We start from the raw sequence: 111,308 nt of genomic DNA, 5'->3' as shown, positions 1-111,308 counted from the left end.
TCCGCCAACGATGTCGCCGTGGCGCTTGCCGAGACGATCGGCGGCACCGAGGACCGGTTCGCGCGGATGATGACGCAGAAGGCGCGCGCGCTCGGCCTGCAGGATACGTCGTTCACCAACGCCACCGGCCTGCCGGGCGCGAACCTGACCACCGCGCAGGATATCGCGCGCCTGTCGATGGCGCTGCTGCGCGATCATCCGCGCCGCTATGCGGCGTTCGGGACGCGCTCGTTCAGCTGGGCCGGGCGACGTGTGCAGAACCACAACCATCTGCTCGGCGCCTACCCGGGCGCGGACGGGATCAAGACCGGCTATACCGCCGAGGCCGGCTTCGCACTTGCCGCCTCGGCCAAGCGCGGCGACCGGCGGCTGATCGCGGTGGTGATCGGCGAGCGCTCGGTCGCGCTGCGCGACCGGCGCGTGGCGAAGATGCTGACCGAGGGGTTCGCCGAGCCGAGCCGCGCGCCCGACCGGGGCAACCGGCCGGACACGCTGGAGGAGTGGCTGAGCAGCGGACGCTAGGGTCTGCCTCTCGTCATCTTCCCCCGTCATTCCGGCTTTTGCCGGAATGACGAAGGGGGGGACGTCACCGCCGTGGTGCGCGACCACCGAAGGTCGGCAGGCTCTCGCTGCCGTCCGCGCCGAGCGACGACACCGCGAAGAAGGTGTCGTCCACCGGCAATTGCGTCATCGTCGCGCTGGTGCCGGTCACGTCGCGCGACTTGGCCCATGCCGCGGTGTCGTTCGCGCGCCAGCGGATGCGATAGCCGACCGCGCCCGGCACCGCCGTCCAGCTCACCTGCGTATCGCGCGAGAGGTCGCCGACCAGCCCCACGCTCGCCGGCGCGGCGGGTGCCGCCGCGAGCCGCGCGACGGTCGCGGCGTTGATCGCGGTCACCTTGGCGAGATAGGCGAAGTCCATCCGGTCAATCGTGTCGCCGTAGACGACACCCTTTTCGGTGCGCAGGTCCTGATGCTGCGCGTCCCAATTCTCCGCACCGACCGAGAAGCGCACCGCAGGATAGCCGCGCTTGAGGAAGGGTTCGTGATCGCCGCCGCGGCCGAATCGATCGGGACGGCGGTCGATCACCACGTCGAAGCCGCCCGGGATCGACTCGGCGATGCCGTCGATCGCCTTGGCGAGCGCGCGGCTGGGGCCGTCGTCCTCGCCGCCTTCACCGCGGCGGCGCTGCTGCTGCGGCAGGTCCTCCGACGCGCGGATGCCCTCGGAGAAGACGCGGACGCGATTGGCGTCGCGCACGCCGCCCTGGCCGATGCTGTTGCCGACGATGTCGTTGTTGAGCATCGCGCTGACCTGCCAGCCGCGCGTCGCGGCGGTGTCGGCGAGCAGTTCGGCACCCCACAATCCCTGTTCCTCGGCGGAGAAGGCGACATAGACGATCGTGGCGTCGAACGTCCGCTTCGACAGCAGCCGCGCGGTTTCGAGCACCAGCGCGACGCCGGAGGCATCGTCATTGGCGCCGGGGGCGTCGCTGGTCGCATCCATCACGTCGGTGACGCGGCTGTCGATATGGCCGCCGATGATGATGACGCGGTTGGGATCGCGCCCCGGCTGGATGCCGAGCACGTCCTCGACCATCACGCCGCCCGGCGCGCGCGGGCCGGTGAAGCGGCGGCTGATCCGCTCCACCGTGATGCAGCCGCCGCAGTCGCGGCCGATCGCCGCGAACTGCTGCGCTGCCCATGTGCGTGCCGCGCCGATGCCGCGTTTCGGGTCGGTGGTGGAGGAGAGCGTGTGGCGCGTGCCGAAACCGACGAGCGCGGCGACGCTCGCCTTGAGTCGCGCCTGGCTGGGGGCAGGGGCGGGCGCGGGAGTGGCGGCGGCCGCAGCGGCGGCGAGGAGCGTGACAATGACCATCAGGCAGTGTGGCGTGCCCCGGCCCGCCGCTCAAGCCCCTGCAAAGACGGTCAACTCAGCCGGTCGATCGCCTCGCGGCTGAGCGAGCCCGGAATGATCATCACCGGCACGGGCAGGGCGCCGGCGTCCGATCCGGCGAAATGGCTGACCAGCTTGCCCGGCGCGCCCGCCGGTGCGGCGCCCAGCACCAGCGCCGCGATGTCGGGATTGGCGGCGATCATCTCGCGGATGATCTTGGTCCCGTCGCCCTGGCGGACGGTGATCGCCGGGCGCAGCCCCGATTCCTCGACCAGCGTGCCGGCGGCCGCCGCGACGAGTCCCTCGGCATGCTGCAACGCCTCTTCCTCGATCGTCGCCTGCACGCCGCCGAAGGCGATGAACTCCTGCGGCGGCAGCAGCGTGAGGATCTCGACACCGCCGCCGGTCTTCACCGCGCGACGCGCGGCAAAGCGCAGCGCGATCTCCGCTTCCGGGCTTTCATCGACGACCACCAGGTAGATACGCATCATTTTGCCCCTTTTCCGCTACGTGCCGTGTGGCCGACCCGCGCGCAAGACTTGACCCCCCGCGCTCGGGGCGCGAAGGGAGCCACCTGCTCCCCAGGCAAGAGGACCTGCATGTCGATCGAGATCAAGATGCCCGCGCTGTCGCCGACGATGGAAGAGGGCACGCTCGCCAAGTGGCTCGTCAAGGAAGGCGATAGCGTCAAGTCCGGCGACATCATGGCCGAAATCGAAACCGACAAGGCGACGATGGAGTTCGAGGCGGTGGACGAAGGCGTGATCGCCAAGATCCTGATCGCCGAGGGCACGGACAATGTGAAGGTCGGCGCGGTCATCGCGATCCTGGCCGAAGAGGGCGAGGACGCGTCCTCGATCGCGGCGCCGGCGAAGAGCGAGGCGCCCGCGCCCGCCGCGAAGGAATCGGAAGCCAAGCCGAACCCGGCCGATCCCAACAAGACCGGCAGCGAGGCCAAGCCCGCCGACCGCACGGTCACCCAGGCCGAGGATCACGGCAAGCCCGCCGACGCCGGCGAGGCGCCCAAGGCAGCAGCCCCCGCGTCGGGTGCGCGCGTCAAGGCGAGCCCGCTCGCCCGCCGCATCGCCGCGGAAAAGGGCATCGAACTGTCCGGCGTGACCGGGTCGGGGCCGAACGGCCGCATCGTCAAGGCCGACGTCGAGAGCGCCAAGCCCGGCGCCGCCGCGCCTGCCGCCGCGAAGAGCGAAGCCGCGCCCGCCGCTGCCGCCGCCGCGCCGGCGCCCAGGCCCGCCGCGGTGCCGGACGTTCCGCACGAGGCGACCAAGCTCAGCAACATGCGCAAGACGATCGCGCGTCGCCTCACCGAGTCGAAGCAGACCGTGCCGCACATCTACCTGACGGTGGATGTCCAGCTCGACGCGCTGCTCAAGCTGCGCGGCGAACTCAACGCCTCGCTGGAAAGCCGCGGCGTCAAGCTGTCGGTCAACGACATGCTGGTGAAGGCGTTGGCACAGGCGCTGATCGCGGTGCCTAAGTGCAACGTGATGTTCACCCCCGACCAGCTCATCAGCTTCAAGCGTGCCGACATCTCGGTCGCGGTGTCGACGCCCTCGGGCCTCATCACGCCGATCGTCGTCGGCGCCGACACCAAGAGCCTGTCGGCGATCTCGGCCGAGGTGAAGGACCTCGCCGCGCGCGCCAAGGACAACAAGCTGAAGCCGGAGGAATTCCAGGGCGGCACCGCGTCGATCAGCAACATGGGCATGTTCGGGATCAAGCAGTTCGAGGCGGTGATCAACCCGCCGCAGGGCATGATCCTGGCGATCGGCGCGGGCGAGAAGCGCCCCTATATCGTCAACGGCGAGCTCGGCGTCGCGACGGTGATGACCGCCACCGGCAGTTTCGACCATCGCGCGATCGACGGCGCCGACGGCGCCCAGCTGATGAAGGTCTTCAAGGAGCTGGTCGAGCGGCCGCTCGGTATGCTTGCCTGAGGCGATCATGGCGCGGACGCTCAAGTCCCGCACGGCGATCGAGCTGCTTCATCTCGTCGCCGGGTTGGTCGCAGCCGCGGCGATGACCTGGGCGGCGGCCTGGGCCTATCCGCTCGGCTATGAGACGATCTGGTGGTGCGGCGCAGGGGCGATGGCGGCGGCGGTGCTGATGAGCATCGGTCCGCTGCGTCGCGCCCGCGCGATCGACAGGAGGCGTATATGAGCTTGCCGCAGGGCTCCCCGACGATCCGCGTCACGGCGATGCCGGCCGACGCCAACCCCTATGGCGATATCTTCGGCGGCTGGCTGATGGGCCAGATGGATCTTGCCGCCGGTTCGGTGGCGTCGCGTCACGCCGGTGGCCGCGCGGTGACGATCGCCTGCGACGCGATGAAGTTCCACGCGCCCGTGCTCGTCGGCGACGAAGTGTCGGTCTATGCGCGGCTGGTCGCGGTCGGCAACACGTCGATGACGATCGAGGTCGAGGCGTGGCGCCGTGCCCGCCACCTCGAGGATTCCACCAAGGTGACGCAGGCGCGCTTCGTCTTCGTCGCCACCGACGAGAACCGGGCGCCGCGTCGCGTCGCGCCGCTGCCCGATCACACCTCATGACCCTTCCCCGGTAAGGACTTCACACGTGGCTGATACCTTCGACCTTCTCATCCTCGGTTCGGGTCCGGGCGGCTATGTCGCGGCGATCCGGGCGAGCCAGCTCGGCCTCAAGGTCGGCATCGTCGAGCGCGAGCGGCTGGGCGGCATCTGCCTCAACTGGGGCTGTATCCCGACCAAGGCGCTGCTGCGTACGTCGGAAGTCTATCATTACATGACCCACGCGGACTCCTACGGCCTGAAGGCGGACAATGTCGGCTTCGACCTCGGCAAGATCGTCGATCGCAGCCGCAAGGTCGCCGGCCAGCTCAACGCCGGCGTCAAGGGCCTGATGAAGAAGAACAAGGTCCAGGTGTTCGAGGGCGTCGGCGCGCTGACCGGCAAGGGCAAGCTCTCGGTCAAGCAGGGCGACAAGACGGTCGAGCTGGAGGCCAAGCACATCATGGTCGCGACCGGCGCGCGCGCACGCGACCTGCCGTTCGCCAAGGCCGACGGCAAGCGCATCTGGACCTATCGCCATGCGATGGTCCCCGAAGTGATGCCGACCAAGCTGCTGGTCATCGGCTCGGGCGCGATCGGCGTCGAGTTCGCCAGCTTCTACAACGACATGGGCGCCGACGTGACGATCGTCGAGATGCTCGACCGGATCCTGCCGGTCGAGGATGCCGAGGTCAGCGAGTTCATGACCAAGGCGCTGACCAAGCAGGGGATCAAGATCCTCACCCAATCGGGGCTCGAAAAGCTGGAAAGCGGCGCCAATGGCGTCACCGCGGCGATCAAGGGCGCCGACGGCAAGGTCACGAGCACCGAATTCAGCCATGCCATCATCGCGATCGGCATTGTCCCCAACACCGAGAATATCGGGCTGGAGGCGCTGGGCGTCGAAACCGAGCGCGGCCATATCAAGGTCGACGGCTTCGGCCGTACCAACGTCGAGGGCATCTATGCGATCGGCGACGTCACCGGCGCGCCGTGGCTGGCGCACAAGGCGAGCCATGAGGGCATCGTCTGCGTCGAGAAGATCGCCGGCCAGGACCCGCATCCGTTCGAGACGTGGAACATCCCGGGCTGCACTTACAGCCGGCCGCAGGTCGCCAGCGTCGGCTTCACCGAGGCCAAGGCCAAGGAGGCCGGCCATGACGTCAAGGTCGGCAAATTCCCGTTCATCGGCAACGGCAAGGCGATCGCGCTCGGCGAGGCGGAGGGCTTCGTCAAGACGGTGTTCGACGCCAAAACCGGTGAACTGCTCGGCGCGCACATGGTCGGCGCGGAAGTGACCGAGCTGATCCAGGGCTATGTCATCGCCCGCCAGCTCGAAACGACCGAGCACGAGCTGATGGAGACGGTGTTCGCACATCCGACGCTGAGCGAGATGATGCACGAAAGCGTGCTCGGCGCTTATGGTCGCGCGCTTCACTTCTAGGATCATGCCCGCCGACCGCCGCGCCGCCCGCACCATGGGCGGCGCGGCGGCGGTGCTGTTCGTCCTGTCGCTCGCGCTCTTCTGGCCGGGCTATGTCGCCTATGACAGCCTTGCCCAATATGCGCAGGCGACCAGCGGCCACTATGACGACTGGCACCCGCCGATCATGGCGCGACTGTGGTCGCTGTTCGGCGACCGTGGTCCGGCGCCGATGCTGGTCCTGCAACTCGGTGCCTATTGGCTCGGACTCGGGCTGTTCGCGGCGGCGCTGGCCGCGCGGGGGCGGCGTGGCGCGGCATGGGTCATGCTGGCCATCGGCGTCTGGCCGCCGCTGCTCGGCTGGCACGGCGTGGTGCTCAAGGATCTGCAGATGTCGGCGGCGCTGCTCGCCGCCACCGGCATCCTGAGCTGGTGGCGGCTGCGCGGCCGACCGCTGCCGGGCTGGGCATGGGCGGCACTGGTGCCGCTGTTCGGTTATGCGCTGCTCGTCCGCGCCAATGCGCCGTTCGCGGTGGTGCCGATGATCGTCATGCTCTCGCCCTGGCCGCGCGGCGTCGCACGCGCCGGTGTGGCACTCGTCGGGGTCGCCGTGGCGATCGGGCTGGCGTCGCCGATCAACCACAATCTGCTGCGCGCGCAACCCAGCGGCGTCGAGCAGACGCAGGCGCTCTACGACCTCACCGGGATCGGCGTGGCGACCGGCGACACCGGCGTCGGCCTGCCGGCGGCGACGCTCGACGCGATCCGCGCGAAACGATGCGTCACGCCATATTTCTGGGACCCGCTCGGCGAGCCACGCCGCTGCGAGGCGCTGGTCGCGCCGCTGCGGGCCGAGTCGGCGGGGACGCTGTACGTCCGTCTCGCGGGGATGATCCTGCGGCATCCGCTGGCCTATGCCGGTCATCGCCTGGCCCATCTCAATTCGACAGAGCGCCTGTGGGTGCCGCTGCACTGGCTCGGCGCCGCGCCGCTGCGCGCCAGCGAGCCCAACACGCTCGGCTTCGGCGAGCCCGGTGCGCTCGCCAAACGATGGCAGCTGATTGGCGCCGGGGTGATGGAGACGCCGCTGGGGTGGCCGATCGTCTGGGTGGTGGCGGCGATCGCCGGCCTGTGGTGCGCGCTGCGCGGACGCGGCGACGACACGCTCGCGGCCGCGCTGTTCACCTCCGCACTGACGATGGAGGCGAGCTTCGCGGTGATCAGCATCGCGTCGGACCTGCGCTACCATCTGTGGACGCTCACCGCGACGGCGATCGGCTGGGTGCTGCTCGGGCCGCGCCGCTGGCCGCGGGCGGTGACGCTGGTGCTGGTCGCGGTCCTGCTGGTCGGTGGCGTCGCGCGCGCGATCCTGCCGGAGGCGCCGCAGACCTATGTCGGGATGCTCGGCTGATCCGCGGCGCAACCCTTCGCAAGGCCACGACGTTGGGCCGGGCGAAGGAGAGCGAGACATGGCGGACGACCACGCGCAGATCGAGCAGGCGTTCAACGAGGCAGTCAACATGGCGCCGGCCGAGCTGGAGCGCTTCCTCGACAGCGACGACAGCCAGCGCGTCGGCTGGAAGGGCGAGGATGGTGACGGCAAGGGCGAGAGCGTCGGCCACGCCTCAGGGCGCCATATCGTCGCGATCAAGCGCACCAAGAAGGCGGACCTGACCGATGCCGATTATGCGCATATGAAGAAGGTGGTCGGCTACGTGCATCGCCATCTGGCCCAGGGCGGACCGGCGAAAGACAAAGAGCATAGCGACTGGCGCTATTCGCTGATGAACTGGGGCCACGACCCGCTCAAATAGGGTGATCCCTCGCCGCGCGACACAAGGCGTTACGCGGCGACGGTGGCGTCCCAACGGCGGCTCGCCACACCGCGCGCTTCCTCGACCGGCAACGGGCGGCCAAAATAGAAGCCTTGCACCTTGGTGCAGCCGAGGTCTTGCACCATGCGATGCTCCGCCTCGGTTTCCACCCCCTCGGCGGTCGTGGCCATGCCGAGGCTTTGCGCGAGCGCGACGACCGCGCGGATGATCGCGATGGCTTCCTTGACGCCGCGCGACGCGCCCTGGACGAAGCTGCGGTCGATCTTGATCGACGAGAAGCGCGTGCGCGAGAGATAGCCGAGCGACGAATAGCCGGTACCGAAATCGTCGAGGCTGAGCCGCACGCCCAGGTCGAGGATGCGTTCGAGCACCTTGGTGGCGCCAAGCCCCTCGTGCATGAAGACGCTTTCGGTGACCTCCAGCTCGAGCCGTTCGACCGACAGCCCGGAGTCGGTCAGTGCCGACGTGACCACGGCGACGAAGCCGGGGTTCTGCAACTGGTCGGCGGAGACGTTGACCGCGATCCGGGTATGCGACGGCCAGCGCGCCGCCTCGGCGCAGGCGGTACGCAGCACCCATTCGCCGATCGGCTGGATCAGCCGTGCCTCTTCGGCGAGCGGAATGAACTTGGCGGGCGAGACGTCGCCGAACTGCGGGCTGTGCCAGCGCAGCAGCGCCTCGAACCCCGTCAGGCTGCCGCTCGCGGCATCGACGACGGGCTGGTATTGCAGGTGCATCTCGCCTTTGTCGAGCGCCTGGCGCAGCGCCATTTCGAGCACGCGGCGCTCCTCCGCCTGGACGTGCAGCTCGGGCTCGTAGGCGTGGTAGACACCGCGGCCGGCATCCTTGGCGCGGTAGAGCGCGAGATCGGCGGAGCGGATCAGCATCTCCGCGGTGCGGCCGTCGCGCGGCCCGATCGCGAGGCCGACCGAGGCGCCGATGTAGAGCGTGTTGGCGTCGACCTCATAAGGGCGCGAGAGCGTTTCGATGATCCGCTGTGCCAGCGCCTCGACCGCGCTGCTGTTGGTGGCGTCGCGCATCACCACGGCGAACTCATCGCCACCCAGTCGCCCGCAGGTCTCGTTGTCGCTCATCAGCTGGCCGAGCCGCTCGGCGACGCGGCTGAGCAGGCGGTCGCCGATGGGGTGGCCGAGCGTGTCGTTGACCGCCTTGAACCGGTCGAGGTCGATCATCATGAACGCGCAGCGGCCGCCCCATTTGTCCGCCTCCGCCATCGCTCGCGCCAGCGTCTCGTTGACCATCAGCCGGTTGGGCAGGCCGGTCAGCGTGTCGAAGCGCGCCATCCGGTTGATCTTGTCCGCCGAGGCGCGCTGTTCGGTCACGTCCGAGCCGACGCCGCGAAAGCCGCAGAAGGCGCCGTTGTCGTCGAACCGCGGGCTGGCGGCGAGCTCCCACCAGCGCTCCTCGCCATCGACGGTGAGCGACAGGCGCAGGTCGCGGAAGCTGTCGCGCGTCTTCAGCTTGTCGGCGAGATTGCGCAGGCCCGGGGTGAACTCACCCGTCTCCCACGTCTTGCCGGCGAGTACCTGCAGGAACGGCATGCCCTCGATCGTCACCGGATCGAGACCGCAGGCATAAGCGAAGCGGGGCGAGGCCTTGACGACGCGGCGGGCGGCATCGGTTTCCCACAGCCAGTCGGCACTGGTTTCCTCGAACTCGCGCAGCAGCAGGCTGACCGTCTCGTCCCGCTCGGCGAGCGCGATCTGGCTGGCGCGGATCACCACCAGCGAGCGGGCGCGGTTGAGGCAGACGACGATGAGCATCACGGTGAAGATCGACGTCGCGCAGGCGGCGGCATAGCTGCCGATCACGATCAGCTTGATCGTCACCGACAGGCCGAGCCCGCCGACGAAGGCGATGGTGGCGAGCGCCAGGGGCGCCATCGCCACCGCGCCGGCGGTCATCAGCACCGACAGGATCATCCACAGCACATAGGCGCTGTTCGATCCGGGATCGGTGTTGAACACGAGGCAGGGCACCGACCAGGCAATGGCGAGCGCCAGCCCCTCGCCCGCGGTGGCGCGCAGATCGGCCTGGGTGGCATAGCCGCCGTCGCGATGGCGGCTGCGGAGGCGACGGGCCGCCACCGTCACCGCGACCACGACGACCAGCGCCGCCCAGCCGCCCAGCCACAGCGCGGACACCTGCGAGGCGAACAGCGACACCGTCGTCGCCGCGCCGATCAGGTTGGCGCAGAGCAGCACCAGCGCGAGCTGGCGGCCGGCGTCCAGCTGCGTCGAGCGGATGCGCGCCCAATGCGCGGCGTCAGCGCCGTCGCGGAACCCCAGCAGCTGCGAAAAGCGGATGGCACCGGGGTCCGAGGTAGTCGGGGAGTCTGGGTTCACACTCACGGGAATAGTCGGTCAAAGTTGACGGAGTGTTAGAACCAAATCGAGATTTCATCCGAAATGCCAGTAACTTCGACAGAAAGGCAGTCGGATCGGAGGGAAAGCGCGATGTGTCGCCTCGGGGTAAGCGGGAGGGCGGACCGATACGCGCTGCGGCATGACCTCGTCCTTCGACGGGGCTGCGCTTCCACACCACGGAAGATGCGATTGCCCTGCCCAAGCCGGGCGGGGTTATGTCACGCCGCCAGCTTGGTCATCCAGCCTTCGGCATGGGCGAAGGCGGGGGCGTCGTCGACGTCGAGCCAGTCGAGATCGCTGCAATCGACGATCTTCGCATTGCCTTCGGCGGCGAGCAGCCGGACGCCTTCGGTGAGCGAGGGGCTGTCGAGCGTTGCCAGCACGGCGAAGAAGCGCTGCGAGACCGCGAAGATGCCGGTGTCGTAGCAATCGTGTGGTTCGAGGCCCTTGCCGATGCCGACGATCGCGTCACCGCGCGTCGCGACGCAGGTGACGTCGAGCGGGTCGACCCAGGGGTGGCCGAGGCGCCGGTCGATGCCGAGGCGCAGGCCGACGCCGGCCCCGGCCTTGGCAAGCCGGCGATAGTGGCGTGGCTGGACGAGATGGTCGCACATCGCGAGCACCGCGCCCTCCGCGCCGACGAGCGCGCGCGCCGCCAGCGCGGAGACGCCGTTGGGCTGGTGATAGTCGGTCATCACCGTCACCACCTCGAGCGGCCATTGCCGGCCGGCGAGATGGGCGGCGATCGCGTCGGCGCCATAGCCCAGCGACACGATCGCGCGGGACAGGCCCGCCGCCGCCATGCCGTCGAGCGCATGGTCGATCAGGGCGCGCCCTGCCACCGGGCAGAGCGGCTTGAACGGCGTGACCGAACGGAGCCGGCTGCCCTGTCCGGCGGCGAGCAGCAGGCCCGTGGTGATCATCAGGCGGCCTTGATGAACTCTTCGACCGCGATCTGCGCGAGGTCGTCGGTCATCTGGGTGCGCGGATGCTTACAGAAATAGGCCGAGGCGGGATCGATGACGCCGCCGATGCCGCGATCCTTCGCGATCGCGGCGCAGCGGATCATGTCGATCGCGACGCCGGCCGAATTGGGCGAATCCTCGACCGACAGGCGCAGTTCGAGGTTCATCGGCACGCCGCCGAACAGCTGGCCCTCCATGCGCAGGAAGCAGACCTTGTTGTCGTTCTGCCACGGCACATAGTCCGACGGGCCGATGTGGACGTTGTCGTCGTCGAGCCGCTCGGCCGCGACCGACTGGACCGCCTCGGTCTTCGAGATCTTCTTCGACTCGAGCCGGCGGTGGTTCGACATGTTGAGGAAGTCGGTGTTGCCGCCGGTGTTGAGCTGGTAGGTCCGGTCGAGCTTGACGCCGCGCTTGGCGAACAGGTCGGTCAGCACGCGGTGGACGATGGTCGCGCCGAGCTGCGCCTTGATGTCGTCACCGATGATCGCCACGCCGGCATCCTCGAACTTCTTCGCCCATTCGGGGTTCGACGCGATGAAGACGGGAATGTTGTTGACGAAGGCGACACCGGCTTCGAGTGCGCATTCGGCGTAGAATTCGGTCGCCTGCTGGCTGCCGACCGGCAGGTAGTTCATCAGCACGTCGGTGCCGCTCGCCTTCAGCTCGGCAACGATCTCGGCCTTGGTCGGCTGGGTATCGTTGGCGACGATGAAGGTGCGGTCGTCCTTATAGTCGGCCATATGGTCGGCAACGCCGTCGAGCACCGCGCCCATCTTCACGACCGCGCCGGTCGCCGGCACGTTGGCGGCGAAGACGGCGGTGCAATTCGGCTTGGCGAAGATCGCCTCGGCGACATCCTTGCCGACCTTGCGCGCATCGACGTCCCAGGCGGCGACGACCTTGATGTCGGAGGGCTTATAGCCGCCGAGTTCCCAATGCATCAGCCCGACGAGATCGTTGGCGCCTTCGCGATAATGCTCCAGCCCCTGGACGAGCGAGCTCGCGCAGTTGCCGATGCCAACGATGGCGATGTTGATGCTCTTCATGAATGACCCTGTTCGCTTGGATAAAGAATGGACTGCGGCGTGGCGCCGTGAACGAAGCGGCGCTCGACGCGCCGGTGACGGTAGAGACCGACCGCGCAGATCAGCGTCAGCGGGACGATCTCGAACCAGAAGAAGATGCGTGGGCTGCCGAGCAGGCAGGCGAGGCAGACCGCCCAGACGCGCACGTTGGCGGTGAGCAGCGACTGCAGCCGCATCACCGGCACGGCGGCGGCGGCATAGGCCGCGGCGAAGGCACCCTGATCCTCGGCAGCGCCGAAGCGGCGCTCGAACGGCATCGAGATGCGATCGACCGAGCCGGCGACGCTGTCGTAGAGGCGGACGAGGAACATGCCCGTCGGCACCGGCACGGCGGTGAGCGGTTGTCCGCGCATGCGGCGGTGGAAGCGCGCGCGCTCGCCTTCGTAGAGGCTCGACTGGACGGCGTGGCAGCCGGCGGCGGCGATCGCGAGAACCCAGCCGCCCGTGGTGCCGATCGTCCAGGCCAGCGCGATATAGATCAGCGCGAACACGCCATGGTCGCACAGCCCGTCGAGCGTGCGGCCGAGCGCGCTCGCGGTCTTGGTCGCGCGCGCGATCATGCCGTCGAGTCCGTCGGCGATCAGCCAGGCGACCGAGAAGATCAGCCCGACCACCGCCATCGCGGGATTGGTCCAATGTGCATAGGCGATCGCGGCGACCGTGCCGCAGCCGAGCCCGATCAACGACACCGTATTGGCGGACACGCCATGTCGCAGGGCAAGAGGCAGCAAGGCGTGCGACGCGGGATGAATCAGGTAAAGATTGGATGGGTCCTCGATCCGGCGATCGCGCGAGCCATCCCGGGGAGGCGGTGTCATCAGATCTTCATAATGCGCCCCCGCCCTTATAAAGGCAAGATTCTACGGAACGTTTCGGCGCAACTCGTCGAGCCATACGGCCGCCGTGCCGTCCGAAGGCGCCCGCCAGTCGCCGCGCGGGCTCAATGCGCCGCCGCCCGAGACCTTCGGCCCGTTTGGGATGGCGGAGCGTTTGAACTGGCTGAGCTGGAAGAAACGTACGACGAACCGTTCGAGCCAATGCTTGATCGTCGGCAGGTCGTAGGCGGTGCGCGCCTCGGCGGGGAAGTCCGCCGGCCAGTGGCCGGCATCCTTGTCGCGCCACGCGTGCCAGGCGAGGAAGGCGACCTTCGATGGCGCGAGGCCGTGGCGGACGATGTAATGCGCGAAGAAGTCGTTCAGCGGATAGGGGCCGATCATCGACTCGGTGCTCTGCATTGCGCCATCGGCATCGGCGGGGACCAACTCGGGCGAGATCTCCTGGCTGAGGATCGTCGAGAGCACCTGGTTGGTGGCCTCGTCATATTGGCCGGTGCGGATGCACCAGCGGATCAGGAACTGGATCAGCGTCTTGGGCACGCCGCTGTTGACGGCATAATGGCTCATCTGGTCGCCGACGCCATAAGTGCACCAGCCCAGCGCCAGCTCGCTGAGATCGCCGGTGCCGAGCACGATGCCGCCACGCTGGTTGGCGAGGCGGAAGAGGTAGTCGGTGCGCAGGCCGGCCTGCACATTCTCGAAGGTGACGTCGTACACCGCCTCGCCCCGTGCGAAGGGGTGGCCCATGTCGGCGAGCATCTGCCGTGCGGCGGGGCGGATATCGATCTCGTCGGCGGTGCAGCCGAGCGCGCGCATCAGCGCCCAGGCATTGCCCTTGGTGGCGTCGCCGGTGGCGAAGCCGGGCATGGTGAAGCCGAGGATATCGGCGCGCGGCCGGCCGAGCCGGTCCATCGCCTTGGCCGCGACGATCAACGCATGCGTCGAGTCGAGGCCGCCGGACACGCCGATGATAAGCGTCTTTGACCTGGTGGCGGCGAGCCGCTTCGAGAGCGCCTCGACCTGGATATTGAAGGCTTCGTAGCAATCCTCGTCGCGGCGGCCGGGATCGTTGGGGACGAAGGGAAAGCGGCGGATCGGCCGGTCGAGGCCGATATCGGTCAGGCTCGGCTGATGCGTGAAGCCGATACGGCGAAAGCGCGTCTCGGGATGGCCGGCGGCGATCGCCGAGTCGTTGAACGTGCCGTTGCGCAGCCGCTCCTGCACGATCCGTTCGAGATCGACATCGGTGACGGCGAGTTCGGGTGCCTGCACGAAGCGCTTCGACTCGACCAGCAGGTCGCCGCATTCGTAGACGAAGCCCTGGCCGTCCCAGGCAAGATCGGTGGTGCTCTCGCCGGGGCCGGCGGCCGAATAGATATAGGCCGAGGACGTGCGCGCCGATTGCGCGGCGGCGAGCAGCATCCGCTCGCGCCCCTTGCCGATGACGATGTTGGAGGCGCTGAGATTGCAGCAGATCGTCGCGCCCGCGAGCGCGCCGGCAGTCGACGGCGGGGTCGGCGCCCAATAATCCTCGCAGATCTCGGCATGGATGACGAAGCCGGGCAGATCCTCGGCGGCGAAGAGCAGGTCGGTGCCGAACGGCACGTCGTCCTCGCCGAGGCGGATGGTCAGGCTGTGGAGGCCAAGGCCCGAGGCGAACCAGCGCTTCTCGTAGTATTCGCGGTAATTGGGCAGGAAGGTCTTGGGCACGACGCCGAGGATACGGCCGCGGTGGAGCGCGACCGCGCTGTTGTAGAGCCGGCCGTTGCGGACCAGCGCGGCGCCGACGAGCAGCAGCGGCGCGAGGCCGGCGGTCTGTGCGGCGACCGCCAGGACCGCGGCTTCGCTGGCGCGCTGTTGCGCCGATTGCAGGTGGAGATCGTCGATCGCGTAGGAGGTGAGGTTGAGCTCCGGAAAGACGACGAGATCGACGCCGCGGCGTGCGGCCTCTGTCGCCATGGCGACGGTCGCTTCGACGTTGGCGGCGACATCGCCGACGCTGGCGAGCGGCGTCGCGGCGGCGACGCGGGCAAGCTGGTGGCGGTGGATCGAGTGGAAGGCGTCGGTCATGGAGAGGTGGTAGCCGTGATGAGAGGCGGGTTCTACCCGTGCAACGAGCGGGCCGGGGGGATGATCCGGCGGGGTTGGCGCGGGGAGCATGAGGCTGATCCGGTTCTCGACTCTTCGCCCTGCGCTGTGTCGAGGTCGTCGTGGGTGACGCATTGGGCGGGATCGACATGCGCGGGTACCGGGATGACGCCGTAAGGTCTGCGGCCATGGATTGCCGCCTACGGGGGATGACAGTCTGTAGTGCGGGAAAGGTCCCCCTCCGTCGTCATGCCGGCGGAGGCCGGCACCCATGGATGCGAGGCGCCAATGGTGCGTGCCAACCCTGATTGCGTCGTGTCCATGGGTCCCGGCGTTCGCCGGGATGACGAGGGGGATGACGACGGGGATGGCGCGGCTCGACCCGATGATCCTGAGGCGGTGCGGTGGGTCATGCGCGCATTTTGCCGCTCTTCGTCATCCCCGCGCAGGCGGGGATTCGGGCGCGCCGGTGTCGGGATGGAGCCGTTAGGTCTGCGGTTATGGATCCCCGCCTGCGCGGGGATGACGCTTGTGATGAGGGATGGCCCCATCCGTCGTCATCCCGGCGGAGGCCGGGATCCATGGATGCGGGACGCGGATGGTGCGTGCCGACCTTGGTTGCGCCGTCGCCGGGGCCACGCATTCGCCGGAGGACGATTGCGCGCGTGAGCGTGTGCGTGGCGTCTTGTTCGCGGCATGGTAAGGGGCGCGGCATGACGTTGACACTCTATGGCATCCGCAATTGCGACACGGTGAAGAAGGCGCGCGCGTGGCTCGACGCGGCGGGGATCGCCTACGATTTTCATGATTACAAGACGCAGGGTGTCGACCGGGCGCTGCTGGAGGGCTGGGTCGCGCGGCTCGGCTGGGAGGTGGTGCTCAACCGGGCGGGGACGACGTTCCGCAAGCTGCCGGACGCAGACAAGGCCGGGCTGGATGCTGAACGTGCGGTGGCGCTGATGTGCGCGCAGCCGTCGATGATCAAGCGGCCGGTCGTCGAGGCAGGGGAAACGCTGCTCGTCGGGTTCAAGCCGGCGGAGTGGGAGACGGCGTTGGGGTAGCGTGCGGTCCGCTCTCTCCATGGCGGGGGAGGGGGCGCGGCGGCGATCAGCCGGCTGTGACGCCGCTCGGCATGGCTCTGGATCGCGCCTCCACCGCGCGGTAGAGGCTGCGCATGTCCACGACCTACACCATCGACACCGCGACCAGCCGCGCCAATCCCACTCCGGCACCGCGCAAGCGGCTGACCGTCCCGGCGATCCGCCAGCGCAAGTCGAGCCGGGAGGGCGGCGGCGAACCCCTGGTGATGCTCACCGCCTATACGGTGCGCAACGCGCAGCTGCTCGATCCGCATTGCGACATGCTGCTGGTCGGCGACAGCCTGGGGCAGGTGATCTACGGCCTGCCGTCGACCGTGCCGGTGACGTTGCAGATGATGGCGGCGCATGGCGCGGCGGTGGTCCGCGGCAGCTATCATGCGGTGGTGGTCATCGACATGCCGTTCGGCAGCTACGAGGCCTCGCCGCAGCAGGCGTTCGAGAGCGCCGCATTCCTGCTCAAGGAGACCGGCGCGGCGGCGGTGAAGCTGGAAGGCGGCGAGGCGATGGCGCCGACGGTGCGCTTCCTCAGCGAGCGCGGCATTCCGGTGATGGGCCATGTCGGCCTGACGCCGCAGGCGGTCAACGTGCTCGGCGGCTATGGCGCGCGCGGGCGCAGCGAGGCGGAGGCGGCGAAGATCGTCGCCGATGCCACCGCCATTGCCGATGCCGGCGCGTTCGCGGTGGTGATCGAGGGCGTGATGGAGCCGATCGCGATCCGCATCACGCAGGAGATCGCCTGTCCGACGATCGGCATCGGCGCCTCGGCGCAATGCGACGGGCAGGTGCTGGTGGCGGAGGACATGCTCGGCCTGTTCGAACGCACCGCGCGCTTCGTGAAGCGATACGACGACATGGCGGGCCGGATCTCCGCCGCGGCCGAAGCCTATGCCGGCGAGGTGCGGTCGCGAAGCTTTCCGGGGCCGGAGCAGATCTATCCGGCGTAGGACAGATATCCGCCCCGGCAAATGTCCCGATGCGGGGATCGGATGGCCGATGCGTCAAGCAAACCGATCGAGCCGCATCACCACAGCCTTGTGCGATAGCGCTGCGGCCGGCGCGGACGGGGGTCGGCGGAGCCGCCCTCAACGCGCCACATTTCCCGTGCTTTCGTTTCACGGACGCCGCCGCTAAGAGTGCGCGCGAATTCCTCTGTCTGTTCCGGAGCCCTCCTTGGCCCTTACGCCGCAAAACAACGAAGCGTTCCTGCGCGAAGTCGATGACGAGCTGCGCCGCGATCAGCTGACGACCTATTGGGAACGCTACGGCCGCTGGACGATCGCGGCGATCGTACTGGCGCTCGCGGCCTTCGCCGGCTTTCTCTACTGGCAGCATCGCCAGACCGAGGCGGCGGGTGTCGAGGGCGAGCAATTGCAGGCGGCTTATGACGCGCTCGGCGCCGGCCAGACCGACAAGGCCAATACGATGCTCGCCCCGATCGCGGGTTCGAACCGCGAAGGCTATCGCGCGCTGGCGCTGATGACGCAGGCGGATATCCTGCTCGGCAAGAAGCAGGACAAGGCCGCCGCCGCGCTCTTCGCCAAGATCGCCGCTGACCAGAGCATCGCGCAGCCGTTCCGCGACCTCGCGCTGATCCGCCAGACCACCGCCGAGTTCGATACGCTGAAGCCGCAGGTCGTCATCGAGCGGCTGCGGTCGCTGGCGGTGCCGGGCAGCGCCTATTTCGGCAGCGCGGGCGAATTGCTCGCGATCGCCTATCTCGACAGCGGTCGCAAGGACCTCGCCGGCCGCCTGTTCGGGCAGCTCGCACAGAATGACGCCGTCCCCGACTCGATCCGTCAACGCGCGGTTCAGATGGCCGGCACGATGGGTGTCGACACCGCGGGCGCCGCCGCCGGCGCGAACGTGCGCATCGTCTCCCCCGCCAGCGCGGCCGCGGCACAATCGAAGGAAGCACCTGCGCAATGACGACCAGATATCGGGCCTCGGTGGCGGTGGCGGCGCTGATGGCGCTGTCCGCCTGCGGCATCTTCAAGGGCGGCCCCAAGAAGACCCCGACGGTCGGCGAGCGCGTGCCGATCCTCGCCTCGGAAAATGCGATCGAGGCGGACAGCACGATCGCCGACATCCAGGTGACGCTGCCGGCGGCCGAGGCGAACGACGCCTGGACGCAGCCGGGCGGCAATGCGGCCAAATCGATGGGCCAGCTCGCGCTGGCCGAGGCGCCGTCGCGCGCCTGGCAGGCGTCGGTCGCCGGCGGTTCGAACCGCCAGCGGCTCGGCGCGTCGCCGGTCGTCGCCGATAACAAATTGTTCGTGGTCGACGTGACCGCGCAGCTCCACGCCTTTGCCGCCGACACGGGAGCGAAGCTGTGGAGCGCCTCGGTCAGCAGCGGTGACGAGAACCGGCCGGCGCGCTTCGGCGGCGGCGCGAGCTATGACGAGGGCCGCGTCTTCGCCACGGACGGCGTCGGCGACGTCGTCGCGTTCAACGCCGCGGATGGCAAGGAAATCTGGCGCGCCAAGCCGGGCGGGCCGCTGCGCGGCGCGCCGACCGTCGCCAACGGCTCGGTCTATGTGCTGAGCCAGGACAATCAGATCTTCGCGCTCGATCAGAGCGACGGCAAGGTCCAGTGGGCGCAGTCGGGCACGCTGGAGACGCAGGGCGTGTTCGGCGTCGCCGCACCCTCGGCCAGCCAGGGTACGGTGGTCGCCGGCTTCTCGAGCGGCGAGCTCAACGCCTATCGCTACGAGAACGGCCGCGTGCTGTGGGGCGACGCGCTGTCGCGCACCTCGATCACCACCTCGGTGTCGAGCCTGTCGGATATCGACGCGGCGCCGGTGATCGACAGCGGCCGGGTCTTCGCGGTCGGGCAGGGCGGCCGCATGGTCAGCCTCGACCTCGCCACCGGCCAGCGGCTGTGGGAGCAGAATTTCGCCGGCATCTCGACGCCGTGGATCGCGGGCGAATGGCTGTTCGTCGTCACCGACGATGCGCGGCTGGTCTGCCTGGCGCGCTCGAACGGCAAGGCGCGCTGGATCGCGCAATTGCAGCGGTTCAAGAACGCCAAGAAGAACAAGGGGCCGCAGGTCACCTGGTTCGGGCCGGTGCTGGCGGGCAACCGGCTGGTGCTGACCAATTCGCTGGGGCAGGTGGTGTTCGCCTCGCCGACCGACGGCAGCATCGCGACGACGATCGAGGCGAAGGACAGCTTCGCGCTGCCGCCGATCGTGGTGAAGTCGACGCTGTACACGCTGGGCCAGTCGGGCAAGATCACCGCGTACCGGTGACCCAAAGTCCTCCCCCGCCAGGGGGAGGTGGCAGCGCAAAGCGCTGACGGAGGGGGAGAAAAGGGCGGAAGCTCGGGCGCCTGCCTCCCGCCCTTTCCTCCCCCTCCACCACTCGGCTAGCGGCCGAGCGGTCCCCCTCCCCCTTGCGGGGGAGGAGTGAGGTGGCCGCGCCGGGGAGGATTGGTATTTTCCCGCCACCTCTTCTAAGAGCGCGGGCATGTCCCGTATTCCCACCGTCGCGATCGTCGGCCGTCCCAACGTCGGCAAGTCGACGCTGTTCAACCGTCTGGTCGGCAAGAAACTCGCCCTCGTCGACGATCGCCCCGGCGTCACCCGCGACCGGCGCGAGGGCGACGCGCATCTGATCGGCCTCGACTTCCGCGTCATCGACACCGCGGGTTACGAGGATCACGACGCGCAGACGCTGCCCGGCCGGATGCGGATGCAGACCGAGGCGGCGATCGGCCAGGCCGATGTCGCGCTGTTCCTGTTCGACGCGCGCGCCGGCATCGTGCCGCTCGACGAGGAGATCGGCCGCTGGCTGCGCTCCTCGACCACGCCGGTGATCCTCGCCGCCAACAAGGCGGAGGGCAAGGCGGGCGAGCAGGGCATTCTCGAATCACTGGCGCTGGGGTTCGGCGATCCCGTCCAACTCTCCGCCGAGCACGGCGAGGGGATGGGCGACCTGTTCGAGGCGCTGCTGCCGCATATCGAAAAGGCGCTCGCCGAAATGTCCGAGGAGGATGAGGACGACCGGCCCGATGCGCCGCTCAAGCTCGCCATCGTCGGCCGCCCGAACGCGGGCAAGTCGACGCTGATCAACCGCATGCTCGGCGAGGACCGGATGATCACCGGCCCCGAGGCGGGGATCACGCGCGATTCGATCGCGGTCGACTGGCTGTGGCACGATCCCAAGGGCGAGCCGCGCCCGGTGCGGCTGATCGACACCGCCGGCATGCGCAAGCGCGCCAAGGTGCAGGACAAGCTGGAGAAGATGTCGGTCGCCGATGCGCTGCACGCGGTCGATTTCGCCGAGGTCGTGGTGCTGTTGCTCGACGCGACGCTGGGGCTGGAGGCGCAGGACCTGCGCATCGCCGACAAGGTGCTCGAAGAGGGGCGGGCGCTGGTCATCGCGCTCAACAAATGGGACGTGGCGGAGAATGCCTCGTCGCTGTTCAACGGCGTCAAGCGCGCGCTCGAGGACGGCCTCAGCCAGGTCAAGGGCGTCACGGTGATGACGGTGTCGGCGGCGACCGGCAAGGGCATCGACCAGCTGATGCAGGCGGCGTTCGACACGCGCGAGGCCTGGTCGAAGCGCGTCGGCACCGGCGAGATGAACCGCTGGTTCGAACGCGCGATCGAGGCGAATCCGCCACCCGCGCCGGGCGGCAAGCGGATCAAGATGCGCTACGTCACACAGGTCAAGACGCGGCCGCCGAGCTTCGTGGTGTTTGGCACGCGCGTCGACCAGCTGCCAGCGAGCTACGAGCGGTATCTTGTCAATTCGATGCGCAAAGAACTGGGATTCGGGGCCGTTCCGGTCCGGATGACTTTCCGCGCGCCGAAGAATCCCTTCGACAACAAGGAATAACCTGCAACACTCGGCAACGTCGTGTTTACCGCTTGGGTGTAGGATCGCCGGCGAACCGATGTGGGATCACCCCACGGCCGAGGGGAGAAGGCAGTGTCGTTCGTAGGCAGCACGTTGGTGGATTGGGCGGTGTTCGCGCAGGCGCGCACCGAGCTCGGCACCGGCTTCGTGCGCATCCTCGGCTATTTCCGTGAGGACGGCGTCAAATCCGTGGTGGCGATCGAACAGGCGATGCGCAGCGGCAGCGCCGCCGCCATGGTCATCCCCGCGCACACGCTGAAGGGCGAGGCCCGCCAGTTCGGCGCCGAGCCGCTGGCGACTCTGGCCGAGTCGGTGGAGGAACTCGCGCGCGGCTGCGTCGAGCGGCAGGACACGTGCGAGGAGGCGCTGGAACAGGTGGTGCAATTGCGGCCGCTGTTCTTCGAGACGCTGGCGTTGCTGGAACGCGAGGCCAACCCGCTGGTCCCCCGGCGACCGGCGCCGGGGGGATTCGGGCGGAAGGTGTGACGCGGCAGGTTATCCAGGCGCCCCCGAGTGGAGGGGCGCTTTGCCGTTCTTGGGCGTTACCATCGCTATATCCGGCGCGGCTTCAAGTGATGCCGTTTATACGGGCGACGGCTTCCGCAAATATCGTGGGCAAGCCGTGATCGACATAGAGCGCACGCGCATATTCAAGGATAACGTCATGGCGATAGGCCGTCATGTCGTTGTCGAATGTGATCACCGTATAACGATCCGCCAGCAAGGACAGAAGCGCCTGCTGATCAGCCGGATCGAGGGATCGAATCTTGAAGTGGATCACCTGTGGCGACGCCTGATGCAGCAGAATGTCGTCGATGATCTGCCGTTCCATTCCCTTTGCATCGACAACGAGTATGTCAGGGCTTCGGCCGGCCGCCTCGGCGAGCATCGTGGTATGATCGATGATCGGCACAGGAATGGGATCGAGGCAATGTCGGATTTGCTCGGGTGTCGCTGTGTCGATCGTCCTTCCACCAACTGCGTTTTGGTCATCGTGGACAGACGATAGGCCGACCCGATCGGGCAGGCCGGGAGCGGCGGCACCTGCCGGGGTGATCGCGTCCAAGGTCGATTCTCCCGCGCCTTGGCCATAAGCGGCCGCAAGCAGCCGGCTGTTGCCGTTGCGCGCGTAAGCCTTTTTCAGCATCGCAAAAAGATGAGGATTGGGCTCGAGAAGAACGGCCGGCGGGTCATAGTTGATCAGTGCCGGACGTAGTGGATCGACGAGGGCGTCGTCGGCGGCACCGATCTGCCACACCATGCGATCCGCGTTCTGCGCCAATAGCCAGTCGACCACCTTGCCAAATTCAAACGCGGGCCGATCGCTGGGCCTGATCGCCAGATTAGGGAACAGGGTGGGGGCGACCTGCAGCGTCTTTTGTCGGATGTCGCGGATCGTATCGATCATCGTAGCGGCATCCTGCGCCCAAGGTCCGTCGAGGCTGGCGACGATCGCTGCAGTTTGCGTGATTTCGCCTTTGCCAAGCAGTTTCCACGCGGTGTCCTGCTTCGCCGCGGGTGTAAGCCACGACCCGCCCCAGATGTGTATCCCGAAGGTCTGCGCGAGGTCGCGCATCCGGATCGCCGCGAATGGCTCGTCGTAGAGATAGGGGTAGAAGGTGGCGGTTGGTAAGCGCGCATGCGGGTGCCGTTGCAGCGCCGCGCCGAACAGCCACGGACCGGTGGAGACGTTGGGGCGGCTTTCGTCGATCGGGTTGCGCAGGATATGTTGGACCAGCTCCAGAAAGAGCGGATGCCCCGGCGGCGTGGCGATGAAGCCGATCGAACAATAATCGGTGGCGTCGGTCTCGTTGCAGACGGTGAGGCGGCTCGTCATCTCATCGACCGCGAAAGGCATATGCGGCTTGATGTCGCAATCGAGATAGATGCCGCCCTCCGCGTGCAGGATTTCATAACGGGCGAGGTCGGCGCGCGCCGCATGGCTACGGAATTCCCGTAGGCGGTTCCGGCTCAGTGTCAGGCGGTCTATGTCGTCGTCTCTCCACGTGACGAACCGGCATTCCGGGAACTGACGTTGCCACGCCTGCCAATAGTGCTCATACTCAACGGGGACCGCTTTATCCCCGAACCAGATGCGGTGGAAGGTCGTGCTCATGCGGCGATGCCTGCTACAATCTGGCCGAGATCGCTGTCGTATCGGCACAGGATGGCATGTCCGCTGCGGTCGATCTGGACCATAGGCGGACGATTGAGGTCGACCTTTCCGCTGTCCAGATTGGCGGTCATCATTTCAAGTGCCTGTTCGATATTGGTGAAGTCGACATCGTCAAAAATCCGAAAATTATATTTCCACCAGCCGATTTCGAGCAGGCGCTCAATGATCGGTTGTTCGAAGCGATAGCGGATAATCTCCGCCGGGGTGCCCCCGACGATGGCGAAGGGAGGGACATCCTTAACAACGACGGCGCGTGACCCGATGATGGCACCATCGCCTACGGTCACGCCGCGCCGAATGAACACGCCTTCGCCGATCCACACATCATTGCCGACGACGATCCTGCCGAAGCGCGCGTCATACAGGTCCGTCGCGACGGCTTTACTTTTCGTAAGCATCGGCGCGTTCCGCATACGAAACTGCGATTCAAGATGCGTTGTCGACACCTTATGCTGGAAGATCGGATGGGTGGAGAGAAAGGTTGTTGGGTGTTCGGGCGGGCCCGTGAGGACGTTGGTCGCGATCGAGCAATACCGGCCGACGCTCGCCGTATATAGAAATTCGGTATTGCCGCCGTTGAAATACGAGAATGCCCCAATGAAATCGATCTGGAACGACCCGCTTTCGAGGCGTGCCGGTGCTTCGATCAAGGTCGAGGTTTGTTGATCAGACCAGTCAAAATGGGTGCGGTGGTCAATCGAAATCGAGACTTGCCTGCAAACGTCAATCGGAGCGCCGCTTATCAAAAAACTCATTGACCTACTTCTTCCCACATAGGCGCTGACGTGCTGCACGACGTATTGCGCATGCCGTCACGAGGGTATTGTAGATGCAATGGCATGTGGGCCGGTGAAAACCGCTAGAATACCGAGCGAAACGCTGCGTCCGTGCGCTGATTTCCGCCTAACCGAGGTCGACAGGGCAGTAGGGGTAGCCCCGTCACCAATAGATGACGCTCAGCCAGTCGGGCTAACGGCGCACCGTCGGCACGGCCCAGACGTCGAGGACGAAAACCACGGGGGAGAATCGAACGCCGGTCGACTCGATCCCCCGCGGCCCGAACGTGCCGGTGCCGGTTGTTCACCGGCTGGCTCCGCTCCGTATATTTCGTTGACGGCGCGTTCTGGGCAAGGATTGAATACGCCAAATCGCGGCCAAAAAAAAGGCCGGTCAGAAGACCGGCCGAAAGTTTTTAGGAGAGGATGCCTGAAAGGCACGGTCTTTGTGCATCGCAGCATGGCTTTGTGCAATTGCAAAAGCTGCAATCAGGCGTTCGTTAAGCACAATCGGTATTGGAATGGTCCTGTCGCAGATGGTTGTGCGTCGCGGGCGTTCGGCATAGCGGGTGACGATGCGCCTCTCCCTGATCCTGCTCGCTACCGCCGCGATGTCGACCGCCACACCCGCTGCCGCCCCCCGCGAGCCGGCGGTGGTGCGGGTGCGGCTCGACACGCCTTACGGACCGATCGTGCTGGCGCTGGAGGCGCGACGGGCGCCGCGGACCGTCGCCAATTTCATGGGCTATGTCGATGATGGCCGGTTCGACGGGATGAGTTTCTATCGCTCGGCGCGCAACCGCAGCAAGCCGGGGCTCGGCTTCATCCAGGGCGGCATCCGCACCGATGCACGCCGCATCCTGCCGTCGTTCCCGCTGGAGACGACGGCGATGACCGGGCTGCGGCACGTCGATGGTACGATCTCGATGGCGCGTCGCGCCGAAGCCGGGTCGGCGGGCGGCAATTTCTTCATCACCGTCGGCGCGATGCCGAGCATGGACGCCAAGGGCAGTTACCCCGGCTATGCCGCCTTCGGCCATGTCGTGTCCGGCATGGCGGTGGTGAAGCGTATCCTGGCGATGCCGACCGGGGGCGGGATGGGCGGGCAGTTGCTGCTGAAGCCGGTGCAACTGACCGCGGCGCGGCGGCTGACGGGCACGCCGCACCCGACCGGGCTGGTCAAACCGTGGCTGGTGAAGACCAGTGACGGGAGGCGGAATTGAGTTAGATCAAGGGCCTGGTGCAACCATTAGCAGCGCATCCGGTTATCTCGGCTATCCCCATAGGAGAGCAGCGATGAAGACCGGATTTCTAGCCATCTTGGCGACCGTGGCAATGGTGTCGCCGATCGCGATCGATCCGGTCTCCGCCCAGCGCGGCGACCGCTATCAGGATCAGCGCGGCGACCGCTATCAGGACCGCCGCGGCGATTATCGCTGGCAGGGTGACAACAACCGCGATTGGGAGCCGTCGCAGGCCTATCGCGACGGCCGCTATCGCGAGCGTCGTCTCGGCCGCAACGATCGCATCTACCGTGGTCGTGACGGCCGTGCCTATTGCAAGCGCAACGACGGCACGACGGGTCTGGTGGTCGGCGCGGTCGGCGGCGGCGTGCTCGGCAACCTCGTCGGCGGCGGCACGCTCGGCACGCTGCTCGGTGCCGGTGGTGGTGCCTTGCTCGGCCGGTCGGTCGATCGCGGCAAGGTCAAGTGCCGCTGAGCCGGATCGTTTGACCACAGGACGGCCCCGCGATCACGCGGGGCCGTTTGTCGTTGGGGCGATCAGCCGTTGAGGTGCGGCGCGGCGCCGGCCTTGGGCGAATCATGCTCGCTGATCGAGTTGAGCTGCACGTAATTGTGGATGCCCATGCGCTCAATCATCTCGAACTGGCGCTCGAGCGTATCGACATGCTCTTCCTCGCTGGCGAGGATGCGGGTGAACAGGTCGCGGCTGACGAAGTCCTTGGCTTCCTCGCAATAGGCGATCGCGCCCTTGAGCTGGACGACGGCTTCCTGCTCCATCGCGAGGTCGGAGCGGAGGATCTCCTCCACCGTCTCGCCGATGCGCAGCCGGCCGAGCAACTGGAAATTGGGCAGGCCGTCGAGGAAGAGGATGCGCTCCGACAGCCAGTCGGCGTGCTTCATCTCGTCGATCGATTCCATCCGCTCGTACTGGGCGAGCTTGTAGACGCCCCAATGGTCGAGCATCCGGTAGTGGAGCCAATATTGGTTGATCGCGGTCAGCTCGTTCTTGAGCGCCTCGTTCAGATACTCGATGACCCGCGGGTCGCCCTTCATCGTCATGACTCCACCTTTGATAGTCCGGATGGGGACGATCTAGGCGGCGGACAGCCATGGCGGCAAGTAAAAAACCGCAGAATTCTGCCGTTTTTTGTCGTGCGAACGTCAGGCAGCAGCGCGTTCGGTGTCGATAATGGCTCGCGCTACCACGACGCACTGGCCGCATTTCGCGCGGCAGCCGAGCGACTGATACGCCTGGCAGGCCGTCTGGCAGCCGTTGCGCGCGGCGGCACGCACTTGGGATTCTCGTATGGCATTGCAAACGCAGACAACCATGGTCGCTCCTCGGTTCCCCGCCTGTATGCGGATACTGCGAGACGTTCGCAAGTGGATTTGCGACTAATTCGCAGTCGCTGACGCACGGTTCGTCGCAACCGTCGAAATTCTTCTCCGCCAACGGGGAGGGAGGACAGGGTGGGCGCTCGATTATCCAGCTCCCGTCCTGTCCTCCCCCTCCGTCACGCCCTTCGGGCGCGCCACCTCCCCCTTGCGGGGAGGAATTTCAGTCAGGCCAGCGCCGAATCGGTGCCCATCAGCTTCGGGAAGAAGCCCTCGTGTGCGCTGCGCAGGTCGTCGAGCGTGACGACGTCGTCGCGGTCGGGGCGTTCGAAGATCAGGCGCTTGCCGCCGGTGCGGCCCAGCGGCTCGGCCTCGACGCCGGCGGCATGCGCGGCACCGAGGAAGTCGAGCAGCGCATGGTCGTGGACGGTGACGACATAGACGCCCTGATCCTCGGCGAAGAAGGCGCGCGCGCAGTCGAACGGCTGCTTGCGATCGATCATCGCGCCGATGTTGCCGGCGAGCGCCATCTCGGCGAGCGTCACCGCGATCCCGCCGTCGGACACGTCATGGACGGCGGAGAGCTGCCCGTCGCGAATTGCGGTGCGGATCAGGTCGCCGGTCTTGCGCTCGGCGGCCAGATCGACCGGCGGGGGCGGGCCTTCCTCGCGGCCGTGGCATTCGCGCAGGTAGAGCGACTGGCCGAGATGGCCGCCGCGCTTGCCGACGGTCAGGATGATGTCGCCGGTGCCCTTGAAGGCGATGGTCGCGTTCTTGGTCCAGTCCTTGAGCAGGCCGACGCCGCCGATCGCCGGGGTCGGCAGGATCGCACTGCCGCCGCCGGTCGCCTTCGATTCGTTGTAGAGCGACACGTTGCCCGACACGATGGGGAAGTCGAGCGCGCGGCACGCCTGCGCCATGCCGTCGAGGCAGCCGACGATCTGGCCCATGATCTCGGGCCGCTGCGGATTGGCGAAGTTGAGGCAGTTGGTGATGGCGAGCGGGGTCGCGCCGACCGCGGTCAGGTTGCGCCATGCCTCGGCGACCGCCTGCTTGCCGCCTTCGACGGGGTCGGCGAAGCAGTAGCGCGGGGTGCAATCGGTGGTGATCGCCAGCGCCTTGTCGGTGCCGTGGACGCGGACGACCGCGGAATCGCCGCCGGGCGCCTGCACCGTGTCGGCGCCGACCATATGGTCGTATTGCTCCCAGATCCAGCGGCGGCTGGCAACGTCGGGCGAACCCATCAGCGTCAGCAGGTCGGCGGCGATGTCCTTGCTTTCCGGCACGTTGGTCAGCGGCGCGGGCTTGGGCGTCGGGACGTGCGGACGGTCGTACAGCGGCGCCTCGTCGGCGAGCGGACCCAAGGGAATGTCGCAGACGGTCTCGCCCTGCCACGTCAGCACCATGCGGCCGGTGTCGGTGACGCGGCCGATGACCGCGAAGTCGAGCTCCCATTTGCGGAAGATCGCCTCGGCCTCGGCCTCGCGGCCGGGCTTGAGGACCATCAGCATGCGCTCCTGCGATTCGGAGAGCATCATTTCATAGGGCGTCATGCCGGTTTCGCGCTGGGGGACGTCGTCCATCACCAGCTCGATGCCGACGCCGCCCTTCGACGCCATCTCGACGCTGGAGGAGGTGAGGCCGGCGGCGCCCATGTCCTGGATCGCAACGATCACGTCGGTCGCCATCAGTTCGAGGCACGCCTCGATCAGCAGCTTCTCGGTGAAGGGATCGCCGACCTGCACGGTCGGGCGCTTGGCGTCGGCGTCCTCGCCGAAATCCGCCGAGGCCATCGTCGCGCCATGGATGCCGTCGCGGCCGGTCTTGCTGCCGACATAGACGATCGGATTGCCGATGCCACTGGCGGCCGAATAGAAGATCTTGTCCTGATCGGCGACGCCAACGGTCATCGCATTGACGAGGATGTTGCCGTCATAAGCGGGATGGAAATTGACCTCGCCGCCCACCGTCGGGACACCGACGCAATTGCCGTAGCCGCCGATGCCGTGGACGACGCCGGCGATGAGGTGGCGCATCTTGGGGTGCGTCGGCGAGCCGAAGCGCAGCGCGTTCATATTGGCGACCGGTCGCGCGCCCATCGTGAAGACGTCGCGCAGGATGCCGCCGACGCCGGTCGCGGCGCCCTGATACGGCTCGATATACGAGGGGTGGTTGTGGCTCTCCATCTTGAAGATGGCGGCCTGGCCGTCGCCGATGTCGATCACGCCGGCATTCTCGCCGGGGCCGCAGATCACCTGCGGGCCTTCGGTGGGGAGCTTCTTGAGGTGGATGCGGCTCGACTTGTAGCTGCAATGCTCGGACCACATCACCGAGAAGATGCCGAGCTCGACGAGATTGGGCTCGCGGCCCAGCGCGTGCAGGACGCGCTTATATTCTTCCGTGGACAGGCCGTGGTCGGCGACGATCTGGGGCGTGATCTCGGTCATGCCCGCGCCTTAGCGGGGTGGGGCGGGTTCGTCACCATCGCTGATCGGTTGACGCTGCACCGGCCGGACGGGCAGGGCGCGCGGCAGATTATTCCCGGAGACGATGATGGCCGCGATCCCGTTCGACATTCCCCACAGCCTCGGCCGCGAGGAAGCGCAGCGGCGGATCGAGGCGGGGCTGCCGAAGCTGGCGCAGCATATCCCCGGCGGCGGCACGGTCGACGCGGAATGGACCGGGCCGGATGCGCTGGCGCTGGCGATCGTCGCGATGGGGCAGAAGGCCGCCGTCGACATGGCGGTGGGCGAGGACAAGGTCAGCGGCACGGTGAAGGTGCCGATGATGCTGGCGATGATGTCCGGCCCGATCGCCGAGTTCGTGAAGACGAGTGCGGAGAAGATGCTGAAGGGATAACCTTTCCACGCCGACCATCGTCCTCACCCATCGCCGGCTTCGCCCTCTCTCCCTCTCCCGGCGGGAGAGGGAAGGGGCCCGCCCGGCGCAGCCGGGTGGGAAGGGTGAGGACGGGTTGCTTTGCTGTCTTACGTCAACCGCTCGGCGTGCCACGCGAGATGGTCGGCCATGAAGGTCGAGATGAAGTAATAGCTGTGGTCGTAACCCGGCTGCATCCGCAGCGTCAGGTCGATGCCTGCTGCTTCGCATGCATCCGCCAGCAACTGCGGCTTGAGCTGCTCGGCGAGGAACTGGTCGGCATCGCCCTGATCGACGAGCAGCGCGGGGACGCGCGCGCCGTCCTCGATCAACGCGACCGCGTCGTGCCGGCGCCATGTCGTGCGATCGTCGCCGAGATAGCCGCCCAGCGCCTTCTCGCCCCAGGGCACCTGGCTCGGCGCGACGATCGGGGCGAAGGCGGACACCGCCTTGAAGCGATCCGCGAGCGTCAGGCCGATGGTCAGCGCGCCATGGCCGCCCATCGAATGGCCCATGATCGACTGGCGATCCATGTCGACGGGGAAATGCGCGGCGATCAGCGCCGGCAGTTCCTCGGTGACGTAGGACCACATGCGGAAGTGCGGCGCCCAGGGGATCTGCGTCGCGTCGACGTAGAAGCCCGCGCCCTGGCCGAAATCGTAGCCAGCATCGTCCGCTACGCCAGCGCCGCGCGGCGAGGTGTCTGGCGCGACGAAGATCAGCCCGAGCTCGGCGCAGGCGCGGCGGAATTCGCCCTTGTCGGTGACGTTGGCGTGCGTGCACGTCAGGCCGGAGAGATACCAGACGACCGGCAGCTTCTGCCCCTCGTCATGCGGCGGCACGTAGACCGAGAAGGTCATCGGCGTGCCCGTCGCGGTCGATTCGTGGCGATACACGCCCTGCGTGCCACCGAAGGCCCTGGCGGTGGAGACGGTCTCGAACGTCATCGTTCAGGCCGCCATGCGATGGACGGCGCAGACCTTGTTGCCGGCGGGATCGCGCAGATAGGCGAGGTAGAGTTTGCCGAACGGCGATTCCCGCGGGCCGGGTGCGTCCTCGATCGCGGTGCCGCCATTGGCGAGGCCGGCGGCATGCCAAGCCTCGACCGCCTCCGCCGAGCCGGCGGCGAAGCCGACCGTCCCGCCATTGGCGTGACAGGCGGGTTCGCCGTTGATCGGCTTGCTGAGCAGCAGCCGGCCGCCCGCATGGGTATAGGCGGTGCGGCCCTTCGGGTCGCTGACCCCCGCGGGCACGCCGAGCGCGCCGAGTGCCGCGTCGTAGAAGGCCCTGGAGGCGGCCATATCGTCGGTGCCGAGCATGACGTGGGAAAACATCTGGTCTGTCCTTGTAGCGGCGAACGGGCGCGTCAGTAGATCACGACGCTGCGGATGCTTTCGCCGGCATGCATCAGGTCGAAGCCCTTGTTGATCTCGTCGAGGCTGAGGCGGTGCGTGATCATCGGGTCGATCTGGATCATCCCGTCCATGTACCAGTCGACGATCTTGGGCGTATCGGTCCGCCCGCGCGCGCCGCCGAACGCGGTGCCGCGCCAGTTGCGCCCGGTGACCAGCTGGAACGGGCGGGTGCTGATCTCCTTGCCCGCCTCGGCGACGCCGATGACGATCGACGTGCCCCAGCCGCGATGGCAGCACTCGAGCGCCTGGCGCATCACGTCGGTGTTGCCGGTTGCGTCGAAACTATAGTCGGCACCACCGTCGGTCAGCTGCACGATATGCGCGACGATGTCGCCGACCTGCTTCGGATTGGCGAAATGGGTCATGCCGAAGCGGCGGCCCCAGTCCTCGCGATCCGGGTTGATGTCGACGCCGACGATCATCTTGGCGCCGGCGAGCTTGGCGCCCTGGATCACGTTGAGGCCGATGCCGCCGAGGCCGAAGACGACGACGGTGTCGCCCGGCTGCACCTTGGCGGTGTGGACGACCGCGCCGACGCCGGTGGTGACGCCGCAGCCGACGTAGCAGCTGGTGTCGAACGGCGCATCGGGGCGGATCTTGGCGACCGCGATCTCGGGCAGCACGGTGAAGTTTGAGAAGGTCGAACAGCCCATGTAGTGGAAGATCGGCTGGCCCTTGTAGCTGAACCGCGTCGTGCCGTCGGGCATCAGCCCCTTGCCCTGCGTCGCGCGGATCGCGGTGCACAGGTTGGTCTTTTGGCTGAGGCACGACTTACACTGGCGGCATTCGGGCGTGTAGAGCGGGATGACGTGGTCGCCGACACTCACGCTGGTCACGCCCGCGCCGACCTCGCGCACGATGCCGGCGCCCTCATGGCCGAGCACGCTGGGGAACAGCCCCTCGCTGTCGAGGCCGTCGAGCGTATAGGCGTCGGTGTGGCAGATGCCGGTCGCCATGATCTCGACCAGCACCTCGCCCGGCTTGGGGCCTTCGAGGTCGAGTTCGACGATCTCGAGCGGCTGTTTGGCTTCGAAGGCGACGGCGGCGCGGGTCTTCATGGGGGCAGGCTCCGGTAATCTGTGCGCTGCGGTTACCGCTTGTCGGTGGGGCGGGGCAAGCGATGGTGCGTTTCCGTCGCGTGCCGGGTGACCGAGGGCGCGGCTGGGTGGGATCGACATGCATGCCAATTTCCCCCCGCCACGGCTTCGACCCGGCATTCCCGGGGAAGGGCTATCGCCTATCGCTGCAATGATGAGGTTCGATCGGCGTCCTCCTCCTATCCGTCACCCCGGACTTGTTCCGGGGTCCACTCTGCGGCGAGGAGATAGGCTTGACGGGACACCGTTCTCTTGTGGCCCGGTGGACCCCGGAACAAGTCCGGGGTGACGGGATGGGATTGGAAGGCGGCGGACTCAAGCGGATGTCCCCATGCGATAGCCCGCTCTGGCGCGGGGACGCGTTCGACTGGCTGTCGACCCCGCCTTAGCTCCCGCGGAACACCGCGCCGAAGATCATGATCGTCTCGGTCGGCTCGCTGATCTGGATGGTGCCGCCGGCCTGCGTGACGAGGCTGTGGACCAGATAGGCCGCGGCGGTGCGCGGGGTAACGCCGTCCGGCCCCTCGCCATGGTTGAGCGCGGTGCGCAATTCCGGCGCGAGGATGATGCGCGGCCCCTCGATCTTCACGACGATCTCGAGCTGGCCGTTGTTCTCCTCGCCGCCGACGTCGAGCGTGCCGCCGCGGACCAGCGCCTCGCTGGCGATCAGCGTCAGGTTGAGCATCACCTTGAGCGCGGTCTTGGGCAGCGAGTTCGCCTCGACCCACCAGTTGAAGGTGGTGCGCTTGTTGTCGATCAGCAGGCCATCGATCGCCGCCTTGGCCTCGCGGCTGTCGACCTGCTCGCCGAAGCCGCCGGCGCCGCCGAAGGCAAGCCGGAAGAACTTGAGCTTGTTGGCCGATGCGCGCGCGCTCTCGCTGAGCAGCTGGAACACGCGGGCGCGCATCTCCTCGTCGGTTTCGTCGGTCAGCAGCTCCAGCCCGTTGTTGAGCGCGCCGACCGGCGAAAGCAGGTCATGGCACAGCCGCGAACAGAGCAGGCTGGCGAAATCGACCGGACTGACGGACATGAACTTCCCCTGGATTGATACGGGCGTGTGTGGCCGAGCCGAGTCGTGCGCGCAAGGGCGAGCACGCGGGCGCGGCCGTCAGCGGATGACGAGCGCGACGGGCGCGAACCGGCCCTCGACCGGCCCGTCGGCGACCGCGCGCCAGCCGCGCAGCGCGCCGCCGCCGGCGATCAGCCACATCGCGCCGTCGGGCGCCGCGCTGGCCGCGTCGCGCGGCGAGGGGCGGGGATCGCCGGTCGGGTGCGAATGGTAATGGCCCACGATCGCCGGCCCGCCGTTGCGCGCGGCGCGGTGCGCGGCGAGCAGCGTCGCCGGGTCGATCTCGAACCAGCGCGCCGGATCGGCGGCGACGTTGCGGCAGGGGCGGATCGCGGTCACGGCATCGGCGCTGCCGAACAGCAGCCCGCACACTTCCGTGCCGGGGGAGGCGGCGGCGTCGCGCAGGATCTGTCCGACAAGATCGCTTGTAATCGCCAGCATGATGCCCACATCCCTAAGTCATGGACCGGGGGGTTTCCATCATCGAAGCGACGATCGCGCCGGCGGCGGATGGCTGGCGACTGGATCGCGCGCTTGCCGAGGCGGTGCCGACGCTGTCGCGCGAACGGCTCAAGGTGCTGATCGCCAGCGGCGCGGTGACCCGCGACGGGTTGATGGTGCGCGATGCCGCGAAGAAGGCGGCGGCCGGCGACCGGCTGCTGGTCGCGGTGCCGATCCCGACGCAGCCGCACAACGAGGCGCAGGATATCCCGCTCGTCGTCGCTTATGAGGACGAGCATCTCATCGTCATCGACAAGCCTGCCGGGCTGGTCGTCCACCCCGCCGCGGGCAATCTCGACGGCACGCTGGTCAATGCGCTGCTGCATCATTGCGAGGGGTCGCTGTCCGGAATCGGCGGCGTCGCGCGGCCGGGGATCGTCCATCGCATCGACAAGGACACGTCGGGGCTGATGGTCGCCGCCAAGACCGACCGGGCGCATGAAGGGCTGGCGCGGCAGTTCCACGACCACAGCATCGACCGCCGCTATCGCGCGATCGTCGGTGGGGTGCCGCGGCCGGCCGAGGGCAAGGTCGACGCGCCGCTCGCGCGGTCGGCGACCAATCGCAAGAAGATCGCGATCGTCCAGGGCGGCAAGCGCGCGGTGACGCATTTCCGCACGATGCAGGTGCTGCGCGACGCGGCGCTGGTCGAATGCCGGCTGGAGACGGGGCGGACGCATCAGGTGCGCGTGCACATGGCATCGATCGGCCACGCCTTGCTGGGTGACCCGGTTTATGGTAGAACAAAGGGTGCTCAAAAAGCGCTGCTCGACACGCTGGGTTTTCGCCGCCAGGCCTTGCATGCGGCGCATCTGGGGTTCATCCATCCGGTGAAAAGCACCGCTTTGGCGTTCGATAGCGTTATGCCTGCAGACATGCAGGAACTGTTCACCGAGCTTCACGTATAGGTTCGAGCCGTTTCGTCGCCGCCGATTCAAAGCAGGGCGGGACGAAATGCCTCCGCAAGAAAGGGAGATCAGATCATGGCAGCCCGCAGCAACGTCCCCGCGACGATTCCTGCCCTCGGCGGGGAGCAGAGCCTCAACCGCTACCTGTCCGAGATCAAGAAATTCCCCATCCTGGCTCCCGAGCAGGAATTCATGCTCGCCAAGCGCTTCCAGGAGCATGGCGATACCGATGCGGCCGCCCAGCTGGTCACGTCGCACCTGCGGCTCGTCGCCAAGATCGCGATGGGCTATCGCGGCTATGGCCTGCCGACCTCGGAGCTGATCTCCGAGGGCAATATCGGCCTGATGCAGGGCGTGAAGAAGTTCGAGCCCGATCGCGGCTTCCGCCTCGCCACTTATGCGATGTGGTGGATCCGCGCCTCGATCCAGGAATATATCCTGCGGTCGTGGAGCCTGGTGAAGATGGGCACCACCGCGGCGCAGAAGAAATTGTTCTTCAACCTGCGGCGGATGAAGTCGAAGCTCGACGCGTTCGAGGACGGCGACCTCAAGCCCGAACATATCACCAAGATCGCCACCGACCTGGGTGTCGCCGAAAGCGACGTCGTGTCGATGAACCGCCGCATGGCGATGGGCGGCGACACGTCGCTCAACGTCTCGATGCGCGAGGACGGCGAGGGCCAGTGGCAGGATTGGTTGCAGGACGATGCGCCGTTGCAGGACACCGTCGTTGCCGAGGCGCAGGAGGCGGATGTCCGCCACGGCATGCTGGTGTCGGCGATGGACGACCTCAACGATCGTGAGAAGCATATCCTCACCGAGCGGCGCCTGACCGATGACCCGAAAACGCTCGAAGAGCTGAGCCAGGTCTATGGCGTGAGCCGCGAGCGCGTGCGGCAGATCGAGGTGCGCGCGTTCGAGAAGCTGCAGAAGGCGATGATGCGCATCGCCGGCGAGAAGCGGCTGCTCGCGGCGTAAATGGTCGCGACTTCCGGCCTCATCGTCGTCATCGGCGGCGGTGCGGCCGGGATCGCGGCGGCGCGGCGGTTGCACGACGCCGGTAAGGACGTGTTGCTCGTCGAGGCGGGCGACCGGCTCGGCGGACGGGCGCGAAGCCTTCCTCTTGCTGACCTGCATATCCGACCGCCGTTTGCCCTGAACGTGTCGAAGGGCATGGCTCCACCGCAGCCGCGGGATTCGACAGGCTCAGCCCGAACAGATGGGGGCCGAACGGATGGGGTGGCCGTTGATGCCGGCTGCGGCTGGCTCCATTCCGCCAAGCGCAATCCGTGGACCGCGATCGCCGAGCGCGAGGGCTTCGCGATCGACCGCTCGTCGCCCAATTGGGGCGTGCAATGGCGCGACCTCGGCTACCCCCCCGAGGAACAGGCGGCGTTCCGCGCCGCATATGAGCGATGGGACGAAGCGGCGCATGATGCGCTCGACGGCCCCGACCGCCCCTTGTCGGATTTCATCGCCGCCGACGATCCGTGGCGGCCGATGATCGATGCGATCTCCGGTTATGCCAATGGCGCGCCGCTCGACCGGGTCTCGCTGCACGATTGGGCGGCCTATGAGGATGCGGCGACCGACGACAATTGGGCGTTGCCGGCGGGCTATGGCACGCTCGTCGTCCATCAAGCGGGCGACGTGCCGGTGCGGCTGAACACGCCGGTGACGCGGATCGATCATCGCAGGCGGGCGATCCGGCTCGATACGCCTGCCGGTACGATCGAGGCCGATCGCGTCATCCTCGCCGTGCCCACCACCGCCTATGCGGGGATCGCGTTCGACCCGCCGCTGCCGGACAAGCTGGACGCCGCGGCGGCGCTGCCGCTCGGGCTTGCCGACAAGGTGTTCCTCGCGGTCGATCGCCCGGAATGGCCCGCGCAGGCGCATCTGATCGGCAATCCGCATAGCGCCTGCACCGCCAGTCACCGGCTGTCGCCGTTCGGCCTGCCGATCGTCGAAAGCTTCTTCGGCGGTGCCTGTGCCGAGGCGATGCCGGATGGCCGCGCGGCGAGCGACTTCGCGATCGAGGATCTGGTCGGCCTGCTCGGCTCGGATTGGCGCCGGCGGCTCGCGCCCGTGCACGCGACGCACTGGCGTGGAGAACCGCATATCCACGGCAGCTACAGCCACGCCCGGGTCGGCCAGGCCGGCCAGCGGGCGGTGCTCGCCGCGCCGGTCGACGACCGGCTGTTCTTTGCCGGCGAGGCCTGTTCGCGCCATGATTTCTCGACCGCTCACGGCGCCTATCAGACCGGCGTCGATGCGGCCGAAGCGATCCTGCACTTGATGGGGGCCGCGCCGCGACCGTAAGGAGCGGCGATGATCTTCGTCCTCCGCATCCTGTTCAAGGCCGGTCTGGTCTTCGTCGCGATCAGCCTGCTGTGGGTCGGCATCTACCGCTTCGTGCCGGTGCCGTTCACCTGGACGATGGCGGGCGACCTGCTCGGCGGGCGCAGCGTCACCAAGGACTGGATGCCGCTGTCCGAGATGGACCCCGACATGCCGCGCGCCGCGATCGCCGGCGAGGATGCGCGCTTCTGCGAGCATCACGGCTTCGACTGGAAGGGGATCGCCAGCGCCGCCTACAGCAACGCGCAGGGCAAGCGGCTGCGCGGCGGCTCGACCATCAGCCAGCAGACGGCCAAGAACGTCTTCCTGTTCCAGGGCGGCGGCTATGTCCGCAAGGCGTTCGAGGCCTATTTCACCGTCCTGATCGAAACCCTGTGGGGCAAGCGGCGGATCATGGAAGTGTATCTCAACGTCGCCGAGACGGGGATCGGCACCTATGGCGCCAATGCCGCGGCGATGCGCTATTTCCATCACGATGCGTCAAAGCTGTCGCCGACCGAGGCGGGACGGATCGCGGCGGTGCTGCCGCTGCCCAAGAAGCGTGCGGCAATCGACCCGCACGGTTTCGTGCGCCGCCACGGCAATGCGCTGTCGCGCTACGTCGGCGTGGTGCGGCGGAGCGGGCTGGATGGGTGTTTGAAGTAGCCACATTCCTCCCCCGCCAGGGGAAGGGGGACCGCTCGACGCCAGTCGAGTGGTGGAGGGGGAGGACAGGGCGGGAGCGTCATTCAAAGCTCCCGTCCTGTCCTCCCCCTCCGTCAGCACTTCGCGCTGCCACCTCCCCCTGGCGGGGGAAGATTTAGGCTCAGAACGGCAGTTTGAAGCCCGGGGGCAGCGGCAGGCCGCTGGTCATCTTCGACATCTCCTGGCCCGACACCGCGTCCGCCTTGGTCCGCGCGTCGTTGAACGCGGCGGCGAGCAGGTCTTCCAGCATCTGCTTTTCCGATACCTCGATCAACGAGTCGTCGATCGCGATGTTGATGATGCGGCCCTTGGCGCTCGCCTTGACCTTGACCAGACCGCCGCCCGAGACGCCCTCGACCTCGATCGTGTCGAGCTGGTCCTGCGCCTTCTGCAACTCGTTCTGGACGTTCTGCGCCATGGCGAGGATTTCGTCGATATTCTTCATGCAATGCTCCGTTTGCCCGGCCAGGCTTCCAGTTCGGCTTCGGGAAAGGCGGCGAATGCCGCCTTCACCAGCGGCGTGGCGAGGATCGCCTGCCGGGTCGCCTCTTCGTCCGCCTTGGCCTTCTCGCGCAAGGTAGGCGCGCCGGGCGCATCCTCCAAGGCGATCTTCCACACCTGGCCGGTCGCTTTCTTGAGCGCCTCGGCCACGTCGCGCAGCGTGTCTGCCGACATCGGCCGGGATCCGCTGAGGATCAGCTCGGGCGCCTCGTAGCGGACGACGCGGGCGCCGTGGCTGAGCTGCGCCGCAACGGCGAAATGGCCCTTGTCCTCGAGCAGCGCGACAAGGCCCGGGAAGTCAGCCGGCGCGCCGGGGCGCTCCGCGGCGACCGGCGCGGCCTGCGCTACAGGCGTGGCAGCGGCGGGTGCCGACGGGGCGCCGAGCTTGCCGCTGGCGATCTGCCTCGCCAGCTCGCCGGGATCGGGCAAGGTCGAGGCATGGATCGCGCGCAACAGCGCCATCTCCGCCGCCTCGATCGGCAGCGCCGCCTTGGCGACCTCGTCATGCCCCTTGAGGAACAGCTGCCACAGCCGGTGCAGCGCCGGGAAGGACAGTTTCGCCGCCCATTCGGCGCGCGCGTTGCGCTCCTCGACCGGCTGGGCGGGATCGTCGGCGGTGCCGACCTTGGCGAGCGTGATGCCGTGCACCGTCTCGAGCAGCGCGCGCAGCACCGATTGCGGATCGACGCCGTAATCATATTGCCGGCGCAGGCTGGCCAATGCGCCGGCGGCGTCGCCGGTAAGCACCAGCCCGAGCAGGTCACGCACCGCGCCGCGATCGGACAGGCCGAGCATCTGCCGCACCGCCGCCGCGGTGACGCCGCCGCCTTCGAGCCCGGCATGCGCGATACCCTGGTCGAGGATCGACAGTCCGTCACGCGCCGAGCCTTCCGCGGCGCGCGCGATCAGCATCAGCGCCTCGGGCTCGGCCTCGACGCCCTCTTCCTTGCAGACGAAGGCGAAATGCGCGGCGAGCTGCTCGGCCGAGATGCGCCGCAGGTCGAAGCGCTGGCAGCGCGACAGCACGGTGATCGGCACCTTGTTCACCTCGGTCGTGGCGAACAGGAATTTGACGTGCGCGGGCGGCTCTTCCAACGTCTTCAGCAGCGCGTTGAACGCGTTCTTGGAGAGCATGTGGACCTCGTCCACGATGTAGATCTTGTAGCGCGCCGACACCGCGGCATAGCGCGCCGCATCGATGATCTCGCGCACGTCGTCGACGCCGGTATGGCTCGCCGCGTCCATCTCGATCACGTCGATATGGCGGCCTTCGGCGATCGCGCGGCACGGTTCGCAGACGCCGCACGGATCGATCGTCGGCCCGCCATTGCCGTCGGGACCGACGCAATTGAGCGCCTTGGCGATCAGACGCGCGGTCGAGGTCTTGCCGACGCCGCGCACGCCGGTCATCAGAAAGGCATGCGCCAGCCGGTCGCGCTTGATCGCATTGCCGAGCGTCGTGACCATCGCATCCTGCCCGATCAGCTCGGAAAAGGTCTGCGGACGGTATTTGCGCGCGAGCACGCGATAGGGGTTCGCCTTCGCCGCCGGCTGCGGTGGTTCGCCCAGGTCAAAGGAATCGGCCATTGGCTTCCATATAGGGAGGCGGGGGGCCGGTGTCGAAGGCGCATGCGGGCCGGGCCTGTGACGATCGGCAACCCGCCGGTGCGGATCGTCCGGACCGTCGAGCATGTCGTCGGCGCCCTGCGCCGGGGCGCGATCGCCCCGGTTTACCGTACCCGGCCGAAAGCCTAGGAGAAGCCGGCGCCCCTTCGCGCTACCCCGGACCTCTTTGCACCCATGACTCCCGTTCTCGGCGTATCCCATTCGATTCTCGGCCAGCCCTGGCATTGGCGCAGCCTCGCCGCCGACGCGCGCGACGGTTTCGGCGCCGACGATCTCGTCACGCAATTGCTGCTCGCCCGCGGCGCCGAGCGCGAGACGCTCGACCAGCATCGCGCGCCGTCGATCCGTGCCTTCATGCCGGACCCCTCCGTGTTCCGCGACATGGACCGCGCCGCGGTGCGGCTCGCCGATGCAGTGCAGGCGGGCGAGAGCGTCGCGGTGTTCGGCGATTACGACGTCGATGGCGCGACCTCGGCGGCCCTGATGATCCTGGTGCTGCGCGACCTCGGGCTGGAGGCGCGGCCCTATATCCCCGACCGATTGCTGGAGGGTTACGGTCCGTCGGGCGACGCGCTGGTCCGGCTGGCGGGGGAGGGGGCGTCGCTGATCGTCACCGTCGATTGCGGCGCGCAGGCGTTCGAGGCGCTGGCGATGGCGCATGCGCACCCGGTCGACGTCGTCGTCGTCGATCACCACAAATGCGCCGCGGCGCTGCCGCTCGCCCATGCGCTGGTCAATCCCAACCGGCTCGACGAGGACGAGGGCGCCGCGCACGGCCATCTCGCCGCGGTCGGCGTCTGTTTCCTGCTCGCCGCCGCGCTGATCCGTACCTTGCGAAGCAGGGGCTTTTTCGCGAGCCGGCCGGAGCCGCGGCTGATCGACCATCTCGATATCGTCGCGCTCGGCACCGTTGCCGATGTCGCGCAGCTGCGCGGCCTCAACCGCGCCTTCGTCGCGCAGGGGCTCAAGGTGATGGCGCAGCGCCGCAACATCGGCCTTGCCGCGCTGATCGAGGCATCGCGGCTGACGCGCGCGCCGACGTGCAGCGATCTCGGCTTCGCGCTCGGGCCGCGGATCAACGCGGGCGGCCGGGTCGGCCGCGCCGACCTCGGCGTGCGGCTGCTCACGACGCGCGATCCCGACGAGGCGCGGATGATCGCCGAGGAGCTTGACCGGCTCAACGAGGAGCGTCGCCTGATCGAGGCGGGCGTGCAGCAGGCCGCCGAGCTGCTCGCCAACGACAGCCGCCGCGTCGTCGTCGTCGCCGGCGAGGGCTGGCACCCCGGCGTGATCGGCATCGTCGCCGGGCGGCTCAAGGAAAAGCTCGGCCGGCCGGCGATCGTCATCGCGATCGGCGAGGACGGGCTCGGCAAGGGCTCGGGCCGGTCGATCGCCGGCGTCGACCTCGGCGCGGCGGTGCTCGCCGCCAAGGAGCAGGGCCTGCTCGTCGCCGGCGGCGGCCATGCGATGGCGGCGGGGCTGACGATCGCCGCCGACGGCATCGCGGCGTTCGCCGACTTCCTCGAGGAGCGGCTGGCGGCGGGTGTCGACCGCGCGATCGGCGCGCGCGCGCTGCTGGTCGACGCGGTGCTCGCGCCGGGCGGGATCAATCCGCTGCTGGTCGAATCGCTCGATGTCGGCGGGCCCTATGGCATGGGCTGGCCGGCGCCGCGGATCGCCGCGGGGCCGGTGCGGATCATCAAGGCGGATGTCGTCGGCAACGGCCATGTCCGCGCGGTGGTGGCGGGCGACGACGGCCGCAGCTTCAAGGCGGTGGCGTTCCGCGCCGCCGACACCGCGCTCGGCCAGGCGCTGCTCGCCGCCGCGCCGCACCGCCGCCTGTGGCTCGCCGGCCGCGCCAAGATCGACGACTGGGGCAGCCGCCCGGCGGCGGAATTGCACCTTGAAGATGCCGCCTGGGCGAATTGATGTGCTGCAACCCCTTGACCGATCGTCGCCCCCCCTCTAGCAGCACCCCCGCTGGCCCCTTCGTCTAGCGGTTAGGACGCGGCCCTTTCACGGCTGAAGCACGGGTTCGATTCCCGTAGGGGTCACCAGCGGCAGAAATCAGCCATTCTTGGCTTGTCGTTGGTGATCAGTTGCCCCCGGCAGAGGCCGCGAGTTGCCCCCGGCTACAGTCCGTCTACTGTTTAGAGGCTGTTGGTTGCATCTCACGTCCGTCGCGGGCTAGGCATGCAGCAGCGAAAAGCCGCGTGATCATTTTACGCGAATCGTTAGGGGTAATTGGTGAAGACCACGGCAACTGAGGTTGTGATCGCGCTGCAGTTCGCTGATCCGCTACCTCATCTCAATGCTATCCAGATCGCATCCATCACCGATGGTTTCGCCGAATTCCCGCGTTTCGCTGAGTTGCCGGTTTCAGGCCCTATGCCGTATTCGCTAGAGCAGCTCGATGGGACTGAGCCGATTAACGGTTTTGTCGCGTCGTTTCCGCGGATTGCCCTAGGCTCCGAAGATGGCGATCGTACGCTGACCTTCCAGGCCGATCGTCTGACATATTCATGGGTCCGAACCGCAGAGCTGCTGGACGAGGATGACTATCCTGGCTTTGACGAACTGGTGAAAGAGCTACAGCCGGTCATCGAGCGCTTCGCTACGTTGGTCCAGGAAACCGCGAACGTAACCGTCAGTTATAAGGTTGCCGAGCTGACTTACGTCAACGTTATACCTACGAGGACACCGGATAACGAGCCGATTAGGCTTTCGACCCTGTTCGCCTTTTTGGCGCCCGTGCCGAATTCACCCGGCGTGAACGGGTATTTTCACGCTTGGAATGAGAAGCTGGGCGTCGCGGAGGGAGTGCTACGCCTTCAGGTCAACGGGCCGGTTCTCTATGCACCGGAGAAGCCGGGAGCGAGTTTCACACTGGCAGGCACGTTCTTGATCTCGGACGCGCAGCAACTACCTCAAGAATTGCTTGCCGTGCGGCAGCGGATCGGTGAGACCTACGGTCGGGTTCTTGCAACGGGGAGTGCTCGGTGAACGTCCTGAGTAATCGGCACATTGCATCGGCAAATGTCTTGAGCGTTAGCTTGGCCATGATGCATTCGTTTGCGCCGACGATCGCGGAGCCGCGCATGTTGCCGATCACCGCGTCGACCCCAGAGAACGCCGGCGAAACGCATCGCTCGTTTAGCAACGTGTCGATGACCGGTTTGGCGATCCGACCGCTCATCAATAGGATTCAAAGGTTCGCTAAACTAGATGCTGGCTGGGATGGGTCCGGTAGCGTTCGCCCTACCGATCAGTCGATCGATACTGCCGTTAATTTCGTCAAGAGTATCCCTGCCTCGGTGACACCACCAGAGGTTGTCGCAGCGGGTGATGGTGAGATCAGTCTCTTTTGGCGGACGGATGACACTTTTGTGGACATCAGTATTGGTGACGGACAGGCATCTGCTTTCGCCCACGTGAACGGCGTTCCGATGAAAGTTCGCTCATTGGCTGTGCTGAAGGATCTGCCAGCTATTGCTTTGCAGGCTATTGCTGGGCTTTAATTTTGGCAATCCCGGTTCTTGATGAGCAGTGCCAATGTGACGTTGTCGCGCAGTCGGCTTATGGGATTGTAGAAGACGATGAAGTCGTCGTTCGCATTCTGACAGACAGTCATTTCAACGGCGCGAAGCTGCAAACCTCGGCGTTCAAGCTCACTGACATTATAGCAGACGGCGTGTCGATGAGCCGACTGCGAATGATGGATGTTGCTGAATTTCAGGCCGTGGCCGAGGATATCCGTCGGTTAGCCGACGCAGTTGAGGTCAAAGGCGCGTTCGCGATCCAAGCGGCGGCCCTGAGGGCGTTACGGGACGAAAACGGAAATCGCACGCTTTGCCTTTTCGATGATCCCGTGATCTCTCACCCTGGAGAACGTGACAATCCAGCTCACTGTATGGCTGTGTCCCCAAATCGGATCGAACGGGCTGACGCTCAGGAGATACGGTTCCACCTTATGACGATATTTCGGGAAGCGAGGTATCTCCACGAACTGTGGGAACTCGCAGCTTAAGAGGCGCCAAGAGCGATCACTGTGCCGCCGTTCGCTCTAACTGCGGCACCGCGGGCAATCATCAAAGCGCGTGATCGCTTATCTGCGCGAAGGTATCATTGGCACCGATCTGATCGACGCCATCCCAGACAATTACGACAATGGCGACGCCGCGGGCGCCAACCACACGCGGTTCGGCCGCGTTTGGGAGCTCGCCGGCGCGGCATCCGGGACATTCGGGGGCGCAGTGCGCTATCTGAACTATTCGATCGCCGGCACCAACTCGGATGACAGCTATCTGGGGATGAACGATCCGCAGCGCCGAGCAGCTTGGGCGAATGACGGGGGCGACGTCGGCATCATCCTAGACGGCATGAACAGCCGACAGGTTGGCGTCACGCTGCTGTTCAACCGCATCCGCCAGCTGATCGACGTGAAGTATGCGGCCGGCGCCAAGGCCGTGATCGTCTGGGGATGCAGCCGCCCCAACGACATCGGGCCGGACGTGGAAAACTTCCTGAAGGTCAACCGGGTGCTGCGCCAAGCGGCGATGACGCCCGGGTGGGGCGGGCGAACCGCGGCATTCATCGATCCGACTCTCGTCTCCTATGGCGATGGCGCTGGCACGATGGGGATCGTGCCGCATGATTATTGCCTCGCCAACGGCGCTAGCCACCCCGGCATCCGGCAGCACCGCGTTGAGGGCGAGCTTGGGCGCAAGCTCATCTTCGGCCTGTCGTCGGCGAGTCGCTCAACCAGTGCTGGAGGCTTCGTCGCGCCAGCGCTTCTGGGAAGCTGGGCGCCGTTCGTAGGCGAAAGTCAGCCCGGCTACCTGCGGGACGGTCGATGGGGCGTTCTGAAAGGGCTCGTTCGTGGCGGAGCCGGCGGGATCTTCAATCTGCCGCGCAGCATGTGGCCGCCCGAGGATTACAACATCCCGGGCAACAACGGGATCGTTCGCATCGGCAAGGACGGCGTGGTGTCAGGAAGCGCGAGCCCGATCGGGCTCGACGGCGTCAGGTACTGGATCGGCTGAGGAGCATGATCATGAGCAAGCGCAGCCTCGCGACCCTTAAGGTCGCGGGAGAGACGGCAGGCACGTGACCGCGCCATCCAGCCCGCCGCCCTGGTGGGCGCCGTTCGTCCCGGTGATATCGCTGATCATCGTCATCGCCGGCGTCGTGCTGGCGAGCGGCGGCTACATCGCCACGCTGAAGGATCACACGCGTCGGATCGACCAGCTGGAGGCCGACGCGCGCACCGATGCCAAGACGCGGACCGAGATGCTCCAGCAGCTCGATCTCCGCCTCGCCCGCATCGAGGTGAAGCTCGAGATGATGGCGCCGCCCAAGTCGGAGAAGGCGCCATGATCGACGGGGGCCTGATCGTGATGCTCATCGGCGCGCTGGCGCTGGCGATCGGCCCGGTCGAGCGCGTGCTCGCCAATCGCCGCTGGGTGCGGACCGAACTCGTCGAGCCGGTGCTGCGCCGCGCCTTTCCGCCGCCCCCGCCGCAACAGGATCTGGAGCGGCTGATCGTCAGCGCCGACGCCGCGCGCGAGAGCGCCGAGCTTCGCCGGTGGCAGCGCCGGTCCCTGTTCCGGTCGCGCCGAACACACTGATCCGCGGGCGGCCGGCTGCCGCCATCCAAGGAGACATCGATGAAACTGATCGACGGTTGGCGCCAGGCATGGCGCCTCTGGTCCGTTCGCTTGTCCGCGATCGGCGCCATCCTGATGGGCTGGGCTGCGCTCACCCCCGATGCGCTGTTGCAGGCGTGGAACGCCCTGCCGGCCGACGTGCAGGCGCTGCTGCCCGAGCCGGTCGGCAAGGCGATCCCGTTCCTGCTGTTCGTCGGCACGCTGGCGGCGCGGCTGATCCCGCAGCCGAAGGCGAAGGCGAAGATCGAGGAGGCGGCTGGTGGCGGCGCCTGATCGCTCCGCCGCGGCGCGGGCCGCGAAGCCGGGCAAGAAGACGCTGGCGGGGGTGATTGGCTCGGTCACCGCCGCAGCGGCGCTGTTCGTCCTCGTGCCGAAGGAGGAGAGCGGACGGCAGGTGAAGGCGACCGTCAACGCCGACCACAGCATCACCGTCGAGCACGTCGCCGGCCGGCAGTATCTCGCCGCGTACCTCGACATCGTGAAGGTGCCGACCGCCTGCGACGGCATCACCAAGGGCGTGAAGATGGGGATGCGGTTCACGCCGGCGCGGTGCAACGAGCTGCTCGAAGAGGAGCTGATCGCGCACGCCGAGCCCATCATCCGCTGCGTGCCGGCGCTGAAGGGGCGCACCAACCAGGTGATCGCCGCGGTGTCGCTCTCCTACAACATCGGGACGGCGGGCTTCTGCCGGTCGAGCATCGCCCGCGTCTGGAATGCGGGGCAGTGGCGTGCCGGCTGCGACCGCTTCCTGCTGTTCGACAAGGCGGGCGGCCGGACCGTGGCGGGCCTCGCCGCGCGGCGGCAGCGCGAGCGCGCCATCTGCGTGACAGGGCTGGCGGCATGATCCGCGCGCGGATCATCGCGGCCGGGTTCGCCGGCGTCCTCATCGTCGTCGCGATCTGGTGGATCTATCATCGCGGCAGCACGACGGGCGCCGCCAAGGCCACCCGGCAGATCGAGCAGCAGCACGCCGATCGAGTCGCCGAGGCCCGCGCCGACGAGCGCGCCGCGGCCGTCGTCTCGAACTCGATCAGTCAGCGCGTCGCCCGCGCCGACGACCTCTCCACCCGAGCCGTGAAGGCCACCATCAAGGATCTGCGCGATGCGATCGACACCGTCCCGCCGGCTGCTGCCGGCGCTCCTGCTCCTGCCGCTCCTGTCGAGCGCCTGCGCGACGCGCTCAACGCCGACATCGATCGCGCGAACCGAGCGGCCGGCGCTGCCGGCCCTGTCGGCTGACCTGACCCGCACGGAACGCCTGACGCCTCTCACCGCCAAACCATCCGGCGAGCTGGTGACGATCGACCGCGGCATCCTGTCGGAGATCGTCGAGAGGTTCGCCGAGGCGATTGGCGCGGTCGAGCGCGGCAATGCCCGTGCCGTTGCCGTTGCGCTGGAACGGCGCTGCACCTCGGCGCTCTTCGCTACCGGGCAGGCACCGGCGGAGTGTCCGCGGTGATCAGGCGGCGGTCCGTGCGGATCGGGCTGCCGATCGCGCTGCTGCTGTGGATCGCGATCCTGTCGGCCGCGCTACTGCGTTAGCGCTTGGCGCGCGGCGACGGCCAGTTCGCGGAACGCGGCCTGCCAAGTACGTGATCATGGATGGCACCCGTATCCTCGTGACCCGCCGTTCGTCGATAGGCTTTTCGTCAGTCCGCAACGCGAGCCTATCGGTTGATTCTGCCGCAGGTATCAGTCGATCACTCCCGATGGTGCGATCTTTGCCACATGTCGACGCATTGGCCGGTACCGGGTTGCGCGAGACCAATCGCGAGCGGGCGTCTCAATATATCGAAACGTGAAGTGCGACACGGCGATAACGACGCCTACAAAGACTACCTCGGCGATGGTACCGTTAGCCAAGTTCGTGCCGATTGATGTCTTATCCTGCACACCCGTGGTCAGCTTCCACGGTAGGTATCGACCTGCGGCTCTGACGCCGACAAAGACCACATTAGCCAAGAACATGTGGGTCATGTAAATTGAATAGGACAAATCTCCGATCCGCAGGCAAATGCGGTGGTTCAGCCAGCCGGAGAACTTACCACTCTCGAATGCAAACAGAACTATGAACGCTGCAAAAACCACCGGCGCAACGAAAGAGCCGCGGCCATGCACGCCCCAAGCGAGATACGCCAGGATAGAGGCTAATGCAGCTGCTTCGAGCGCTGTTCCGCGTTTAGGTGCGGGAAGTGCCTGAAGAACCTCGAAGGCGGCTATGCCGCATGCAAAGCCGTATATACAGCGCAGCACTCCGAAATCGTTCATCGCAAATAGATCGGATCTCAAGAAGGCGAGGCTGCACACGCAGGCAGTAGCGAAGCCAGCGGCTGCAAACGGCCATCGACGGGGCATTGCAACGAGCAGAGTTGCAAACACAAGATACGTCCAGAACTCCACGCCGATGCTCCAGCTTGGCCAATTGAAGGACAGGCTGCGTACGGTGTGCAGTGAGTGCGTGAGAAGGAAATACATTGCGATCGACCAACTGTCCTCACCCGGCGCGGAGAAGGGCGCGTTCTGAGATCCTGGCCCTGGCACGATCAACTGGACAGACTCAATCGCTAGAAACGCCATAAGCACCGCAAGATGCAGAGGGTATAATCGCCAGAAGCGCAGCCACATGAAATCTTTTATCGATGACCCATCGGTCAGTCGATTTCGGTAGTTAGCGTAGATGACGAAACCGCTCAGAACGAAGAAGAAGTCGACGTAGAGTGAGCCGCTTACAAAGAGAGGTAAGCTGTTCGTGATGCTGACGGCATTGAAGTGCGCGATCACCACGGCAACGGCGCATAAGCCGCGAAACGTGTCCAGTACACGGTAATGTGCCAAACCGACTCCCCCCGGAGCCTCGCCGGCCTCTTCGCCGTACGGGGCATGGGACGCCCTATACCTTGATGCCGTTGCTAAGCTATTGTTTAATTGTCGAATAATCGGATTCACGGCGGAAGTATGCCCGCCTTTTTGGCTCGGCGGCGGCCGGAACGGTCTCCCTGAGCGACCAGTGCTGGCCTAAGTTAGTCGATCTCGTGATCGAGTCGTATCGCCGACGCGACCGCCAGCACCACCGCCCCCAGCGGCGTGATCAGCACCAACATCGGCAAGACCACGTCCGTTACGTGGGTCATGGGGTGGTTTGTACAGCACCACGGCAGACCCGGTAGCCCGGAAAACCTTAACTTTTGTTGCGGTTAACCATCAGTTAAATGAACCGGCAGGCGCAGCATCACGGTTAAACACCTTGACGGCGCCGGACGCCTGATCGTCCAAACTAGAAGCTCGAACGTGTAGAAAGGAAGCGCTGAGCGGCATCATTTTGCCCGTATCGGGGACGCCGGTCCGCGCCCGGTCATCCCATGAGCCGCATACGGCCGCTTAAGCGATACCGCCTAGGCTACTCGATGGCGTCTCTCGGCCTGCAAAACGCTTCATCTTCGGCAAAGGGCGAGGCTTTGCAACCTTGGACGCCGACGACTGGCTCGGATGGCGCTTGGGGACACACGGCGATCAATGCCCCCGCATCTATAACTCATTGATATTCAACGATCGCGCTTGAGGGTCAAAAGCGGCAACGGCTATTGAGAACAAATGATTTTCCGGCTCCACGGCTGAAGCACGGGTTCGATTCCCGTAGGGGTCACCAGCGGCACATATTCACCTCATGGTGTGTCGCTGGTGACGCATTGCCCGTGTGGCGCTGCCAGACTTTTTCATTTTGATCATCCGCGATGATGGCGCTCTGCGCGACGCGTGATGATATCGCTTCGCTCGTCTATGATGCAGCTATCTACGCAGGGCGGTGGCCCATGCGAGTAGCTGGAGGCAAGCATGTCGGTCGTATCTGTCGGGAGCGTCCGTTCGGCGACCCGATTGTCGGCATCGTCGGGCGGGGCTGTGTCGACGCGGATTGGGGCGGTGCCCGCTACGTCGCTGCCCGACGCCGATCCGAAGGCGACCGCCGATCTTTGGGCGGCCGAGTTCGTCAAGGAGGCGCGCAAGTCGCCGACGGAGCGGATCCGGGACGACATCTTGCGGCGCCACAACCTGACCGAAGCGCAATTCGCCGCGCTTTCGAAGGCGCAGCAGGCCGGGATCACGCGTGAGATCGAAGAGGCCATAAAGCGTGTGGTCAAGGTGCCGAAGAAACCCGAAACCAAGGTCGATGTTGTCGCCTGAACGGAGGCGCCTGGCCGAAGTGCGTTAGACGGGCATAGCCAGAGCCGTATGCTCTGGCCCGTGCCGCGCAAGCTGTTGTGCGTAGATGGTTCTGTAGCGCTTCCGGCCTGTGGTGACGCCAGAGCGTGTCGTGGGCCATGATGACCGGGGCAGCATACCGCTTGCCCCTACCGCGTCCGGCGCAGCTCTCCGCTCACCCCACCGGCAACGCCGGCCTATCCCCGCACCACGCCGGTGTCCGCGAAGCGCTTCGGCTCTGCCGGTTGCGCGGTCGGCTCGGCGAGGGTGCATTGCCAATAGCCGACGTCGATCCACTGGCCATGTTTGTGGCCGATCGCGCGGAAGACGCCGGCGCGGCGGAAGCCGACCTGTTCGTGCAGCGTGATCGAGGCATTGTTGGGCAGCGCGATCCGGCCGATCGCCTGGGTAAAGCCTTGCGCGCGCAACGTGTCGACCAGCGCCTCGTACAGCAGCCGGCCGACGCCCTGCCGCTGCGCGACATCGGCGATGTAGATCGTCGTCTCGACCGCCCAGCGATAGGCGTCCCGCTCGGAGAAGCGCGTCGCATAGGCATAACCGAGCACGCCGCCGGTCGCCGCGCCGTTGGTCGCGACGATCCACGGGTAGAGGCCGCCCGACGAGGCCATCCGCGTGCGCATCGTGCGTGCATCGGGCGCCTCGGTCTCGAACGACACCGTGCCGGCGAGCACGTGCGGCGCATAGATCGCCGCGATCGCGGCGGCATCGTCTGGCGTGGCGGGGCGCAGCGCGATCATGTCACAGTCCCACGCGCGCGAGGATCAGGTCGAGCAGCCGCGCGTCCGACCCCGCGGTGTCGCTCGGCCCCAGGCCGCCGCATTCGAGGCAGCGCGCCTGCACCGAGCCCGCCGACGCCAGCCGCTTGACGTCGCCGAGCGCCTGCGCGAGCAGCCCGCGCCGCTCCGCCGCGATCCGCGCGAAGACGTCGCCGCCGCGCGCCTGATCGGCGGCGTCATCGTCGTCGCGATCGGCGAAGCTGGCGGCGATCTGCGACGCGAAGCCCGGTTCCTTTTCGAGATATTCGGCATGGACCTTGGTCGGGTCGAGCTTGGCGCGCTTCGCGGCCTCGGCGACCGCGTCCTGCACGGTACCGAACCGGTCGACCAGCTTGAGCTGCCGCGCGGTGCCGCCGTCCCAGACGCGGCCCTGCGCGATCGCGTCCACCCGCTGCGGCGTCATCCCGCGCGACTGGGCGACGCGGGCGAGGAACTGGCGATAGCCGTTCTCGATGCCGGCCTGCAGGATCGTGTCGAGCTGCGGCGTGGTGCCGGCATAGATGTCGGGCTGGCCGGACAGCGGCGTCGATTTCACGCCGTCGGTGGTGACGCCGATCTTGGCGAGCGTCTTCTCGAAGGTCGGGATGATGCCGAAGATGCCGATCGACCCGGTGATCGTCGAGGGTTCGGCGAAGATCACGTCGCCCGGCGTCGACACCCAATAGCCGCCCGATGCGGCGAGCCCGCCCATCGACACGACGATCGGCAGGCCCTTCTTCTTCGCCTCGAGGATGGCGAGGCGGATCCGCTCCGAGGCGAGCACCGAGCCACCCGGCGAATCGACGCGCACGACCAGCGCCTTCAAATTCTTCTTGGCAAGGCCGTCGAGGATCAGCTTGGCGATCGTGTCGCCATGTGCGCTGCCCGGGCCGCCCTCGCCATCGACGATGTCGCCGGCAACGGTGATGACGCCGATATTGTCGCCGGTCTTCGGCAGCGGGTTTGCGCCGATCCAGGCATCATATTTGATCGTGTTGAACGTACCGGCCGGCTTGCTGGTATCGCTGCCGACCAGAGCGGCGACACGGCGGCCGAAGGCGACGCGGTCGCCGAGCTTGTCGACGAGGTTCGACGCCAGATTGGCCTTGGCGATGTCGCCGTTGGCGGCGACGATCAGCCGGTCGGGGCTGGCGAGGAACGCGGCGACCTGCGCCTTCGGCCGCGCCTTGGCGATCGCCTCGCGCCACTGGCCGAACAGCGCGCCGAGCAGCTGCTGGCTCGCCTCGCGCGCCTCCGGGCTCTGGTCGGCACGGGTATAGGGTTCGACGAAGCTCTTGAACTTGCCGACGCGATAGACGTGGGTGTTGACGCCGAGCTTGTCGATCAGGCCCTTGTAATAGAGCTGGTTGCCGCCGGGGCCGGTGAAGATCGTGCCGCCGAGCGGATTGACCCAGATCTCGCTTGCGTTGGCGGCGAGGCGATAGCCGGCGTCGGTATAGGCGGTGGCATAAGCAAGCACCGGCTTGCGGGTGTCGCGGAAGCGGCGGATCGCCTCGGCGACCTCGTTGAGCGTCGCGGGGTAGCCGCCGGCGAAGCTGTCGAGATCGAGCACCAGCGCCTTGACCCGATCATCGGTGCGCGCGGTGTCGATCGCGCGCAGCACGTCGCGGGCGCGATACTGGCGCGGCATCGACTGGCCCGACAGCGCGGCGAACGGCGCCTGTTCCTCGGGCTGTTCGACGATCGTGCCGTCGAGATCGAGCACCAGCGCGCCGGGCACGATCGCCTTCGACCCCGGCCGCGCGTTGAGCGCCGCGAACAGCAGACCGAAGAACAGCAGCATCGCGATCAGGACCAGCCCGTCCTTGATCGCCACCAGCAGCTTCCATGCGCCCCGAACCAGCTTCACGCGATGCTCCTTCTATTCCCGTGCAGCGCTAGAGCAGGCCGGGGCGCCGCGCAACGGCCCGTATTAGGGCGACAATACAGGCTGCGGCGGGCAGTGCTGCGGCGGGGGCGCCTGATCCTGCATGACGGCGTACCGCCGATGGCCGTGTGCGGGTGGTGCCGCGACTAAATGCGCGATCGGCGGCGGGGGGCGGTGTCGTCGATCCTATGATGACGATAGTTTATCAAGGGTCTGGCCGCATTCATGAGCAACATCTTCCCCAACAGCATGGCGAAGCTTCGCGACGATACGACCGAGGACAGCGTCGACGTCATCATGCGGACCAAGGATCGTCCGGCGCTGCTCGGCCGGGCACTGTCCAGCGTCATCCATCAGCAGCATACGAACTGGCATATCTATCTGGTCAATGACGGCGGACAGGCGGCACGGGTGGACGCGTTGGTCGACACCTTTGCCGACAGGCTGGCCAACCGCATTACCGTCATCCACAATCCTACCTCCGGCGGCGTAGGCGCGGCGGCGAACCTGGGCATGATCCGGGGGCGGTCGGCGTTCGTTGCGATGCACGACGACGATGACAGCTGGGATCCGGCTTTCCTGAAGAGCGGCGTAACGTTCCTGCTTGCGACGGAAAATCGACGTTTCGGAGCGCTGCTGACCAAGTGGAACCAGATCGAGGAAACGCTGCAGGGGGACGTGGTCGAGAGGCGAAACGTCAGGGTCGAGGGGTATGACGGCGACGTCATCGACTTCCTCGATGTTATCCGTACTCCGCGCATCCCGCCGATCGCCCAGCTATGGCGGCGAAGCGTCGCGAACGCCGCGGGTTTCCTCAACGGGCATATGCCGGTTCTGGAGGATTGGGATATGAACCTGCGCGCGCTTCAGATTGCCGACATCGCGCTGCTCGGGCAGGCGCTCGCCAATTATCACATCCGGGTTTCGGCGGATGCCGGCAACTATGCCAATACCGTTACCGCCAGCGTGAAGACGCACCTGCGCTACAACACCTTGTACCGCAACAGCCTGCTGCGCGCCTATCTCGGCCATGATCCATCGCAGCTCGGGCTGGTCGCCGGCCTTTTGAAGAACGCCGAGGTCGTCCGGCAGAGCATCGAGCATTTGCAGATCGCGTCGCATCGCGAATTGTCCGGCAATCAGCATCATATCGACGCGCGGCTGGATAGGATCGAAGCGGATGTCCGCGAATCCAAGGCGATGCTCGAGAAGATCTGGGGGGCGATCACCCAGGCAGCCTGATGCGGATGGCGACGGCGGACGCCCGCGAGCGGCTTGCCGCCGCGGTTATAACCCGCAATGACGGGCGGCCCTTAGTCCGGATCATGCCCGCTCATGCCTCCCTCCGCCATCCAGCCGCCGTCGTTCGGGTTTGAGGGACCGGTGAAACGGTCGATGACGATCGCCGGTCATCAAACCTCGATCAGTCTCGAGCCCGCGTTCTGGCACGCGCTGGAGGCGGCTGCGGTCGCGCATGCGCTGCCGCTGTCGGCACTGGTCGCGCAGATCGACGTGCTGCGCATCGCGGCGGACGACCCGCCCAATCTGGCCAGCGCGTTGCGGAGTTGGCTGTTCGATCGGGTACGGGGTGATCCGGGCGACCGCGCCGAGTGAGAATGCCACGCATTACCGTTGACAGTGCGAACGCCTCGCAATAGCGAGCCCTTATAAATAAGGGGGTTGCAATGTCCAAGTCGTCGGTTTCGTTCCTGGCCTTGTCGTGCGTCGGCGCGTTCCATACGCTGCCCGCCTATGCCGAGGATGCGGCCAAACCGACGGCGACACCGGTTTCCGATCCCGACCAGCGTCGCGATCCCGACGACATCCTCGTCACCGGCGAGCGTGTCCGCCGCACCGACGATCCCAAGGCGGTGGCGCCGCTGATCAACACGCCGCGGTCGATCGTGCTGATCCCCAAGGAGGTCATCCAGCAAACCGGCTCGGTCAGCCTGCAGGATGCGCTCCGCACCGTGCCGGGCATCACCTTCGGTGCGGCGGAGGGCGGCAACCCGCTCGGCGATCGACCGTTCATCCGCGGCTTCGACACGCAGGGCAGCATCTATGTCGACGGCGTCCGCGATATCGGCGCGCAGAGCCGCGAAGTCTTCGCGACCGAGACGATCCAGATCGTCCGCGGCTCCGACTCCACCTTGGGCGGCCGCGGCTCTGCCGGTGGTACGATCAACATCATCTCGAAGCTGCCGCAGCTTGACGATTTCGGCAGCGTCACCGGCAGCTATGGCAATGCCGATTTCAAGCGCGTCACCGCCGACCTCAACCTCAAGCTCGGCGAGATGGCGGCGTTCCGGATCGAAGGGCTGTGGCACGATCAGGACATCGCCGGGCGCGATGCGCTCTATGCACGCCGCTGGGGCGTCGCGCCGTCGGTGACGCTCGGCCTCGGCACGCCGACGCGGCTGACCGCGAGCTATTATTACCTCGAAAGCCATGAACTGCCCGATGCGGGCATCCCCTATCTCTATACGATCGGCAATGCGCCGGGGACGGGGACGATCGTCTCGCGACCGGCGCTCGGCACGATCACGACGCGCGGCGGGCAGACCGGCTATGTCGATCGTTCGGTCTTCTACGGCCTGACCGGCCGCGACTTCCGCGACACCAAGACGCATCAGGCGACGCTACGTGCCGAACATGATTTCGGTGGCATCACGCTCCGCAACACCGCGCGCTTCACCCACACCGACCAGAATTATATCATGTCGATGCCCGACGACAGCCAGGGCAATGTCTATGGCACGACCGCGACCAATCCGACGACCGGCGCGGCGGGCACCCGCGGCGACCTGACCAGCGGCGGCTATGCGTGGCGGCGGACCAACACGCGCTACGGCTATACCCAGAGCATCGTCAACCAGACCGACCTCTACGGCACGTTCACCACCGGCAGCGTCGCGCACAGCTTTGCCGCCGGGACCGAATTGGCGTGGGAGACGTCGCGGCGTGGCACCTATATCACGCCGGGCCTGTTCAACGCGGCCGGCAGCGCGCTCCTGGCGGCGGGCAGCACGGTCAGCCCGCGCTGCAACACCGCGACGCTGGCGCGCAGCTATTGCACCAGCCTGTTCAATCCCAATCCGAACGACCCCTGGATCGCCTATGCCAGCGACACCTCGACCACGCCGCTGCCGGTGGCGCGGATCGGACTGGCCGGCGAGACGCAGAACGACGGCGATACGCGCGCGGCCTATGCCTTCGACTCGATCACGCTGGTGCCGCAACTGATCCTCAACCTCGGCCTGCGCTACGATCGCTTTTCGTCGACGACGCGGCTGCCCGGCGCGACACAGTTCCAGATCAAGCGTACCGACGAGCTGTTCAACTGGCAGGCTGGCCTGATCTTCAAGCCGACGCCGGACACCAGCCTCTATGCAAGCTATGCCACCGCGGCGACGCCGCCGAACAGCCTGCTTGGTGAAGGGCGCGAGGACAATGCGCTGCCGACCACTGCGGCGACCGCGGCGATCGTCGACCTGCTCAAGCCGCAAAAGACCAAATCCTATGAGGTCGGCGCGAAGGCGACCTTGCTCGGCGAGAAACTGCTGCTGACCGCGGCCGCGTTCCAGACCGACATCGACAATGCGCGCGTGACCGGGCCGGACAATACCGTCCAGTTCATCGGCCAGTCGCGCATCCGTGGGGTGGAACTGGGAGCCACCGGGACGATCCTGCCGGGCTGGACGGTCTTCGGCGGCTATACGCATCTCGATCCGAAGGTCGTCGACGGCGGCTATACGGTGCTGACCGCACCCGCGCTGCTCGGTAGCAACAACAGGGTGATACGGGCGGCGCAGCCGGTGCAGGTCGCGTCGGTCGCCACCGGTCGCCAGATGCCGCAGACCGCCCGCGACAGCTTCACCGCCACCACCAACGTGACGCTGTGGCATCGGCTCGAACTCGGCGGCACCGCGATCTACATGAGCAAGCAGATCGCCGGGTTCGCGGACGATCGCGCGGCGGTGCAGAATGCCGCCGGTGTGGTGACCGTCAACCCGGCGACCAAGCTGCTCGTCCGCGAAGCGCCGAGCTACTGGCGGTTCGATGCCCGCGCCAACATCAAGCTGACCGACACTGTCGATCTCAGCGTCAACGCGCAGAACCTGACGGACAAGGTGTATTACAGCCAGGTCTACACTACGCATTTCGCACAGGTCGCGACGGGGCGGACGGTGTTCGGCACGCTTGGCGTCCGCTTTTGACGCCCGCGACTGCGCTTGCCGATGACGACGTTGCGCTCGTTCGGCGCGCGGCGGAGGCGGGGCTGCCCGAGGCACAGGCGATGCTCGGGCAGATGCTGCTCGACGGCAACGGCGTCGCCGCGGACCCGGCCGCGGCGCTCGACTGGTTCACCAAGGCGGCGGCGCAGCAGCATCTGATGGCGCTCAACATGGTCGGGCGCTGCTACGACCTCGGCTGGGGCACGCGGATCGACAAGGCGCGCGCGGCGGAATGCTATCGCGTCGCCGCCGAGCGCGGGCTCGACTGGGCGATGTACAATTACGCGACGCTGCTCACGCTTGGCGAGGGCGTGGCGGAGGACAAGGCGGCGGCGCTCGACTGGCTGGAGCGCGCCGCACGGCTTGGCAACGCCAAGGCGATCAATTTCGTCGGCAGCTTCGCCGAGGACGGCTGGGTCTTCCCACGCGACATGGCGAAGGCGGCGCGATGCTACGCGCGCGCCGCAGCGGGGGGCGATTTCCGCGGCTGTTTCAACCATGCGCGAATGCTGGCAGACACGGGGCGGATGGACGAAGCCCTGCACTGGATCGGCCGCGCCGGCGCGCTGGGCAACGACCGTTTCGTCGGGCAGGTGCGCGACTGGCTCGCCGCCTGCCCGTATCCGGCCTTGCGCAGCCGCGGCCCGGCGGCGCTGGCGGGCCGGCGCGCATGCTGATCGCGATCCCCGATTTGCTCGACGCCGCGGCCGTCGCGGCGCTGCGCGCGACGATCGATGCCGCCGACTGGGTCGACGGCAACGCCACCTCCGGCCATCAGTCGGCGCTCGCCAAGCGCAATGCGCAATTGCCCGAGGAGAGCGCGGCGGCGCGGGCAGGGGGCGCCATGGTGCTCGACGCGCTCGCCGCGGCACCGCTGTTCGTCGCGGCGGCGCTGCCGCTCAAGGTGTTTCCGCCGTTGTTCAACCGCTATGGGCCGGGCGAGACCTTCGGCACGCATGTCGACAGCGCGATCCGCATCCGGCGCGGCAGCGATTTCCGCATCCGCTCCGACCTGTCGGCGACGCTGTTCCTGAGCGATCCCGCCGATTACGACGGTGGCGAGCTGGTGATCGAGGACCAGTTCGGCACGCAAAGCGTCAAGCTGCCCGCCGGTCATATGGTGCTGTATCCGGCATCGAGCCTGCACCGCGTTACGCCGGTGACGCGTGGCGCCCGCGTGGCCTCGTTCTTCTGGGTCCAGTCGATGGTGCGCGACGACGGCGCGCGGCGCATGCTGTTCGAACTCGATCAGGGCGTGCAGGAGGCGACCTCGGCGATGGGGGCGGACGCCCCGGCCGTGGTGAAGCTGACCGGCGTGTACCACAATCTGCTGCGCCGCTGGGCGGAGGTTTAGGCGTACGCCTGTTCGCCCCAGGTCCGTCATCCCCGCGCGGGCGGGGATGACGACCAGTGGGTGGATGCTCCCCGATTGACCTTCCCCCGGCACGCATGCGACGCCGCGCCAACGGGTTGGAGCGAGTGATGACGAAGTTGGCGTGGCGCAGGACGTGGTTCCAGATCCACAAATGGATCGGCCTGATCCTGGCGATCCTGATCATCCCGCTGTCGCTCTCGGGCGCGGCGCTGGTCTGGCACGACGCGCTCGACCATATCGTCAATCCCGCGCGCTATCAGATCACGGGCCGGACGCTGCGCACCCCCGACACCTATGCCGCCGCGGCGCAGGCGGTGCTCAAGCCCGGCGAGCGGATCGCGCAGATCACCATGCCCACGGGCAAGGGGCCGGTCGCGGTCGCCGCGTCGCCAGCCAGCGTCGACCCGAACCGGCGCGGGCCGCCGCTGCGCACGATCGTCTATCTCGACCCGCCGACTGCCAAGGTGCTGGATGTCGCGCCAAGCAATGCCGGCCTCGTCCGCTTCCTCCACGTGCTGCACGGCAGCCTGCAGGTGCCGGGCGTCGGGCGGACGATCGTCGGCTGGATCGGCATCGCGATGATGGTGTCGAGCTTTACCGGCCTGTGGCTGTGGTGGCCAACGGTGGGCGCGTGGACCAGGGGATTGCGCTGGCGGCGGCATCGCAACACCGACACCAACCTGCACCATATGGCAGGCTTCTGGATCGCGCTGCCGCTGTTCGTGCTGTCGCTGACCGGCGCGTGGATCAGCTTTCCCGCCGTGTTCGGCGGCCAGCGCGGGCCGGATCGCGGCGCGATGATGCGCGCGGTGCCGCTCGCCGAGCCGGGGCAGCCGCTCGATCTGGTCGTTGCGCGTGCGGCGAGCGTACGCCGTGGCGCGGTGCGCAGCATCGCCTGGCCGACGACGCGCAGCGCCGACTGGACGGTGACCTATGCCGGCGGCCATGTCGTCAAGGTGGCGGACGACAATGGCGTGGCGGTGGCGGCACCGGCGCGCCGGCCAGGCGGTCTCGCGCTGACGATGCGGCGCATCCATGACGGCGAGGGCATGGGGATCGTCTGGCAGCTGGTGATCTTCCTCGGCGGCATCGCGCCGGCAGTGCTCGCGGTGACGGGCGTGATCATGTGGTGGCGTGCGCGCGAATGGCGCGCGAAGGTGCGACGGACATAGGCCGAGACCGGGACGAGCGTTCTCTAACGACGCCCGTCACAACCACCCGTCACTCCGGAACCAGTCCGGGGTGACGGGATGGTCGTGACGGTGCGGCGGCTCCATCCAAGGATCGCCGGTATTACCGCCCCAGCAGCACCCGCGCCTGACCCGCGATCTGCGCGAGCATCGCCGCATTGGGCTGCGCGGCGTGGCGGGCGCGGTCGATCACCGCCTTGAACTGGCCGACGCGTGCCGCATTTGCCGCGAGCCATTCGCTGACCGCACCGCGCGGGTCCGAATCGCCGTTGCGGGCGAGGAACTCCAGCCGCTGTTGCTGGAATTCGCGGGCGAGACCGGCGAGCAGCAGCCGTTCCCACGGATCGCCCGACACGATCCGCGCTGCGGTCGCCTGCGCCCAGTCGAGGCCCAGCGCCTGACCGAGATGGGTGAACGCGCGGGTCAGCTCGATCTCGTCGAGGCCGAGCCGTTCGCCAAGCGCCGCCAGCCCGACCGCACCGTCGAGGTCGAACAGGCGGACGACGCGCTGCGCCAGATCGGCGGGCGCGCCCGCCGCCTCGAGCTGCGCGGCGATGCGAGCGCTCCGCGCATTGGCCTCTTCGAGCAGCAGCGACGCGGTCTGCCCGGCGAGCGTGGCGATGCCGGTGCCGAGCCGGTCGAGCACCGCACCCGGCAGCGTACCCGGCGCCGCGGCGCGGAGCAGGTCGGCGATGTGCGAGCGGGTCGCGACCGCCACTTCGTTGAACAAGGCGATGCGCGCGCCCTCGCTGATCTCGGCGCGCTCGATCGCCGTCCACAGCGCGTCGAGGTCGAACAGCCGCTCGGCGACGACGAACATCGCCGCGATATCGGCGATCGTCGCGCCTTCCTCCTCGGCCAGTTCGAACGGGAAAAGGATGCCGAGGCGGTTGACGATGCGATTGGCGAGCTTGGTCGCGACGATCTGGCCGCGCAGCCGGTGCTCGTCGATGGCCTGCGCATAGTCGCGCTGCATTGCCGGCGGGAAGGCGGCGTGGAGATCGGGCGCGAGTTCGGGCGCCATCGCCAGCGGCGCGGTCTCGATGCCGTCCTGCAACGCCAGCTTGGCGGTGGCGAGCAGCACCGCCAGCTCGGGCCGGGTCAGGCCATGGCCTTCCTGCCCGCGACGGAGCAGGTCCTCGTTGCCCGTCAGCCCCTCGACCGCACGGTCGAGCCGGCCGCTGCCCTCGAAGATCTCGATGACGCGAACATAGCTCGGGATCGCCGAGGCGCCGTCGGCCTCCGCGATCGACAGCGCCAGCGTCTGCAGGCGGTTATCCTCCAGCACCAGATGCGCGACATCGTCGGTCATGCTGGCGAGCAGCGCGTTGCGCTCCTCGAAGCCGAGCCGGCCCTCGTTCATCTCGCGGTTGAGCGCGATCTTGATGTTGACCTCATTGTCCGAACAATCGACGCCTGCCGAATTGTCGATGAAGTCGGTGTTGATCCGCCCGCCGCGCGTCGAGAAGGCGATGCGCGCCGCCTGCGTCACGCCAAGATTGGCGCCTTCGCCGATCGCGGTGACGCGCAGTTCCTCGGCATTGACGCGCAGGCGGTCGTTGGCGGGGTCGCCGACCGCGACATTGTTCTCCGCCGCCGCCTTCACATAGGTGCCGATGCCGCCGAACCAGAGCAGGTCGGCAGGCGCCTTGAGGATCGCCGAGATCAGCGCCGCCGGATCGAGCTGCGTCGCGGTGATGCCGAGCGCCGCCTGCGCCTGCGGCGACAGCTTGATGACCTTCTCGCTGCGCGCCCAGACGCCGCCGCCCTCGCTGATGAGGCCGGCGTCGTAATCCGCCCAGCTCGACCGCGGCAGCGCGAACATGCGCGCGCGCTCGTCCCAGCTCTTCGCCGGATCGGGGTTGGGATCGATGAAGATATGGCGATGGTCGAACGCCGCGACGATCTTGAGCGCCTTCGACAGCAGCATGCCGTTGCCGAAGACGTCGCCCGACATGTCGCCGCAGCCGACGACGGTGATCGGTTGCGTCTGCACGTCGACGCCGCGCTCGGCGAAATGGCGCTGCACCGACACCCAGGCGCCCTTGGCGGTGATGCCCATCGCCTTATGGTCGTAACCGACGCTGCCACCGCTGGCGAAGGCGTCGCCCAGCCAGAAGTCGCGCTCCAGCGCCAGCGCATTGGCGACATCGCTGAACGTCGCGGTGCCCTTGTCGGCGGCGACGACAAAATAGGGGTCCTCACCGTCGAGCACCTGCACGCCTTGCGGGTGGACGACCCGGCCCTCGACGATATTGTCGGTGATCGACAGCAACGAGCGGATGAAGATCCGGTAGCTCTCGGTGCCTTCCGCCAGCCAGGCGTCGCGATCGACCGCGGGCGAGGGGAGCTGCTTGGGATAGAAGCCGCCCTTGGCGCCGGTCGGCACGATCACCGCATTCTTGACGCGCTGCGCCTTCATCAGTCCGAGGATCTCGGTGCGGAAGTCGTCGCGCCGGTCCGACCAGCGCAGGCCGCCGCGCGCGACCGGGCCGGCGCGCAGGTGGATGCCCTCGACGCGTGGGGAATAGACCCAGACCTCGCGCCACGGCACCGGCGCGGGCAGGCCGGGGATAAGATGGCTGTCGAGCTTGAACGCCAGCGCCTCGGCCGCGGCGGGGGCGAAGGCGTTGGTGCGCAGGCAGGCGGCGATCAGGTTGCGATAGGCGCGCAGGATGCGATCGTCGTCGATCGCCGACACCGCGTCGAGGCCACGCTCGATCGTCTCGTCCGCCGCCGCGACATCGCCGGGGTTGGCGGGATCGTGCGCCGCGGCGAAGCGCGCGATCAGCGCCTTGGTCAGCTTGGGCGCGCGGCGCAGCGCGTCGACCACCGTGGTCAGGCCATAGGGCAGGCCGGCCTGACGCAGGTAGCGGAACCAGGCGCGCAGCAGCACGACCGATTGCGGCGACACGCCGACATCGACGATCAGCCGGTTGAACGCGTCATTCTCCGCTGCGCCTTCCAGCGCCGCGGCGATCGCGCCTTCGAGCACCGCCGCGTCATGCGCATCGTCATTGGCGTCGGTTTCGACGACGAAGTCGTGGACGAAGGTGTCGGCATCCTCGCGCAGCCGCGTCGGCAGCTCGCCGATCACGCGAAAGCCGAAATTCTCCAGCACCGGCACCGCGTCGGACAGCGCCAGCGCGCCGCCGAGCTTGTAGATCTTGAGCTGGCGGTCCTCGCCCGGCACCACCGGGAAGATGCGCACCGAGCGCGCGTCGGGATCATCGAGCGTCGCGATGCGCAGGATATCGGCGGCGGCCTCGGCCGGGCTGCTGACGTTGCGGTAATTGGGCGGGAAGGCGTTGGCCCAGCGCAGCGCAAGGCGCGCCGCACGCGCCGCCGGCACCTGTTCGGCGAGCGCCGCCTCGACGTCAGACACCCAGCCGCGCACCATCCGGCGCAGCCGCTCGGCGAGCGGTTCGGTCTCGGGCATCCGGCCCTCGCCGCGCAGGTCGATCGTGTAGCGCAGCAGCGCGACGACGCCGTCGTCGAGGCTGATCGACCAATTGAGCACGGTGCCGTTCGACGCCTCGGTCAGCATCTGCGCGATCTGGACGCGGCGGGCGGTGGTGAGGTCGTCGCGCGGCAGCCAGGCGAAGGCGAACAGATGCCGCCCGAGCGCCGAGCGTACCAGCACCAGCGCCGGCCGCGGCCGGTCGGCGAGGCTCATCGCGGTCAGCACCACCTCTTCGAGCGCCGGCGCCGGGAAGGCGACGACGAGATCATGGGGCAGGGCGCTGAGCGCGTGGGTCAGCGCCTTGCCGGCATGGCCCTTGGGATCGAAGCCGAACTTGGCTTCCAGCGCCGACAGGCGCGCGCGCAGCACCGGCACGTCGCGCGGGCGGACGCTGAGCGCGGCGCTGGTCCACAGGCCGGCGTGGATCGACAGGCCGTCGACCGTGCTGCCGGTCATGATCGGCACGATGACCAGATCGAGCGGCACCGCGCGATGGACGGTGGAGATCAGGCTCGACTTGAGCAGCAGCGGCGCCTCATTGCCCTCCTCGAACCACTGGATCGCGAGGCTGCGGCTCGCCTCGGCGAGCACCGGCGTCTGGTGCGGGTTGCGCGCGAGGCCGAGCGCCTCGCCGGCGCTGCCGTCGCGCCGCCAGATCTGATGGCCGAGCAGGGTGAACTGGCCGTCGAGGAACCATTGCAGCAGCGCCGCGCCCTCGCCCTGCGGCAGCGCCGCCTCGTCGCGCGCCATCGCGCGCTGGAGCAGCGGCCAGTCGGTGACCGCGGCGCGCACGTCGGCGAGCACTGCGGTCAGCTCCTCGATCAGCCCGCGGCGGTCGCGGGCGTCGGCGCGCTCCAGCTCGATATAGATCATCGATTCGGGGCTGCCCGCGCCGCCGATGTCGGTCATTACGCCGTCGGCGTCGCGGGTCACGCGGACGACGGGGTGGATGACGCGATCGATGTCGAGGTCCTGCTCGCCGATCGCCGCGGCGATCGAATCGACCAGGAAGGGCATGTCGTCGTTGACGATGGCGAGCCGCATCCGGCGGCGGACGTCGTCGGAGGCGATCGGCTCGAGCGCGATCGCCGGCCTGCCGGGTTCGCGCCTGGCGGCGGTCTGCGCGACGAACGCGGCGGCGGCGGTGCGTTCGGCATCGCCGAAGCCCGTCAGCTCTCCCGGTAGCGCGCCCTTGGTCAGCCGGGCGGCAAGCGCCTCGGCCATGCTCTGGTTCTGGTCGGCCATGTCTCGCCTATGCTCCCGCAATCCAAGGACCTCAAGGCTTGCCGCAGTGCGAAAATAACGCGTGCGAGCAACTTTATGTGTGGTAGCTTCATAGAACACTTTGGTCGGCGACGGGGGTGATGCGATGAAATCTGTGACGATAGCGGTTGGCGCGGCGGCGATCCTCGGGATGGCGGCGCCGGTGTCGGTGGCGGCGAAGGAGTTGGTCGTGCCGGTGGGCGCCCCGCTCGCCCGCGCGGCGCTGCTCAAGGCGGGAACGCAGCGCTACCTGCGCTATGTCGTCAAGGACGGGCATCGCACCGCGATCGACATCTGGTCGCGCACCACCAGCTTCGAGGAGCGTGACGGACGCCGCCTCGTCCGCGTCTCGCAGGTGTGGGACGGGGCGGGGCCGAACGGCGGCGTCCGTCGCGAGGACAGCGTGATGGAGGCGGGCACGATGCGACCGGTCGAGCAGGTGCGCACCACGATCCGCGACGGCGTGACCAGGACCGCCGCCTATCGCTTCGACGGCACGCGCGTCACCGGCATCGCCGATCGCGCCGGCAACGATGCCAAGGATTTCGCTGTCGAGGGTGCGGAGCCGCTGTTCAACTTCGTGCCCGACAGCGAGTGGTTCCAGCAGCTGCCGATGGCGGCGGGAACGACCTTCGTCGCCAGCCTCTACGATCCCGGCGCGGGCAAGCCCGACCGTTATCGCTTCACCATCGCCGGTTCGGCGCGAATCGCCGGCGCCGATGGCCGACCAATCGACTGCTGGCTGATGACCACCGACTATAACGCGCCCGACCATGGCGTGACGCGGATGTGGTTCGCCAAGACGACGCAGGTGATGATCCGCCAGGAAGGCGACGCCGGCCCGCGCGGCCATTTCGTCAAGACGCTGTTGCCGCCCGAGGCGGGCGACTGATCCGCCGCGGCGGGGTCCGGCGGCGAGCGTCAGGCGTCGGGCAGGCGCGCGATGCCGTCGATCGCCGCATCGCCCGCGGCACGCTTGATGACGTCGAGCGAGCCGTCGGCGCGCGCGCGCGCGAGCAAGACGACGAATTCGTCACCGGCGTTGTCGATCGCCACCGTCGCGAGTGCGGGCAGGGTGCGCCAGGCCGCCATCGCGCGGTCGCGGACCAGCGCGGCGCGATCGTCGTGAAGCGGGCCGGACGGCAAGTGCACCATCTCGAGTCCGCCGCTGGGGCCGTCGGCCCAGACCGGCGACGCGATCGGTACGCGCGGCGCGGCGCGGACGGCGGCATCCAGCTCGGCGTCGAGCGTCGCCTGCGTCGCGTCGTCGACCATCTCCTTCCAGTTGATCACGCCATAGATGAAGTCGATCGTCTCGCCATCGGAGGTGAACGGCATCAGGATGCCGCGGTACAGGGTCGTGCGGCCGCGCGTGCCGACGAACTCCGCCTCGAAGCCGATCGGCGCGCGATTCGCGATGATCTGCAGATAATGGTCGGTCAGCCGCGACAGCAGCGAGCGCCCCGGCACGTCCGCGACGCGGACGATATCGGTTTCCAGCCCGCATTCCTCGCGCAGCCGTTCGCCCAGGAACGCGATCGTCGGGTCCTCTATGCCGCCGCGGAAATCAAGCAGCACGCTATGCGGCCCGAAGTCGGCGATGCTCGCCGGATCGAGATCGGCGATGCCGGGATAGGGGCGGCCCTTCAGCAGCGAAACCCAGTGATTGTAGGCGCGCACGTGCATCCGTCGCTCGTCGCCGCCGAGGTCGAACATGGCATCCTCGACGCCGCCCTCGTCGACTTCGGGCGCGCCGGCCGCGTCGATCGCCTCGTCGATGTCCACCCGCTCGTCATCGAAGTCGCGCGCGATACCCATGCCAAACCCTTCATCCACCGGGCCGCCGGACCCTGGTTCGCACCGCTTGTGCACGATCCGTGGTAAACGGGGCGTAAAGCCGGGAAAGCGAAGATGCGGTGTCGTTGGGAGCTTGTCAGCCGCAATCCGACCTGTTAGGCGCACCCCCGAACGGCGTTACAGCCGTATCACCCCGTGCCGCTTTAGCTCAGCTGGTAGAGCATCGCATTCGTAATGCGGGGGTCACAGGTTCGAGTCCTGTAAGCGGCACCATCGACTTTTTGGCGGTTATCCTGACATTTTCGCCTCCTTCCGCAGCGCGGTGGGAGAGCTGGCTCCGGTGCGTTTCCGGTGCAGGGAGCCCGGAGCCAGCTTCTCGATATCGGTAAGGATGGACTGCAGCGCGCGTTGCACGCTCGGAAACTCGCCGATTGCGTAAACCTCGGTCTGGCTGCCGGCACGATGGCCCATGAACCCTTCAAGGTCCCAGCGCTCGGCACCGCGGTTGCGAACGAGCGTCGCGATGCTGTGCCGAAGCACGTAGCTGCGCCACTCGCGGCCGGTTGGCATTTCGAGCTTGGTCAGCATCGTGTCCCAGGCGCGATCGACGTCCTGAACAGGCCGGCCGTGATAGTTTACGAGCCAGCCACGTCCGACGCGAGCCTTCGGCTCGAGCGCCAGGTAATCGTCGAGCTCGGCCTGCAGCCATTCGCCGAGAAGGGGAAGAACCGGGACCATCGCGCGGTGCTTCTTGTTCTGCGTCCGGCCTTGCGGATTGAGGTCGATCGACGGCGCGCCTGGCCACCATTGCTCCCGATCGGGGGCAACGTTGATGTCGACCACGGCGCCTGGCCGCGCGATCGTGCACAGCGATCCAACGAGGAAGGCGTGTAAAGATCCGCGCTGCTTCCCCGGCTCGGCCGCGTAGGCGACCATCTGTGCCAGCTCTTCCACACCAACCCGGGTCCGGCGCTTGCGCTGGACCTGTGCGGCCGGCAGCGGCCGGTAGATCGGGCGCTTGTCCGATCGCGGCGGCTCAGCGTTCGCCGCATGGTTCAGCACTGCAATCACCTGCGCGATCGAGGCCTCCGTGGCCGAAGGTGAGCGCGGGCGGCTGACCGTCACCTCCCCCCTACCATTTTTCCACACCACCGGCTGCAGCCGCGACCAGGCGCGCAGCGCGTTGACGAACACGGTCGTGCAAGCGGCCGCGCAGCTCGTCGCGATCCCAAACCTGCTGTCCGCGCCGCGCGCCTCTTCGGCATCGAGGAAGTCGATGACGTGGTTAAGCCGCGATTCGATCGTGTCGGCAGACGCGCGCGTGCTTCCCCATTCGAGCTTATAGTCGGCGATCGCGTCGGTGAGCAGATACGCCTGCGCCTGGGCAAGCGGCTGCCCGCACGCCCCGCAGAATGCTGGCGCCTCCTCGGCGTCCGACAGGTAGCGGCGATCGAGCGCTACGATCGCGTCTCCCTCGTCGGCCGTACCCGTGCTCGCGCTGCGCTCGCGTCGCGCGTCGGGATCGTACCAGAAGATCGTGAGGAAGGGACTGCGACGGGTCCCGTCCGTCCGCTCGTCCCATCCGAGCCAGTATTTTCCGCGCCGATAGACCGGCGCCGTGCGTCGCGACATGTAGACTGTTCCCTGATGTACTGTGCTTTTGCTTCACCCGTCATGGTGAAGAGGCCGAGGCGGCCGAGGAGGTCCAGGTCGCCGGGCTCGAGGCGGACGCCTTTACCGATCTCAGCGGCTCGGCTGAGCTTCTGATCAAGCTTGACGATCGAGGGGGCATTCATGCGTCGACGCTCGCGTCTGCGATCGCCTGCAGATCCGCGGCGAGACGGCGCAGGCCGTCGCGCGTGAAGTAGGCAACGACGCCTTCCTTCTCGAACTCCTTTTCAAATTCCAATCCGCCCCAGATCGACACCATGACGCCGCCCTGCAGGGGGAGGGGAGCCCAGCCAACGCGGACGCCGGCGTGCACGAAGGATCCGGCTTCAGCGTCGCCGGGTACGACGCCATAGGCGTAGCCATTCTCATCGATGACGATCGGCCGTTCCATCGCTGGCGGTGCGCCGGCGGCCGCGAGCTGGCGGCTGAGGGCGGCGAGCTGCGCCAGCTTGGCGGGATCGAGCACGTTGATCATGCTGCTGCTCCATTATCTTGTTCGAGCGCCAGGTCGGCGCAATGCATGTTCCAGATGGCGTCGGCCGCGACAGTGACGCCGTCGACGGCCGGCACGTCGCCGTATTGGCCGAGGAAGCAATTGGACCGGATCGCGGCCTCGATCATCGAGCGATCGAGGCGCAGCGCGCGGGCGGGTGGTGTGCGCGAAGCCATCTCAGAAGTCCGGACGAGGGCGTCGCGGGATGACATGCAGATGGGCTGTCATGCACCAGATCCCGCCGATGTCGTCGAAGGCGACCGCGGAGAGATCGCCCCGCACGGCGAGGACGTCGCAGTGCTTGCCGCGCCGCTGCCCCTCGCCGAGGAAGACAGCTCGGTCGCCGTACGCCATGCCTAGTGCCGAGGCTTTCACAGCAAGAGGCCTGCTGCAAAGGCCGCCAGGAGGCCGCAGCCCGCAGCCGCCCGCGACACCCACTCTTCGGTTCCCGCGTCATGAGGCGGCGTTTCCCATAGGGGTGTGATGGAAACGGCGGCGGAGAAGATCGCCGTGCCGCCAAGAAGTGATGCAGCGATGATCTGCTTCATCTCACCTTACCTTCGAAAAACCGACGCGGTCCCTGCGGATCTGGCGCAAAACGCGGTGCTGCCGCGTCCAGCTCAGGAGGACGACCGCGGCGACGAATAGGAGGGCTGCGAGGGCGAAGAAGATCGCGGGCACAGCAAGCAGGAGCAACATCTAGAGCATCCCCAGCGCTTGCATGTAGACCTCGAGGATCGCCTCTTCCTCCTGGTATTCCTCTTTCTTCTTCTTGCGGATCGCCAGGATCTTGCGGATCGCGGCTGCGTCGTATCCGCGGCCTTTCGCCTCGGCATAGACGTCCTTGATGTCGTCGGAGATACCCTTCTTCTCCTCCTCGAGGCGTTCGGCACGCTCGATCAGGAGCCGCAGCTCTTCCGCCGCAACCTGGCCGCCACCCATGCCCTCTTCGCGTTCAGCGACCATCAGCGTGCCTCCCGATTCGGGATGCCGATGACACGGTTGGCGCGCTGGCGACGCAGGTCACAGGCGTCGAACTCGGCCTTTCTCCACGCCAAGCCGAAGCAGACGGTGGCGATCGCGAGGATGATGATCAGCCCGACCACCAGCGCGATGACGAATGGCGCGACCGTCATAGCAGCACCGACCGCAGGGCCTCGACCGTGCCAGCCGGATCGATCAGCAGCGAAATTGCGGTGCCGACGATCGCCGCGGCGATCGCGAGCTTCGCCTTCGCTCGGGCGCCGAGATGGTTCGGATTGGCCGGCGCGATAGGCTCGCAAGCCGAGCAGCTGCACTCCATCGAGTGAAGCGCCGGCGCGGTCATGAACAGGCTGCTCACAGGTCACCGCCTTCGGGCGTGCACCGCGTGCAGGAGGATGCCGTCGACCAGGCGCATGCGCCGTGGCCATCGGTGTCGCACGGATCCCAATGGCTGCAGCCACAGCCGCGGCAGACCTGCGGGTGACGATCGGCGGGCTCGTCGCAGAGCTGCGCATAGACTGAGGGATCGAAGGGGAAGGCGGCCTGCAGGCGCAGCAACGTGTCGTTGCGACTTACGCGCGCGCCGGGCGTTTCGATCAGCCGGAGGAACGCCGCGGCCTCGCAGCGCAGGGTATTGTCGGGCGCGATCCGCGCGGCGACGTCGGTGATGGTCAGCTTCGCCGCCTCGCGGCGCAGGCGGAGGTATTCGCCCGGCATCAGGGGCGGGAGCGCGATCGGTACGATCGGCGCCGCAGGGCGAGCATTGAACGGTACGTGAAGCATCGTTGTGGTCCTTCCGGGCAAGCCGGTGGCGTTTCCGGAAGCGGTGCTGCCGGGGCGGGTAAGCGAATCGGTGAAGTGGGCGGGCGAGAGCCTCACGGCCCCTGCGAAGCGATCATCGCGCGCCGGAGAATGGCCAGCGTCGCCGTGGCAGCTTCGATGGCCTCTTGAGTCTCGCGCACAGCGGCCTTGAGATCGCGCGGCTCGGCGCCGGGCATGGTGCAGCGGATCTGCGCGCAAGCAGCTTCCGCTTGCTCGCGGATGGCGATCGACGCCTGAAACGCGAGATCGATCTGCTCGGCGAAAGCCTCGCTGCGCCCCGTCTGCAGCAGTAGCGCATAGACGTCGTGGATGGGCGCGCCCTGACCGCCGGCCGCTTGGAACGCGATGTCCAGCTTGATCGCGGCGGGCATGTGGATCACGTCCGGCGAATCAGGATCACCCCAGGAGCGCACCTGGCGCTCCGAGCGCTCAACGATCTTGCCCATCTCCAACCAGCCGCCCGGCAGTTGCCCGGCGATCCGCGCCAGCGCGCGATCGAGCGTGAGGGGAGCGCGGACCTTGGTCATGCCGTTACACCCGCAAAAGCCGGCGCCGACCGTGGGAGACAGACGGCGCCGATAGTTGCACAACGGGAGGATGGCAGACGCGCGTGACGCCCCGCGGCACGGACGTGCTGCGTGGATCGGCCGGTCTGCCAGCGGCCGATGGGGGAAAGGGTTGAAATGGTCATCGCGAGGTCTCGACGCTGCTCTGCGCAGTCGGGGCGGGTGGTATGTCGACCGGATAAACGTCCGGGCGAATGTCGTGCCGGCTAATGCCCGTCTCTGCTTCAACCTTCAGCACGAACTCGGCCGGTAGAGGGGCGCCCTTTGCGAGCCACTTGGAGACCGCAGGCTGCCTCACGCCGACCAGCTCGGCTAGCGCGGCTTGAGAGCCGAGCTTGTCGATGACGGCCTTCAACGGGCGATTCGGTGCGGAGACGCTTGCCATTCGCTCGGAATATTCCCGAAAGAATGCATGGTCAATCCCAAAAGAATGGCTCGTCGCTATAACTTTTGGAATATTTCATCCGGTATGAGCATTGTTCCACAGCGGCTGGCCGAGGTCATGAAGGCCAGAGGCATTGGGCAATCTGACCTAGCCCGCCGGGTCGGAGTCCAGCAGGGAACGATCAGCAAAATCATCAACGGTAGTACGAGCAACTCGCGCTATCTGCTTCGCATCGCGCGTGAGTTGGGAACGACGCCGGCCTACCTAGAAGGCGAAATTGATGATCCGGGTGACGACGCACCCCAGCCTGCAGCTCGGGGCGCTCTCGCAATACCCGACATGGTGGAGCTGCAGCAGATCGACTTTGCGTACGGAATGGGTGCGACGTACGTCGACGGCCACGTTGACGTGCAGCTGCTCCACTTCCCCCGGGTTTGGATCGAAGCGATAACCACATCCCCGCCCGCGATGTTGACATGGGCGAGCGGCAAAGGCGACTCCATGACGCCGACCATCCACGATGGTGATCTAGTGCTGCTCGATCGATCGCAGCGGCAGGTCGTCGAGCAGGATGCGCTATGGGCCTACACGGTAGGGGATCTGGGCGCGATCAAGAGGCTGCGCGTGAAAGGCGATCGCGTGATTATCCTTTCGGATAATCCCTCTGTGCCCCCTGACGAAGAGCGGGTCGAAGAGGTGAACATCGTCGCAAGGGTCATCTTCATCGGTCGGCGTACATGATTGGGACGGAGTCGAGGGGTTGTCGATCTAGCAGGCCCTCATCTATTCGTTCTCCTTATGTTCTACACTCCGATTCGCCGATTGACGTCGCCTCGCGAGCTGAGCCTCGCGGTGGTAGGTCTGGATTACCCGAACCCCGACAAGAGTCATCGGAGGTTCGAGATGGCGCTCTGCTGCCGTGCGGAGCCCGTCAGACTGATCCGCGAGCCTACTAACAAGTACGACAAGCGTGCGGTCGCAGTCTTCAGCAACAGAGGCATTCAGCTCGGTTATCTGACTGCGGAGCGGTGCGGCCTTATCGGCGGTTGGCTCGACGACGGCGAGGCATACTCAGCGGTCTTCCAAGAGTCCGGTCGGACGGCAGCTATAATCCGAGTTCGCTTTGGTGCTGGTGCGCTTTCCCTGCCGCCCGATCGGAATGACCTAGTTCGGGATTGGAGCGAAGAGGGCGGCGACGCATTCGATTGGGGATGCTGATGCGAACGAGCCGTCCCTCTGGTGCCGGCGTGATGCAGTTTGTCGGCCAGTGCAGTTGACGCAAAAGAAGGGCAGCTTGCCATACTAATGCTACGTCAGCGCGGCGCGGCGATTCGCACGGCGTATATGGAGGGGCGGGGGAAGTATGAAAACGGTAGGTACTGCAGCGACGATCGGGGGCGTGTTGGTCGCGGGCGCTTCCTTACTCATGAAAACGTCTGTGCACTCGGACGGGGATTATAGATTCGGAAGTTACATCCCAGCCTCCGACACCCTGAACCTCGGGCTGTTACAGAACCAGCATCTCGTCTTCGAAGGTGGGCTCGCGCTTTTTCTGGCAGGTGTCATCCTGCTCAGCGCGGGCGCGCTCATCGAAAGCTTAGCTGGTGACCGTTCCAGCGACCACGTCAGCCACTTCTCGGACCAACAAGCCGCGCCAGTAGCAACTGCACCGTACGGCGCGGGTCGTGCGGTCGATCCGAAGCAGCAGGAGAACACGAGGCTGTTTTATATTTGCTCGGCGGTGTTGCTTGCGATCATGGTCGCCGGCTTCTTCGTCCTTTCTCAGACCTCCGGACCGAACAGCTCAGTACCGGCCGTGGTGGAGAACAACGGCGACGCCCTTGCTGACAGAATGGAGGCCGAAGCTGATAACATCGACGCTCTCGCCGATAACACGACGGCCGGAGGCTCTCGGAAGGGTCGGTGATGATCGCCGATGCGGGTACCGTGCGGGTACGGCTGCCAATATCGGCCGCGAAATCGACAGTTTTGCGTGCGCCTCAACAACCTAGGGCGGAGGGTTCCTCCGCCGTGACCACGCAAGGACACGCACGAACTATCGGTTCAGCAATAACACTTTAGTTGTTGCGCAGAGCCCTGTGACCTACACCGCGTTAACGGAGTGTCGTTAAGTTAGGCCAGTAGCGGGGGAGAAGGCGTGGCGGTCGAGCAGTTTTCAGTGGCGGTGCAAGGTGACTTTGTTGCTGCCCAGACGCGAGCCAAGCCTATTGCTGCGCTCGCCGAATTGGTCTGGAATGGGCTTGATGCCGACGCGACTGCAATAGACGTGGAGCTAGTGCACGATGACCTCGCCGGGGGGCTGTCGAGAATTGTTGTATATGACAACGGCGACGGGTTCACGCGCGAAGATGCGCGCAAGCTGTTCGGCAGTTTGGGTGGATCATGGAAGCGCGCGACCCGACGCACGAGGCGCGACGGCCGAATGATTCACGGCCAAGAAGGTCGCGGGCGGTACAAAGCCTTCGCACTGGGCGGCCATGTTCGCTGGAAGGTCTGCTTTTCTACACCGGAAGGCAATCGGGCGTTCGAGATCGCAATGGCTGATGCCAAACTGACGAACGTTACAATTAGCGAGGACGTGCCGGCGCCCGATCGACACACCGGCGTGATTGTTCAAATCGACAATGTCCGCAAAGATTTCCGGGCATTCGAAACGGCGGAGGGGCATCAGGAGCTCGCAGAAATTTTTGCGCTCTACATGATCAACTATCGCAACGTGACTATTCGTATTGCCGGCGAAAAACTCGATCCGGAACGAGCGATCGCGAGCCAGAGCAAGGTGGCGTTGCCCCCGATCGCTGCGCCTGGCGAGCCAGCTGTTCCTGCTGAGCTGCACGTGATCGAATGGCGTGCTGATACCAAACGGACGCTTTATCTTTGCTCGGCTGACGGCTTTCCGCTCGATCAATTCGAGACGAAGTTTCATGTGCCCGGCTTCTCGTTTTCGGCGTACCTCAAGTCACGATATGTCGAACTCCTCCATAACGACGATCGACTTGGTTTGGCTGAAATGGACCCCCCGCTCGCGGCCTCGATCGAGAAGGCCCGCGAGACCATCAAGACATACTTCAAAGATCGGGCGTCTGAACGGGGTCGGAACGTTGTTGATGAGTGGAAAGCCGCGGACGTCTACCCTTATCGGGGTGAGCCACAATCTGATGTTGAGAAGGCGGAAAGGCAGGTCTTCGACATCGTGGCTGTACATGTGCACGAGATTGCCCCGGAGATTGGCATCGGAACCGATAAGGCGCGCGCGCTTCACCTCCGTATGCTCCGCAACGCCATCGAGAGCGGACCTGCAGAGTTGCAAACCATCCTGAAAGAGGTTTTGGATCTACCAGTACGGCAGCAGAAGGAGCTTGCGTCCCTCCTGCAGGAGACGACACTCACATCGATTATCACGGCTGCTAAGACCGTTGCAGATAGACTCAAATTCATTTCCGCTCTCGAATCCATCGTTTTCGATCCGGAGACACGGGGCCGGTTGAAGGAGCGCACTCAGCTTCATAAAATTCTGGCAGACAACACATGGGTGCTTGGTGAAGAATACAATTTGTGGGTCAATGACAAGGACCTCCGAAACGTATTGGTCAAGCACAAGGAACTGCTCGATGCCGACATCTCGATAGACGAGCCGGTGAAGGTCGTCGGCCAGAAGCGTGGCATTATCGACCTCATGCTATCACGCGCTACCCGTCGGCATCGTGCGGACGAGTTCGAGCACCTAGTTGTCGAGTTAAAGGCGCCGAAGGTGAAAATCGGTGCGAAAGAGATCAACCAGATCCGCAAGTACGCACTCGCGGTACGTAACGACGAAAGGTTTAGGGCGGTCAAAGGCGTGCGCTGGCATTTCTGGGTAATCTCTAATGATCTTGACGAAATCGGCCGTGACACGGTTGATAACGGCGTTGACCCGGAACGTCGCCTGATTGCCCGTGGCGAAAATTTTACCGTCGGCGTAAAAACATGGGGCGAGATCATCGATGAAAACCGCGCTCGCCTCCAGTTTTTTCAAGAGCAGATGCAGCACACGGTCAGCGAGAGCGACGCGGTTGCGCACCTGCAGGAGCGATACAGCAAGTTCCTCGAAGGCGTAATCGTGGAAGCTCCCGAAGACGTAGCCTCCGAAGCAACCGAAGACAATGGAGCTTCTGGATCAAAAGAGAGCGAAACTTGAAACTGCTTGCACAAGCCACCGCTGTGCAAGCACGGGTGTTGTCCGAAGCTGAGCGGGTACAGTCGCACACGTTAGGGGGCTGGAATGCGTCGCCAGGGCGGAGGGTATCCCCGCCGCAATATCCCGCACAACAAGATATGGAGATCTCGACGTGACGATACGAGTGCCACTCCGTGCCCGGTACAACGGGGGTATTGCGGCCGATGGTAGATTACCGCTCTACGACGGTACGGCATCTATTCAGGGCGTTGCGCAAGCGGTTCAGATCGCCACCCACGCCCTCCTGACTGGCAGTATCGTAACGAGAGCTACCGCAGCGAGAAGCGCGGATTTCTACCTTCTGCCATCAAGGTCGGGTAGTTACCTTGTTGAACTGGCCGCATATATCGAGGCCAACCCGGCGGTAGCAGGTATATCCGCCCCAATCATCTACGATTGGATCAAGACGATCTTCACCAAAGCGACTAGTCGTAGGCAGGTTGAGCCAACTACGGCAAAGGTCGACCGGTGGATGGAGCGAGACGAGCCGTTCCTCGACGAGTTGGCAGAGACGCTTGAGGGGAGCTTGCAGAGGGTTCATCGTCCAATTGGCCCTGACGTCACGACCATCACTTTCGAGCGGCCGCGTGCCGAACTTCTAACGCTGAACGCTGATACAAAGGCTTGGGTGAACACCCGGGACGTGACGGCGGATGCAACCGCCTTTACCGGAAATGTGACTCGCTTCAACTCTATCACGAGGAATGGTCGCGCCTTCATCGACCAACTTCGCAGGGTCGTGCCGTTTAAGCCAGCCGATGACTTCGCAATGGGCGGCCTGCAATACCTCACTTGGTCTCTGCATGGCAGCGCTAACGACTTGCCGAAAAGGCTGAGGATCAACGCTCGCGAGGTGAAATCAGCTACTGAGGAGACTAAAAGGCTTTTGCTGGTGGACTGCGCTCGAGACGAATGACGGTTGATTAGCTAGCGCAGCATTGTGATTCCCCCTATGTTCTATGACGGGGGTGTCATCTATGGGGGTTCACGCAGTGATCGCCGCGGTGCCGAGGCGCTACGAAGCCTTGGCCTTCATCATGCAGCGGATTGTCGCGGACGGTTGCAGCCCGAGCTTTGATGAGATTGCCGACGAGCTGGGCGTCGGCAAGACGCGAGCGCGTGGTTTGGTTGACGAGCTGATTGCCGAGGAGATCCTCGATCGGCCGGTCGGCCGCCAGCGCAGCTTCCGGATTCGCGACGTTGCGCGCTCCCGCAATCTCCTCGTGGAGGTTCTGAACCGTCTAGGCTGGACAGACTCGGTACCGCTCGGCGTGCTCGACCAGCCCTGCTCAAATGAGCAGCTACAGATCCTCCCACCATTCGAGCATCTACCCGATGTCGAATAAGTTGGGGGCTCATGATCAACGTCGCGCAGACACGCGCTCAAATCGAGGCAATCGAAGGCGAAGCACTAATCGTACCAAAGCAGCAACTCTTCGAGATGCTGTCCGAGGTCGAGCTGGGCCAACATGCGCGCCGCGCCCTGACAAACGTCCGCTCGCTGGTGAACATCGCCTCAAGCGTGTCGCGAGCGCAGGCATGACAGACAAGCCGCACCACGCCGCGATCGACGTGAACGGCGCGTGGTACCTCCGCGACGCAAAGGGTGCGCTCGTGCCGATCGAGACCGTGAAGCCGGTCGATCTCCTCATAGACGAGCTGGTCCACAAGACCCTGGCGCAGGCCCGCTACGTCTCGGCGATGATCGCTGAGTTCAAGCAGCGCACCTTCGAAAGCGTCGGGCAGCTGCAGGCGCTACTCGCGCAGGACTACGACGCGAAGATCGGCGGCAAGAAGGGCAACATCACGCTGCCGGCATACGACGGCTGCGCGAAGATCCAGGTGGCCGTCGCGGACCAGCTCGAATTCGGACCGGAGCTGCAGGTCGCCAAGAGCCTGATCGACGATTGCCTTCGGGAGTGGTCGGCGGAAAGCCGCGTCGAGATCCGTGCACTCGTCGACCGCGTGTTCGCCGTCGACAAGGAGGGGCAGATCAGCCACGCCGGGCTGTTCATGCTGCTCCGCGTGGAGATCAGCGACGATCGCTGGAAGCGCGCCATGGAAGCGATCCGCGACTCGATGCGCGTCATCGGCTCGCGCACCTACCTGCGCTTCTACGATCGCAGCGGGCCGGACGCACCGTGGCACGGCGTGCCACTCGACATCGCGAACGCCTGAGCCCGCCATGTCGCGCTGGTTCATTCTCCGGACGAGCGGCGGCCAAACGCTGCCGCTGATGCGCTCGCTTCGCGCTGCGGGTTACGACGTCTGGACGCCGGCCAAGGTGCTGCGCCGTACGGTGCGTGCAAAGACACCCGCCGGCACCAGGACGATCGAGGCCGACGCGCCAATCCTGCCGACCTTCCTGTTCGCCAAGGAGGAGCACTTGGTTGCGCTGACCGGCGAGGCCAGCGATCCCGCCAGTCAACATCCCGCGTTCTCAGTCTTCCACCGCGCCGGCAAGGCGCCGATCATCGGCGGAGCGCAGATCACGGGCCTGCAGGCAGAGGAGGCGCGTGAGCAGGCTGCGATCGCCGCGATCCGGGACGCCGAGACCTATCAGGAGGCGCAGCGGATCCGCATGGCCACCGCCAAGACCGAGGCCGCCCGCCGGCGCGCCGCCCGCGCTGTCGAGCTGGCACAGCTGCGCGAGCTGCGCGGAAAGCCGATGGCGTTCGCGGCTGGTGCCGAGGTGACCGTCACCAATATGCCGGCGATGGATGGCCTGACAGGCGTCGTCGAAGCCGTGAATGGCCCGGCCGCGAGGGTCCAGTTCGGCAACCGTTCATGGAAAATTGAGGGCTGGCGCCTACTGCCAGCCTCTCAGCAAACAAAGGCGGCTTAGCCGCAACCACCGCTCAAGCGGTCACCGGGACAGACGATCTGGGGCATCGACCCTTGCGCGCCCGCCACACCTTCCCCGCGATCCCCGCGGCGGAAGTCGTAAGCATGTCTGATATTCGGAGGTGGCGATGGCCGCACCCAAGCCCCTCACCGCAGGCGATCGCCTGCGCATTGCGGCCGAGCAGCTGCTCGACCTGGCGGATCAGTTCGATACGCCACGTTCAAGCCTGCTCGCCTTGCAGCGGCTGCATGACAACATCGAGGCAGTCGCCGGTGACGTGCGCGCCGTCGTGCGCGGCCGCGGCTTCCGGTGACGTCGGTGGATCTGGTCCACATCAACGGGACCATGGTCCGTCTTTCGACCCGGCTATCGCCCCTCATCGTCGGCGCGATAGCGCGGCAGGCCGCGAGTCCCACGGCGGTACTGCAGGCGGCTATGCAGAGGGTGCCGGGCTGATGGCCATGCAAGCGCCGCGCTTCGGCCGTCAGTCGGCACCTCGGAAGAAGTGGGCTCCAGCTGAAGGCGTGGTGGATCGTCGCAAGCGTGGCCGCGCCGGCCAGCGTGACCGTGCTGCGGTGCTGGCCGAGGAGCCGCTCTGCCGCCGCTGCCTCAAGCTCGGCCGCACTGAGCCCGCCGTCGAGGTCGACCACATCATCCGCTTGGCCGATGGTGGCACGGACGACCGCAGCAACAAGCAGGGCCTCTGCAAGCCCTGCCACGACCTGAAGACCCAGGCCGAGCTTGCCCGCGACCGCGTCGATCGACTCGACCTCAGGTGACAAATCGGCCCTTTCCTCCCAAAATTTCAGGCCGCAATGGCCCGAGGGGTGGGGGTGGGTCGGATCTCTGAGCCGGTCGGCTGGGGACACCGGTGGTTAGACAATTTCTCGCGTGCGCGATTTCAAACCTAAAATGATCCCCGGGAGAAGCGCCGATGGCGAGCGGTGGAGCGCGCCCCGGATCCGGGCGCCGGCGCAAGGATCCAGCTCTTAAGCTGACGGCCGCGGAGCGCCAGGCGGTCGCCATCACCGCCGCGTCGGCCGACGAGATGGCGCCCCCGTTGCACCTGTCGGGACACGCGCAGCTCATCTTCCGCGAGATCGCGAGCATCCTTGCGCAGCAGGGTAGGGCAGAGCCATTCTTCGCCCAGCACGTCGCCCTCCTCGCGCAGCGGTTCGAACAGATCCAGCGCTGGCAGGCCGTCCTCGAGATGGTCGGCGACACCTGCACCAGCACCACCGTCCGCAAGGTCGATGGGCAGCAGGTCATCACCGAGATGATCCGCGCCCGGCCCGAGGTGGCCATGCTGTCGGATGCCATGCGCCACGCGCAATCACTGCTCGGCGAGCTGATGCTCAATCCGTCGGCCGCCATGAAGCTCGCCAACGGCAAGAAGGATGCGCCGGGCGAATTCGACGACTTCTAACCGGTGGCCGCCCTACGCCAGGGTGCGGAGCGGGACTATGCCGCGATCGCGCGCAAGTATGCGACCGACGTCGCGGCGGGTACGATCCCCGCCGGCAAACAGATCCGCCTACAGTGCGAGCGCTTCCTCAATGAGCTGAAGCTCAGCCGCACGAAGGTGTTTCCCTACCGGTTCGACGAGGATCGGGCCGCCCGTCCGTGCCGCTTCATCGAGCGGCTGCCGCACACGAAGGGGCTGTGGGCGCGGCAGAAGAAGCGCCTAGTCCTCGAGCCCTGGCAGATCTGGAACATTTGCTGCGTATTCGGCTGGCTGCATAAGGCTGGCACGCAGAAGGACACCCGGCGCTTCCGGCGCTGGCTACTGGTGGTGCCGCGTAAGAACGGCAAGTCGGCGATCGCCTCCGGCTTGGCGCTCTACATGCTCTGTGCCGACAACGAGTTCGGCGCCGAGGTCTATTCCGGCGCGACCAACGAGAAGCAGGCCTGGGAAGTTTTCCGGCCGGCAAAGATCATGGTCCAGAAGCTGCCGGCGCTCGCGAAGAAGTTCGGCATCGACGTGTTGGCGAAGCAGCTGCTGCGTCCGGACGATGGATCTCGGATGGAGACCATCATCGGCGACCCCGGGGATGGCCAGTCGCCGAGCTGCTCGATCCACGACGAGTATCACGAGCACGCCGACGACGCCCAGGTCGACACGATGATCACCGGCATGGGCGCCCGCGACCAGCCCCTGCAGCTGCTCATCACCACGGCCGGCGAGAATCTCGCCGGCCCCTGTTACGCGCTGATCCTGGAAGAGCGCGCGAAGCTCAACGGCATTGGCCACAACGGCGGCCCGCCGCTCGAGGACGAAACCTTCTTCGCGGAATATGCCGCCGACGAGGGAGACGACTGGAAGAGCGAGGAGACGCTCCGCAAGGCCAACCCGAATATCGGGGTGTCCGTCGGCCTCGAGTATCTGCTCGCGCGGCAGCGTGATGCGATCCTGACGCCGCGGAAACGCGGCATCTTCAAGACCAAGCACCTCAATCTCTGGGTGGCGGCGAAGGCCGCTTACTTCGACATCGAGGCCTGGCGCCGGTGCGCTGACGATACCATCCCGGTGTTGTTCGCAGAGGCCGCACAGATCGATCGCCTTCGCGGCCGCCGCTGCATCCTCAGCCTCGATCTCGCGTCCAAGGTCGACATCGCAGCCATCGAGTATCTGTTCCCACCGCTCGGCGATCGGCCGACAAAGCAGGATCCATATATCCGGCTCGGCCGGTACTTCCTGCCGTCCAAAGCGGTCGAGGACGTGAGCGCTTACCAGGGCTGGGATGCGCAGGGCCTCCTCGACGTCAACGAGGGCAACATCACCGATTACGAAGAGATCGAACTCGCCATCGATGAGGCGCGCGATATCTTCGACGTCGAGCAGATCGCCTACGACCCTGCCCAGGCGACGATGCTGGTGACCCGCCTGATGAAGAAGGGCGCGCCAGTCCTCGAGATGCGGCCGAACGTCGTCAACTTCTCCGACCCCATGAAGCAGCTGGACGCCTTCACCCGCGCCGAGCTGATCGCCCATGCCGGATGCCCGGTGATGGAATGGGAGATGAGCAACGTCGTCGCCCAGCAGGACGCCAAGGACAACGTCTACCCGCGCAAGCCGCGCGAGGAGGCGAAGATCGACAATCCGGTCGCGCTCATCGCGGCGATCGCCGTGGCGCTGGGCGAGGAGCCTGCGGCCAAATCCTTCTGGGAGGACGCATGAAAATCACCATCTTGGCATTGGCGCCGCTGGTGCGCGCTGCCTCGCGCGACTTGGTCGGCATCGCCGGCGTCGCGATGATCATCGCTGGCGTCAGGCAGATCTACGCGCCCGCCGGCCTGATCGTCGCCGGCGCATGCCTCGTCTACGGCGCGATCCAACACGCGCGGCGCGTCTGATGCAAGGCCTGTTCGGCCGACTGGCGGCGCCGTCTCGCAAGGAAGCGCAGACGCTCGATCAGCTGCCCGGCTTCCTCCTCGATGCCGGATCCAAGACCGGGATCGCGATCAACTGGTCGACCGCGTTACAGGTCACCGCGATGTATGCCTGTTGCCGCGTCGTCGGCGAAGGGCTTGCCGCCGCGCGGTGCCGACTGCTTCGGCCGCGATCGAAGGGCGGTTACGACCAGGCGCGCGATCACTCGCTATATCGCCTGCTCTTCCTCGAGCCCTCCAAGGGGCTGACGGCTTTCAGCCTGTGGGAGACGATCGCCTTCCACGTCATGTTGGTCGGCAACGCCTTCGTCTTCGTGAATCGTGTCGGTGAGGATCGGATCCACGAGCTGCTGCTGCTCGATCCCGGCAAGGTGCAGGTCACCAAGCGGCCCGATCAGACGTACAGCTACGCCGTCGCCGGCGACGGCGGCTCCTACAGGCCGGTTCCTGATGCCTCGATCTGGCATATCAGAGGTCCGAGCTGGAACGGCTGGATGGGCATGGAGCCGGTACGGCTGGCGCGCGAAGCGCTCGGGCTCAGCCTGGCGCTTGAGGCGAGCCATGCGGAGATCCACCGCGACGGCGTCAAACCGAGCGGTGCCTATTCGGTCGAGGGGGAGCTGACCGGCCCGCAGTATGAGCAGCTGTCGAAATGGCTGAAGCGATTTGCCGCCGCGGGCGACCTCGCCGGCTCGCCGCTGATCCTCGACAAGGGAGCGAAGTGGCTCAGCCAGCAGATGACCGGCGTCGACCTCCAGCATCTGGAGACGCGCCGATATCAGGTTGAGGAGACGTGCCGCGCCGCTCGCGTGCTGCCGATCATGGTCGGCCTGGCCGACAAGGTCGCGACCTATTCCAGCTCGGAGCAGATGTTCCTCGCGCATGGCATGTTCACCATGACGCCCTGGGCGGGGCGGATCGAGCAGTCGATCGAGGTCGGGCTCCTCACCGAAGCGGACCAGCGCGAGGGCCTCGTCGCCCGCTTCAATCTCAATGCCTCGATGCGCGGCGACTACAAGAGCCGCCAGGAAGGCCTCCAGATCCAGCGCCGGAACGGCGTGATCAACGCCGACGAGTGGCGCGAGCTGGAAGACTGGAACCCGCGCGATGACGCAGGCGGCGCACAGTACATCGTGGAGGGCAACATGGCCGTCCAGGATGGCCGCGACCTGACGCCGGTCGCGACCCCGCCCAAGGCCAAAGAGTAGACATTGCCGAGCCCGCCCTCTTCGCCGAGGCGAACCTGCTGCTCGGCGCACCCGCCGGCTGCGAGGACACCGTCGTACCTCTGCCAGTCCGCCGCGCAGACGGTCGCGTCCTGTCGTGTTGGCGGCCGTCGATCGACGAGCTGCGCCGCATCGTCGACACCGGCGAGATCTGGCTCTCGATCTGGGGCGACACCCACCCGCCGGTGCTGGTCACCGGCCTCAAGGAGCATGTCATCGATGGATGATCGTCTCATCGCCGTCACCGGCCGCGCGCCGGAGCGTAAGCCGTTCGTCACCCCGCTGACGCCGCGGATCTGCGGACCCTATACCATCCTCGCCGATCGTCGCGCTCCCGAGCGCAAGTCCGCCGGCACGATCGAGCAGCTCGCCTGTGACCTCGAGCTGAAGTTCGACGACGGCACCGGCCGTATCGATGGCTATGGCTCCGTCTTCGGCCTGCTCGATCGCGGCGGCGATATCGTCCTGCCCGGCGCGTTCAAGGCTTCCCTGCGTGGCCGCAAGGGCGGGGTGCCCATGCTTTGGCAGCATGACCCGTCGATCGTCATCGGCCTCTGGGATAAGTTCGAAGAGGACGAGAAGGGCCTCAAGATCTCGGGCCAGCTGGTCATGGACGTGCCGCAGGCCGCCGTTGCCCGTGCGCTGGTAAAGGCCGGCGCCGTGAAGGGGCTGTCGATCGGCTACCGCACGCAGGATTACGAGATCGACCGCACGACCGGCGCTCGCCGCCTCAAGAAGGTGGATCTGTGGGAGGTGAGCCTGGTCACCTTCCCGATGCTGCCTGAGGCGCAGATCACGGGCGTGAAGTCGGCGCTGGATGCGCGCGCGCTCGAGCAGCAGCTGCGCAGCGAGTGCAACCTGTCGAGCGCCGCGGCCGTGAAGGCGGTGGCGATCGTCAAGCAACACCTCCGTGATGGTGGTGACAAACCCGAGCAGGAGCCCCGCGACGGGGTGAAGGACCTGCTCATGTCCCTGCGGCGAGCCGGCACAGCCCTCGCCTGACGAAAGCACACCATCATGACGCAATTCATCGGCCGGCGCGGCGCGCTGCTCGCCGGCGCGACCATCCTCGCGCAGGCGCCCGAACGTAAGGAAACCGGCAATCTCACCACCGAGGTGAAAGAGGCCGTCGAAACCCTCGGCAAGACGTTCGAGGAATTCAAGACCAAGAACGACGAGCGCCTGAAGCAGGCAGAGAAGAAGGGCGAAGACGCCGTCACCAAGGACGAGGTCGAGAAGCTGAACAAGGGCATCGACGACCTGAAGGCCGATCTGAAGAAGCAGCTCGACACCCTCGAGGCGAAGGCCAACCGCCTGCAGCTCGGCACCGGTGGCGATGCGGCGCTCGAGGCGAAGGCCGCCGCGGCATTCGGCGAGCTGATCGGCAAGGGCGACTATTCGGCCGACGAGCTGAAGAGCTACCGCGCCGACCTCGGGAGCTACCTGCGTCGCAATGAGCAGAAGATGACGACCATGCAGGTCGCCGTCGATCCCTCGGGCGGCTTCTGGGTCACGCCGGACGTGTCGGGGCGCATGGTGAAGAAGGTCTACGAGACCACGCCGATGCGCCAGCTCGCCACGGTCGTGTCGATCGGCACCGATGCCCTTGAGGGCCCGATCGACAACGGCGAGGCCGATGCCGCCTGGGTCGGCGAGAGCCAGGAGCGCAAGCAGACCGACCTGCCGCAGCTCGGCATGTGGCGTATCCCCGTCAACGAGCTCTATGCGTACCCCAAGGTCACGCAGAAGCTGCTCGAGGACGCGAAGATCGACGTCGAGGCGTGGATCGCGGACAAGGCGACGTCGAAGTTCTCGCGCAAGGAGAACGCGGCGTTTCTGCTCGGCGACGGCGTCCTGAAGCCGCAGGGCCTGCTGACCTACAAGACCGCGGCGGACGACGACGCCGCCCGTGCCTGGGGCATTTTCCAGCACATCCTGACCGGCAAGGCGGATGGCTTCGCCGCGACCGCGCCGGCGGATTGCATCATCGACCTGATCTTCTCGGTGAAGGCGGCCTACCGCCAGGCCGCGCAGTTCCTGTCGGCGCGCAAGACGCTGGGCTCGATCCGCAAGCTGAAGGACGGCCAGGGTAACTACCTGGTCGATCTCCGACTGCGCGACGGTGCGCTGGTCGAATCGATCTTTGGTTTCCCTGTCGCCGACGGCGAGGACATGCCGAAGATCGAAGCCGGCAAGACGCCGCTGGCGTTCGGCGATTTCGCCGAGGGCTACACGATCGTCGATCGCCTCGGCACCTCGGTCGTCCGCGACAACATCACGCAGCCCGGCTTCGTGAAGTTCCACATGCGCAAGCGTGTGGGTGGCGGCGCGACCAACTTCGAAGCCGTCAAGTTCCTGAAGGTCGGCGCGTAAGCGTCGACCCTCGGGCCCGGCGCCGGGTGACCCCCGGCGCCACTCTCCTGCAGAAGGTTTCCTGCCATGACCCCCGAGAGGGATAACACCACGGGCATGTTCCCGGCCGAGGCGATCACGCCCGGCGTCTATGCCGCCGATAGCGCGGCGATCCTCGTCGACATGCTGAACTTTGCTTCGGCTGTCATCCTGATCCACGTCGGCGTGGGCGGCATCAACTTCACCAACGCCAACAAGGTGGAGATGGTGCTCACCGCTGGCAACGCGGACGATGGCTCCGACCAGGTGCCGGTCACCGACGCCGATATCATCGTCGACGGGCTGGCGCCGGCCGCGATCAACAACGGCATCGTCAGGTCGCTGGTCGCCGCGAAGCCGGCCGCCGATATCCAGAAGGTCGGCTATATCGGCGGCAAGCGCTACCTGCGCCTCGTCGCCGATTTCTCCGGCGCGCACGGTACCGGCACGCCGATCGCCGCGACGGTGATCCGCAGCCGGCCTGCCCTGCGCGGCGTCGCCTGATGCCCGAGCCCGTCACGCTCACCGAGATCAAGGTGCACCTGCGCCTCAACCCGGGCGCGACGGGTGACGATGCGGCCCTGGCGGCGATGCTGATCGCCGCCAGGAGCCTGTGCGAGGCGTTCACCGGCCGCACGATCGTAGGGGACAAGGCCGAGACCGATCCGAACGTGCTCGCCATCTTCATCCACGCGATCAAGGTGCTTTGCGCCGCTTGGTATGAGGACCGCGCAGGCGAATATGCGACGCCTCCTGCCGCCGCGGCTTTGCTGCGCACGGTGCGGGTGCTGGGCGCGCCGCAATGAAGCCGCGCAGCCTTTCCAGCCGTTTGAAGCACGTCATCGACGTTCTGGTGAAAAACACCGCCGACAATGGCGCCGGCGGCCGCAAGGTACCGGAGGGGCAGCCCGCGTGGCGGACGACAGACACCGATTTGCCCGCCGAAGTGATCGCGCTGCGCGGTGACGAAGCGGTCAGGCTCGGTGTCGAGCGGTCCATCCAGCTGTGGCGAGTCACCGTGCGCGCCGGAGCCGAGATCGACACCAAGTCGCAGCTGATGTGGGGGACGATCACCATGAAGGTCAAATCGGCGGCCCTCGATCTCACCGGCACCGCGCTGGTGATGACGTGCGAGAGCGGGTTTCCCGGCGCATGAGCAAGGTGAAGGGTGCGCGCGCCTTCCGGAAGCGCCTCAAGCAGCTGCCGGACGCGGTGTCGGCCGAGATTGTCGACGTCCTCAACGAGGGTGGTCAGAAGATCCGCGCCGCAATGCAGGCACGCGCCCGCCGGCGCACCGGACAGCTGGCCGCCGGCGTCAAATACAAGGTTCTGCCGAAGACTTTGCGGCTGCAGGTCGGTCTACTCGGCACCAAACGCGGCCGGGCCAAGCTTTTCTACGGCTTCATCCTCGACAAAGGCCGGAAGGCGCAGACTGTGACGGTTACCCGCTACAATCGCGGTGCCCGCGCGAAGGATGTTGGTCGTTTCAAGCTCGGCAGCAACGGCCAGAAGTCGGCCCATCTCGTCTCGACCTACCAGCTTCGCGTGAAGGCCCGAAAGGGCGATTATTTCGTCTCCGGACGATACCGCGAACTCCGCGGCATCATCAACCAGCGCGCGAACCACGTCTTTGACCGCGCACTGAGGCGGATCGGAGACGGCGGCCGTGACTAGCGCCTCCTCGGTGGCGGAAACCACGACGTTTGATATTCTGGATCAAGGCGTCACCGGTGCGCCGGTCTTCCAGGACGTTCCGGAGGATCAGCCGCTGCCGGTCGTCATCATCGGCGACCTGCTCAGCGTCCCTTTCGCCGGCACGGACGACCCCGATCGCCGCATCACGCTGACGATCATCGTTCTGACCGAGGGCGACGAGCGCCGCCCCTGTGTAGCCCTGCAGGATCAGATCGAGGCGCTGCTCGGCGGCAAGTCGTTCGAGTCCGCCGATTGGAACCTCCACTATTCGGTGGCGAGCAGCGCGGCCGAGCTGGCCGAGGACGCCTCCGGCTACGTCGGCACCACAATCCTGACGATCCTGGCCTTCAGCAACAGCTGAGAGCCTTCCCCTTCATCAATCCTCGCCCCGCCTCGCCAGCGGGGCTTTTTCACATGGGAGAAGCACGATGGCGAAGAAGCTTGGCAATGATTACCTGCTCTGGGTCGAAACCGCGACCGCAGGCACGTTCGCGCTGGTCAAAGGCCAGCAGACCCTCTCGATCAGCCGCGACGCCGGCTCGATCGACACGTCGACGAAGGACGACCAGGGCTACGGCACCTCGGCGCCGGGGCTGAAGTCGCTCAAGATCTCGCTCGACATGCTGCCGAACCTGCCGGACGCCAGCGGCTACACGCGCCTCGAGACGCTGTGCAATGCGACGCCGGCGACGCCGTTCAACGTCCAGATCCGCAAGGGCGGCGCGACCGGCGGTAATGGCGACGTCGTTTTCGCCGGCTCGGTCTATGGCAACATCAGCTCGACCGAGTTCGGCCAGAACGATGCGGTGAAGGCGAAGGCGGAGTTCAGCGCCGCAGCCGCGCCGACCACCGACGCCCTCGGCTAAGCCATGGACGCCGCGAACGACGTCCGCGGCGAGGTCGACCTGGTCCTGGAGGGGCAGCGCTTCGTGCTCCGCCCCTCCTACACCGCGATCGTCGCCATGGAGAAGAAGACCGGCGCGCCGCTGTTGCAGCTCGCCCAGCTCGCCGAGGAAGGCTGCCTCAACCAGGAACAGCAGGCGATCGTGGTCACCGAGCTGGTGCGCGCCTGGGGCCGGTCGCTGGTCGAGGATGAATATGCCTCGGCCGCCGACAAGGCGATCGCCAGCTCGGCGCGCGGTGCCAACGCCGATACGATCGGCGAGCTGCTCTATCCGGTCGGCCTGATGGCGGTGCAGCCTCGTATCGCGATCGTGCTCGGCCTGGCGCTGACCGGGGGCTGCCTGCCCTCGGGGGAAACGAAGACGGCGGGGACGAAGACCCCCGAGATCCCCGCCGTCGAATAGCAGGCATCGCATCGGCCGCGCTCGGGTGGGCGGCCGACCGCTTCTGGCACGCAACACCACATGAGTTCTGGGCCGCTTTTGAGGCCTGGAAGGCCATGAACGTGCCCACCGAGGAGTAACGCATGGCTGATGCGACCGACGTAAAGCAGTTGCTGCTCCAGGTGGATGCGTCGGTCGAGCTGCTGCGCCGTAATCTCAACGAGGGGCAGTCGCGCGTTGACCGGTTCGCCGGCGACACGCAGCGCCGCCTCGACAGCGTCGATCGTCGGTTCGGCGAGGTCGGGCGACCGCTCGGCAACATGAACACGTCGATCGTCGCGACGCGCCGGCAGATCGCGACGATCGGCACCGCGGTCGCGCAGACCGAGGCGAGCGTCCGCCGGTCGGCCGATGGCATGAAGGCGGCGCTGCTCGGCTCGGCCGCCGGTATCGCTGCAGCGTTCAGCGCCGACCGGCTGAAGGACTATGCCGACGGCTACACGCGCTTCACCAACCAGCTGAAGGTGGCGGGGCTCGAGGGCGCGAACCTCGGCAAGACGCAGAACGCGCTGTACGAGATCTCGCAGCGCTACGGCGTCGAGCTCGAAAGCACGGGCTCGCTTTTCGGCCGGCTGAGCCAGGGCGCCAAGGAACTGGGCGCCAGCCAGTCGGATCTGCTGAAGTTCGTCAACGGTGTTGGCGCCGGACTCAAGGTCCAGGGTGGCAGCGCCGAGTCCAGCTCGGGCGCGTTGCTGCAGCTGACCCAGGCGCTCGGCGGCACCTATGTCCGCGCCGAAGAATTCAACAGCATCAACGAGGGCGCGCGGCCGATCCTGCAGGCGGTTGCCAACGGCATCGACAAGTATAAGGGCTCGGTCTCCGCGCTCCGCAACGACGTCATCGCCGGCACGCTCACCTCGAAGGACTTCTTCCAGGGCTTCCTCAAGGGATCCGCCCAGCTCGAGGCGCAGGCGGCCAAGTCGAACTTCACGATCGGCGCGTCGTTCACCGTCCTCAACAACGCGCTCGGCAAATATATCGGCGAGACCGATGCGAGCCTCAGCGCCACCGCGCGCGTCGCCGGCGGGATCGCGGCCCTGGCCAACAATCTCGACACCGTCATCCCAGCGCTGACGACGATCGCCGTGGCTTATGGCAGCGTGAAGGCGGCCGGCCTCGCCGTAGGTGGCGTGTCGGCCGTCCTTGCGACCGTCATGAACGCGGACCGCGCGCTTGCGCAGCAGGTCGTGCTCGGCAACGCGAGCTATGTCAGCCGGACGCAGCTCGCTGCGCGGTCGGCCGAGCTGGCAGCCGCCGGCGCCGCGACCGAGGTCGCCTCGATCGAGAGCACGATCGCCGCGCGCCAGGCCGAGCAGGTCATGCTGCGCGAGCAGATCGCGGCGGAACGGGCGCTGGTCGTGGAACGCCGCGCCGCAGCGCAGGCGGCGGCCGTCTCCCTTACTCAGGGCGGGCTCAACGGGCGGAACGCCGCCCTTGCAGCGCAGGCGGCCGCGAACAACGATGCGACCTTTGCGACGCAGCGCCTGGCCGCCGCCAGGCAGCGCCTGGCTGTTGTCGACGGCGAACTGGCGGTTGCGGAGGGAACGCTGGCCGGGGCGCAGCTGCGATCGGCGGAGGCCGCCAATGTCGCGACCGCCGCGTCGGCGCGCGCGACGCTCGCCGCCCGGGCCGGCGACGCGGCGTCGCGGCTATTCGCCGGCGGCCTGACGCTGATCGGCGGATCCGTCGCCGGCGGTGCGGCGGTGCTGGCGATCGGTGCGCTTGTCGGCGCGTTGCTGCTCTTCCGCAGCGCGGCAGCCGCGGCAGACGAGCGCAATCGGGCAACGGCCGAATCGATGGCGCACGCGGCCGAGGCGGGCCGCCGTTTGAACCAGGATCTTCGCGATCTCGCCTCGAGCAGCACGGCCGCCGCCTCGGGCGTCAACCAGGCGGGTGCCTCGGCGGGCAGCGCCACCGGCAAGATGCTGGCCTTCGCTGGGGCGGTCGGCGAGGCCGCCGGAAAGCTACGCCAGCTGGCAGAGGCGCGCCGCCACGAGCAGGTGTTGAGCCTGACGACGCAGTCCGTCGACGCGGAGCACAACGCAAACGAGGCGCAAGCGAGGATCAACGCGCGGCGGCCGAGCATGGTCAGCGTCTCGGGCGGCTCTGCCATGGCGATCAGTGGTGGTGGGCTGAGCGATGCGGACCGCCGGGCGAACGCTCAGGATGCGCGCCTGGTCGCGTATTACCGGTCCCTGCAGGGCAATGCTTATCGCGGCGCGCAACGGGCGGCCAGCATTCCGCTCGAGAGCCGCATCCGCGAGAGCGACCGCAACGGCGGCCGCGACATCGATGGCGAGCTGGCGCGCGTCACGCGTGACCTAGTCGTCGCGCGCAAACGCGGCATCCGTGCCCAGGTCGACAACCTCGAGGCGCAGAAGTTCGAGCTGACCCAATACAAGAAATATCGGAAGGAAGGCCTCTCCGCCGAATCGGCGCAGCAGGCCGCCAGCCAGGATGCCAGCTCGCTGCGTGGCGCGGCCGCCGGCGCCCAGGGTGATCGCGACGCCAAGGCCGGTACCGCCGCGCAGAAGAAAGCGGATCGTGCCGCCGCGGCCGCCGATCGCAAGCAGCGCACCGAGGTCCGCGACGCGGCGGCCGACGAGCGCGCGTACAGCTCGGCCGAGCGCCAGGCGAACAACGACATCGCCGCGGCGCGCGCCGACCTGACCAACTCGGCGATCGAGCGGGCCAAGATCGAGAAGGACCGGATCGAGGCCGAGCGCCAGAACCGGAACAACGAGATCGCCCAGCAGGCGAAACAGGGCGGCCTGGGCGAAGGGAAGGTCGCCGAGACCCGCAAGCTCGAGCTGCAGCGGCTCAACGACCAGCGCGCGGCGCTCGAGACGGACGTCGTCGACGCGCGCGAGCGCCAGCGCATCGCTGACGAGGCGCTTACCGTCGCGTCAGCCAGCCGCGCCAATGAAGTCGAGCTGCTGCAGAAGCAGGGCGATCTGGTCACCACGGCAGCCCAGCGCCGCGATCTCGAGCAGCGGATCCTCGACGTCCAGTATGCCGAGGAGCGCGCCAAGCTCGAAGGCGTGATCGCGTCACGCGATTCAACGGAAGCCGAAAAGAAGATCGCCCAGCAGCGGCTGGCGATGCTGGGTCAGCTGCAGGGAGCCGATCAGCAGAGCCTCGATCGCAAGAACGCCGGACCGCTCGACCAATATCGCGAGCGCCTGCGCAACGCGACCGGCGACATGAAGGAGGCGCTGCAGGGCGTCGCGGTCGACGGCTTCGAAACCATCGAGAGCGGCCTCAGCGGCCTGATCTCGGGCACGGAGAGTGTCAGCTCGGCCTTCAAGAAGATGGCTTCGCAAATTATCGCGGATCTCGCGCGCATCGCGATCGAGAAGGCGATCGTCTCGGCGATCGGCGGCAGCTTCTTCGGCTTGAAGACCGGCGGCAAGATCGAAGGTCGGGCGACCGGCGGCAAGATCTCTGGCCCGGGCACCGGCACCTCCGACAGCATCTTCGCGCTGATCGACGGCAAGGATCCGCTCATGGTGTCGAATGGCGAGTCTATCGTCACCGCCGCGGCGACCTCGAAATATTGGCCCGTCATCGATGCGATGAACAAGGGCACCTTCCGGATGCCGGGTCTCGCCACCGGCGGTGCAATCGGCCGCCCGCGGCTCAGCGCCGCCAAGGCGCCGAGCATGCGCGACGTCGCCGGCGCCGGCGCCGGCGGCCGCCGCGATCGGCTCGTCGTCGAGGGCTCGATCGCGGTGAACGCCGGGCCGGAGTTCGACGCGAGAATGCAGGACGTGTCGTTCCGCACCGTCGCTGCCTCCGCCGAGCCGATCATGAGCGGCGCGCAGGCACGGACGATCGAGAAGCTGCGCCGCGCTGAATTGCCTGGGGGCCTTGGTTGATGTTGATCAATATGCCTGCCGCGCCAACCGCCGCGAACATCGAATGGAACATCGATCAGCCGGGCCAGGCGAATCGCGGCGAGTTCACTGGCCGGCGCCGCGTCACGCTGCTCACCGCCGCGCCGCGCTGGTTCGCCAAGGTCACGCTGCCGCCGATCGTCGGCGAGGACCGCGTGCTCGACTGGCGTGCGTTCGTCGTCGACTGCGACGGTATCGCCAATAGCTTCCGCGTGATCGCCGTTGAGCGGCCGCAAATCGCGGCGGGGCTTGCGGTGAAGGTGAAGGGCGCGGGGCAGGGCGGGCGCAGCATCATCACCAACGGCTGGGGCGATGCTGGGCAGAAGCTGAAGCGCGGCCAGTTCGTGACGATCGCCGACCAGCTGCTGATGCTCACGGCGCCCGTCGTGGCGAACGCCAGCGGCGAGGCGACGCTCAGCGTGAAGCCGTATGTCCGTTTCGCGACGGTCGACGCCGCGCCGGTTGAGGTGCGCTTGCCCTACGCCGTCATGGCGATGAGCGACCCGAAGAACGGCTGGAAGGTCGGCATCGGGCAAAACTACGCGATCACCTTCGACTGCGAAGAGGCTGGCTGATGGACATCCGCCCCGACGCCGGCGCCCAGGCGGCGCTCGCCGCAGCTGTCCGCCGGCCGGTCACCTTCGCCTGGCTGGACCTCGCCGGCGCGCCGATCCGGGTCACCAACGCGCCCTATTCGTTCACCTTCTCCGGTACCGGCGACGCCGATCTCGACGGCTTCACCTTCAACGCCGTGGATCCGCGCATGGTCTCGGTAGGACCGGTGAAGGCGAAGGAGGGCGGCAGCGACACGCTGTCCCTGCAGCTGTCCGGCCTGGCCAGCGTCGACGACGAAATCATGACCGAGATCGGCGACCGGAAGAACTGGGCCGGCCGCGATTGCCGCCTGTGGCGCGCGATGCTCGATCCGCAGAACCTCACCCGGATCGGCGCGATCTGGTCCTTCTACACCGGCTATATGTCGGTCCCGCAGATCAGCGGCGATCGGCAGGGGCAGGTCATCAACCTCAACGTCGAGACGTACCTCGCCTTCTTCGGCAACGCCTCGAACCGCACCTATCTCGATCAGCTGAGCTACGATCCCGGCGACACGTCGGCCGCGCTCTCGATCGCGATCGCCAACGGCGCCAGCGCGCGCAGCTGATCGGAGCCGCCATGTACCGGAAACCCGATTGGGAGGTGCGCCTTGCCGCGTACCTCGAGCCATTGCGCGCGCGTGCCTTTGCCTGGGGCGAGCATGACTGCTGCACGTTCGCGGCCGGCGCGATCGACGCGATGACCGGCATCGATCCCATGCCCGAGTTCCGAGGCCGCTACAGCACGCCACGTGGATCCGTCCGCGCGCTCCGCCGCTTCGGCGCCGGCACGCTGGCGGCTACGCTCGACGCCAAGTTCGACGTCGTAGATCCGGCGCTGGCCCACCGCGGCGATATCGTCATGTCGTCGGGCCTGCTCGGCGTGTGCCTAGGCCCGGCGCTGGTCGCCGTCGGCCGCGAGGGCGATCGCGAGGGCCTGGTGCTGTTCGAACGGGCGAAGTGGGTCGAGCCCCGCGCCTGGCACGTCCGGTTCGGCTTCTAGGATGGCCAAAGCTCTCAAGATCGCCGCGATCGGTATCGGCGCGGCCGCACTGATCGCGACCGGCGTCGGCGCCGTGGCGCTCGGCGGCCTCGCCGGCAGCCTCACGCTGTTCGGCGTCTCGACCAGCACGATGCTGCTGGCGGCCGGCGGCCTCAGCGCGGCAGCCAGCCTGTTGATGAAGGCGCCCAAGGTGCCGGCGTCGCAGACCGAGCGGCTGACCGCCAGCATCGATCCACGCGCCTTCCGCAAGACGGTGCTGGGTCAGACCGCAATGCCGGTCGATGTGCGATTCGAGGAATGGTCCGGCAAGGATCAGGAATATTGTGATTGGGTCGTCGCCCATGCGAGCCACGCCTCCGACGGCATCGAGGAGATCTGGTTCAACACCGAGATGGCCTGGTCGGCGACGACCGGCGTGGTCGGCAAGTACCGTGGCTATTTTTCGGTTCCGCATATCGTCCTCGAGGGATCGCCGGCGAACGCCTTCGTCATCGGCTCGGGCCGGTGGAACCAGAGCGCGCGCCTGACCGGCTGCACCTATTCGCACTGGCGCTTCAAGGTCACCGGCAACAGCAAGAAGGCTGAGAGCCCGTTCTCGTCCGGCTTGCCGAGCCGCATCACCGTGATCGGCCGCGGCGCCAAGCTGTACGATCCGCGCCGCGACAGCACCGTCCCGGGCGGCAACGGCCCGATGCGCGCGAACGATCAGTCGACCTGGCGCTACACCGCCGACGACGGCGCGGTGATTGGCGAGAACCTGGCGCTGCATGTGCTGCGCGTTGTGCTCGGCTGGCGCATCCGCAATCCGACCACCGGCGAGATGAAGCTGGCGACGGGCTCCGGCGTGCCGGCGCGGCGGCTCGACCTTGGTTCGTTCATCGTTGCGGCGAACCTTGCCGACGAGCTGGTCAACCGGTCCGCCGGGGGGCAGGAGCCGCGCTACCACGGCGCGTCGGTGATCTCCGAGGGTGACGACGCCAAGACGGCGCTCGATATGCTCTGCGCGGCCTGCTGCGGCCGCTTCCGCGACACCGGGGGCAAGCTGGCGCTGGTGATTGCGCACAACGACCTCGCGCTGGCGGCCGTCGACGCCGGCCTCAACGACGACGACGTGATCGGCGCGTTCAACTGGAACCCCGACGCGGCGCTCGAGACGGTGCCGAACGTGGTGCGCGGCAAGTACGTCGATGCGTCGACGAACTCGCTCTACCAGATGATCGACTACCCCGAGGTTCGCCTGGCGAGCCTCGACGGGCAGGATCGTATCTTCCCGCTCGATCTCGGCGCCGTCGAGAGCCCGAGCCATGCCCAGCGGGTCGCCAAGCAGATCCTGCAGCGCAAGCAGTATCCCCGCGAGTTCACCGCGCCGTTCGATATCCGCGCCTGGAAATACGCCGTCGGTGACCCGGTCCCGTTCACCTTCGCGCCGCTGAGCTTCGCGCGTGCCCTGTTCCGGGTGAAGGAACAGGAGCTGGGGCAGAACGGCACCTGCAACATGACGCTCACCTTCGAGAGCGCCAGCTTCTACCAGTGGGACGCAAGCGACGCACCGCCGGTGCAGGCGGCGGCGGCGATCGTCTACGACGCCAGCAACAGCGCGCTGGTCCAGGCGATCGACGAGGCGGGCACGACGGCGAATTGGAGCGCGGTCGCCGACGACGATGGCAAGAAGCCGGAGGACGGTGCGACCGTGGGCGCTCCGGTCGGCACGAACGTCGGCGATCGGCCGGTCGTCGACGTGATCAAGCAGATCGACAAGGCGCGCGCCGACATCGACGGCTTGGTGGCCACCGTGGGCGAGGGGCAGACCGATCTGTCGCAGCAGGTCGACGCGGCGAACGCAGCCCGTGACGCCTCGCAGGCCGCGCGCGATCAGTCGCAGGCGGCGCGGGATGCCGCCAGTGCGGCGCAGGTCGTGGCCAGCGATGCCGCAAAGGCGTCCGCGGTCTCCGTCACGGATGCGAAGGGCTTTGCGCAGACGGCGAGCGGCGCCGCCACCACTGCCACGCAGAAGGCGGGTGAGGCGGGCAGCTCTGCCTCCACGGCGTCGGCCAGCGCGGACATCGCGAAGACACAGGCTGGCCAGGCGTCAGCGAGCGCGGGCAGGGCGGCTACCTCCGAGACGAACGCCGCGGGATCATCGAATAGCGCCGCGAGCAGCGCGAGCCTCTCGGCGTCGGCTCGCGACCAGGCAGGGGTTGTCGCTGCCAACCTGATCCTGTCCACCTTCACGCCGGACACGCTGAAATACTGGTATGTAGGCAGTCTCAGCGGAACGCCGACGGCCAGAATGGCAACGCCGTGGGGCTACGAGTTCTATCAGAACAACGGCTGGGTTGTTCGGCTGCCGCCTCGTGACGCGGTGATCAGTCCTGCCGGGGTTGTGTCGTATGTTCCGGGCCGGATCGTGCGCACCGCAGTCGTCGGCGCCAACGTCGATAACCTCAATGGCACCCATTACATCGGGCTGGCCTACCTCGACGCCAACTATAACCAGATTTCGGCGCAGCAGGTCGGCATCGCAGCTGCCGATGCAAATCACACCCGCGACCTGACGATCGGTACCGTCGCCGGTGCCGTCTATGTGCGTCCCTATTTCTCGAAAGACGTCTACGCCGACGGCCGCTACGAGATCCGCAGCATCACCATTACCGACGTGACCTCTGAGGTCACCGGCAAAGGCTATGCTGACGCGTCGAGCGCCAGCGCATCATCGGCCGCGGCCTCCAACACGGCAGCAGGTCAGTCGGCAAGCGCTGCGGAAAGTTCGCGGCAAGCCGCTGTCACCGCCCGAGGTGGGGCCGAAAGCGCCCGCGACACGGCTGTTACCAGCGCCTCGGGCGCGCAGGGGTCGGCGAACACGGCCGCCACTCAGGCGGTGCTGGCGTCGCGCAGTGCCACGGATGCGGCCGCCAACTCGGCAAACGACAACCGGTCGCCGGGCATGGCGATGACGCTTTGGTCGTACAACCAGTACAACGACTTCGCGCCGACCAACAATCTGACCCAGGACGGTATCTTCAGCGCCGTCGGGGGCATGCTGCGCGTGGGCGCCAACACGTACCACGTGCACCCGAAGGGGCCGACGAGGCTGCAGCCGGGTAAGCGATACCGCCTCTACGCCCGGGTGAAGCTCACTCAGGATGGCCCCCAAGTCAGTGGCCATATCCTGTGCTGCACCTTCTTCGACGCCAACGGCGCCTTGATGGCGGGCAATACCGTGTTGGTGACGTCGATCCCCAATTTCACCGTTGCCGACGGCTATAAGGACATCACGGCCGTCATCAGTGGCGACGGGTCGTCAGGCTTCACCTGGCCTGCGGGCGCGGCATGGGGCCGTGTCATGTACCGGACCAGCGGCACGCCATGCGAGGTCTCGCTCCTCTACATGGAGGACGTCGAAGGACAGACGGCCGCCCAGGGATATGCGAACGCGGCCAACACCAGCGCGTCTACCGCATCGACCAAGGCAGATGCCGCGGGCGCGAGTGCCTCGGCTGCCGATAAGTCGAAGCTTGACGCACAGGCCGCCAACGGGTCGGCGCAGAGCGCGGCAGGTGCTGCCAGTGGATCTGCGGTCGCGGCAGATGCCAGCCGCGCCCAGGCTCAGACCTACGCGAGTTTGTCGTCGTCGTTTGGCAACAGTGCGCTCAACCGCAATCCCTTCTTCGCCGATCCGGCTTGGTCGACGGCAGGGAACGGCAACACTCCGCCAGGGTATGTCATCTGGTCGCAGTCGGGCGGTGGCTTCATCGGGCCGTATGGCGGTGCTGCCGGTTACCTGAACCCGTATAGCGGGCTCCGCAGCCTTCAGGTCGACCGCCAAGGGCTCAACTGTGGGGTTCGGATCGGGCTCGGTGCCTTGCCGCGCGGCTGGTACGTCATGGAAGTCGATGTGCGGGCTGAGGACGGCATCTGGACCGGTGCCGGCGTGCACATCAACTTCAACAATGGCTACGAGTCGGACAACACCTTCTCGTTCGGCCGATACGCTGACACGTCCGAGGTCATCACCGATCAGGCCAACAACCGTAGGCAGTGGGCGTTCCTGGTCTACAACGGTGCCGACAGCACCAACACGCTCATGTACCTGATGGCGGGCTGGGAGCGCTTCGGCTCTTACGGGCAAGCCGGCGTCGGCTTCCTCCGGACCATTTGGCATAAGGCGGTCATTCGCCCTGCGACCAACATGGAGATTGAGGGGCGCCGCGCGCTCACCAATGCAGCCACCAACGCCACGCGCATCGAGCAGATCAACAAGACGCTGTCCGATCAGTACGGTTCGCTGGCGCAGCGGGTCAGCAACACTGAGGCGACCGCGGGCAACCTCGCCAGCCGGACCGGCATCACCGAGACCGCGGTTGCTGACCTGCGCACCAAGCAGGCGGCGGCTCGCATCGAGCTGACCGCCGGATCAGGCGGCGGCAACGCGACAGCGACGATCCGCTCTGACACGATCAACGGGACAGCCATCGACTTCGGTGCCGACAACATCAACTTCGTCGGCAACGTGAAGGTGCAGAAGAACGTCGGCGGAAACGTCATCTCGATCGATAGCGATCACGGCTTTATCATCACCGCGCCGAACGGCGTGCGGGTGATCGAACTCACGGTCGACTGATGGCACGCCTCATCGTGCGAGATCGCGCGACCAATCGGGTGAGGCTCGACAGCAACACGAACGCCATGCTCCACCTCGGCACCGCCAGCATCGGCGGTGCCGGGACGGCGCAGTCCGGGACCATCACCGACGACCGGTTCAGCTGGGGAACGGGCGTGGTGTTCACGCTGCTCGGCGGGTTCGTCGGTCGCGACGGTTACGAGGCTGTCTTCACCTTCTCCGGCAACACGCTGACCTGGCGGTATCCCCGCTCGGGCAGCAATGCAGCCGAGAGGGCGCCGACCACCTTCCTCTATGGGGTTGTTCCCTGATGGTCACCGCGCGCATCCGGCGGCCGGACGGCCGTATCCAGTTCGACGCCTCGGCGCTCACATTCCAGATGGTCGGCAAGGGCTCGGTCAATGTGCAGGGCCGGGTCGCCGGAAACACCACGCCGGGATCGGCGCTGATCCCGATCCCGAGCGCAAGCGCAACACGGGTGCTCGCGGTCGCGGCGCCGTTCTTCACCGCCAAGGCCGGCACGACCCAGATCAACGGTCAGACTTACGCGCACTATGCCTGCTCGGTTGCCAGCGGCACCGTCAGCTATTGGATGTTCGATCTGTCGAGCAACATGCCGCGGTCGCCTGGCGGTCTGACGCTCCGCAATCCGCAGACCGGCGTGATCATCTACAGCAGCGACTACGACGTGTTCCGTGTGGTCGATCGGCTGACGAGCGCCGGCGACAGCCGGAACCTGGACGCCTCGCGCACCTACGCGGTCGCGCAGCAGGACTTCGCCGGCCACCGCCGCCCATTGTCGCCAGGCAGCTACTTCCTCAACGGCCAAGAGATCATCTGGGACGGCTCACCGCAGGGTCGCGACTCGTCGTGGTCCTACCAGAACGACGGCAAGCTGTACGGCACGCGCGTCTCGGGCGGCGCCATTTCAAGCGGTGAGGTCAGCTGGGACGATGTTCGCGGCCAGCTCGGCTTCGGGCCGACCCCGCCCGACTATCCGCCGGACTGGACTCGGCCGCTTGGCAACGCGCTGATCGTCGACGTCACCGGCCTCTGATCTCAGCATCAATCAAGCAAACCAAGAAGAGGCACCGAAATGAGCACGTTCACGGAAGACGATCAGAAGACGCTCGACGATCTAATTTATCGCAAGGCGATCGCCGATTGGTCGGCGCGAGAGGACGCGCGAAAGGCAAAGCTCGCCCTCGTCGGCAAGCTGGTCGACGCGTTCACGACCGCCAAGGTCGCGCCGATCGTCGACGCCGCAGCGTCCTGCCGCCAGCTCCTGGTGGCCAGCGACCCGACCGTCGCTGACATGCTGGGCAACATCGAAACCGTCATGGGCTTTAGCGGCGCCCAGGTCGCCGCGTTTGCCACCCACTTGGCGACCCCCGAGGCCGAACCAACCCGGGCGGACGCCGCACCGGCGCCGGCCGACACCAACACCCCGGCATAGCCGGACGGCGGCACGGCCGCCCCCTCATAACATTGGAGATACCCGATGACGCTGGACCATGTTCCCGGCGCCGTGAAGGCGTCGGCCGACGTCGTATCTGCCGGCATCGTCGTCGGCACGATCGCGCAGCTGCTGCCGCATATCGCGGCCATTCTGACCATCTTCTGGACGCTGATCCGGATCTACGAGACCGACACGGTGCAGAGCGTCATCCGCCGCGCGCCGCGCGCGATCGCGCCGGCGATCGAGATCCCGGTCGACCAGGAGAAGCATGATGGCTGACCTGGCCAAGCCGATCGCGAAGACGCTCGCCGCCGTCCTCGGCAGCGTCCTCGCTGCCACCACGCTGTTCACCACCATCCCCGCCGAGGAGAGCGGCCGCAAGGTCGCGGTGACGATCGCCCCGAGCGGCGAAGCGACAGTGCGCCATATCTCCGGGCCGCAGTACCTGCGCGCCTACCTCGATGCGGTGAACGTGCCGACGGCCTGCGACGGCATCACTCGCGGCGTCCGGATGGGGCAGACCTTCACCGAGGCGCAGTGCACCGCCAAGCTGCAGTTCGAGCTGGTCGATACCGCCAGCCACGTGATCGCCTGCGTGCCGGCGTTGTACGGCCGCGGCAACCAGGCGGCGGCCGCAGTGAGCCTCGCCTATAACATCGGCTGGCCGAGCTTCTGCCGCTCCACCGCGGCGCGGCGCTTCAACGCTGGTTCCTGGGTCGCTGGCTGCAACGCCTTCGCTATGTGGAACAAGGCGAAGGGCAGGGTGCTCGCCGGCCTGGTCGCGCGCCGCGAGCGCGAGCGTGCCCTTTGCCTGACCGGGCTCGCCGCATGACCCCGCTCGCCACCATCCGCCGCTACGCAGCGCTCGGCCTGGTCGCCGCCCTGCTGCTGGCGCTCGCCTGGGGCGCGCGGGTCGACCACCTCCGCGCCGGCTACAAGGCTGCCCTTGGCAAGATCCTGGTCTCGATCGACCTCACCACCGGCCGGAAGGTCGACGCCGCGGCCGCGCCGGTCACCATCGAGGCGATCGGCATCCTGCGCGATCGGTACCGCCAGGAGCGCAATGAGGCGCGAGCCGTCGTCGATCGCCAGTCGGCCTCGATCCGTGCGGCCGGCGCCGAGACCGCCCGCCTCGAGGCGGTGAGCCTTCGCAATCGCCAGCTCGCCGAGGCGACGGTTCGGGAGCGCGACGCGTGGATCGAGCGCGCCCAGGCAGCCGAGACCCGAACACAACGCCTCTCCGCCGAGGCCGAATTGGAGGAATGCAATGCGGTGCTCGATGCGCTCTATCGCGACGGTTTCTAGCCTGGTGCTGCTCGCCGCCTGCGCGCACGCGCCGGCGCCCGAGCCGATCGTCCAGTACCGCGACGCGGCGATCGCGGTTGCCGTCGGCTGCGTCGTTGATCGTCCACCTGCTCCCGCGCCCCTCGCCGCGCGCATCAGCCCCGCAGAATGGGCCGCGCGCGCACCTGGCGCGAAGGCCCAGGCGGTCCGCGCGCAAGCCGGCATCCGGCTCAACTTCGAGGATCGCCTCGCGGCTTCGACCTCCGGCTGCGGCGCCCGCTGATCCCAACCCCTTGAAAGGAAGCCCATGGCCACGTTCAACAAATTCCAGGCCTTCGTCGAGGCGCTGGCCGAGAAGCAGCACAACCTGCAGTCCGACACGCTGCGCGTCATGCTCAGCAACACGGCGCCGGCCGCCACCAACGCGGTGAAGGCGGACATCACCGAGATCGCGGCCGGCAACGGCTATGTCGCCGGCGGGCCGCAGGCGACGGTGAGTTCGTCGGCGCAGACCAGCGGCACCTATAAGCTGGTGCTCGCCGACACCGTCATCACCGCATCCGGCGGGTCGATCGGGCCTGTCCGGTACGCGGTGCTCTACAACGCCACCTCTGGCGGCCTGATCGGCTTCTGGGACTACGGCTCGGCCATCACGCTCAACACCGGCGAGACGCTCACCGTCGACTTCGACGATGCCGCCGGCGTCCTCACCCTCGCATAATCCGGAGACGATAGATGGACCTCAATCCTGAGAACCTGCGCACGCGTTTCGCCGAGCTCGGCGAGCAGCGCGACGCCATCCTCGCGTCGTCAGGCCCGGTCCGCGAGCAGCGTGACGCGATCGCGCACGATGCCCAGGAGAAGATGGCGGCGCTCGACGCGCGGATCCGCGCGGCCGAAGACGGCCTGTTCGACATCGACCAGGCGCGCGCGCTGATCTCGCGCGCGCTCGGCGGTAAGACGGGCGCGGCCGAGGCCTGATATGGCCCGCCCCTGGCTTCCGTCCGATGCGACGTCGGCGACCCTCGTCGGGTGGTTCGACGCGCAAGACGCCTCCACGCTGACCGTCGAAAGCGGCGGTGGCGTCAGCGCCTGGCGCAGCAAGGTCGGGGGCTGGGGCGTCACGCAGACCACCGCGGCAAACCAGCCGCCCTATTCAACCTACAACAATCTGCCCGCTGTTTTCCCGACGACTGACTCACAGTTCCTCAGCGGGGCGGCGCCGGCGTCACTGCCGATCGGCGGTGACGCTGGCTCGATGACCGGCGTCGGCACCGTAATCGCCTACCGCAACACCTACTCGACCATGTTCTACTACGGCTCGGCGAACCAGAATAAGGCGCGCTCGATCGCAGCCACCGGGAACGCGGTGTCGTCGGGCTATTACGGCAACGACGTCCAGGGCAACGTCACCTGGCCAGGGTACACGCGCCTCTTCATCTCCTCGATCTCAGCCACCGGATATGCCGAGCAGTGGATCGACGGCGGGACCGTCCAAGCCGCGCAGAAGAACGTCCTGTCGACCCCGACAGGATCGACGTTCTGGATCTGCCGCAGCATCAACGGCGATCCCTGGCGGAACCCGGTCCAGGAGATCTGTCTGTGGAAGGGGACGCTGTCGGCCGACGAGCGCGCGTTGCTCGAAGGCTACTATGCCTGGCGGTGGAACCTGGTCGCCCAGCTGCCCGCCGGGCACCGGTGGAAGAACGCGCAACCGACCGTATCCGGTGGCCCGACCTTCAGCGCAGGCGCCGGCGCGATCGTCATCACCGGCCAGATGGCGAACCTCCTGTTCGGTCATACGCTGCCGACGTCGGTGGGGATGGTGCTGCTCACCGGCCAAGCGGTGCGGCCGCTCGCCGGCCGCCGCCTGGCGGCCGGGCCAGGCAGCTTTGCTATCGCCAGCGCCGGCGCCAGCCTCACCAGAACGCGAGTCCTGTTGATGGGGGGAGCGTCGTTCACGGTGACCGGGCGTCCCGCCAATCTGCTCCACGGCTACACGCTGCCAGCAGCTGGCGGCTCGCTGAGCTGCACGGGCCAGCCGGCACGCCTGCGTACCGACCGCCGGCTGATCGCTGAGGCCACAACCTATGCCGTATCAGGTCGGGCGGCCGAACTCCGGCAGGTCGGGAAGCTGAGCATCGGCGCAGAGCGCGCGCAGTTCATCTTGACCGGTCAGGCGATGAGGCTGGCGGCCAGTCGCCGGCTGGTCGCACAACCCGCCGCGCTGCAGCTGCTCGGGCAGCTAGTCACGATCCGCCTCGCGCGCCGTCTCGCGGCTTCACCTGGCGTTTTCGCCGTGGCGCTGCAGCCGGCGATCATGATCCTCGGAACGGCGTCAGCGCCCATCGTCGTACCGACCGCCCGCCGGGCCAACCTAACCACCACCGGAAGCCGCCGCCTGACGCTGTCGAGCATCGGGACGCGCCGCCTCACGATCTGATCCCGACCCGGAGGAAACCTATGGCCCTACCGCCCACCGCTAAGGCGTTCACGCAGGTGATCGACCCTGCTGATATCGACGTCTTCGAAACCACGATCGGGCAGGGCGCAGACGATATGCTGATGCCTGGGGAAGGCGTCGCCGCTTTCACCTTTGCGGTGACGGCTGAAGGCGCCGCGGCCGGGCTGCGGATCATGACGGAAGATGGCCGAGCGCCAACACTTACCGGCTTGGTGCTGCGCTTCTGGCTCGCGGTCGATCCCGCGCTGTTGGGTGCCGCCGCATTCTCCGGCACCGGCATTGACCTCGGCCTCGAGCTGACGGTGAAGACGACCTCGACGCCGTATCGCACCAAGCAGAAAACCATCATCGTAAAGGTAGCGCAGCAATGACCGACCAGATCACCGGCGTCGTCGACAATGGCGGCCAGGCCGTGGCCGACTTCCCGTTCTACAAAGGGCCGGTCGGAATACGGACGCGCGCAGGATCTGATCTGATCGAGGTCGCCTACCGCGGCGACGTGCCGATCGCGCGGCTGCCGGCGTCCGGCCAGCTCAATGCGGACGCAGTCGAGATCCTGACGCTCGAGCGCAGCTCGACCGCCCGCAACATGATGATCGCCACCGTCCGCGCCGTCGCCTGACTCTTCCAGCGCGGCTGTCGCCGTGCCATAGGTGCGGCGCCCACCGAGCGTAGCCGCAAGGTCGGGCCCGCGCGCGCGGTTCGTCCTGGGTCTCCGGTTCGCCGGGTGGCCCGCTGAATAGAAGACCCTTCGGGGGAATACGCGGGGCGTAGATCCCAGGGCCTGCGCGGCTAACCACCCGGTCCGGCCGGACGGTTGGTCGCGCAGCGACCCTTCCAGCTTTCCGCGGCGATCGCCGCCACACCCATCCCGCGGCCGACCGGCCGGGGCTCCGCTGATCGCGTCGATCAGCGGCCAACATGACGTGCTTAGCCGAGCGTCCTCGTCATGAAGAACGAACCACCATGGATCCTGTTATCGTTGCCCGCCCGCCCGCGCCGTACATGGGCGGGAAGCGGAACCTAGCCGCACGTTTGTGCGCCCTGATCGATGAGACGCCCCACAAGGCTTATATCGAGCCTTTTGTCGGCATGGGCGGCGTCTTCCTGCGCCGATCGCGTCGGCCGTCCGTCGAGGTCATCAACGACCTGTCGGGCGACGTCGCCAACCTCTTCCGCGTCGTGCGCCGGCATTACGAGCCGTTCGTGGACGAGCTGCGCTGGCTTATCGCCAGCCGAGCGGAATTCGATCGGCAGAAGTCGATCGACCCGACCGCGCTCACCGATATCGAGCGCGCCGTCCGCTTCCTGTATCTGCAGCGCCTGGCGTTCGGCGGGAAGGTGATCGGTCGGCACTTCGGCGTCGACCGGGCTTCCCCGTCCCGCTTCAACCTCGCCAAGCTGCGCGGCGAGCTGAAGCTGCTCAGCCGCCGCCTCGAGCCGGTGATCGTTGAGCAGCTCGGATATGCCCAGGTCATCCGCCGGTACGATCGCGCCGGCGCTCTGTTCTATCTCGACCCGCCCTACGATGAGACGACCGGCTATGGCGTCGAGTTCTCCCGGGCTGACTATGTCGCCATGGCTGCGCAGCTGGCGACGATCGCCGGCGACTTCATCATCTCGATCAACGACACGCCGTTCATTCGGGAAGCGTTCGCGGCGTTCGAGATCCAGGAAGTCGATACGACCTGGACGATCGGCGCGAAGTCGGCCGGCGCCGGCGCCAAGGTGACCGAGCTGATCATCCGCAACCGCCGATAGGTTGCGGGTATTGACCGCCGTTCCTGCGGGTATCGAGCCTTCGGGAACGGCAGAAAAGCGTGGCTGCGGCGGAGGGTGCCTCCGCCCTGAACATCAGCTTGTGAGCGAAGCCGAAAGATCGGCTTCACATCACAACCGCCTTAACGTCGGGTCGGGAGAAGCTTTGCGGAAACGCGCCGATGATCGGACAAAGCCAGCAGAGTCACGCCCACGGCATACGCTGCCACAATCACCATGCTGACCAAAAGCGCAATGTTCAGCGTTGCTGATGACTTCAGAGCGTTAGGAAACGCTATGCTGAGAACCGGCAGGAGCACTGCAATCAGCGCAGGGATGATGATCAAATAGGTCATACGTGCAGCAGACATTTCGCTATCTCCCATATTCGATTCGTCATGTGTACGCGCAGCCGGGCTTAGCTGCTAGTGGCAGATCACGTAGCGGGTATTGGCGCCACCGCGGCCGGGTATCACATCAGCAAATAGGGAGGTGGCACGTAGCCGCGGGCGGAGGGTGTCTCCGCCGCTTCACGGCCGCACCTGGGCGTTGGTGGAATGTCCGCTTATGGGAGCTCAGCGGACACACAGCGGCGCGTGGCCCCCGCCTCAGCCTTCCGCTATGGCAGTAGGCTCAGCGGAGGATCGAAGTGGCATCAGAAGAAACGGTGAAGCCTAAGCGGCCGGTGCGAGTGCGAGCTGATGCGATCAAGGCATTTCGCTGCAAAAACTTGATCGTCGTAATCGAGGAGCCAGAAAATCCCCGGAATATCGGCACCGTTATTCGCAATGTGGACGCCTTGGGCGCGGAGAAGGTCTACGTTGTAGACCCTCGCCGAGTCCTATCTGATGACTGGCAGGACCTGCGCGGGGAGCCAAAGCTATCCAAGCTATCGGTGTCTGCCGTAAAATGGACTTTTGTGAAGAGATTTGACAGCACGGGAGAGTGCCTCGCACATCTCGCGAAAAGCAAATTTGTTTCGGTCGCTACTTCTCCTCATGTGAAGGGCAAGACAAATCGCTATCTTCACGAAGCAGATTTTGCCGAGCACGCAAAGCTGGCAGTCTGGTTTGGAAATGAGGCGAGAGGATTGAGTGACTTAGCCGTTGAGCAATGCGAGATGTGCATCAGCATCCCCATGTTCGGCATGGTTGAGAGCCTCAATCTCGCAACGAGTTCTGGTATCGTCCTATATGAAGTTACTAAACAGCGGCGCGAATACGCGAGCAGGTATCGATTGCGGGATCATCGGGGCGAACGCTCCACGCCTTCGCCAACGGTGATAGCGCCTGATCATTAGGCTCCTGCGATGTCCGCCAATGAGCGATAGCGGACGCGGGTACCGTCACCACCGCAGCCGGGTATTGTCGACCGCGGACGGGGCGGATTAGCTCGGCCGCGGCGGAGGGTCTCTCCGCCGCAAGGCGGTGGGTTCCTCCGCCGTGCTAATCAGCAGCTCTCAGACCTGAGCGATCAACGCATCAGCAAATCGGGTAGCTAGTTCGGTCGTATTGCACTCTACTATGGTTCCGTTCGCTAACAGAGCTATCCACTCATCGCCGCTGCCTTGGCGAGTCGTAACCTCGATCGCATACGGCGAATTTTCAAGGTCTCGCGCCCATTTTGGATAGCCGTTCGGATTAACATGCGACCAAAACAAGGACGGCCCGCCTTGTTGCCCAAGATGCTGGTAAAGTCTTGAGCTTCGATGCTGAACGTAGGCAAGCTTCTCTAGGCGTCCTATCCCCGGAACCTCAATGTTAACTATAAATGACCACCCCCCGGAGATGCTATCTCCTGCGCAGAGGCTCACATAATCATCGGTGTCTAGATAATTTTCAAATATCCTGCATAATACCCGACCCCGCATTGGCTCCAAATGCCGGGTCAAGTTGTGTTCGATTATCGTGCCAAGTAGCTTGACTCCTGTCGACCAAATGGCAAGTTGCTGCTCTTGTTGCTTCCGTAAGCGTTCTACGGCCGGATTGTACCCTTCAAGCTTCTTCGCGGCAGTCTCTAGCCCAGTTATAGCTGCCGTGGTGCGGCCAAATATTAGGTTCAGGAATGATCGTAGATCGCCGCCTGCGTCTGACTCCGCCAACGCCTCGATGTATTGATCGCGTTCCTTCTTCTTTATGATGATTGGTGGATAGCCGGCTCTTATTAGTTCTAAGTTACCGATTGCCCGCGCCACTCTTCCATTGCCATCGATAAATGGATGAACATGCGTGAGCCATGCGTGAAGGACAGCGGCCCGGAATGGTGCTGGAGCAGAAGCGTTTGCTTGAGACCACCGCTCCCAAACCTCCATGCCGGTCATTATCTCGGACCAGCCGCGAGGAGGAGTATGCGCCGCTCCCTTGATGCGCACGGGTTCTTTGCGGAACACCCCGGCGCCGGGACGGTCGCCAAGCAGTAACTGATGAATCTCAAGTAGCTGCTCGATATCTGTGGGGCGGTTCGGAATGCGAGAAATTTCAACCACTCTGCTGAGCGCTCGGTCTAAAGCGATGGCATCACGGACGTATGCCGGGTCGTGCCCAGTGATGGTTATACCTTTCATCACAGCAAGTTCGGTTTCACCCACAGATAGGGTGCTTCCCTCAAGAGCATTAGACTCAGCGACTTGCTCGAATCTTTTCTGTCCGTAATAGTCCAGTACCGTCTGGTTGCTCAGCGTTCCAATCCGTCTTAGAAGCGCTACCCGCTCTTCAATTTGCCCTAACTCCTCAGCAATCTCCGTTTCGGTCTCGGTGCTCAGCGAATACGGGCTAGTGATAAGCTGAAACATCTAAGGTCCTTCGATAGAACGCGCACCGCTAGAGCGGCGCAAATCAGTGGCTCGCTATGTCTCACAGAATGGTGGCGGTCAGGCAACTCGTTCGTGACTATGGGCGCAGGCCGCGGGTGGGAGGAAGAAAGGCGGGAACGAGGCGTGGATCGGCATGCGACGCCTGAGGAAGTCGGAGGGTCTCTCCGCCGCTACGGATAGATCACGCTGCCGATTGCGAGGTCCGGTGGATTGCCAGCCAGTCGTCGATGTTCTCGTAGCCGTCACCTCGGCTCGTCTCGACGCGGCCATCGGGATGTAAGACCGTCCAGCTGTTATTATCGTCGTGCGGATCGGTGGTAATCGGCCGAAGCACGCCGTCGGCGCAAATCCCCCAAGCCAGGATATTTGTTCGCCAATAAAGCGGTCCGTCATCATCCTCACGGGGGGTGACAAGGTAAGTGCTCGGCTGAGCCGGCCACACCGATACCGGTGTCTCGATCGCAATATTCCAATCAGCGTCTGAAAAGCTGAACCGTTCGCCGGTGGACGAGGTGATTTCCCAATCGCCAGACTGAAACTGCTGCGCATACGCCATGTTCGTCAGCGGCACTGCCCGACCCATGCCGCCAGTGTTGTTCCGAATAATCATTTCCGGCTCTCCCAAGATAGCGAGACACCCTATGCTTACGAACGCTGCGGTGAAAGCCGCACGGCCACGCGCGGCCGCCTACAAGCTCACCGACCAGGGCGGCCTGCACCTTTATGTCGCGCCGACGGGTCTCCGCTCCTGGCGGTGGCGTTTCCGGCTGGCCGGCAGGGAGCAGGTCCTGACGATCGGCGCCTTTCCCGACGTGTCGCTCGAGCAGGCGCGGGAGCAGCAGAACGCGGCGCGCGCGCAGCTCGCCCGCGGCGATGATCCGCGCGAGGCGCGCGTCGGCGCCGATTCCGAAGTTCGTGCTTTCGAGTATATTGCCCGGCGCTGGCACGGTCATATGCTGGCGCGCTGGACGGCGGTTCATGCCGGCGACGTGCTCGCCAGCCTCGAGCGCGACGTCTTCCCCGCGATCGGCGAGATGCCGATCAGCGCGGTCACCGTCCCGGTGCTGCTCAACGCGCTACGCTTGATCGAGAAGCGCGGCAGCCTAGAGACCGCGCGCCGCGTTCGCCAGCGGATCTCGGCGGTGTTCGCCTATGCGATGGCCGAGGACCTGGTCGACGGCAATCCGGCCGCGATCGTCGCGCGCGCGCTTACCCCCCCGGCGCCGGCGAGGAATCACGCCGCGCTGCTCGAGATCGAGAAGGCGCGCGAGCTGCTCGCCTCGGCCGAGCTGGTCGACGTGTCGCCGGTTGTGAAGCACGCGTCGCGGTTTCTGGCGCTGACCGCGGTTCGCCTCGCCGCGGTGCGCGGCGCGCGGTGGTCGGAAATCGAGGACCTCGACGGCGAGGCGCCACTCTGGCGCGTGCCGGCCGCGCGGATGAAGCTCCGCGCCGTGAAGAAGCTCGACGCGAAGAACGACCACCTGGTCCCGCTATCCCGGCAGGCGGCCGAGCTGCTCCGATCGCGGCGCGCTATGCATCGATCGGACGCGAATATGCATCAGGAGGATGCGTATATGCGCCAGCTGATCTTTCCCGGCCGCGCCGGCCAGCCGATCGGAGAGGCGGCGATCCGCGCGCTCTACGTGCGCGCGGGGTTCGGCGGTCGCCACGTCCCGCACGGCTGGCGCGCGACGTTCGCCACCATCCTCAACGAGCAATTGCCAACCGAGCACGCCGCGATCGATCGCGCCTTGGCACATTCCCCGACAGATAAGGTCGCGGCCGCTTACGATCGGAGCACGCAGCTCGGCCGCCGGCGGGATTTGTTCCAGGCGTGGGGTGATGCCCTGGACGCCTAAGCAACCGAATGCCAGCCGCGGTGCTTCTATTCTACGTCGCGATTGTCGCGATGGTGGGGAACATTCGCAAGAGCCCAATCGGCAGCTTCGAAAATTCGCACCTGACCGGCCCTGATATCCGCATGGGTTATGACGAGGGGGATCCAGTACATCCAGTCCGGTATTTCCTCACCGCCTGCGAGGAACTTCCGTTGCCGGGCTTCGGTTGGTCTCCGGAATAAGTCGCCCCCGCCGGGGCCAACATAGAGGTCGCTTAGGTACGCAGTAGCCGCAAATGCCTTTTCGACATCGCGGGTGCTCCACTGCAAACGTTCGCATTCGCTGCGGAACCACCTCCTTGCGGCTCGGGCATCCTCCCATTCCCCGCCCGGGAGCATAGACCACTTCGATTTACTCATTGTCAGCGCGACCTTTCGCCAAGGTAGCCGAGGAGGTCAATCGGCACGGTTCGTGCTCCTCCCCCTCCGGCAGCCCGGGGCGGCGCAAGCCGCCACGCACCGACAGTCGCATCTACGCGAGCGGGTTCGTGGGCCGAGCGGTTTCGGCATGGGGGAGCAACGGGATTGCATGGATCTGCCGGCGCAGATCCATTCTTACAGCGTATGGACCCGCCTAAGCGGGTTCATTCCTCATCTCTTCAACCCTTAAGAGGGATACGGACAGCTTCATGAACTCGCGCTCTCGATACGTGCGCCGAGGCTGGCCAAGGCAGCCCCCAGAGGACTGCTAGAGAACGCCGGTGCCGGGGGAGGGCTATCGGGTGGTCGGCCGCTCCTCGCGGTCGCGTTGGCCAGTTTACGGGCGAGCAGCTGGCGGAAGCGCTGCCAGACTCCTTTGTGGCGATCGCGCATGCGGCCGAGGCTGAAGAAATATGCATTCGACGTCTGCTTGCGTTGCGGACCCGGCTGCCCCTTTTCGCCAACGCGGATGCTGCGGCGTATCCAGTCGAGGAACCCATGATCGCGCAGGCGCGCGAGCGCTGCTACGACGGCCGGCTTAGATAGGCCGGTCCATTTGACGATCGTCAGCAGCTCCGGCTCCGATCGTCCGGTGGCAAAATCGAGCGCGCGACGAAGGATCGCCTTCAGGACGCGGATGCCATTCGCTTGCAGCGGCCCACGGGATCCATGCTTCTTATGAACGACGTCGAATTCCTCGGCTGTCTGCAACAGCGCGTCGGCCCAGGCCAACCCGCTCCCCTTCGAGCCGTCCTCGATCTTGCGCCAAACCTGAGCGTCCGGGTGATCGACGTCGACGCTGTCGCGCCGGACATGCGGGTCCGGCCCACGCCGCTTGCCCGTCAGGCTGGCCGTTGCGGATTTTAGGGTCTGACGTGTCTGGCGGGCGATTTGGGCGGCGTCGGACGAAAAGGTAAGCGACATCGTGTCGGCTCCCGAGCGGGAAGTCGATGGGCGCACGAAAGCGCCGGCTGAATCGGGGTTCAGCCGCGCGCTTGCATGGAGCGATGCACCCCGGTCAGGGGCGCTGATGTCGATGGAGGCCGGTTAGCGGCTCCGGTGCGGCTCCGGTGTGAGCCGAAAATCGCGACGGAAATCTGCCGTTTTCTGCCCGCGCCTAGATGGCTAGAACGACCCGCAAACCGCAGAAAAGCGGAGGAGGCATTTCGTTCGTAATGCGGGGGTCACAGGTTCGAGTCCTGTAAGCGGCACCACTCTGACATACTGACTTTGCAAGTTTTCGGGCGCACCGCCTGAGAGCTGTATTGCCGTGCTTGACGGCGCGGAGGCAAAACGGGAGCATGGACAGCACGGCCTTCTAGCAAGAGGCGCTTTGACGGGGGGTATATGGGGTGGGCTCGCGACCTAACGGCGCACGAGCATGAGCTTTGCGGGGCCTTGGGTGAGGTGGTCATATTCTGGAACCACGTCGAGCAAGCCTTCCGGTTGCTACTACAGCGAGCGACCCATCTAGGAGCTTCGGAAGGGAGGTTGTGGAGCCTCATCGCCCACCTCACCCCAGTTCAACTCAAGGACGCTATGATTGCAGTATCGGCAGATCATGCTCCCGCGCGGGAAGCCCATCTGAAGCATTGCGGTATGCTCTTC

The 111,308-nt window shown here is 66.5% G+C and carries 123 protein-coding genes and 2 tRNA genes (2 of these 125 cut by a window edge); 87 read left to right on the top strand and 38 right to left on the bottom strand.

The genetic code is table 11. The features are described 5' to 3' along the window. On the top strand, positions 1-522 hold the 3' portion of the coding sequence (locus tag HD841_RS16100; protein WP_179509910.1) for a D-alanyl-D-alanine carboxypeptidase family protein. It extends 360 nt beyond the left edge of the window; only the last 522 of its 882 coding nucleotides appear in the window; its start codon lies beyond the left edge, outside the window; it ends in the stop codon at positions 520-522. A gap of 64 nt (positions 523-586) precedes the next feature. Here the strand turns inward: HD841_RS16100 and HD841_RS16095 are convergent, their stop codons facing one another. Both HD841_RS16095 and HD841_RS16090 read right to left on the bottom strand, forming a co-directional pair. Continuing rightward, entirely contained in the window at positions 587-1,879 is a 1,293-nt protein-coding gene (locus HD841_RS16095) for a M20/M25/M40 family metallo-hydrolase (RefSeq protein WP_179509909.1), read from the bottom strand. 50 nt (positions 1,880-1,929) lie between these two features. Next, positions 1,930-2,385, bottom strand: coding sequence for a universal stress protein (locus HD841_RS16090; RefSeq protein WP_179509989.1), 456 nt, complete (start codon positions 2,383-2,385; stop codon positions 1,930-1,932). Positions 2,386-2,496: 111 nt separating this feature from the next. Here HD841_RS16090 and HD841_RS16085 point away from each other — a divergent pair, with 111 nt between their 5' ends. From HD841_RS16085 to HD841_RS16060, 6 genes are read left to right on the top strand one after another with little or no spacing between them, the layout of a single operon-like run. Beyond that, positions 2,497-3,852 carry a pyruvate dehydrogenase complex dihydrolipoamide acetyltransferase gene (locus tag HD841_RS16085; protein ID WP_179509908.1) on the top strand — a complete coding sequence of 452 codons (1,356 nt, stop codon included), beginning with the start codon at positions 2,497-2,499 and terminating at the stop codon, positions 3,850-3,852. A gap of 7 nt (positions 3,853-3,859) precedes the next feature. Next, the gene (locus tag HD841_RS16080; RefSeq protein ID WP_179509907.1) at positions 3,860-4,075 is read left to right on the top strand and encodes a hypothetical protein; all 216 of its coding nucleotides are present in this window, start codon (positions 3,860-3,862) and stop codon (positions 4,073-4,075) included. Beyond that, the gene (locus tag HD841_RS16075) at positions 4,072-4,464 is read left to right on the top strand and encodes an acyl-CoA thioesterase (protein ID WP_179509906.1); all 393 of its coding nucleotides are present in this window, start codon (positions 4,072-4,074) and stop codon (positions 4,462-4,464) included. The genes HD841_RS16080 and HD841_RS16075 overlap by 4 nt, the downstream gene beginning before the upstream one ends. A gap of 25 nt (positions 4,465-4,489) precedes the next feature. Further along, complete coding sequence (lpdA, locus tag HD841_RS16070; protein WP_179509905.1) at positions 4,490-5,884, top strand: dihydrolipoyl dehydrogenase; 1,395 nt, start codon at positions 4,490-4,492, stop codon at positions 5,882-5,884. A gap of 4 nt (positions 5,885-5,888) precedes the next feature. Next, entirely contained in the window at positions 5,889-7,274 is a 1,386-nt protein-coding gene (locus tag HD841_RS16065) for a hypothetical protein (RefSeq protein ID WP_179509904.1), read from the top strand. Between the two features lie 58 nt (positions 7,275-7,332). Beyond that, positions 7,333-7,677 carry a DUF3140 domain-containing protein gene (locus HD841_RS16060; protein WP_179509903.1) on the top strand — a complete coding sequence of 115 codons (345 nt, stop codon included), beginning with the start codon at positions 7,333-7,335 and terminating at the stop codon, positions 7,675-7,677. 29 nt (positions 7,678-7,706) lie between these two features. On the opposite strand, the gene HD841_RS16055 is transcribed toward HD841_RS16060, so the two are convergent. The 5 genes from HD841_RS16055 to HD841_RS16035 form a co-directional block, all read right to left on the bottom strand. Continuing rightward, positions 7,707-10,064: a putative bifunctional diguanylate cyclase/phosphodiesterase gene (locus HD841_RS16055; RefSeq protein WP_179509902.1), complete on the bottom strand. Its 2,358-nt coding sequence runs from the start codon at positions 10,062-10,064 to the stop codon at positions 7,707-7,709. 239 nt (positions 10,065-10,303) lie between these two features. Next, a complete protein-coding gene (locus HD841_RS16050) occupies positions 10,304-11,008 on the bottom strand; it encodes a phosphocholine cytidylyltransferase family protein (protein ID WP_179509901.1) in 705 nt (234 codons plus the stop codon). Next, positions 11,008-12,099 carry an inositol-3-phosphate synthase gene (locus HD841_RS16045; protein WP_179509900.1) on the bottom strand — a complete coding sequence of 364 codons (1,092 nt, stop codon included), beginning with the start codon at positions 12,097-12,099 and terminating at the stop codon, positions 11,008-11,010. The genes HD841_RS16050 and HD841_RS16045 overlap by 1 nt, the downstream gene beginning before the upstream one ends. Further along, positions 12,096-12,956, bottom strand: coding sequence for a CDP-alcohol phosphatidyltransferase family protein (locus tag HD841_RS16040; protein ID WP_179509899.1), 861 nt, complete (start codon positions 12,954-12,956; stop codon positions 12,096-12,098). Before HD841_RS16040 ends, HD841_RS16045 begins: the two co-directional genes overlap by 4 nt. Positions 12,957-12,998: 42 nt before the next feature. After that, the gene (locus tag HD841_RS16035; RefSeq protein WP_179509898.1) at positions 12,999-15,044 is read right to left on the bottom strand and encodes an NAD(+) synthase; all 2,046 of its coding nucleotides are present in this window, start codon (positions 15,042-15,044) and stop codon (positions 12,999-13,001) included. 731 nt (positions 15,045-15,775) lie between these two features. Here HD841_RS16035 and HD841_RS16030 point away from each other — a divergent pair. The 6 genes from HD841_RS16030 (at position 15,776) to HD841_RS16005 (ending at position 21,508) form a co-directional block, all read left to right on the top strand. After that, positions 15,776-16,123, top strand: coding sequence for an ArsC family reductase (locus HD841_RS16030; RefSeq protein WP_179509897.1), 348 nt, complete (start codon positions 15,776-15,778; stop codon positions 16,121-16,123). Positions 16,124-16,236: 113 nt separating this feature from the next. After that, positions 16,237-17,106, top strand: a complete 870-nt coding sequence (gene panB, locus HD841_RS16025) for a 3-methyl-2-oxobutanoate hydroxymethyltransferase (RefSeq protein ID WP_179509896.1) — start codon at positions 16,237-16,239, stop codon at positions 17,104-17,106. 226 nt (positions 17,107-17,332) lie between these two features. After that, entirely contained in the window at positions 17,333-18,088 is a 756-nt protein-coding gene (locus HD841_RS16020) for a tetratricopeptide repeat protein (protein ID WP_179509895.1), read from the top strand. Then, the gene (locus HD841_RS16015) at positions 18,085-19,410 is read left to right on the top strand and encodes an outer membrane protein assembly factor BamB family protein (protein WP_179509894.1); all 1,326 of its coding nucleotides are present in this window, start codon (positions 18,085-18,087) and stop codon (positions 19,408-19,410) included. Before HD841_RS16020 ends, HD841_RS16015 begins: the two co-directional genes overlap by 4 nt. 217 nt (positions 19,411-19,627) lie before the next feature. After that, positions 19,628-21,001 (top strand): ribosome biogenesis GTPase Der, encoded by a 1,374-nt coding sequence (gene der, locus HD841_RS16010; RefSeq protein ID WP_179509893.1) that lies wholly within the window; start codon positions 19,628-19,630, stop codon positions 20,999-21,001. Positions 21,002-21,094: 93 nt separating this feature from the next. Next, complete coding sequence (locus HD841_RS16005; RefSeq protein WP_179509892.1) at positions 21,095-21,508, top strand: Hpt domain-containing protein; 414 nt, start codon at positions 21,095-21,097, stop codon at positions 21,506-21,508. 82 nt (positions 21,509-21,590) lie between these two features. On the opposite strand, the gene HD841_RS16000 is transcribed toward HD841_RS16005, so the two are convergent. Together HD841_RS16000 and HD841_RS15995 are read right to left on the bottom strand one after the other, a co-directional pair. Continuing rightward, positions 21,591-23,138 (bottom strand): glycosyltransferase family 32 protein, encoded by a 1,548-nt coding sequence (locus tag HD841_RS16000; protein WP_179509891.1) that lies wholly within the window; start codon positions 23,136-23,138, stop codon positions 21,591-21,593. Continuing rightward, complete coding sequence (locus HD841_RS15995; protein WP_179509890.1) at positions 23,135-23,953, bottom strand: CatB-related O-acetyltransferase; 819 nt, start codon at positions 23,951-23,953, stop codon at positions 23,135-23,137. The genes HD841_RS16000 and HD841_RS15995 overlap by 4 nt, the downstream gene beginning before the upstream one ends. A 596-nt stretch (positions 23,954-24,549) precedes the next feature. Between HD841_RS15995 and HD841_RS15990 the strand changes: the two genes are divergently transcribed. Beyond that, positions 24,550-25,197, top strand: a complete 648-nt coding sequence (locus HD841_RS15990; RefSeq protein ID WP_179509889.1) for a peptidylprolyl isomerase — start codon at positions 24,550-24,552, stop codon at positions 25,195-25,197. 73 nt (positions 25,198-25,270) lie between these two features. Further along, on the top strand, positions 25,271-25,693 hold the full coding sequence (locus HD841_RS15985) for a glycine zipper 2TM domain-containing protein (protein ID WP_179509888.1): 423 nt from the start codon (positions 25,271-25,273) through the stop codon (positions 25,691-25,693). Between the two features lie 62 nt (positions 25,694-25,755). On the opposite strand, the gene bfr is transcribed toward HD841_RS15985, so the two are convergent. The 3 genes from bfr to purL form a co-directional block, all read right to left on the bottom strand. Then, positions 25,756-26,271, bottom strand: a complete 516-nt coding sequence (gene bfr, locus HD841_RS15980) for a bacterioferritin (RefSeq protein WP_179509988.1) — start codon at positions 26,269-26,271, stop codon at positions 25,756-25,758. A gap of 108 nt (positions 26,272-26,379) precedes the next feature. Then, entirely contained in the window at positions 26,380-26,550 is a 171-nt protein-coding gene (locus HD841_RS20805) for a (2Fe-2S)-binding protein (RefSeq protein WP_257015657.1), read from the bottom strand. Between the two features lie 230 nt (positions 26,551-26,780). Continuing rightward, positions 26,781-29,000, bottom strand: coding sequence for a phosphoribosylformylglycinamidine synthase subunit PurL (purL, locus tag HD841_RS15975; RefSeq protein WP_179509887.1), 2,220 nt, complete (start codon positions 28,998-29,000; stop codon positions 26,781-26,783). 106 nt (positions 29,001-29,106) lie between these two features. Between purL and HD841_RS15970 the strand changes: the two genes are divergently transcribed. Next, positions 29,107-29,412, top strand: a complete 306-nt coding sequence (locus HD841_RS15970) for a polyhydroxyalkanoic acid system family protein (RefSeq protein ID WP_179509886.1) — start codon at positions 29,107-29,109, stop codon at positions 29,410-29,412. A 128-nt stretch (positions 29,413-29,540) separates the two neighbouring features. On the opposite strand, the gene fghA is transcribed toward HD841_RS15970, so the two are convergent. From fghA to HD841_RS15945, 5 genes are all read right to left on the bottom strand, one after another. Next, on the bottom strand, positions 29,541-30,377 hold the full coding sequence (gene fghA, locus HD841_RS15965) for an S-formylglutathione hydrolase (protein ID WP_179509885.1): 837 nt from the start codon (positions 30,375-30,377) through the stop codon (positions 29,541-29,543). A gap of 3 nt (positions 30,378-30,380) precedes the next feature. Then, a complete protein-coding gene (locus tag HD841_RS15960) occupies positions 30,381-30,764 on the bottom strand; it encodes a VOC family protein (RefSeq protein WP_179509884.1) in 384 nt (127 codons plus the stop codon). Between the two features lie 32 nt (positions 30,765-30,796). Then, positions 30,797-31,903 (bottom strand): S-(hydroxymethyl)glutathione dehydrogenase/class III alcohol dehydrogenase, encoded by a 1,107-nt coding sequence (locus tag HD841_RS15955; RefSeq protein WP_179509883.1) that lies wholly within the window; start codon positions 31,901-31,903, stop codon positions 30,797-30,799. A gap of 424 nt (positions 31,904-32,327) precedes the next feature. Beyond that, positions 32,328-32,972 carry a histidine phosphotransferase family protein gene (locus HD841_RS15950; RefSeq protein ID WP_179509882.1) on the bottom strand — a complete coding sequence of 215 codons (645 nt, stop codon included), beginning with the start codon at positions 32,970-32,972 and terminating at the stop codon, positions 32,328-32,330. 78 nt (positions 32,973-33,050) lie between these two features. Further along, complete coding sequence (locus HD841_RS15945) at positions 33,051-33,452, bottom strand: M67 family metallopeptidase (protein ID WP_179509881.1); 402 nt, start codon at positions 33,450-33,452, stop codon at positions 33,051-33,053. Between the two features lie 20 nt (positions 33,453-33,472). On the opposite strand from HD841_RS15945, the gene HD841_RS15940 reads away from it, so the two are divergent. The 4 genes from HD841_RS15940 (at position 33,473) to mtgA (ending at position 37,426) form a co-directional block, all read left to right on the top strand. Further along, on the top strand, positions 33,473-34,420 hold the full coding sequence (locus HD841_RS15940) for an RluA family pseudouridine synthase (RefSeq protein ID WP_179509880.1): 948 nt from the start codon (positions 33,473-33,475) through the stop codon (positions 34,418-34,420). 75 nt (positions 34,421-34,495) lie between these two features. Continuing rightward, complete coding sequence (gene rpoH / locus HD841_RS15935; RefSeq protein WP_163958507.1) at positions 34,496-35,398, top strand: RNA polymerase sigma factor RpoH; 903 nt, start codon at positions 34,496-34,498, stop codon at positions 35,396-35,398. Then, positions 35,399-36,742 (top strand): flavin monoamine oxidase family protein, encoded by a 1,344-nt coding sequence (locus HD841_RS15930; protein ID WP_179509879.1) that lies wholly within the window; start codon positions 35,399-35,401, stop codon positions 36,740-36,742. It begins immediately after the preceding gene. A gap of 9 nt (positions 36,743-36,751) precedes the next feature. Next, positions 36,752-37,426 (top strand): monofunctional biosynthetic peptidoglycan transglycosylase, encoded by a 675-nt coding sequence (mtgA, locus tag HD841_RS15925; protein ID WP_179509878.1) that lies wholly within the window; start codon positions 36,752-36,754, stop codon positions 37,424-37,426. Positions 37,427-37,586: 160 nt separating this feature from the next. Here the strand turns inward: mtgA and HD841_RS15920 are convergent, their stop codons facing one another. Together HD841_RS15920 and HD841_RS15915 are read right to left on the bottom strand one after the other, a co-directional pair. Further along, complete coding sequence (locus HD841_RS15920; RefSeq protein ID WP_179509877.1) at positions 37,587-37,910, bottom strand: YbaB/EbfC family nucleoid-associated protein; 324 nt, start codon at positions 37,908-37,910, stop codon at positions 37,587-37,589. Continuing rightward, positions 37,907-39,553 (bottom strand): DNA polymerase III subunit gamma/tau, encoded by a 1,647-nt coding sequence (locus HD841_RS15915; RefSeq protein ID WP_179509876.1) that lies wholly within the window; start codon positions 39,551-39,553, stop codon positions 37,907-37,909. Before HD841_RS15915 ends, HD841_RS15920 begins: the two co-directional genes overlap by 4 nt. A 213-nt stretch (positions 39,554-39,766) precedes the next feature. Here HD841_RS15915 and recJ point away from each other — a divergent pair, with 213 nt between their 5' ends. From recJ to HD841_RS15855, 12 genes are all read left to right on the top strand, one after another. Then, positions 39,767-41,521: a single-stranded-DNA-specific exonuclease RecJ gene (recJ, locus tag HD841_RS15910; protein WP_179509875.1), complete on the top strand. Its 1,755-nt coding sequence runs from the start codon at positions 39,767-39,769 to the stop codon at positions 41,519-41,521. 53 nt (positions 41,522-41,574) lie between these two features. Next, a tRNA-Glu gene (locus HD841_RS15905) sits at positions 41,575-41,649 on the top strand. Between the two features lie 190 nt (positions 41,650-41,839). After that, positions 41,840-42,595, top strand: a complete 756-nt coding sequence (locus HD841_RS15900; protein WP_179509874.1) for a TIGR04255 family protein — start codon at positions 41,840-41,842, stop codon at positions 42,593-42,595. Beyond that, positions 42,592-43,110, top strand: coding sequence for a hypothetical protein (locus tag HD841_RS15895; RefSeq protein WP_179509873.1), 519 nt, complete (start codon positions 42,592-42,594; stop codon positions 43,108-43,110). The genes HD841_RS15900 and HD841_RS15895 overlap by 4 nt, the downstream gene beginning before the upstream one ends. Before the next feature lie 2 nt (positions 43,111-43,112). Beyond that, a complete protein-coding gene (locus HD841_RS15890) occupies positions 43,113-43,619 on the top strand; it encodes a hypothetical protein (protein WP_179509872.1) in 507 nt (168 codons plus the stop codon). A gap of 70 nt (positions 43,620-43,689) precedes the next feature. After that, positions 43,690-44,634, top strand: a complete 945-nt coding sequence (locus tag HD841_RS15885) for a hypothetical protein (RefSeq protein ID WP_179509871.1) — start codon at positions 43,690-43,692, stop codon at positions 44,632-44,634. A gap of 64 nt (positions 44,635-44,698) precedes the next feature. Further along, positions 44,699-44,968, top strand: a complete 270-nt coding sequence (locus HD841_RS15880) for a hypothetical protein (RefSeq protein WP_179509870.1) — start codon at positions 44,699-44,701, stop codon at positions 44,966-44,968. Then, positions 44,965-45,219, top strand: a complete 255-nt coding sequence (locus HD841_RS15875; protein WP_179509869.1) for a hypothetical protein — start codon at positions 44,965-44,967, stop codon at positions 45,217-45,219. Before HD841_RS15880 ends, HD841_RS15875 begins: the two co-directional genes overlap by 4 nt. A gap of 39 nt (positions 45,220-45,258) precedes the next feature. After that, complete coding sequence (locus tag HD841_RS15870; RefSeq protein ID WP_179509868.1) at positions 45,259-45,531, top strand: DUF7940 domain-containing protein; 273 nt, start codon at positions 45,259-45,261, stop codon at positions 45,529-45,531. Continuing rightward, positions 45,518-46,102, top strand: coding sequence for a lysozyme (locus HD841_RS15865; RefSeq protein WP_179509867.1), 585 nt, complete (start codon positions 45,518-45,520; stop codon positions 46,100-46,102). The genes HD841_RS15870 and HD841_RS15865 overlap by 14 nt, the downstream gene beginning before the upstream one ends. Further along, positions 46,099-46,497: a hypothetical protein gene (locus HD841_RS15860; RefSeq protein WP_179509866.1), complete on the top strand. Its 399-nt coding sequence runs from the start codon at positions 46,099-46,101 to the stop codon at positions 46,495-46,497. Before HD841_RS15865 ends, HD841_RS15860 begins: the two co-directional genes overlap by 4 nt. A gap of 55 nt (positions 46,498-46,552) precedes the next feature. Next, positions 46,553-46,717 carry a hypothetical protein gene (locus tag HD841_RS15855; RefSeq protein ID WP_179509865.1) on the top strand — a complete coding sequence of 55 codons (165 nt, stop codon included), beginning with the start codon at positions 46,553-46,555 and terminating at the stop codon, positions 46,715-46,717. Between the two features lie 233 nt (positions 46,718-46,950). Here the strand turns inward: HD841_RS15855 and HD841_RS15850 are convergent, their stop codons facing one another. Further along, positions 46,951-48,093: an acyltransferase family protein gene (locus tag HD841_RS15850; protein ID WP_179509864.1), complete on the bottom strand. Its 1,143-nt coding sequence runs from the start codon at positions 48,091-48,093 to the stop codon at positions 46,951-46,953. A 996-nt stretch (positions 48,094-49,089) separates the two neighbouring features. Here HD841_RS15850 and HD841_RS15845 point away from each other — a divergent pair. Further along, entirely contained in the window at positions 49,090-49,437 is a 348-nt protein-coding gene (locus HD841_RS15845) for a hypothetical protein (RefSeq protein ID WP_179509863.1), read from the top strand. Positions 49,438-49,652: 215 nt separating this feature from the next. Here the strand turns inward: HD841_RS15845 and HD841_RS15840 are convergent, their stop codons facing one another. Then, positions 49,653-50,213: a GNAT family N-acetyltransferase gene (locus HD841_RS15840; protein ID WP_179509862.1), complete on the bottom strand. Its 561-nt coding sequence runs from the start codon at positions 50,211-50,213 to the stop codon at positions 49,653-49,655. 1 nt (position 50,214) lies between these two features. Further along, a complete protein-coding gene (sppA, locus tag HD841_RS15835) occupies positions 50,215-52,101 on the bottom strand; it encodes a signal peptide peptidase SppA (protein WP_179509861.1) in 1,887 nt (628 codons plus the stop codon). A gap of 243 nt (positions 52,102-52,344) precedes the next feature. On the opposite strand from sppA, the gene HD841_RS15830 reads away from it, so the two are divergent. From HD841_RS15830 to HD841_RS15805, 6 genes are all read left to right on the top strand, one after another. Next, positions 52,345-53,361 carry a glycosyltransferase family 2 protein gene (locus HD841_RS15830; RefSeq protein ID WP_179509860.1) on the top strand — a complete coding sequence of 339 codons (1,017 nt, stop codon included), beginning with the start codon at positions 52,345-52,347 and terminating at the stop codon, positions 53,359-53,361. Between the two features lie 93 nt (positions 53,362-53,454). After that, positions 53,455-53,733: a ribbon-helix-helix domain-containing protein gene (locus HD841_RS15825; RefSeq protein WP_179509859.1), complete on the top strand. Its 279-nt coding sequence runs from the start codon at positions 53,455-53,457 to the stop codon at positions 53,731-53,733. Between the two features lie 71 nt (positions 53,734-53,804). Then, complete coding sequence (locus HD841_RS15820) at positions 53,805-56,336, top strand: TonB-dependent receptor (RefSeq protein WP_179509858.1); 2,532 nt, start codon at positions 53,805-53,807, stop codon at positions 56,334-56,336. Next, on the top strand, positions 56,333-57,031 hold the full coding sequence (locus HD841_RS15815) for a tetratricopeptide repeat protein (RefSeq protein ID WP_257015653.1): 699 nt from the start codon (positions 56,333-56,335) through the stop codon (positions 57,029-57,031). Before HD841_RS15820 ends, HD841_RS15815 begins: the two co-directional genes overlap by 4 nt. Beyond that, entirely contained in the window at positions 57,025-57,708 is a 684-nt protein-coding gene (locus HD841_RS15810; RefSeq protein WP_179509857.1) for a Fe2+-dependent dioxygenase, read from the top strand. Before HD841_RS15815 ends, HD841_RS15810 begins: the two co-directional genes overlap by 7 nt. Positions 57,709-57,836: 128 nt before the next feature. Beyond that, positions 57,837-58,901: a PepSY-associated TM helix domain-containing protein gene (locus HD841_RS15805; RefSeq protein ID WP_179509856.1), complete on the top strand. Its 1,065-nt coding sequence runs from the start codon at positions 57,837-57,839 to the stop codon at positions 58,899-58,901. A gap of 121 nt (positions 58,902-59,022) precedes the next feature. Here the strand turns inward: HD841_RS15805 and HD841_RS15800 are convergent, their stop codons facing one another. Then, entirely contained in the window at positions 59,023-63,627 is a 4,605-nt protein-coding gene (locus HD841_RS15800; protein WP_179509855.1) for an NAD-glutamate dehydrogenase, read from the bottom strand. Positions 63,628-63,760: 133 nt separating this feature from the next. Between HD841_RS15800 and HD841_RS15795 the strand changes: the two genes are divergently transcribed. Continuing rightward, on the top strand, positions 63,761-64,537 hold the full coding sequence (locus HD841_RS15795) for a DUF3108 domain-containing protein (RefSeq protein WP_179509854.1): 777 nt from the start codon (positions 63,761-63,763) through the stop codon (positions 64,535-64,537). A gap of 29 nt (positions 64,538-64,566) precedes the next feature. On the opposite strand, the gene HD841_RS15790 is transcribed toward HD841_RS15795, so the two are convergent. After that, positions 64,567-65,463, bottom strand: a complete 897-nt coding sequence (locus HD841_RS15790) for a PAS domain-containing protein (protein WP_373563047.1) — start codon at positions 65,461-65,463, stop codon at positions 64,567-64,569. 176 nt (positions 65,464-65,639) lie between these two features. Between HD841_RS15790 and HD841_RS15785 the strand changes: the two genes are divergently transcribed. Beyond that, positions 65,640-65,715: transfer RNA gene (locus HD841_RS15785), tRNA-Thr, on the top strand. Between the two features lie 15 nt (positions 65,716-65,730). On the opposite strand, the gene HD841_RS15780 is transcribed toward HD841_RS15785, so the two are convergent. The 3 genes from HD841_RS15780 to HD841_RS15770 form a co-directional block, all read right to left on the bottom strand. Then, complete coding sequence (locus HD841_RS15780) at positions 65,731-67,074, bottom strand: hypothetical protein (protein WP_179509853.1); 1,344 nt, start codon at positions 67,072-67,074, stop codon at positions 65,731-65,733. A gap of 160 nt (positions 67,075-67,234) precedes the next feature. After that, positions 67,235-67,588 (bottom strand): hypothetical protein, encoded by a 354-nt coding sequence (locus HD841_RS15775; protein WP_179509852.1) that lies wholly within the window; start codon positions 67,586-67,588, stop codon positions 67,235-67,237. Next, positions 67,585-67,782 carry a hypothetical protein gene (locus tag HD841_RS15770; protein ID WP_179509851.1) on the bottom strand — a complete coding sequence of 66 codons (198 nt, stop codon included), beginning with the start codon at positions 67,780-67,782 and terminating at the stop codon, positions 67,585-67,587. Before HD841_RS15770 ends, HD841_RS15775 begins: the two co-directional genes overlap by 4 nt. Positions 67,783-67,822: 40 nt before the next feature. Between HD841_RS15770 and HD841_RS15765 the strand changes: the two genes are divergently transcribed. Beyond that, the gene (locus tag HD841_RS15765; protein ID WP_179509850.1) at positions 67,823-67,966 is read left to right on the top strand and encodes a hypothetical protein; all 144 of its coding nucleotides are present in this window, start codon (positions 67,823-67,825) and stop codon (positions 67,964-67,966) included. Positions 67,967-67,977: 11 nt separating this feature from the next. Here HD841_RS15765 and HD841_RS15760 read toward each other — a convergent pair whose 3' ends face one another. From HD841_RS15760 to HD841_RS15730, 7 genes are all read right to left on the bottom strand, one after another. Continuing rightward, complete coding sequence (locus tag HD841_RS15760; protein ID WP_179509849.1) at positions 67,978-68,154, bottom strand: hypothetical protein; 177 nt, start codon at positions 68,152-68,154, stop codon at positions 67,978-67,980. A gap of 151 nt (positions 68,155-68,305) precedes the next feature. Further along, positions 68,306-68,548 (bottom strand): DUF2312 domain-containing protein, encoded by a 243-nt coding sequence (locus HD841_RS15755; RefSeq protein WP_218845599.1) that lies wholly within the window; start codon positions 68,546-68,548, stop codon positions 68,306-68,308. A gap of 23 nt (positions 68,549-68,571) precedes the next feature. Then, the gene (locus tag HD841_RS15750; RefSeq protein WP_179509847.1) at positions 68,572-68,742 is read right to left on the bottom strand and encodes a hypothetical protein; all 171 of its coding nucleotides are present in this window, start codon (positions 68,740-68,742) and stop codon (positions 68,572-68,574) included. Continuing rightward, entirely contained in the window at positions 68,739-68,948 is a 210-nt protein-coding gene (locus tag HD841_RS15745) for a hypothetical protein (protein ID WP_257015689.1), read from the bottom strand. Before HD841_RS15745 ends, HD841_RS15750 begins: the two co-directional genes overlap by 4 nt. Next, positions 68,945-69,373: a hypothetical protein gene (locus HD841_RS15740; RefSeq protein ID WP_179509846.1), complete on the bottom strand. Its 429-nt coding sequence runs from the start codon at positions 69,371-69,373 to the stop codon at positions 68,945-68,947. The genes HD841_RS15745 and HD841_RS15740 overlap by 4 nt, the downstream gene beginning before the upstream one ends. A gap of 92 nt (positions 69,374-69,465) precedes the next feature. Continuing rightward, positions 69,466-69,939 carry a hypothetical protein gene (locus tag HD841_RS15735; RefSeq protein ID WP_179509845.1) on the bottom strand — a complete coding sequence of 158 codons (474 nt, stop codon included), beginning with the start codon at positions 69,937-69,939 and terminating at the stop codon, positions 69,466-69,468. 160 nt (positions 69,940-70,099) lie between these two features. Beyond that, complete coding sequence (locus HD841_RS15730; RefSeq protein WP_257015651.1) at positions 70,100-70,333, bottom strand: transcriptional regulator; 234 nt, start codon at positions 70,331-70,333, stop codon at positions 70,100-70,102. 57 nt (positions 70,334-70,390) lie between these two features. On the opposite strand from HD841_RS15730, the gene HD841_RS15725 reads away from it, so the two are divergent. The 42 genes from HD841_RS15725 to HD841_RS15520 all read left to right on the top strand — a co-directional run bounded on the left by HD841_RS15725 (position 70,391) and on the right by HD841_RS15520 (position 104,574). Then, a complete protein-coding gene (locus tag HD841_RS15725) occupies positions 70,391-71,104 on the top strand; it encodes an XRE family transcriptional regulator (RefSeq protein WP_179509843.1) in 714 nt (237 codons plus the stop codon). Between the two features lie 57 nt (positions 71,105-71,161). After that, positions 71,162-71,581, top strand: a complete 420-nt coding sequence (locus tag HD841_RS15720; protein WP_179509842.1) for an HIRAN domain-containing protein — start codon at positions 71,162-71,164, stop codon at positions 71,579-71,581. Positions 71,582-71,726: 145 nt separating this feature from the next. Further along, on the top strand, positions 71,727-72,290 hold the full coding sequence (locus tag HD841_RS15715) for a hypothetical protein (protein ID WP_179509841.1): 564 nt from the start codon (positions 71,727-71,729) through the stop codon (positions 72,288-72,290). Between the two features lie 231 nt (positions 72,291-72,521). Then, a complete protein-coding gene (locus HD841_RS15710) occupies positions 72,522-74,561 on the top strand; it encodes an ATP-binding protein (RefSeq protein ID WP_179509840.1) in 2,040 nt (679 codons plus the stop codon). A gap of 151 nt (positions 74,562-74,712) precedes the next feature. Next, the gene (locus HD841_RS15705; protein ID WP_179509839.1) at positions 74,713-75,516 is read left to right on the top strand and encodes a DUF7946 domain-containing protein; all 804 of its coding nucleotides are present in this window, start codon (positions 74,713-74,715) and stop codon (positions 75,514-75,516) included. A gap of 76 nt (positions 75,517-75,592) precedes the next feature. After that, positions 75,593-75,946 (top strand): hypothetical protein, encoded by a 354-nt coding sequence (locus HD841_RS15700; RefSeq protein ID WP_179509838.1) that lies wholly within the window; start codon positions 75,593-75,595, stop codon positions 75,944-75,946. Between the two features lie 11 nt (positions 75,947-75,957). Beyond that, on the top strand, positions 75,958-76,143 hold the full coding sequence (locus HD841_RS15695) for a hypothetical protein (RefSeq protein WP_179509837.1): 186 nt from the start codon (positions 75,958-75,960) through the stop codon (positions 76,141-76,143). Continuing rightward, a complete protein-coding gene (locus HD841_RS15690; RefSeq protein WP_179509836.1) occupies positions 76,140-76,778 on the top strand; it encodes a DUF3164 family protein in 639 nt (212 codons plus the stop codon). Before HD841_RS15695 ends, HD841_RS15690 begins: the two co-directional genes overlap by 4 nt. A 7-nt stretch (positions 76,779-76,785) precedes the next feature. Continuing rightward, positions 76,786-77,445: a hypothetical protein gene (locus HD841_RS15685; protein WP_179509835.1), complete on the top strand. Its 660-nt coding sequence runs from the start codon at positions 76,786-76,788 to the stop codon at positions 77,443-77,445. Between the two features lie 127 nt (positions 77,446-77,572). Then, complete coding sequence (locus HD841_RS15680) at positions 77,573-77,758, top strand: hypothetical protein (protein WP_179509834.1); 186 nt, start codon at positions 77,573-77,575, stop codon at positions 77,756-77,758. Positions 77,759-77,900: 142 nt separating this feature from the next. Further along, positions 77,901-78,224: an HNH endonuclease signature motif containing protein gene (locus HD841_RS15675; protein ID WP_257015644.1), complete on the top strand. Its 324-nt coding sequence runs from the start codon at positions 77,901-77,903 to the stop codon at positions 78,222-78,224. A 155-nt stretch (positions 78,225-78,379) separates the two neighbouring features. Next, a complete protein-coding gene (locus tag HD841_RS15670; protein WP_179509833.1) occupies positions 78,380-78,871 on the top strand; it encodes a P27 family phage terminase small subunit in 492 nt (163 codons plus the stop codon). Between the two features lie 3 nt (positions 78,872-78,874). Continuing rightward, a complete protein-coding gene (locus HD841_RS15665; RefSeq protein WP_179509832.1) occupies positions 78,875-80,623 on the top strand; it encodes a terminase large subunit in 1,749 nt (582 codons plus the stop codon). Continuing rightward, complete coding sequence (locus HD841_RS15660) at positions 80,620-80,799, top strand: hypothetical protein (protein WP_179509831.1); 180 nt, start codon at positions 80,620-80,622, stop codon at positions 80,797-80,799. Before HD841_RS15665 ends, HD841_RS15660 begins: the two co-directional genes overlap by 4 nt. Continuing rightward, positions 80,799-82,043, top strand: a complete 1,245-nt coding sequence (locus tag HD841_RS15655; protein WP_179509830.1) for a phage portal protein — start codon at positions 80,799-80,801, stop codon at positions 82,041-82,043. The genes HD841_RS15660 and HD841_RS15655 overlap by 1 nt, the downstream gene beginning before the upstream one ends. A 237-nt stretch (positions 82,044-82,280) precedes the next feature. Next, on the top strand, positions 82,281-83,063 hold the full coding sequence (locus HD841_RS15650) for an HK97 family phage prohead protease (protein WP_179509829.1): 783 nt from the start codon (positions 82,281-82,283) through the stop codon (positions 83,061-83,063). A gap of 15 nt (positions 83,064-83,078) precedes the next feature. Further along, entirely contained in the window at positions 83,079-84,434 is a 1,356-nt protein-coding gene (locus HD841_RS15645; protein ID WP_179509828.1) for a phage major capsid protein, read from the top strand. 66 nt (positions 84,435-84,500) lie between these two features. After that, positions 84,501-84,956 carry a hypothetical protein gene (locus HD841_RS15640; RefSeq protein ID WP_218845591.1) on the top strand — a complete coding sequence of 152 codons (456 nt, stop codon included), beginning with the start codon at positions 84,501-84,503 and terminating at the stop codon, positions 84,954-84,956. Beyond that, on the top strand, positions 84,956-85,258 hold the full coding sequence (locus HD841_RS15635; RefSeq protein ID WP_179509827.1) for a head-tail connector protein: 303 nt from the start codon (positions 84,956-84,958) through the stop codon (positions 85,256-85,258). The genes HD841_RS15640 and HD841_RS15635 overlap by 1 nt, the downstream gene beginning before the upstream one ends. Beyond that, entirely contained in the window at positions 85,255-85,608 is a 354-nt protein-coding gene (locus tag HD841_RS15630; RefSeq protein WP_179509826.1) for a phage head completion protein, read from the top strand. The genes HD841_RS15635 and HD841_RS15630 overlap by 4 nt, the downstream gene beginning before the upstream one ends. Continuing rightward, on the top strand, positions 85,605-86,126 hold the full coding sequence (locus HD841_RS15625) for an HK97 gp10 family phage protein (RefSeq protein ID WP_179509825.1): 522 nt from the start codon (positions 85,605-85,607) through the stop codon (positions 86,124-86,126). Before HD841_RS15630 ends, HD841_RS15625 begins: the two co-directional genes overlap by 4 nt. Positions 86,127-86,136: 10 nt before the next feature. Continuing rightward, on the top strand, positions 86,137-86,508 hold the full coding sequence (locus HD841_RS15620; RefSeq protein WP_179509824.1) for a DUF3168 domain-containing protein: 372 nt from the start codon (positions 86,137-86,139) through the stop codon (positions 86,506-86,508). Positions 86,509-86,575: 67 nt separating this feature from the next. Further along, complete coding sequence (locus HD841_RS15615; RefSeq protein ID WP_179509823.1) at positions 86,576-87,013, top strand: phage tail tube protein; 438 nt, start codon at positions 86,576-86,578, stop codon at positions 87,011-87,013. Between the two features lie 3 nt (positions 87,014-87,016). Further along, a complete protein-coding gene (locus HD841_RS15610; protein WP_179509822.1) occupies positions 87,017-87,454 on the top strand; it encodes a GTA-gp10 family protein in 438 nt (145 codons plus the stop codon). Positions 87,455-87,576: 122 nt separating this feature from the next. Continuing rightward, positions 87,577-91,371 carry a tape measure protein gene (locus HD841_RS15605; protein ID WP_179509821.1) on the top strand — a complete coding sequence of 1,265 codons (3,795 nt, stop codon included), beginning with the start codon at positions 87,577-87,579 and terminating at the stop codon, positions 91,369-91,371. An 11-nt stretch (positions 91,372-91,382) separates the two neighbouring features. After that, positions 91,383-91,964: a hypothetical protein gene (locus HD841_RS15600; protein WP_179509820.1), complete on the top strand. Its 582-nt coding sequence runs from the start codon at positions 91,383-91,385 to the stop codon at positions 91,962-91,964. Continuing rightward, positions 91,964-92,551, top strand: a complete 588-nt coding sequence (locus HD841_RS15595) for a hypothetical protein (protein WP_179509819.1) — start codon at positions 91,964-91,966, stop codon at positions 92,549-92,551. Before HD841_RS15600 ends, HD841_RS15595 begins: the two co-directional genes overlap by 1 nt. 11 nt (positions 92,552-92,562) lie before the next feature. Continuing rightward, on the top strand, positions 92,563-92,985 hold the full coding sequence (locus HD841_RS15590) for a DUF6950 family protein (protein ID WP_179509818.1): 423 nt from the start codon (positions 92,563-92,565) through the stop codon (positions 92,983-92,985). A 1-nt stretch (position 92,986) separates the two neighbouring features. Beyond that, on the top strand, positions 92,987-97,606 hold the full coding sequence (locus HD841_RS15585) for a hypothetical protein (RefSeq protein WP_179509817.1): 4,620 nt from the start codon (positions 92,987-92,989) through the stop codon (positions 97,604-97,606). Further along, a complete protein-coding gene (locus HD841_RS15580; RefSeq protein WP_179509816.1) occupies positions 97,606-97,917 on the top strand; it encodes a hypothetical protein in 312 nt (103 codons plus the stop codon). Before HD841_RS15585 ends, HD841_RS15580 begins: the two co-directional genes overlap by 1 nt. Continuing rightward, entirely contained in the window at positions 97,917-98,663 is a 747-nt protein-coding gene (locus tag HD841_RS15575) for a hypothetical protein (RefSeq protein ID WP_179509815.1), read from the top strand. The genes HD841_RS15580 and HD841_RS15575 overlap by 1 nt, the downstream gene beginning before the upstream one ends. Positions 98,664-98,702: 39 nt before the next feature. Further along, entirely contained in the window at positions 98,703-99,062 is a 360-nt protein-coding gene (locus HD841_RS15570; protein ID WP_179509814.1) for a hypothetical protein, read from the top strand. 45 nt (positions 99,063-99,107) lie between these two features. Beyond that, the gene (locus HD841_RS15565; RefSeq protein WP_179509813.1) at positions 99,108-99,344 is read left to right on the top strand and encodes a hypothetical protein; all 237 of its coding nucleotides are present in this window, start codon (positions 99,108-99,110) and stop codon (positions 99,342-99,344) included. After that, entirely contained in the window at positions 99,337-99,897 is a 561-nt protein-coding gene (locus HD841_RS15560) for a lysozyme (protein WP_179509812.1), read from the top strand. Before HD841_RS15565 ends, HD841_RS15560 begins: the two co-directional genes overlap by 8 nt. Further along, positions 99,894-100,370 (top strand): hypothetical protein, encoded by a 477-nt coding sequence (locus HD841_RS15555; protein WP_179509811.1) that lies wholly within the window; start codon positions 99,894-99,896, stop codon positions 100,368-100,370. The genes HD841_RS15560 and HD841_RS15555 overlap by 4 nt, the downstream gene beginning before the upstream one ends. Continuing rightward, the gene (locus HD841_RS15550) at positions 100,345-100,632 is read left to right on the top strand and encodes a hypothetical protein (RefSeq protein ID WP_179509810.1); all 288 of its coding nucleotides are present in this window, start codon (positions 100,345-100,347) and stop codon (positions 100,630-100,632) included. The genes HD841_RS15555 and HD841_RS15550 overlap by 26 nt, the downstream gene beginning before the upstream one ends. A 24-nt stretch (positions 100,633-100,656) precedes the next feature. Beyond that, the gene (locus HD841_RS15545) at positions 100,657-101,070 is read left to right on the top strand and encodes a hypothetical protein (protein WP_179509809.1); all 414 of its coding nucleotides are present in this window, start codon (positions 100,657-100,659) and stop codon (positions 101,068-101,070) included. Between the two features lie 14 nt (positions 101,071-101,084). After that, on the top strand, positions 101,085-101,330 hold the full coding sequence (locus HD841_RS15540) for a hypothetical protein (protein ID WP_179509808.1): 246 nt from the start codon (positions 101,085-101,087) through the stop codon (positions 101,328-101,330). A gap of 1 nt (position 101,331) precedes the next feature. After that, a complete protein-coding gene (locus HD841_RS15535) occupies positions 101,332-102,792 on the top strand; it encodes a hypothetical protein (protein ID WP_179509807.1) in 1,461 nt (486 codons plus the stop codon). A 20-nt stretch (positions 102,793-102,812) separates the two neighbouring features. Further along, on the top strand, positions 102,813-103,184 hold the full coding sequence (locus tag HD841_RS15530) for a hypothetical protein (RefSeq protein WP_179509806.1): 372 nt from the start codon (positions 102,813-102,815) through the stop codon (positions 103,182-103,184). Then, positions 103,181-103,435: a hypothetical protein gene (locus tag HD841_RS15525; RefSeq protein ID WP_179509805.1), complete on the top strand. Its 255-nt coding sequence runs from the start codon at positions 103,181-103,183 to the stop codon at positions 103,433-103,435. Before HD841_RS15530 ends, HD841_RS15525 begins: the two co-directional genes overlap by 4 nt. Before the next feature lie 299 nt (positions 103,436-103,734). Then, positions 103,735-104,574, top strand: a complete 840-nt coding sequence (locus tag HD841_RS15520; RefSeq protein ID WP_306455790.1) for a DNA adenine methylase — start codon at positions 103,735-103,737, stop codon at positions 104,572-104,574. Between the two features lie 140 nt (positions 104,575-104,714). Here the strand turns inward: HD841_RS15520 and HD841_RS15515 are convergent, their stop codons facing one another. Beyond that, the gene (locus HD841_RS15515; RefSeq protein ID WP_179509804.1) at positions 104,715-104,942 is read right to left on the bottom strand and encodes a hypothetical protein; all 228 of its coding nucleotides are present in this window, start codon (positions 104,940-104,942) and stop codon (positions 104,715-104,717) included. Between the two features lie 278 nt (positions 104,943-105,220). Between HD841_RS15515 and HD841_RS15510 the strand changes: the two genes are divergently transcribed. Beyond that, positions 105,221-105,871 carry a TrmH family RNA methyltransferase gene (locus tag HD841_RS15510; protein WP_373563046.1) on the top strand — a complete coding sequence of 217 codons (651 nt, stop codon included), beginning with the start codon at positions 105,221-105,223 and terminating at the stop codon, positions 105,869-105,871. A gap of 159 nt (positions 105,872-106,030) precedes the next feature. On the opposite strand, the gene HD841_RS15505 is transcribed toward HD841_RS15510, so the two are convergent. Beyond that, entirely contained in the window at positions 106,031-107,362 is a 1,332-nt protein-coding gene (locus tag HD841_RS15505) for a Fic family protein (protein ID WP_179509803.1), read from the bottom strand. Positions 107,363-107,564: 202 nt separating this feature from the next. Continuing rightward, positions 107,565-107,954, bottom strand: coding sequence for a hypothetical protein (locus HD841_RS15500; RefSeq protein WP_179509802.1), 390 nt, complete (start codon positions 107,952-107,954; stop codon positions 107,565-107,567). Here HD841_RS15500 and HD841_RS15495 point away from each other — a divergent pair. After that, on the top strand, positions 107,938-109,242 hold the full coding sequence (locus HD841_RS15495; RefSeq protein WP_257015643.1) for a tyrosine-type recombinase/integrase: 1,305 nt from the start codon (positions 107,938-107,940) through the stop codon (positions 109,240-109,242). The genes HD841_RS15500 and HD841_RS15495 overlap by 17 nt on opposite strands. A 665-nt stretch (positions 109,243-109,907) precedes the next feature. Here the strand turns inward: HD841_RS15495 and HD841_RS15490 are convergent. Continuing rightward, on the bottom strand, positions 109,908-110,624 hold the full coding sequence (locus HD841_RS15490) for a hypothetical protein (RefSeq protein ID WP_179509801.1): 717 nt from the start codon (positions 110,622-110,624) through the stop codon (positions 109,908-109,910). Between the two features lie 567 nt (positions 110,625-111,191). Here HD841_RS15490 and HD841_RS15485 point away from each other — a divergent pair. Further along, a protein-coding gene (locus tag HD841_RS15485; RefSeq protein ID WP_179509800.1) for a hypothetical protein crosses the window boundary here: on the top strand, positions 111,192-111,308 show its 5' end (the start). It continues 318 nt past the right edge of the window; only the first 117 of its 435 coding nucleotides appear in the window; the start codon lies at positions 111,192-111,194; its stop codon lies off the right edge, out of view.

Source organism: Sphingomonas melonis, assembly GCF_013409985.1.
GTDB lineage: Bacteria > Pseudomonadota > Alphaproteobacteria > Sphingomonadales > Sphingomonadaceae > Sphingomonas > Sphingomonas melonis_A.
This window is presented reverse-complemented; position numbering and strand designations above follow the sequence as displayed.

Excerpts from the sequence above, each read along its gene's own strand:
- HD841_RS16095 (WP_179509909.1), bottom strand. The coding sequence starts at position 1,879 with ATGGTCATTGTCACGCTCCTCGCCGCCGCTGCGGCCGCCGCCACTCCC.
- HD841_RS16090 (WP_179509989.1), bottom strand. The coding sequence starts at position 2,385 with ATGCGTATCTACCTGGTGGTCGTCGATGAAAGCCCGGAAGCGGAGATC.
- HD841_RS16085 (WP_179509908.1), top strand. The coding sequence starts at position 2,497 with ATGTCGATCGAGATCAAGATGCCCGCGCTGTCGCCGACGATGGAAGAG.
- HD841_RS16080 (WP_179509907.1), top strand. The coding sequence starts at position 3,860 with ATGGCGCGGACGCTCAAGTCCCGCACGGCGATCGAGCTGCTTCATCTC.
- HD841_RS16075 (WP_179509906.1), top strand. The coding sequence starts at position 4,072 with ATGAGCTTGCCGCAGGGCTCCCCGACGATCCGCGTCACGGCGATGCCG.
- HD841_RS16065 (WP_179509904.1), top strand. The coding sequence starts at position 5,889 with ATGCCCGCCGACCGCCGCGCCGCCCGCACCATGGGCGGCGCGGCGGCG.
- HD841_RS16060 (WP_179509903.1), top strand. The coding sequence starts at position 7,333 with ATGGCGGACGACCACGCGCAGATCGAGCAGGCGTTCAACGAGGCAGTC.
- HD841_RS16050 (WP_179509901.1), bottom strand. The coding sequence starts at position 11,008 with ATGATCACCACGGGCCTGCTGCTCGCCGCCGGACAGGGCAGCCGGCTC.
- HD841_RS16045 (WP_179509900.1), bottom strand. The coding sequence starts at position 12,099 with ATGAAGAGCATCAACATCGCCATCGTTGGCATCGGCAACTGCGCGAGC.
- HD841_RS16040 (WP_179509899.1), bottom strand. The coding sequence starts at position 12,956 with ATGACACCGCCTCCCCGGGATGGCTCGCGCGATCGCCGGATCGAGGAC.
- HD841_RS16035 (WP_179509898.1), bottom strand. The coding sequence starts at position 15,044 with ATGACCGACGCCTTCCACTCGATCCACCGCCACCAGCTTGCCCGCGTC.
- HD841_RS16030 (WP_179509897.1), top strand. The coding sequence starts at position 15,776 with ATGACGTTGACACTCTATGGCATCCGCAATTGCGACACGGTGAAGAAG.
- panB (WP_179509896.1), top strand. The coding sequence starts at position 16,237 with ATGTCCACGACCTACACCATCGACACCGCGACCAGCCGCGCCAATCCC.
- HD841_RS16015 (WP_179509894.1), top strand. The coding sequence starts at position 18,085 with ATGACGACCAGATATCGGGCCTCGGTGGCGGTGGCGGCGCTGATGGCG.
- der (WP_179509893.1), top strand. The coding sequence starts at position 19,628 with ATGTCCCGTATTCCCACCGTCGCGATCGTCGGCCGTCCCAACGTCGGC.
- HD841_RS16000 (WP_179509891.1), bottom strand. The coding sequence starts at position 23,138 with ATGAGCACGACCTTCCACCGCATCTGGTTCGGGGATAAAGCGGTCCCC.
- HD841_RS15995 (WP_179509890.1), bottom strand. The coding sequence starts at position 23,953 with ATGAGTTTTTTGATAAGCGGCGCTCCGATTGACGTTTGCAGGCAAGTC.
- HD841_RS15990 (WP_179509889.1), top strand. The coding sequence starts at position 24,550 with ATGCGCCTCTCCCTGATCCTGCTCGCTACCGCCGCGATGTCGACCGCC.
- HD841_RS15985 (WP_179509888.1), top strand. The coding sequence starts at position 25,271 with ATGAAGACCGGATTTCTAGCCATCTTGGCGACCGTGGCAATGGTGTCG.
- bfr (WP_179509988.1), bottom strand. The coding sequence starts at position 26,271 with ATGAAGGGCGACCCGCGGGTCATCGAGTATCTGAACGAGGCGCTCAAG.
- HD841_RS20805 (WP_257015657.1), bottom strand. The coding sequence starts at position 26,550 with ATGGTTGTCTGCGTTTGCAATGCCATACGAGAATCCCAAGTGCGTGCC.
- purL (WP_179509887.1), bottom strand. The coding sequence starts at position 29,000 with ATGACCGAGATCACGCCCCAGATCGTCGCCGACCACGGCCTGTCCACG.
- HD841_RS15970 (WP_179509886.1), top strand. The coding sequence starts at position 29,107 with ATGGCCGCGATCCCGTTCGACATTCCCCACAGCCTCGGCCGCGAGGAA.
- fghA (WP_179509885.1), bottom strand. The coding sequence starts at position 30,377 with ATGACGTTCGAGACCGTCTCCACCGCCAGGGCCTTCGGTGGCACGCAG.
- HD841_RS15960 (WP_179509884.1), bottom strand. The coding sequence starts at position 30,764 with ATGTTTTCCCACGTCATGCTCGGCACCGACGATATGGCCGCCTCCAGG.
- HD841_RS15955 (WP_179509883.1), bottom strand. The coding sequence starts at position 31,903 with ATGAAGACCCGCGCCGCCGTCGCCTTCGAAGCCAAACAGCCGCTCGAG.
- HD841_RS15950 (WP_179509882.1), bottom strand. The coding sequence starts at position 32,972 with ATGTCCGTCAGTCCGGTCGATTTCGCCAGCCTGCTCTGTTCGCGGCTG.
- HD841_RS15945 (WP_179509881.1), bottom strand. The coding sequence starts at position 33,452 with ATGCTGGCGATTACAAGCGATCTTGTCGGACAGATCCTGCGCGACGCC.
- HD841_RS15940 (WP_179509880.1), top strand. The coding sequence starts at position 33,473 with ATGGACCGGGGGGTTTCCATCATCGAAGCGACGATCGCGCCGGCGGCG.
- rpoH (WP_163958507.1), top strand. The coding sequence starts at position 34,496 with ATGGCAGCCCGCAGCAACGTCCCCGCGACGATTCCTGCCCTCGGCGGG.
- HD841_RS15930 (WP_179509879.1), top strand. The coding sequence starts at position 35,399 with ATGGTCGCGACTTCCGGCCTCATCGTCGTCATCGGCGGCGGTGCGGCC.
- mtgA (WP_179509878.1), top strand. The coding sequence starts at position 36,752 with ATGATCTTCGTCCTCCGCATCCTGTTCAAGGCCGGTCTGGTCTTCGTC.
- HD841_RS15920 (WP_179509877.1), bottom strand. The coding sequence starts at position 37,910 with ATGAAGAATATCGACGAAATCCTCGCCATGGCGCAGAACGTCCAGAAC.
- HD841_RS15915 (WP_179509876.1), bottom strand. The coding sequence starts at position 39,553 with ATGGCCGATTCCTTTGACCTGGGCGAACCACCGCAGCCGGCGGCGAAG.
- recJ (WP_179509875.1), top strand. The coding sequence starts at position 39,767 with ATGACTCCCGTTCTCGGCGTATCCCATTCGATTCTCGGCCAGCCCTGG.
- HD841_RS15875 (WP_179509869.1), top strand. The coding sequence starts at position 44,965 with ATGATCGACGGGGGCCTGATCGTGATGCTCATCGGCGCGCTGGCGCTG.
- HD841_RS15870 (WP_179509868.1), top strand. The coding sequence starts at position 45,259 with ATGAAACTGATCGACGGTTGGCGCCAGGCATGGCGCCTCTGGTCCGTT.
- HD841_RS15860 (WP_179509866.1), top strand. The coding sequence starts at position 46,099 with ATGATCCGCGCGCGGATCATCGCGGCCGGGTTCGCCGGCGTCCTCATC.
- HD841_RS15845 (WP_179509863.1), top strand. The coding sequence starts at position 49,090 with ATGTCGGTCGTATCTGTCGGGAGCGTCCGTTCGGCGACCCGATTGTCG.
- HD841_RS15840 (WP_179509862.1), bottom strand. The coding sequence starts at position 50,213 with ATGATCGCGCTGCGCCCCGCCACGCCAGACGATGCCGCCGCGATCGCG.
- HD841_RS15830 (WP_179509860.1), top strand. The coding sequence starts at position 52,345 with ATGAGCAACATCTTCCCCAACAGCATGGCGAAGCTTCGCGACGATACG.
- HD841_RS15825 (WP_179509859.1), top strand. The coding sequence starts at position 53,455 with ATGCCTCCCTCCGCCATCCAGCCGCCGTCGTTCGGGTTTGAGGGACCG.
- HD841_RS15820 (WP_179509858.1), top strand. The coding sequence starts at position 53,805 with ATGTCCAAGTCGTCGGTTTCGTTCCTGGCCTTGTCGTGCGTCGGCGCG.
- HD841_RS15810 (WP_179509857.1), top strand. The coding sequence starts at position 57,025 with ATGCTGATCGCGATCCCCGATTTGCTCGACGCCGCGGCCGTCGCGGCG.
- HD841_RS15805 (WP_179509856.1), top strand. The coding sequence starts at position 57,837 with ATGACGAAGTTGGCGTGGCGCAGGACGTGGTTCCAGATCCACAAATGG.
- HD841_RS15800 (WP_179509855.1), bottom strand. The coding sequence starts at position 63,627 with ATGGCCGACCAGAACCAGAGCATGGCCGAGGCGCTTGCCGCCCGGCTG.
- HD841_RS15790 (WP_373563047.1), bottom strand. The coding sequence starts at position 65,463 with ATGGGTATCGCGCGCGACTTCGATGACGAGCGGGTGGACATCGACGAG.
- HD841_RS15780 (WP_179509853.1), bottom strand. The coding sequence starts at position 67,074 with ATGTCGCGACGCACGGCGCCGGTCTATCGGCGCGGAAAATACTGGCTC.
- HD841_RS15775 (WP_179509852.1), bottom strand. The coding sequence starts at position 67,588 with ATGATCAACGTGCTCGATCCCGCCAAGCTGGCGCAGCTCGCCGCCCTC.
- HD841_RS15770 (WP_179509851.1), bottom strand. The coding sequence starts at position 67,782 with ATGGCTTCGCGCACACCACCCGCCCGCGCGCTGCGCCTCGATCGCTCG.
- HD841_RS15765 (WP_179509850.1), top strand. The coding sequence starts at position 67,823 with ATGGGCTGTCATGCACCAGATCCCGCCGATGTCGTCGAAGGCGACCGC.
- HD841_RS15760 (WP_179509849.1), bottom strand. The coding sequence starts at position 68,154 with ATGAAGCAGATCATCGCTGCATCACTTCTTGGCGGCACGGCGATCTTC.
- HD841_RS15755 (WP_218845599.1), bottom strand. The coding sequence starts at position 68,548 with ATGGGTGGCGGCCAGGTTGCGGCGGAAGAGCTGCGGCTCCTGATCGAG.
- HD841_RS15750 (WP_179509847.1), bottom strand. The coding sequence starts at position 68,742 with ATGACGGTCGCGCCATTCGTCATCGCGCTGGTGGTCGGGCTGATCATC.
- HD841_RS15740 (WP_179509846.1), bottom strand. The coding sequence starts at position 69,373 with ATGCTTCACGTACCGTTCAATGCTCGCCCTGCGGCGCCGATCGTACCG.
- HD841_RS15735 (WP_179509845.1), bottom strand. The coding sequence starts at position 69,939 with ATGACCAAGGTCCGCGCTCCCCTCACGCTCGATCGCGCGCTGGCGCGG.
- HD841_RS15725 (WP_179509843.1), top strand. The coding sequence starts at position 70,391 with ATGGTCAATCCCAAAAGAATGGCTCGTCGCTATAACTTTTGGAATATT.
- HD841_RS15720 (WP_179509842.1), top strand. The coding sequence starts at position 71,162 with ATGTTCTACACTCCGATTCGCCGATTGACGTCGCCTCGCGAGCTGAGC.
- HD841_RS15715 (WP_179509841.1), top strand. The coding sequence starts at position 71,727 with ATGAAAACGGTAGGTACTGCAGCGACGATCGGGGGCGTGTTGGTCGCG.
- HD841_RS15695 (WP_179509837.1), top strand. The coding sequence starts at position 75,958 with ATGATCAACGTCGCGCAGACACGCGCTCAAATCGAGGCAATCGAAGGC.
- HD841_RS15690 (WP_179509836.1), top strand. The coding sequence starts at position 76,140 with ATGACAGACAAGCCGCACCACGCCGCGATCGACGTGAACGGCGCGTGG.
- HD841_RS15685 (WP_179509835.1), top strand. The coding sequence starts at position 76,786 with ATGTCGCGCTGGTTCATTCTCCGGACGAGCGGCGGCCAAACGCTGCCG.
- HD841_RS15680 (WP_179509834.1), top strand. The coding sequence starts at position 77,573 with ATGGCCGCACCCAAGCCCCTCACCGCAGGCGATCGCCTGCGCATTGCG.
- HD841_RS15675 (WP_257015644.1), top strand. The coding sequence starts at position 77,901 with ATGGCCATGCAAGCGCCGCGCTTCGGCCGTCAGTCGGCACCTCGGAAG.
- HD841_RS15670 (WP_179509833.1), top strand. The coding sequence starts at position 78,380 with ATGGCGAGCGGTGGAGCGCGCCCCGGATCCGGGCGCCGGCGCAAGGAT.
- HD841_RS15660 (WP_179509831.1), top strand. The coding sequence starts at position 80,620 with ATGAAAATCACCATCTTGGCATTGGCGCCGCTGGTGCGCGCTGCCTCG.
- HD841_RS15655 (WP_179509830.1), top strand. The coding sequence starts at position 80,799 with ATGCAAGGCCTGTTCGGCCGACTGGCGGCGCCGTCTCGCAAGGAAGCG.
- HD841_RS15650 (WP_179509829.1), top strand. The coding sequence starts at position 82,281 with ATGGATGATCGTCTCATCGCCGTCACCGGCCGCGCGCCGGAGCGTAAG.
- HD841_RS15645 (WP_179509828.1), top strand. The coding sequence starts at position 83,079 with ATGACGCAATTCATCGGCCGGCGCGGCGCGCTGCTCGCCGGCGCGACC.
- HD841_RS15640 (WP_218845591.1), top strand. The coding sequence starts at position 84,501 with ATGACCCCCGAGAGGGATAACACCACGGGCATGTTCCCGGCCGAGGCG.
- HD841_RS15635 (WP_179509827.1), top strand. The coding sequence starts at position 84,956 with ATGCCCGAGCCCGTCACGCTCACCGAGATCAAGGTGCACCTGCGCCTC.
- HD841_RS15630 (WP_179509826.1), top strand. The coding sequence starts at position 85,255 with ATGAAGCCGCGCAGCCTTTCCAGCCGTTTGAAGCACGTCATCGACGTT.
- HD841_RS15625 (WP_179509825.1), top strand. The coding sequence starts at position 85,605 with ATGAGCAAGGTGAAGGGTGCGCGCGCCTTCCGGAAGCGCCTCAAGCAG.
- HD841_RS15615 (WP_179509823.1), top strand. The coding sequence starts at position 86,576 with ATGGCGAAGAAGCTTGGCAATGATTACCTGCTCTGGGTCGAAACCGCG.
- HD841_RS15610 (WP_179509822.1), top strand. The coding sequence starts at position 87,017 with ATGGACGCCGCGAACGACGTCCGCGGCGAGGTCGACCTGGTCCTGGAG.
- HD841_RS15605 (WP_179509821.1), top strand. The coding sequence starts at position 87,577 with ATGGCTGATGCGACCGACGTAAAGCAGTTGCTGCTCCAGGTGGATGCG.
- HD841_RS15600 (WP_179509820.1), top strand. The coding sequence starts at position 91,383 with ATGCCTGCCGCGCCAACCGCCGCGAACATCGAATGGAACATCGATCAG.
- HD841_RS15595 (WP_179509819.1), top strand. The coding sequence starts at position 91,964 with ATGGACATCCGCCCCGACGCCGGCGCCCAGGCGGCGCTCGCCGCAGCT.
- HD841_RS15590 (WP_179509818.1), top strand. The coding sequence starts at position 92,563 with ATGTACCGGAAACCCGATTGGGAGGTGCGCCTTGCCGCGTACCTCGAG.
- HD841_RS15585 (WP_179509817.1), top strand. The coding sequence starts at position 92,987 with ATGGCCAAAGCTCTCAAGATCGCCGCGATCGGTATCGGCGCGGCCGCA.
- HD841_RS15580 (WP_179509816.1), top strand. The coding sequence starts at position 97,606 with ATGGCACGCCTCATCGTGCGAGATCGCGCGACCAATCGGGTGAGGCTC.
- HD841_RS15575 (WP_179509815.1), top strand. The coding sequence starts at position 97,917 with ATGGTCACCGCGCGCATCCGGCGGCCGGACGGCCGTATCCAGTTCGAC.
- HD841_RS15570 (WP_179509814.1), top strand. The coding sequence starts at position 98,703 with ATGAGCACGTTCACGGAAGACGATCAGAAGACGCTCGACGATCTAATT.
- HD841_RS15565 (WP_179509813.1), top strand. The coding sequence starts at position 99,108 with ATGACGCTGGACCATGTTCCCGGCGCCGTGAAGGCGTCGGCCGACGTC.
- HD841_RS15560 (WP_179509812.1), top strand. The coding sequence starts at position 99,337 with ATGGCTGACCTGGCCAAGCCGATCGCGAAGACGCTCGCCGCCGTCCTC.
- HD841_RS15555 (WP_179509811.1), top strand. The coding sequence starts at position 99,894 with ATGACCCCGCTCGCCACCATCCGCCGCTACGCAGCGCTCGGCCTGGTC.
- HD841_RS15550 (WP_179509810.1), top strand. The coding sequence starts at position 100,345 with ATGCGCTCTATCGCGACGGTTTCTAGCCTGGTGCTGCTCGCCGCCTGC.
- HD841_RS15545 (WP_179509809.1), top strand. The coding sequence starts at position 100,657 with ATGGCCACGTTCAACAAATTCCAGGCCTTCGTCGAGGCGCTGGCCGAG.
- HD841_RS15540 (WP_179509808.1), top strand. The coding sequence starts at position 101,085 with ATGGACCTCAATCCTGAGAACCTGCGCACGCGTTTCGCCGAGCTCGGC.
- HD841_RS15535 (WP_179509807.1), top strand. The coding sequence starts at position 101,332 with ATGGCCCGCCCCTGGCTTCCGTCCGATGCGACGTCGGCGACCCTCGTC.
- HD841_RS15530 (WP_179509806.1), top strand. The coding sequence starts at position 102,813 with ATGGCCCTACCGCCCACCGCTAAGGCGTTCACGCAGGTGATCGACCCT.
- HD841_RS15525 (WP_179509805.1), top strand. The coding sequence starts at position 103,181 with ATGACCGACCAGATCACCGGCGTCGTCGACAATGGCGGCCAGGCCGTG.
- HD841_RS15520 (WP_306455790.1), top strand. The coding sequence starts at position 103,735 with ATGACGTGCTTAGCCGAGCGTCCTCGTCATGAAGAACGAACCACCATG.
- HD841_RS15515 (WP_179509804.1), bottom strand. The coding sequence starts at position 104,942 with ATGTCTGCTGCACGTATGACCTATTTGATCATCATCCCTGCGCTGATT.
- HD841_RS15505 (WP_179509803.1), bottom strand. The coding sequence starts at position 107,362 with ATGTTTCAGCTTATCACTAGCCCGTATTCGCTGAGCACCGAGACCGAA.
- HD841_RS15495 (WP_257015643.1), top strand. The coding sequence starts at position 107,938 with ATGTTCGTCAGCGGCACTGCCCGACCCATGCCGCCAGTGTTGTTCCGA.
- HD841_RS15490 (WP_179509801.1), bottom strand. The coding sequence starts at position 110,624 with ATGTCGCTTACCTTTTCGTCCGACGCCGCCCAAATCGCCCGCCAGACA.